This is a genomic window from Pseudoduganella sp. GW821-FHT12E03 (assembly GCF_058807115.1).
The window spans coordinates 57,672-172,617 of the sequence record NZ_JBXAQJ010000009.1 but is presented as its reverse complement, the minus strand read 5'-3'; the positions used below and the strand labels follow the sequence as shown (position 1 = coordinate 172,617).

Sequence of the window (114,946 nt, the reverse complement as noted above, 5' to 3'; positions counted from 1 at the left end):
TGCGAATGCAGTTTGCCGAACAGGCGGCCGAAACGCTTGTGGTCTTCGTCGGACAAATGCTGGTCGCGGAAGTAAATCACATGGTGTTCGTTCAGCGCGGTGTTGATTTCCGCATACAGTTGCGGGCTGATCGGCTGGCTCAGGTCGACGCCGCCAATTTCCGCGCCGATCACCGGGTTGACCGGCGTGACGGTGATCAACTGGTAATCGGGCCGCTGGCGCTGGTTCCAGGCCTTGAAGGCGTCTAATGCGTGTTGGTCCATGGTGCTGTTCTCCGGTGCTGATTTTTTCTGGTTGTGAATACAGTCTAGGCCGGCGGCCGGGGCCGGGCCAGCGGTATTTTCCGGAATTCCGTGTGGCGGAATTCCGGTCTGCGAAATTTCGCTATGGCCTGCTCAGGATATGCACCGCCAACGCGGCTTCTTCGATGCCTTGCAGGCCGCCGCCGTTTTCCTGGATCGCGTGGCGCGCGCCGTGCACCTGGCGGGCGCCCGCTTCGCCGCGCAATTGCGTGACCAGTTCATACAGCTGGCCGATGCCGGTCGCGCCCAGCGGGTGGCCCTTGGATTCCAGGCCGCCGGACGGGTTGATGGGAATCCGCCCGCCGATCGTAAAATCGCCGCGCTCGGCGCACGGCCCGCCCATGCCCGGTTCCGCCAGGCCCAGGTTTTCCGACTGGATGATTTCCCCCATGGCGGATGCATCGTGCACTTCCGCCACATGCATGTCTTGCGGGCCCAGGCCGGCTATTTCATAGGCCTGTTGCGCCGCCAGGCGGCCGATGTTGCGCTCGGGCTGGTCCAGGCCGCGATGGCTGAAACTGCGCAGCACGGACGCCGCCACCTTGATGCAGCGGCGGCGGTCGGCGCCAATGCGCTTCAAGCCCGCTTCGGTGCAGACGATGACGGCGGCGGCGCCGTCCGACAGGGGGGCGCACATCGGCAAGGTGAGCGGATAGGTGATCGGCGGCGCGGCCAGGATCTCGTCCACCGTATAGGCCTGGCGGAATTGCGAATACGGATTGTGGACCGAATGCGTGTGGTTTTTCGCCGATACGGCCGCGATCTGGCGCTGCGTGGTGCCGTACGTGTGCATGTGATGGCGGCACAGGGCCGCATAAATCGCCATGAAGCGGCTGTACGGGCGTTCCGACTCGGTGCCGGGCGGCGGCGTGATGCCGGCGCCCATCTTGACCAAGGTGGCGAAGTTGTCGTCGGCCCGCGAGACATCCCAGCCCGCTTCGAAGATCGACAGCGCCCTGGCCTTGTCGGCGATGTTCATTTTCTCCGCGCCCAGCGCCAGCGCCACGTCGCAGGCCCCGGCGCGCAGGCTTTGCAGCGCCAGGTGCACGGCGGTGCTGCCGGAGGCGCAGGCATTTTCCACATTGAAGATGGGGATGCCCGAAATGCCGGCCTTGGCCAGCACCACCTGGCCGGGAATCGCCACCTGGCCTTGCAGCGGGCCGTTGGTCATGCCGGCGTAGTAGGCGGCGCCAATGTCGGCGTGGCCGCAGCCGGCATCCTTCAGCGCGCCGTTCAGCGCTTCATTGGCCAGCGAGTCCAGCGGGCGGTCGGGATGGCGGCCGAACACCGTCATGGCGATGCCGGCAATGTAGAGGTCCTGGCTCATTCTGGTGTCACTCCAGTCCCGCCATCGGCGCCCAGATATGGGTAAAGCAGCACATTTCCATGCCGCGTGTTTGCATGCCCGCACCCAGCGCGGCCGCCATGCGCTTTTGCGCGCCCGGGGTATGGGCCGACTGCAGGAACATGCCTTCTTCCCGCACCAGGTCTTCCTCGATGCTGCCGTGCTCCATGCCGGCGGCGGCCTTGGCCAGCGCCAGGGTGGCGGCCGGGAAGCCGGCAATGCGCGCGGCCAGCGCGTCGACGAACATGCCGATTTCATGGGCCGGCAGGGCGCGGTTGATCCAGCCGTAGCGTTCCGCGGTTTCCGCGTTGAAGTCGGCGCAGCCGAGGATGACTTCCAGCGCGCGCGCGCGGCCCAGCAGGCGCGGCAGGCGGACCGAACCGCCGGCGCCTGGAATGATGCCGACGCCGACTTCGGGCTGGCACAGGAAGGCGCGGCCGATGGCGGCAAAGCGCATGTCGCACGCCAGCGCCAGTTCGCTGCCGCCGCCACGGCAGCGGCCTTCGATCTTGGCGATCGTCGGTTTCGGCATGGTGCGGAAGCGGTCTAGGATGGCGTGGATCGGGCCCAGTTGTTCAGCGCGGGGCGGCGCGACGGCCGGCAACTGCGCGATCGCATTGACGTCGGCGTGGGCAATGAAAAAGTCCGGATTGGCGCTTTGCAGGATCACGACCTTGACGCTTTGATCGTCTTCCAGCATGCGGCCGGCGCGGTCCAGGTCGCCCAGCATGGCCAGGTCCATCAGGTTGATGTCGCCGTGGTCGAAGGTGACGCGCGCCACGCCGGCGCGCACGTCGATGTTCAGGGTGGTGAAATTGGTGTAGTCCATGGTTGTCTCCTGTGTCATTGTTCAGATGCTGCGGCCGGCGGCGCTCCAGTACTGCGCGCGCAAGTCTTTCTTGAGGACCTTGCCGACCGGGCTGCGCGGCAGGCTGGCGACGAAGTCCACGCTTTTCGGCGCTTTTACGCTGCCGAGTTTTTCCTTGCACAGCGCGATCAATTCGCTGGCCAATGCGTTGACCAGCGCCGCCGCGCCGATATCGTGGCCCGGGTTCAGCTCCACCACGGCTTTCACGGCCTCGCCCCATTGCGCGTCGGGCACGCCGATCACGGCGCAGTCCTGTACGGCGGGGTGGCTCCAGATCACTTGCTCCACTTCGCTCGGGTAGACATTGAAACCGCCGGTGATCAGCATGTCTTTTTTGCGGTCGGTGATGTGCAGGCAGCCCTCGGCATCGATGTGGCCGATGTCGCCGGTATGCAGCCAGCCATCGATGATGGTCTCGGCGGTTTTTTCCGGGGCCTTGTAATACCCCTTCATCACCAGGTCGCCGCGCACGCAGATTTCACCGGTGGCGCCCTGCGCCAGGATGCGGTTGCCGTCATCCATGATTTCCACCCGCACCAGCGGGCTGGGGCGGCCGACCGACGCCAGCCGCTCGTCGGACGCCAGTGCGCCCTGCGCGAAATGCTGGTCCGGGGGCAGCATGGCAATCGAGGCGGGCGCCTCGGTCTGGCCATAGCCGCCCATCATCACGGGGCCGAACACGGCGATGGCTTTTTTCAGCTTGTCGACCGACATCGGCGCCGCGCCATACAGGAAATACTTGAGCGAACTGAAATCGAGCTGTCCGATGCCCGGCACTTCGAGCAAGCGGTAAATCACGGTCGGCGGCAGGAAGAATTCCGTGACCTTGTGCCGCAGGATCGCTTGCATCATCACGGCCGGATCGGGCTTGGTGACCACCACCACCGTGCCGCCGCGCGCGGTCGCCGGCAGCGACAGCAGGCCGGCGGTGTGCGTCATCGGCGCGGCGGCCAGGTTGACGGGGCGTTCGTGGTCGCCATAGTGGCAGCCCAGCATGAAGTGCGCGACAAAGGTTTGCGTGCTGCGGTGGGTGTTCATCACGCCTTTCGGCGTGCCGGTGGTGCCGCCGGTGGGCGAGAGCATCACCACGTCGTCCAGGTCGACTTCGACTTGCGGGCAGGTGGCCGGCTGCGCGCCGCACCAGTCCAGCAATCCGGTCTCGACGCAAATCCACAGGCGCACCTTGGGCAGTTGCGGGCGCACGGCGGCGATGGCGTCCGCATAGGCTTGCGCATAAAACACCACGTCGCAGTCGAAGGCGTCCAGCAGCGCGCGGTTGTCGTCCACCGGGTTGCGCGCGCCGACCGGGATCCACGCCATGTTGGCGCGCCACAGGCCCAGTGTGCAGGTCCAGGCCTGCACATCGTTGCCGGCCCAGACCGCGCCCTTGGCGCCCGGCGGCAGTTGGCAGTCCAGCAGCTGGCGGGCGATGCGGCACGACAGTTCGCCGACCGCCTGGAAACTGTGTTCGACGCCGTCCTGGATGTAGGCCGGGGCTTGCGGCGCGATGCGCCAGCCACGGTCGAAGAAATCAATGATCGCCATGGCTGCTCCTTACAGCTGGGTGACGGTGGCGCGCGCCAGGCCGCGCTGTTCCAGGAAGCCCAGCAAATAGCGGTGGCCGAACGCCTGGCAGGCGGAAGCGAAGCCGACCTTGGCGGTGTCGCCGTCGAGCAGCCGGATGGCGGCGGCGGTCTGCAGCGCGCCGGTGGTGATGTACGGCGTGATCGACACCACGCTGGCGCGCACGCTGGCCAACTGGCCACGGCCGACCGCGATATCGACCGAGCGGTTCAGGGTGGTGCGCTCGCGCGGCGGCATCGATGGCGTGGTGGCGGCGGCGAATTGCGCCACCACCTGGTCTTGCGCGCTGGCCGGTAAATGCTTGAATTCCTCTTCCCAGCGCTTGATCAAGCCGTGCACGGTGCGCATGGCAGCGTTGTCGTAAAAGCCCACCAGCGAACGGCAATAGCGCACGCGCGGGTCGCGCTCGTAGAACACGGGCAGCGCGGTGCCGCCCCATGGCAGGCAAAAGGTCGGCAACAGCAGTTCCGGGGTGCTGATTTCCTGGTGGCTGCCGACCGGCCATTCGAGCAGGCGGTTATCCCACAGGTGGTATTGCTTGTTGCGGAACAGCTCGAAGATCGACGCGGTCGATCCCACCGTCACACCGGAGCCTTCACAGGCGCTGCGCGACAGGCTGGCCGTTTCCAGGGAATCGATGCCGGGCGTTTCCAGCGCCAGTTCGGCGGCGATTTCATTGACGGTGTACATGTACGATACCGACGCCGACAGCAGCAGCCCGGCCTCCTCATAGGCGCGGCCGAATTTTTCGCGCGCTTCCAGCATGTAGCTTTGTTCGCCCGTGGTGTCGAGGTGGTGGCAGCCGGCCTTCAGGGCCGCTTCCACAGCCTCCAGGCCGAATTTGACGAAGGGGCCGACCGTGTTGCACACCACTTTGGCGCCCTTGAAGGCGGCGGCCAGCTTGTCCACGTCGTGCTCGCATTCGATGATTTCATAGGTGGCCGATTCCAGCCGCACCACGCGCTGTTTCATCATTTCCAGCGTGCGCCCGGCGTTGCGCGCCACGGCGGTAAACGGGATGTTCTGGTCGATCAGCCAGTCCATGGTCAGCATGCCGGTGTAGCCGGATGCGCCATACACGACGACAGGATATTTTGCCATTGCGGTCTCCTTAAACGGTTGTAATGGAGGCCATTCTAGGCAAACGGCGCCGATGGAATTTGTTATTATGTGCCATTGATTTGTGATTTGATGCCACCCCTTTTCGTCCAGGATCGCCATGCCAAGCGCTGTGACCACCCCGTCGTTCCGTGCCTGGATGCTGCACGGGCTGGCCGATACCATTACCGCCATGGGCGGCGATGTGGCGGCCTATGCGGAGCGCTTCCAGCTGCCGTTGCAGCAATGCGAAAGCGATACGGCGTTGCCGGGCGAGCGCCTGGTGCGCCTGCTGGAAGCGTGCGCGCGCGACCTCGACTGTCCCGACTTCGGCTTGCGCGCCGGCTTCATGCAGGGCCGTGGTCCGCTGGGGCCGATTGCGCTGGTGGCGCTCAATTGCGCCACGGTGGGCGAGGCGGTGGACGCGATTGCGCGCTATTTGAATTTGCTGACGTCGCTGCTGTCGCTGCACCTGGTGCGCACACCCACGGGGCCGCGCCTGGTGTATGAACTGCAAGTGCTGCGCATGGGTTCCACGGTGCAGTTCGAGCAATGGGCGCTGGCGGTGGGCTTGCGCATGTACCGCCTGATCGTGTCCGACCAGTCCCGGCCGAAAACCATGCTGTTCCCGCACGCGCCCTTGCTGCCGCTGGCGCGCTATACGGACTTTTTCGGCTGCACCGTGAAATTTTCACAGCCCGTGTTTGGCGTGGACTTGTTTGCCGCCGATATGCGGCGCCCGATCGTGCGCAATGACCCGGAACTGAAGCACCTGCTCAGTGATTACATCGAACGGATGGCCGGTACCGCGCCGCTGGCGCTGCGCGATGAAGTCGAACTCATGATGCGCAAGCTGTTGCCGATCGCGCGCTGCAATGTCGCCACCGTGGCCGGCCACCTGCACGTCAGCGTGCGCACCCTGCAGCGGCAACTGGCGCGCGACGGGCTGGTGTTCGAGGACGTGCTCGACGGCGTGCGGCGCCAGGCCGCCGAGCAATACCTGCTGGATCCGGCCGTGCGGATGTCGCAGGTGGCGGGATTGCTCGGTTATACGGCGGCCAGCTCTTTCAGCCATGCGTTCCGGCGCTGGCATGGCATGTCGCCGCGCGCGTGGCGGGCGCAAGCAGCGCCAGGGAAGCGTATTATTTAAAAATTAACCAATTGAAGAGAATGGAATTCTCTGGATTCCGGATTTACCGAAGTTTCTCCTTAAACCAGTCTGTATCATTGACATCAAAAATGTTAAATATAGAATTTGCGGAATAATTAACAATCCTGGTGAGGAAAATATGGCGGAGCGCTTCAAATCCATGAAATCCGTTGCGCTGTTTGCGGCGATCATGGCCGGCGGCCTGGCGGCGGGAACCGGTGTGGCCAATGTCGTGCCGCTGCTGAAATCCTCCCCCGCGACAGCGGACAATACCGCGTATTTCCAGGCCTACCAGAGCAAGGTGGTGCTGTATGGCACCGCGTCCTGCGGCTATTGCGCCAAGACCCGCGCCTACTTCAAGGAGCGCAACATTGCTTACGCGGACCTCGATGTGGAAACATCCGCCCAGGCGCAGCGCGAATTCAAGCAATTCGGCGCGGCGGGCGTGCCTTATTTATTGATCGGCGACCGCCGTATCCAGGGCTTTAATACCAATGCCATCGACAGCGCATTGCAGAAACTGGCGAATCGTTGAACGCATAAAAAAAACCGGGCAACGATCGCTCGCGGCCCGGAAAAAATACGCTGGGTAAAGCCACTTCAACTGCGTGTCACACCTGCGGGTAGGCAGGCTTACTGCGGGGATACCACAACTGCGGGGTACTGCCACTACGGGGACTGCTACTTCAGGGGTACTACTCCTTCAGGGGTACTGCGACAGCGGGGACTGCACGGTATTACTTAGCCACAGTCAATTCGCTCTTCACTTCCTTCACGCCTTCCACGCTGGAGGCGGCCTGGATGGCCTTGGTGCCGGTATCGGTATTGGCAACCTGGCCCGACAGCGTGACCACGCCTTGGCTGATGCTGGCCGACACCCCTTTGAAGTCAGCCAGCGCGGCTTTGACTTTGGCGTTCAGTGCGCTGTCAGCGGTGGCGACAGCGGCGCCAGCCATGGCGCCTTCCTGCTGGCCAGCGGCAACAGCAGGGGACAGGGCGGCGGCGCTGAAAGCGGTGAAGGCGGCGGCGGCCAGCAGGCGGGAAATGGTATTCGTCATATTCGTAACTCCATAAAGGTTGTTCAAGAACGCCTTGTGACGTTGATCTCCTTACAGCAAAGGGCGTGCCAGCTCATTGATTTCTTTATAAATCAATGGGTTAGGATTAAGTGTTGATGCGTGGAATGATTTACCGAAGGGGTTTTGTCGGGCAGTGGCGACAGCTTGCCACCACTGCACGTGTAAAACCATGAAAATCAAGGACTTGCGTATGTCGCCATGGAGCGACAAGGATCAGGTTTCGGTCCGGAACAGCGTCGCATCGAGGTCATTGCGCTGCAATAAGCGATAAAACTCCGTGCGGTTGCGCTCGGCCAGCCGGGCCGCGTCCGCCACATTGCCATCGGTCAGCTTCAGCAATTGCACCAGGTATTGCCGTTCAAAGCGCTGTTTGGCTGCGGTATAGCTGAGCACTTCCAGCGATGGCACCTTCAGCGCACGCTGCACCAGCGACAGCGGCGCCAGGCTGGAGGTGGCCAGTGCGCACACGTGTTCCACCACATTGACCAACTGCCGCACGTTGCCGGGCCAGGCGGCGCGCGTCAGCGCTTCCAGCGCATCGGGTGCGAATCCCGTCACCTGCTTGCCATACTTGGCGGCCAGCGATTGCAGGAAGCGCGTGGCCAGCAGGGCGATGTCTTCGCGCCGCTGCGACAGCGGCGGCAGGGTCAAGGTGATGACGTTGAGCCGGTAATACAAATCTTCGCGGAACTGGCCTTCGTGCATGGCCGCGTCCAGGTCGCGGTGCGTGGCGGACAAGATGCGCACGTCAACCGGCTTGCCCACATCGGCGCCCAGTTGCCGCACCACCCGCTCTTGCAGCACGCGCAGCAGTTTGACTTGCAGCATCAGCGGCATGTCGCCGATTTCATCGAGGAACAGGGTGCCGCCGTCAGCCGCCTGCACCAGGCCTTCGCGCGCCCCGACCGCGCCGGTGAAGGCGCCTTTGACATGGCCAAACAATTCCGATTCCAGCAAGGGTTCGGGAATCGCGCCGCAATTGACGGCAATGAAGGGGGCCTTGGCGCGGCGGCTGGCGCGGTGGATGGCGCGCGCCAGCAATTCCTTGCCGGTGCCGCTTTCCCCCCGGATCAGCACGCTGGCGTCGGACGCGGCCACCAGCCGCGCTTCCGCCAGCAATTCCGCCATGGCGTGACTGCGGCTGACGATTTCTTCGCGCCACTGTTCGCCATCGACCCCTTGCACCTGCGGCGGGGCGCTCAGCTGCAAGCCTTGTGCGATGCGCTCCAGCAAGACCTTCGCATCAAATGGTTTGGTCAGGTAAGCAAATGCGCCGAGACGCGTGGCTTCCACCGCGTCGGGGATGGTGCCGTGCGCCGTCAGCAAGATCACCGGCAGTGCCGGATGGCGTGCGCGGATCTGCTGGAACAGCGCCATGCCATCCTTGCCGGGCAGGCGGATATCGCTGACCACCAGCGATGGCAGCGCAATGTCCAGTTGCGCCAGCGCGGCTTCGGCGCTGGCCACGGCGGTGACCGCATAGCCGTTGGCGGACAGCCGCAGGGACAGTAGCCGCAGCAAGTCGGCGTCATCGTCCACCAGCAGGATGGCGGCGCCTTTGTGCAGCGGATGGTTAACGTTGGCGTTCATTGGTGGTTCCCCTTGCCGGCAGGTTGCGCTCGATGGTTTTCAGGCTCTCCAGCGTTTCCGTGAGTTGATCGATCTTGCGCTGGCTTTCTTTCAGTTGCGCCAGTTGCTTGTCGCCGTGTTCCGCCAGGCGGCGCTGTTCCTGGCATTGTGCGGAGAGCAGCGCGGCCAGCGGCGCCAGCGGATGCGCGGTGGCGGCCACCGTGTCAAATTGCGCCTGCGCGCGCACCAGGTCGCCCGCACCGCGCGTCCACAGCAACACCATGCCCATTTGCAGCGCCACCCGGGGCGCCGGCTGGCGTAAGCCCAGCACGGCCAGTTCTTGCAGCAATTCGCCCTGCGCCATACGGCGTATCTGCTGGTGATAGGCCAGCAGCGGGGCGGTTTCATCGGGCAGCATCAGGGTGGCCGGTGGCGGCGCGTCGGCCGGGGCCTTGGGCAGCGTGATGGTATCCGGCAGCGGCAGCAGGGGCGTGCCGCAGCCGGACAGCAGCGTGGCCAGGAGCAACATCGCCATGCGCATCGCCATGCCTCGGTTGTTGTGGTCAGTCGTCATAAGGCAACTCAATCTGGAAAAGGGCGCCGCCCGTGGATGGCAACAGGCGCAGTACGCCGCCATGCGCCTGGATATATTCGCGCACGATGGCCAGCCCGATGCCGTTGCCGCGGCGGGCGCCGGCGGGCTGGCGTTCGCCCTGGTAAAACGGTTCGAAAATGCGTTCCATGTCTTGCGGCGCAACGCCGGGGCCTTGATCGCGGCACTCAACCACGAGCTTGCTGTTGGTATCCGACAGCGTGAACGTGACCGTGCCGCCGTGCGGCGAAAAGCGCAGCGCATTGGACAGCAAATTGCCCAGCGCCGCCGTCATCAAGTCCGCGTCCAGCGGCAGCGGGCGGGCCGCGCCTTGCACCACGCACCGCACACCGCGCGCCTGGCTTTGCAGGCGCTGCGCAACGATGACGCTGTCGAGCAGTTCGCGCGGGTCTGTCATGGCGCGGCGCAGCCGCTGGGCCGCGAATCCCGCTTCATTGAAGCGCAATAAATCTTCAATTTGCCCCTGCAGCGAACTGGTGTTCTGGCGCAGGATAACGGCAATTTCCCGTTGCTGCGCGGACAGCGGCCCGGGTACTTCATCTTCCAGCAGCGAGACGCCCTCCACCAGCGCCGCCAATGGCGTCTTCAATTCATGCGACACGTGGCGCACGAAGCGCGCCTTGTCGGCCTCGACTTCCGCCAGCCGGACGCGCAGCCAGTCCAGTTGTGTCCCCAGGCGGCGCAAGTCGCCCGGCCCCTGTACCGCAATCGCTTCATCATAGCGGTTGCCGCCCAGGCGGCCGATGGCCTGTTCAATCTGCTTTAGCGGCCGCGACAGCCAGGCGCCGAAGCCCAATGCGAGTATCGCCGCCAGCGCCACCGCGACGATGACCTGGCTGGTCAGCAGGCGGCGGCGCTGGTCCAGTTCATCGAGCAGCGCCTGGTTGCGGCGCTCGACTTCATGCCGCACCGCGTCTTCCAGCAACTGGCTCAGGGCGGGCAGGCCGGACAGCGCCTGGTCCAGGGCCTGGTTCAGCGCCCGGCGGGACGGGACGGGAGGCTTGTTGCGGGAATCGAGCACGGCCGCCACCGCCGCGCCGCGCGCCTGCCAGTCAGCGATGGCGGCCCGCTGGGTGGCGGGAACGCCGGCGGCAATCGCGGCCAGCGCCGATTGCGCCTCGCGCCAGGCATCGGCAAAGCGTTCGCGGAAGGCTGGATCGTCCAGCACGAGATACTGGCGCGCGCTGCGCTCGATGGCGACGCCGCGTTCGCCGAGACGCTGCGCATGGCCGGCCAGCGCGACCGCGTGCCGGCCCGCTTCGCGGCTATGGTCGGCAAGGCGGTCCAGGGTCAGCAGGGCGTGCACGGATGTGGCGCCGAGCAGCGCCGCAATCAGTACGAAGACGCCCAGCGATAGTTGTCGAAACGAAAGTTCCGGGAACATGGGCGCTATCAGGAAGGTCAGGCAGGGCGGGTTACTGGGTGGCGTGATGATAGTGCAAAGCCCGGAAACACGGCGTCCGGTTGGCATGGCATGACCCTATCGCCCTGTATGCGAACGATAGTGCGAAAGGGGCCAGGCCCCAAACTCAAGGCGCCAAATTCAGGTCCGGCAATTTCAGCCGGGGAAGGTGACGGTGACTTTCAAGCCCCGCCCATGGGCGCCATCGGACAATGACACCGTGCCGCCATGCAGCAGCGCGATGTCGCGCACGATCGCCAGGCCCAGCCCGGCGCCGCCCGGATTGATTTGCATCGAGGCGGCGGCCCGGTAAAACGGTGAAAACACGCGCTCCCGCTCGGCGGCGGGAATGCCGGAACCGCTGTCTTCGACTTCCAGCAGCAAGCGCGTGGCGCTGGGCAGCACGCGCACCGTGACGCTGCCGCCAGGGGGCGTGTAGCGCAGCGCATTGTCGACCAGGTTCGACACCATTTCCTGCAACAGCAGGGGCTGGCCGCGCACGGTGGCTTCCTGCTCGGCTTCCAGCGCCAGGTCGATCTGCTTGTTCACCGCCGACACCGCCAGTTGCAGCGCCACGTTTTGCGCCAGCTCACGCAAGCCGACCGGCACCGGCGCCACGTCGCCGCTGTGTTCGATGCGGGCCAGCATCAGCAGGCGGTTGGCCAGGTGCACTGCAGCGTCGGTGGTGGCGGCGATGCCGGAGACCATGGCGCGCAAGGCTTCCCGGTCCGGCGGCGCCTCGCCGCGGCTGATTTCCCGCAGCGCCAGCTCCGACTGGGTCTTCAAGACCGTCAGCGGCGTGCGCAACTGGTGCGACGCATCGGCAATAAAGCGCCGCTGCGACGCGATCAGGCTGCGGATGCGCGACATCGAGCCATTCATGGCTTCCACCAGCGGCCGCACTTCGCGGTGCACCAGCGCGGGATCGACATCATGCAAATCCGAGGCGCTGCGCATTTCCACTTCCGCCCGCAACCGCATCAGCGGACGCAACACCAGCCGCACGGCAAACCACACCAGCAAGGCCGCCGCCAGCACCACCCAGGCTTGCCAGGCCAGCGTGTCGCGCAAGATCTGGGTCGACAGGCCGCGCCGCGCATCGGTGGTTTCCGCCACCTGGATCAGCGCCATGCCGCGCATGGAATCGTCATATACCGGCTGCACCAGCGCGGCGATACGCACCGGCTGGCCGTTATAGTCCGCGTGATAAAAGCGCACCAGCGCCGGATAGGCTTCCGAGCGCGGTACATTGGGTGGCACCGGCGGCAAGTCGCCAAAGCCTGACACGGTTTCACCCGTCAGCCCCGTGACCTTGTAGTAAATCCGGCCCAGCGTATCGGTCTCGAAACTGTCGAGCGCGACATACGGCACGTCGACCACCACCTTGCCATCGCTGATCGATACCCGCTCCGCCAGCGCGCGGGTGGAGGCCAGCAGCGAGCGGTCGTAGGCCATGTCGGCCGCATCGAGCGCGTTGCGGTAGACCGACACCGCGTTGATTGCCATCAGCACGATCAGGGGAATCAGCAGCCAGCGCAGCAGTTGCGTGCGCAGGCTGCCCAGCGGGGCGCTGTCCGAGGCCGTGGCGGCAGCGCCATCGCCGGCATCACGCCCCGTGTGCGGACTGGTAGGGTGCGGTTCCATCGGCGCCGGTACCGGACGTCACGCGCCGTCGCGCGGCTGCAGCAGGTAGCCGATGCCGCGCAGGGTGGTAATGGCGGCGCCGCCCGCAAGCGGGCTTTCCAGCTTCTTGCGCACGCGGTGGATATACAGGTCGATCGCATCGAGGTTCGCATCGTCTTCCAGCGCGAACACTTCATCGAACAGTTTTTCCTTCGAGACGGCGCGACCGCTGCGCGAAATCAGCGCTTCGAGCACAGCGTGTTCGCGCGGTGTCAGCGCCAGCGCAGTGCCGTGGTAACTGAACATGCGCGTCACCGTGTCGAAACTCAGCGCGCCGCAGGTATGCACCAGCGCTTCATTGCCGACGCTGCGCCGCAGCAGCGCTTTCACGCGCGCTTCCAGTTCGGCCAGTTCAAACGGCTTGGCCAGGTAGTCATCGGCGCCCAGGTTCAGGCCCTGCACCCGTTCTTCCAGTCCGCCGCGCGCGGTCAGGATCAGTACCGGCGTCTTGCCGCGCGTGCCGGTCCGCGCGCGCAGGCGCTTCAAGACATCGAGGCCGTCCATTTTCGGCAACGTCAGGTCGAGGATCACCAGTGCGTAATCCTGGGTGTGCAGCAGGGCGTCGGCATCGGCGCCATTGTCCGCACATTCCACCGTCAGGTGGGCGTCGCGCAAGGCTTTGGCCAGCGAGCGCTGTAATTCAATATGGTCTTCCACAAGCAGGATGCGCATGATTTTTTTATCCGGGGTGTCTCCAGGCGTGCATCTTCAGGGCGCTGCGGGTAAAAGTAAAACTTTTTTCTGGTACTGTTGCAAAAGCTTGCAATGTGCTCGCAGCGACAGCTTATTGAAAGGCAATTGAAAGGATGCGAGACCTATAGTGGAGTCCTGATATTCATTTATCAGCGCTTTTTCAAAATAATTTCAAATAATTATATCTATAGGAGACGTCCATGAAGCAGTCCGCAATGACCCTCGCCATTTTCGCGGCAACCGCCGCCCTCGCCACCGGCGCGGCGCAGGCGCAGAGCAATGTCCAGGTCTATGGTTTGATCGACGCGGGGGTGGAAAACGTGTCGAACGCCGCCGCCAACGGCAACGGCGTGACCCGCGTGGTATCGGGCGGCATGAATACCTCGCGCTGGGGCTTCCGCGGTTCGGAAGACCTGGGCGGCGGCCTGAAAGCCACCTTCCAGCTGGAAGGCGGCATCCTGCTCGATACCGGTAACCTCGATGGCGCCTTGTTCCGCCGCCAGGCCAATGTGGGCCTGGAAGGCAGCTGGGGCAAAGTGGTGCTGGGCCGCTCCTTCACCAACGTGTATGAAACCGTGATTTCGTACGATCCGATGGGCTTTGCCCCATCGTATTCGTGGGGCACCAGCGGCCCGGCCACGGGGCCTTCCAAATATGGTTTCACGACCGGTTTCGACAACCTGGTCAAATACACCGGCAGTAGCGGCAACCTGAAATACGGTGTCAGCGTGGGCCTGGGCGAGCAGACCACGGGCGGCGCCGACAGCCGCAAACTGGCCACCAACGTGGCCTACAACAGCAATGGCCTGGGCCTGATGGCAACCTGGGAGCGCGTCAATGGCAACGTGGTGCCAGCCACCGGCAACCGCGATGAAAACACGGTCTGGCACCTGGGCGCCAACTATGAAACCGGTCCGTGGAAATTCTGGGGCGTGGTGCGCGACTTCCGCACCGTGGCCGGCAAGGCCGCCACGGCGGACGTGAAAGCCACCACCGTATGGGGCGGCGTCGCCTACAAGATCCAGCCGAATGTCACGCTGACCGGCGCGATTTACCATATCGACGTCAAGAACGTCGCCGCCGGCAAGGATGCCGACCCAACCCTGTATGTGGCGCGTGTGCGTTACGCCCTGTCCAAGCGCACCGACCTGTATGTGGCCACCGCCTATGCGAAATCGAAGAACGGCCAGCTGACCGGCTTGTCGCGCGACGATGCCGGCTTTGACACCAACCAGCGCGGCCTGATCGGCGGCATCCAGCACCGCTTCTAAGCCCAGCCACCGGGAGCCCGCCATGCAACGCCGCACCGCCCTGACCGTCCTGACCGCACTTGCCGCCACCGCTGCCGCCCCGGCCAGGGCGCTCGCTGGCGCGGCGGTGGATGCCATGGCGGACACGCACGCCGGCGCCACCGCAAGCGCGAAGGCCGGCGCAAAAGCCGGCGCTCCCGAGCGCTTCGAATGCATCGTGCCGTCCAAGCCCGGCGGCGCGATGGATTTGACGTGCAAGCTGGCGCGCCAGGGGTTGCAGGCGATGCCGGATGCCGGCCAGCGCGGCCGCAGCGGCATGCGCATCAGCTATGTCCCGGGCGGCATCGGCGCCGTCGCCTGGCACCAGTTGGTGTCGCAGCGGCGCGCGGAACCGGACACGCTGGTGGTGTTTTCCGGCGGCTCGCTGCTCAACATCGCGCAGGGCAAGTTCGGCAAGGCGACGGCCTCCGACGTGCGCTGGGTGGCGGCGCTGGGCGCTGATTACGGCATGATCGCGGTGCGTGCCGATTCACCGTTCAAATCGCTGGCGGACTTGCTGGCCGCGCTGAAAAAGCATCCGGAACAGGTGCTGATCGGCGTGTCCGGCACGATCGGCAGCCAGGACTGGCTCAAGATGGCGCTGGTGGCGCGCGCCGCCGGCATCGACCCGAAAGCGCTGCGTTTCGTGGCGCTGGAAGGCGGCGGCGAAGCCTTCACCGCGATGCACGCCAACTATGTGCAAGTGGTGTCGGGCGATGCGTCGGAAGCGTCGCTGAATGCCACGCCGGACAAAACCCGCGTGCTGGCGGTGCTGTCGAATGAACGCCTGCCCGGCACGCTGGCGCGGGTGCCCACCGCGAAAGAGCAGGGCATCGACGTGGTGTGGCCCGTGATCCGTGGCGTCTGGATGGGCCCGCAAGTGGCCGATGCCGACTACCAGGCCTGGGTCCATCGCTTCGACCGCATGTTGGCCAGCAAGGAATTCGCGCAACTGCGCGCGGATTCCGGACTTTACCCCTTTGCCCTGACAGGCGATGCGCTCACCGTCTATGTCAGGAAAGCCGTGGACGACTACGGCAAACGCGCCCGGGAATTCGGCCTGGTGCGCTGAAACACATACGCTTTTCAACGTCTAATAATTCGGAGATCACCATGTTTAAAACGACCCTGGCCGTCGCGGCCGCCCTCTGCACGTCTGTAGCTTTTGCACAGGTGCCTGCCGGCTACCCGGCCGATTACCAGAAGATCATCGACGGCGCGAAAAAGGAAGGCAAGCTGGTGGTGTATGGAGCCACCGACAGCAAGGCCACGCAGCCGCTGGTCAAGGATTTCTCGGCACTGTATCCGGGCATCACCGTCGAATACAACGACATGAATTCCACCGAGGTCTACAACCGCTTCATCTCGGAAGCGGCGGCCGGCGGCAATACCGCCGACGTGATGTGGTCGTCCGCCATGGACTTGCAGATGCGCCTCGCATCGGACGGCCACGCGCTGCAATACAAATCGGCGGAAAGCGCCAAGCTGCCATCGTGGGCGATCTGGGACGACAAGGCCTATGGCACCACGTTTGAACCGGCCGCCTTCGTGTACAACAAGCGCCTGGTCGATGCCAAGGAAGTGCCGCAAACCCACGCCGACTTCGTCAAGCTGATCCAGCAGCCGAAATTCGCCGACAAGGTCACCACCTATGACATCGAAAAATCCGGCGTGGGCTTCATGTTCATGACGCAGGACGCCAAGGAATATCCGAAATTCCTGGAACTGGAAAACGCCTTCGGCGCCGCCCGGGTGCGCGTGCAATCGTCGACCGGCACCATGATGGAGCGCATCTCGTCCGGTGAAAACCTGATCGGCTACAACGTGCTCGGCTCCTACGCGCTGGTGCGCGCCAAGACCGATCCGTCGATCGGCGTGGTGCTGCCCAAGGATTACACGCTGGTGATGTCGCGCGTGGTGTTCATCAATAAATCGGCCAAGAACGTCAACGCCGCCAAGCTGTGGATGGATTACATGCTGTCGGCCCGTGGCCAGACCGTGATTGCCAATGAATCCAAGCTGTATGCGATCCGCTCCGACGTGACCGGGGAAACCACGTCGGCGGACCTGATCAAACAGGTCGGCAAGGACAACATCCGCCCGGTGCCGGTGCACCCGATCCTGCTGCAATTCCTGGGCCCGCAGAAGCGCATGGCGTTCCTGAAGCAGTGGAAAGAAACCGCAGGCAAGAAGTAATTCGCATGGCGGGCCGTCCCGGCCCGCCAAACGTGTGAGGACCCGAATATGCAAACCCTGACTTTACCCGGCAATGGCCGCCCGTCGTGGATCCCGCCGTGGATCCAAGCGCTGAACTGGCCGCGCGGCGTGGTGGTTTCGCTGGCCCTGGTGGCCATCTTCCTGCCGCTGTTCCTGATTTTTTACCAGAGCTTTTTGTCGGCGCCGTTTTTCATGCCGGACAAGGAAACCGGCTTTGACGCCTATCGTTTCATTTTTGAAGACCCGGACTTCGCCATGGCCTTCAAAAATGGCACGCTGCTGGCCACCGGCCTGACCCTGATTGCCGTGCCGCTGGGCGGCGCCCTGGCGTTCCTGATGGTGCGCACCGATTTGCCGTGCCGCGGCATCATTTCGCCGCTGCTGCTGGTGCCGATTTTTGTCTCGCCGATGGTGATGGGCTTCGGCTACGTGGTGTCCATGGGACCGGTGGGTTTTTATTCGACTTGGGCCAAGGACTTGCTGGGCTTCATCCCGTGGAATATCTACTCGTTCACCAGCATCGTCATCATCGCCGGCCTGACGCACGTGCCGCACGTGTACCTGTATGCCTCGTCGGCGCTGAAAAGTCTGGGCTCGGATGTGGAAGAAGCGGCCCGGGTGGCCGGCGCGTCGCCGCTGCAGGTGATGCTCAACGTGTCGCTGCCGATGATCATGCCGGCGCTGGCCTATGCCGGTGTGCTGGTGTTCTTCCTCGGCTTTGAAGTGTTCGGCCTGGTGCTGGTGCTGGGCGATCCGGAAGGCCACCTGGTGCTCCCGACCTACCTGTACAAGTTGACGAATAAGCTGGGCACGCCGTCGTACCACCTGATGGCCGCCGTGGCGGTGTGCCTGGTGATGGTGACCTTGCCGCTGGTGATGCTGCAGCGCCGCCTGCTGAAGTCCGCCAACAAATATGTGTCGATCAAGGGCAAGGGCGCGCGCAGCAAGGCCATGCCGCTCGGTAAATGGAAATGGGTGGCGCTGGCGCTGTTGGGCGCGTGGCTGCTGTTCACCATCATCGTGCCGCTGTCGGGCATCGTGCTGCGCTCGTTCGTGCAGTACTGGGGCGAGGGCGTGAAGCTGGCGGACGTACTGACCTTGCAGCACTTCCGCGACATCCTCGGGCAGCATTCGCTGGTGCGCGGCATCATCAACACGATCCTGATCGGCGTGATTGGCGGCGGCCTGGCCGTGGCGTGCTACAGCGCGATCGCGCTGGCCATGCACCGCAAGCCGGACGGCATCACCCGCCTGCTGGACTACAGCGTGCTGGTGCCGCGCGCCGTGCCGGGCCTGCTGGCCGGCCTGGCCTTCCTGTGGGTATTCCTGTTCGTTCCATCGTGGATCGACGGCTTCTTCAAGGGCGCCGATAACTTCTTTGCGCTGTGGATAACGGAACACTTCGTGCCGGCCCTGCGTTCACTGCGCTCGACCATCTTCGCGGTGTGGCTGGCGTATTCCGTGGTGTGGCTGGCGTATGGCATGCGCCTGATTTCCACCGCGCTGCTGCAGGTCGGGCCGGAACTGGAAGAAGCGGCGCGCGCCGTGGGCGCCAAGCGGGGCCAGGTGACCCGCGACGTGACGCTGCCGCTGATCAAGTACGGGCTGCTGGGCGGCTGGCTGATGGTGTTCCTGATCTTCGAACGTGAATACTCGACCGGCGTGTACCTGCTGTCGCCGGGCACGGAAGTGATCGGCGCCATGCTGGTGTCGCTGTGGGCGGGCGGTTCGACCGACCTGGTGGCGGCGCTGTCGTTCATCAATATCACGCTGGTGGCCATCGGGCTGGGCATTGCGCTGCGCTTTGGCGTCAAGTTGCACAACTGAGCCGCAACCATAATAAGGACCAACATCATGAAGCGAGACGCCATGAACATGACCAATGACATTACCACCAACGAACTGACCGTCAACGATTTGCACCTGGAATACGGCAGCGGCACCACCGCCAATCCGATTTTGAAAGGTGTCTCGATGCACCTGCAAAAGGGGGAAGTGGTGGCGCTGCTGGGCCCATCGGGCAGCGGCAAGACCACTTTGCTGCGCGCCGTGGCCGGCCTGGAAAGCCCGAAGCAGGGCACCATCGCGATTGGCGATCGGGTGGTGTTCGACGGTGCGCGCGAGTTTGAAATGCCGGCCGAACAACGCAGCCTCGGCCTGGTGTTCCAGTCATATGCGCTGTGGCCGCACAAGACCGTGTTCGACAACGTCGCGTATGGCCTGAAATTGCGCAAGATGAATGCGGGTGAAATCAAGCAGCGCGTGATGGAAGTGTTGCAGCAGCTGGGCCTGGGCCATCTGGCCGAGCGCTTCCCGCACCAGATGTCCGGCGGCCAGCAGCAGCGCGTGGCGATTGCCCGCGCGCTGGTGTACAACCCGCCGGTGATCCTGCTGGACGAACCGCTGTCCAACCTCGATGCCAAGCTGCGCGAGGAAGCGCGCTCGTTCCTGCGTGAACTGATCGTGCGCCTGGGCTTGTCGGCCCTGATGGTGACGCACGACCAGGGCGAGGCTATGGCGATTTCCGACCGCATCCTGCTGCTCAATAACGGCAAGATCGAACAGCAGGGCAACCCGCAAAGCATGTATGAAACGCCGAACACGCTGTTCACGGCGGAATTCATGGGCAGTAACAACCGCTTGCCGGCCAAGGTCGTGCGCCGCGAAGGCGGCTCGGTGATCCTGGACGTCAACGGCGTGTCCCTGCTGGGCACGGCGCGCGGCAAGGGCGAAGCGGAACCGGCGGTGGTGATCCGGGTGGAAGAAGTGGTGGTGCGCGCGGAAAGCACGCCGAACGCGTTGCCGCTGCCGCTGATCACCTGCATGTACCTGGGAGACCGCTGGGAGTGCATCTTCGGCAATGCGTCCGGCGACCTCCACCTGCGCGCCTATTCGAAATACAAGCTCGATGCGGGGACGTACTGGCTGCACATGCCGGCGGACCGGTTGTGGGTGTTTTGACCCCCTGCCGGTGAATCAGGCGGGAAGCCCGGCATGACGGGCCTCCCGCCTGCGGGGCGTTGACGTCACTCGTTCAGCGTCCACAGATACTGCATTTGCGTCCATGACTGCTGTGGCACGCCATCCACCGTGCCCGGTTTGAAGCGGCACAATCCCAGGCCCTGCAGGGCCGCCTTGTCCAGCGACCGGAAACCGCTGGACTTTTCCACCCGCGAATCCACCACCTTGCCATCGGTGCCGATCAGGAAGGCCAGCGTCACCGTGCCCGACTCGCCATTGCGCAGCGACGCGGCGGGATAGTCGGGGCGGGTGCAATGCGATGCGTCGACCACGGCCGCCACGTGTACCGGCGCTTTCGGCGCGACGACGGACTCGCCGCCGCCATCGGGATTGATCCTGCCACGCGGCAGCGGTTCCAGCGGTAAACCGTCCGGCATCGGGCGCGCCGTCACCGGCGGCGGATCCTGCGGCAGCGGCACGGTCTCCGGCAGCGGCGGCACCACGATATCGGGACGGATCAGCGGCTCCATCGGCAATTCCGTGTAGTCGACTATGGGTGGCGGCGGCAATTCCTTTTGCGGCAAGTCGATCACCACTTCGGGCGAACGGAAAATAGTCACCTTGTTGTGGGTGGCCGCGTACAGGCCGAGCGCCAGGTGGGCGGCGGCAACGAGGGTCAGGCCGGTGTAGTTTTTACGGGTGTTCATGGGCGCTCCTGGTGGTCGGTGGAAAGATGGTTTGCTAGTTGATGGAAGAAATATATTCAATTGAATGGAAGTTTGGAAGGAATTTTGTTGGTGTTAAGTCGTGTGATAAACTTCCACTCAATGGAATAATACTTTGCTGACAGGTGGAATAATGACAATCCGGGTAATGCTGGCCGACGACCATCCGATCGTCATGACGGGATTTGCGATGTCGCTGGAAGGGCAGGGCATGGAAGTGGTGGCGCAAGTGAAGACGCCGGCCGAGGCGATGGCGCAATACCAGGCGCTGACACCGGATGTGCTGGTGCTCGATATGCGCTTTGGGGACGAATTGACGGGCATGGACGTGGCGCGCCACGTGCTGGCGCACGACCCGGCGGCGAAAATCATTTTCCTCAGCCAGTTCGACCAGGACAGCCTGATCAAGGAAACTTACCGGCTGGGCGCGCGCGCCTTCATGACCAAGGATTGCGATCCCGACGAACTGGCGGCGGCGGTGCGGCGCGCGCACGAAGGCGGGCTGTATTTCATGCCGCAAATTGCGCAGCGGCTGGCGCAGATTTCCGTGCAGGGCGAATTGTCGCCCCAGGCCCAGCTCGACGAACGTTCGCTGGCGATTTTCACGATGATGGCGGAAGGGTTGACCAACGTGGAAATCGCGGAAAAGCTCAATGTCTCGAGCAAGACCATCAGCAACATCAGCCAGGCCGTCAAGGAAAAGCTCGGCGTTGAGCGCCCGGCGCTGATTACCCGGCTGGCGGTGCGGCATGGCCTGATCGAGCCTTGAACATGCCGGCCTGGATGGCGCCGTGGCGGCGCTGGAGCCTGCGCACGCGGCTGCTGTCCATCATCATCGTGCCGCTGGTGTACATGTTCGCCACCTTTGTTTGCTACCTGTATGCCTCCGGCATCGCCGATGTCGATGAAGACCTGGCCGAGCGCGGACCGCTGGTGGCCAAGGTGCTGGCCGACAGCAGCGAATACCACCTGGCCATGGGCCGCCTGGGGGAATTGCGGCAGGGTGTGGAACGCGTGGTGCAGGCCGACCGTGGCATTTTCCAGGTCGAGGTGCTCGATGCCGCGCGCAAAGGCGTGCTGACGGTGTCCGCCAGGGGCGGCGGTACCGCGCAGCCGCATCCGCATGAAGCGCCGATCGTGCGCCGCCTGGTGTGGCTGAATGTGCAGGGCCATCCGGCGGCGCAGGGCGGCTTCAGCACGGAAACGGTGGGGTATGTACGCGTCACGATGTCGCCCACGGCCGCCATGCGCCGCCACCTGAACCGGTTCTATGTGGCGCTGCTGGTGGCGGGCCTGGGCTTGCTGGCGTGCGCCGCGCTGGCGTGGCAATTCGCCCACCATTTCAACGATTCGCTGCAATCGACCCTGCGTGCGCTGCGCGCCGCCGATGCGGAAAAGCGGCTGTTGCTGCGCAAGGTGAACAGCGCGGTCGAAGAAGAACGCAAGAGCATTGCGCTGGAAATCCATGATGAATTGAACGCCACCCTGATTGCCGTGCGGCTGGAAGCGCAGCGCATTGCCGCGCTGGCGCCGCAGCAAGACGCGGCGGCGGAGATTGGCCAGCGGGCGCAGGGCATCACGAAGCTGGCGCTGGGTTTGTATAACAGCGGCCGCGCTCTGGTGCGGCGCTTGCGCCCGGAAGTGCTGGAGTTGCTGGGGTTGCAGGGCGCCATCGAGGAAATGGTGCGCCACCACGACGGCGTGGGGCAGGGCTGCCGTTACCGCTTTCATGCCGAAGGCGACTTTTCCAAACTGGACAGCGCGGTGGCGATTTCCGCTTACCGTATCGTGCAGGAAGCGCTGTCGAACGTGGCCAAGCATGCGCGCGCCACGGAAGTCGCTGTCACGCTGGTGCGCGAAGCTGTTGCGGCTGGCGACGCGTTGCGCATCACGGTGACCGACAATGGCAAGGGATTCGATCCCGTCCTGGTCGCGGGCGGGATCGGCATCGCCGGCATGCGCGAGCGGGTGGCGGCGTATGCCGGGACGTTTGATTTGTCCAGCATGCCGGGGGCGGGGACGGTCATCACGATCCGTTTGCCGCTGGCTGCTTCAGCAGGCGCACCGTAAGGTAAGCCAACCCGGCGACGCCGGCCAGCAGCACGCCCCACAGCAGCGCGTGGTCCGAGAAGTTGATTGCCTTGCCCATCTGCCAGCCGGGCGCGGGTCCCGTGCCTGGCCGTGGCGCGGCGGGGGCGCTGGCCGCATCCGCGGCATTGGTGGTGCCAGTCCCGCCGACAGCGCCGCTCATGGACTGGCCGCCTCCAGGCGGCCCGTCATTGCCCGTGCCGCCGCCGGCACCGGGACTTCCGACAGCCGCGCTACCTGTACCGGCCAGGCCGCCGCCTGAGCCAGTCCATGGCGTTTGCCGCGCCGTGCCGGCCTGCGCCTGTGGCAGGGCGCGCAATTCCTGTTCCGTATAGCCCGGCGCAATATGGCCCAGGTCATGTTCCATCCCCGCCGCGCCGGAGCGGCCAAAGGCCAGCGTATACGGGCCATTGCCGGTGGCCAGGAACAGCAGGGTGGCCGGCGTCCATGACAGTTGCAATTTGGGCGCTTGCGACAGCGGCATGGCGGCCGCTTGCGGGCTGTAGGGCCGCACCACCCATTGCGCCAGCTGGGTTGGCGGCAGTTGCAGGCCGCCGGAGCGTTTGCGTTTGCCGTCTTGCGTGATGTCGTAAAAGGTGGCGCTGGCGATCGGGGAAAACGGATCTGGCGGCGGCGCGGGCGCATCGTCGGCCCGGCGCCGGTCATGGCGGTAAGGATGATCGCGGTGCCAGTGGTCGCGCAAGTGGTGATGCCGGTGATGCCGGCGCTCGGAAGAAGATGGCGCAGCCTGCCGGAAGGGCGCGGGCGGATCGCGATAATTGCCCAGCATGGCGGCATATACCGCGTTGGGCGTGGCGAACTGCATGCCGGCGCGTTCCGCCGGGATGCCGATGCCCGCCGTGTAGACCAGGTCGCCGGGCACGCGGCCCGGGACCGGCGCCAGCACGGCGCTGTCCATAGCCGGAGCCGTCCGATGCTGGTTGATGGACAGCGCGGTGATCCCCGCGAAGAGGGCGGGCGTGCCGCCACGCCACGTCAGGCGCGCATAGCGGAAGCGGGCGGGTTCAAACGCCAGCATGTCGCACGCCAGGATGGCGCCGTCGGTAGCGGACAGCCATTGCAGGTCGGCCGTCCCCAACGGCCGCCAGTCGCGCAAATCATCGCTGGCTTCCAGCCACACTTGCGCGCTGTAGCCGGTCTTGCCCGCAGGCGGGACAAAGCGCAGGGCCGTCACGGTGGGCGGCGTGCCGCGCGCTGGAATGCCCAGGTCCAGGATCAGCGTTTCCAGCGCAGGTCCCTGCGCCGGTGACGGCGGCTGCGTGCGTGGCGGTGCGCCGGCGCTGGTCACTGACAGAAGCCGGCCGTCGCTGTCGGTGCGCAGTTCGAGCTTGAAGTCGCCCTGCGTCGTCACGGAGGCCGGTGCGCCCGGCTGCCGGTACAAAGGGAAGATCCGCAGCGGAAGTTCGCGTGCGTCCGTATACGTATCGGTGGGCGGCGGGCGCAATGCGTAAGGCACCGGCAAGCCGCGCCGGTCGAACAGGCGCAGGTCGGCCAGCGCGGCCGATTGCGCATGCAGGTAGACCGGCGAGGGCAGCCGCAGGGCGTGCACGCCATTGTCGTCCGTCACCGTGACGGGCATGGCCCAGCCATAGGCGGCCGGCGTGTCCGGCGCCGCGGCGCCACCCGCCAGCGCGGGCAACAGCACCGCGCCGGCGCACAGCAGGAGCACGTGGCGTTTCATGCGGCACCCTGGGTGCCGCGGCGTGGCAACGGCGCCGCGTAGCCGATCGCCAGGGTCAGCAAGCCAACCCCGATAAACGCCATGATGGTCGCGAAGTTGTTACGGTCCTGCAAGTCCAGCAGGAACAGCTTGGCCAGCACCGCCACCAGCAACGCCGCGCCCACGCCCCACTGGCGCGGACGGATGCGCACGGCGGCGTGGCGCATCAGCACCAGCGCCGTGCCGCTCCACACCAGCGACAGCATGGCCTGGGTGGAGGTGGACGCCATCAGCGCGTCGAACGTGTAGGGCACATGCAGGTAGTGCGAGACACTGCGCAGCAGCATCAGGTTCAGCCACAGCCAGGCGCCGCCCGCGCCCGCCAGTTGCATGCGGCCCGCCCATTTTTCCCTGACGTGCGGCGCCGCCGCGCGCCAGTGTGCGATTGCCAGCAAGGCGGCAAAGCCGGTGGTCAAGTCCAGCGGGTTCAGTACCGGCACATAGGGTAGCGGCGCCATGCCACCATCCGACGCGAAGTTCCACGCGACCGCCACCAGCAGCGCCCAGCCGACCGCCAGCCTTAAGGTCACGCGGCGGTGCCACAGCGTCAGCGGGTACAGCGGCCAGGCGTCGTGCGCGGCGCGGCGCAGCAGCCAGGCAATGGCGGCCATCGTGCCCCACGCGGGCAGGTACAACTGCCACTCAGGACCCAGCGTGGTCATGCCGGAGGTGAGGATGCGCAGCGCCGGCCACACCATCAGCAGTGGCATGGCCACTAGTTGCAGGTGCAGCAGGGTCTGCATCGAACCCGGCGCAATCCAGCCGGTGCGGCGCCAGCACGCCAGCGCATGGCCGGCCGCGATCCACGCCATCAGGCCGGCGGCGCACAGCGCCGCATCGGGCAATTCGTCATACAGGACCAGCCAGGCCAGTGCGGCGCCGCCGGCAATCAGTTGTGCGCCAAACGCGGGCACCGACAGCCAGATCAACTGCGGCCACGCGCGGCGCTGCGCCACCTGCAACGCGCTGGTCGCCAGCGTGGCCACCAGCATCAGGTACAGCGACCAGCTGAATGGCGGCGTTTCGGTTGCCAGCCGCACGGCCGCCACGCCGCTGCCCCATGCGGCCAGCGCCGGCAGCGCGATGATGAACCAGGCAATGCCGGCAAACGACAGCAAGGCGAGATTGCCCGGGGCGTCGGGATCGGCGGCATGGCGGCGTTCACAAACGACCGACAGGCTGATGGCCAGCATCAGCGCCGAGGGGATCGCGCTGTCGATAAAGGATTCCGTGTCATAGGCCCACGACAGGTTCGTCATCAGGATGAAGGTGACGCAGGCCATCAGCAGCGCAACCTGGGCCAGCCAGCCGGCGGTCCGCCATTGCCAGCGCAGGCAGATGCCATACAGCAGGGCCGCCACGGCAATCGCGCTGCCGACCATCAAGTTCAATTCCGCATAGCCGCCCGTGTGCACGATGACTTCCAGCCATGCCCCGGCCAGCAGCCACACCGCCGCGATGGGCAGCAGCAATTCCGCGAGGCCCTTGCCGGTGTCGGCGGGGAATGGTTTCAATGCCTCCACATCGGCCTTGCGCAATTGCAGGGCAATGAAAAATGCCGCAATGGCCAGCATGGCAAAACCAATCGCCATGTGCGATTGCGCGATGGTGGTTTCATCCATCCGGCTGACGGCGCGCAGGAACGAGATCCAAGACGCCAGTTGCACCAGCATGCCAAAGCACCACGCCAGCGCGCGGCGCTGGCGCAAGCCGGTCCAGATTACACCGGCCGCTTCCAGCGCCCACGCGGCGGACATCCAGCGGTCATCGACACCATAGGGAATCGCCAGGGTGGCCGACATGATGCCGAGCGCCATGAAGGCTTCGCCCAGCAGGCGGCAGTTTTCTCCCATGCGGCGCTTGACGAAGATGGCCAGGCCCAGGTACAGGGCGCCCAGCGCCAGCGCGGAATATGCCATGCCGAAATCCACGTCGCGCATCAGGCCATACTGCAGCCCCATGGCGGCCAGCGGGGCGCCGAACACCAGCGTGCCATCGACATAGTGCGTCAGCCGTGGCGCCTGCTGCCGCGCATAAAATATGGCGACCGTGATGTACATCAGCAGGAACAGGACCAGGAAACTTTGCGACGTCTGGTAATCGTCCGTGGTGTAATTCAGCACGCCCCACGAGGTGGCCAGTACGAATGTGCACAGGAAGCCCAGTACATTCAAGACGCGCCACGATTTTAAAATGGCGATGGCAATGATGCCGGCGTTGAGGATGGCGCACCAGGTAAACAGCGCCACGTGATTGCCGCTGCCGTCGGACATCATGACCGGCGTGGCAAAGCCGCCGATGATGCCGAACACGGCCAGCCACACCGAGTCTTGCAGCACGGCCAGCAGGCAGGTAAAGGCCACGAAGATCGCCAGCAGTGCAATGGCGGTGGCGCCGGGTATCAGGTGATGGTTCTTGGACGCGGCAAAGGTGGTCAGCATCAGCAGCGCCAGCGCCATGCCCTGCACCGGCAGGCTGATGCCGGGCCGCGCGAGGCGGATGCGCCAGCCCCACGCCAGCAGCGCCAGCGCGGCGGCCGCCACGCCGGCCAGCTGGTACTCGATCCGCATCACATAGGCCTGGTTCAGGTATTTCAGCAGGAAGCCCAATCCCATGAACAGGATCAGCAATCCCAGCTTGGCCACCACGTTGCCGCCGAAGATCCATTCGCGCAGCCGTTCATTGAAATCCACCGGTGGCGGATTGCCGCCGCCGGGGTTGGGGATGGCTTGCGTATTGCCCTGTTCCATGATGGGTCCTTTCCAGTGAGGGGGCGGAGAAAAACTTAACGGACAACGAACTGGCTGGCGCCGGTGTCCGTCCGGCGCACGAAGCGCACCACGGCATCGACCGTGACGGTATCGATGCGGCCCGCCATGCGCTGGTCGAACGGATGGTCGTCGAAGGCGACATTGGCGCGGAACATGCGCGCGCCGAGGCGGGTGAGGGCGGGGAGATGTACGGTAATGGGCGTAAAGCCGGCGGCTTTCAGCCAGGCTTGCGCTTCGCTGCGGTTTTCCACCTGGCCCGGCGCGGCGCTGGCCGCCGCCAGGGTTTCCAGCAGCCACTGGTTGGAATTCTGGTAGCGCGTGCCGTACGCATACGCCAGCATGTTGTATTGCATCTGGTGCAGGCGGCGCGGCGTATGGGTGGCCAACACCTGCGCCAGCCGCTGCTGCACGGCGGCGGAGGGAATCACGACCTGGGCTTCATACAGGAACATGTCGTCGAGGAAGAAATTGCCCAGCCCTTCGTTGTACAAGGCGGAACTGGCGGTGCCGCAGCCATTCAATTCATGCACCACCAGCCAGCGCCCCTGCGGATGGTCGCGCCAGGCAAAGGCCATGTGCGAATAGCGCAAGCCATAGGCGGACAAATCCTGTCCGGCACGCGCAATCAGCGCCACTTGCGCGCCGCTGGCATCGAGGGCGTCGCGCGTGCGCAGCGCCAGGTCCATCGCTTGCACCACGTTGTGCGGTTGCAGCGGGCGGTCTTCGCAACTGGCGCCGGCATGGGCTGGCTTTCCGGCCAGCAGGCAGGCCAGCATCTCTGCTGCCACCGCCAGCCGCAGCATGGCCAGCATGGCCCTGGGCAAGGCGGCGGCGATGCCCGGCGCCACGATGGTTGCGGCGATTGCCGCCGGATGGGGGACGGTGGCATGGATGCCTGCGTGACGGCACGGGAAAGCCGGCGCGGCCATCTCAGCCTCCCACCCGGCTGTGGTGCAGCAGCGACTTGCCGGTTTCATTGGGAATGAACGCCAGCACCCGGCCCGACATGACCAGCATGTGGCCGGTCGATGTGGCCGTGACGGTGACCGCTTTGCCGGCCGCGTCCGACAATCCCAATGCCGCCGCGCCGCTCAGTTGCACCGACGCTTCCACGCCGGTGGAGGCGCCTTGCAGCACCACCACCACGCCATCGGCCACGGTGGCCACGCTGGCAATGACGACATAGCCGGACGCCGCCACCGCCGACATCGAACCCAGCACCACGATGCCGGCGGCGGCCGACAGCGCTTCCGAGGCATGGGACAGGTTGGATCCGCTGTGGGGAGCAGCCTGGGCAGAGGTTGCGCAGGCCAGGGAAGTGGATAAAACAGTGCTGTAGAGCAAAGCAAGCAAGCGTTTCATGGCGCAATCTCCGGTGGTGAAAGTGCCTGCATCATTGTCTTAACGTACATGCTTAGCAATGAATATGCTACCGGTTATGCAGATGATATGATTGGTATCAAATTTCGATACCCGATGATGGAAAACTGGCACCATGTCCCATACCAGCCTCATGATTGATGCACTGAAACGGCAATTGAAGGCGAAAGCCGTCACCTATGCCGAATTGGGCCGGCGCATTGGATTGTCTGAACCCAGTGTGAAGCGCATGTTTGCGCAGCGCAGTTTCACCCTGGAGCGGCTGGAGCAAGTGCTGGACGTGGTCGGCATGGATTTCGCGGAACTGGTGCAGGCGGCCACCGATGCGCCGCAACTGATTTCGCAGCTGACCTATGCGCAGGAAGAGGAAATCATCGGCGATACGAAATTGCTGGTGGTGGCCGTGGCGGCGCTGAACCAAATCCCCGTCGAGGAAATCGTGGCGGTGTACCGGGTCAGCGAAGCGGAAACCGTGAAGTACTTGCTGCGGCTGGACCGCATCGGTTTTTTGACCTTGTTGCCGAACAACCGGGTCAAGCTGCTGGTGTCGAGGACATTCAGCTGGATACCGAATGGCCCGATCCAGACCTGGTTCCGGCAAGAGGCGTCCGGCGATTACCTCGATACGCGCTTTGCCGGCAGCCATGAACTGATGCGGCTGGTGAGCGTGATGTTGTCGCCCCGTTCCACCAAGGCGCTGCTGGAACGCCTGAAGCAGGTGGCCGATGAGTTTTCGCAGCAACACCAGGACGATGCGCGGCTGCCGTATGACCAGCGGCATTCGATCACCTTCCTGCTGGCCGCGAGGCCGTGGATGCCGGAAGCGTTCAAAGCGTTGCTGCGCTAGGCTTTTTGGCAGTGTATATTCCGACCATTACTTAAATAACACCAACGAAACCATGAGCAAACCGAGCCAGTTCGCCTTGATGTCCCAGCGGCGCTTCGCCCCGTTTTTCTGGGTGCAGTTTTTCGGCGCTTTCAATGACAACCTGTTCAAGACCGCGCTGGTGGTGGCGCTGGGCTTTGACGCCGCCAGCTGGACCACGATGTCCGCGTCCACCATCACCAACCTGATACCCGGCCTGTTCATCCTGCCGTACGTGGTGTTTTCCGCCACGGCCGGCCAGATCGCCGACAAGTTTGAAAAGGCCGGCCTGTCGCGCCTGGTGAAGTGGCTGGAAGTGGCGATCATGGCCATGACCGGTATCGGCTGGATGACGCACACCTTGTGGCTGCTGATCCTCGGCGTGGTGGGCATGGGCGTGCATTCAACCCTGTTCGGCCCCGTCAAATATGCCTACCTGCCGCAGCAACTGAAGCCGGAAGAACTGATGGGCGGCAATGGCATGATTGAAATGGGTACCTTTGTCGGCATCTTGCTGGGACAGGTGCTGGGCGCCGTGCTGGTGGCCACGCCGGGCAACGGCCTGCAACTGGTGGCGGCCGGCACCCTGGCGACGGCGGTGATCGGCCTGCTGGCGAGCTACCGCGTGCCGACCACGCCCGCGCCCGCGCCCGGCCTGAAAATCAACTGGAATTTCTTTTCCGAGTCGATCCGCAATATCCGCCATTCGGCCGGCAACCGCACCGTGTTCCTGTCGATGCTGGGCAACTCGTGGTTCTGGTTTTATGGCGCGCTGGTGCTGGCGCAATTCCCGGTCTACGCCAAGGATTACCTGCATGGCGATTCCAGCGTGTTCGTGCTGCTGCTGACGGTGTTTTCGCTGGGCGTCGGTACCGGCTCGCTGCTGTGCGAGCGCCTGTCCGGCCACAAGGTGGAAATCGGCCTGGTGCCGTTTGGCGCGATTGGCATGACGGTGTTTGGCGCCGACCTGTATTTCGCCAGCACCGGCTATCTGAACACGGCGGCAGTGGTGTGGAACACGTTCATCCAGCAAGACAGCGCGCTGCGCATCCTGTTCGACGTGGTGATGATCGGCGTGTTCGGCGGCTTCTTCATCGTGCCGCTGTTTGCCCTGATCCAGACCCGCTGCGACCCTGAGCACTTGTCGCGCACCATCGCCGGCATGAACATCCTCAATGCGCTGTTCATGGTGGCGGCCACCGGCGTCGCGATCGTGTTGCTGGGGCAGGGCTTTACGATACCCGAACTGTTCCTGGCCACGGCCATCATGAATGCCGTGGTGGCGGTGTACATCTTCTCGCTGGTGCCGGAATTCCTGATGCGCTTCCTGGCGTGGCTGCTGATCCACACTTTGCATAGCGTGAAAACCGTCGATGGCGACCGCATTCCCGAGAGCGGTCCCGCGGTCCTGGTGTGCAATCACGTCAGCTATGTCGATGCGATCGTGATCGGCGCCGCCAGCCCGCGCCCGATCCGCTTCGTGATGGATCACCGCATCTTTAAGATGCCGCTGCTGGGCTGGATCTTCCGTACCGCGAAAGCCATTCCAATCGCCCCGGCCAAGGAAGATCCGTGGCTGATGGAAAAAGCGTTTGTCGATATCGCCCAGGCGCTGCATGAGGGCGACCTGGTGTGCATTTTCCCGGAAGGCAAACTGACCTCCACCGGCGACATGAACGCCTTCAAGGGCGGCATCAACAAGATCGTTGAGCGCAGCAAGGTGCCGGTGATTCCGATGGCGCTGCGCGGCCTGTGGGGCCATGTGCTGAGCCGCAGCCAGGACAATGTGTTTGAGCGTGCTTTCCGCAAGGGCTGGCGCTCCAGCCTGGCGCTGGCGGTGGGACAGCCGGTGGCGCCGCATGAGGTTACGCCGGAGTTGCTGCATACGCAGGTGGCGCAATTGCGCGGGGACTGGAAGTAACGCGGGCATTCGGCGGCTTGCGCTACGCGCAAACCGCCCTACGCGGTGGCCTTCGCGATCCGCTCGCCGGCGAGGCGCAGCAGTTCGTTGAAGTCGACCGGCTTCGTCAGGTGGCAATCAAAGCCCGCATCCAGGGTGCGCCGCCGCGCCTCGTTTTGCCCCCATCCGGTTAGCGCCACCATGACGATCCGTTCGGCCCCCGGCTGCTGGCGGATCATGCGCGCGGCGTCATAGCCGTCCATGCCGGGCATGCCCAGGTCCATGATGACCAGGTCCGGCGCCTGCCTGCCCGTCGCCGCCACGGCGGCATAGCCGTCGTACACGGTTTCCACGTCGTAGTTTTCCATGTCGAACAGCGCGGCCAGCGATTCCGCCGCGTCACGGTTGTCATCGACCACCAGCACGCGTGGCCGGTGGCCGGACATACTGGTCCAGCGCGGCGCGGCAGTGGGCCCCGGCGGCGGCGGCTGAGCCGGCAGCGGCAGGCGGATAACAAATTCGCTGCCCTGGCCGGTGCCCGCGCTGGATGCTTCGACGGTGCCGCCATGCATTTGCGCGAACTGGCGCGCCAGCGACAAACCGATGCCCAGGCCGCTCGACATCTGGCCACTGACGGTGCGGCTTTGCTCGAACAGGTTGAATATTTTCGGGATCGCATCGGCATCGAGGCCGATACCGGTATCGCGGATGCTGACGCAAATCTGGGCCGGGCTGGTCGCCGTGGCTTCTTCGCGCCACGCGCTCACGCCGATATGGCCCCCTTGCGGCGTGAACTTGATGGCGTTGGACAGGATGTTCGAATAAATCTGCACCACGCGCGAATAATCGACATCGAGCACGATCGGCTCCACCGGTAAATCCTGGTCCATGTGGATGCGCTTGGCGATGGCGGTCTGCAGGCTCAGTTCGATCACATGGCGCATGATTTCACTGAATTTGAAGGCGCTGCGCTGCAGCTGGATCTTGCCGCTGGTGATGCGCGCCACGTCCAGCAAGTCATCGACCAGCCGCGTCAGGTGCACCACCTGGCGTTCCACCACTTCCTTGATGCGGGCGGCCGGTTCCGATTGCGGGAATAAATGCGTCAGCAGGGTGGCGGAGGTACGGATCGGCGCCAGCGGATTGCGCAATTCGTGGCCCAGGCTGGCCAGGAATTCATCTTTGCGCTGGTTGTTTTCCCTGACCTGGTATTGCTTTTCACGGCCGCGCAACAGCGCCTGCACCGCCGTGATCAGGGTCACGGTGCGCACCGGCCGTTCCATCAGGGTCAGGTTGCCCAGGCTGGCCACCGCGCGCCGCACCAGCAGCGAATCGCCGCCTTTTTGCGCCAGCAGCAGGATCGGCAAGTCAGACCAGTTGGGCTGGTGCGTGACGAAGTCGCTGAGCACGCGAAAGCCGCTGGCCGACAGCGCTTCTTCCACGGTGACCACGGCGCCGGCGCCCAATGCCAGTTGCTCGCGCAAATCCGTGACCGTGGCGCAAATGTGCGACGGGATATGCGCGGTGGCCAGCACTTTTTCCGTCAGCGCCGCGTTCTGGCCGCCGGGCGCGTAGATCAGGATGCGCGTTTCCACGTGGCGTCACCCTGGCTGCTCATTGGCGGGGACATTGGCCGGAGTGACCAGTGTCGGCACGCCGGTCAGGATGCCATGAAAGCCGCTCAGGACCGGGCCGACGCGCGGCCCTTGCCCGGTGATGCAAAAGCGGCGCAAGGTCCGTTCATGGCTGCTGCCCCGTTTCTTGAATACGGAAATCGCTTGCTGGACTTCGCCTGCCGTTTCGAAATAGCGCACCATGAGTACGTTGTCGGCAATGTAACTCGCGTCGGCGGCGGAAGTCATGGTGCTGCCGATCAGGCCGGCCTGCACGCCCACCACGATGGTGACGACGCCGCGCTGGCCCAGGAAGGTCAGCATCTCGTGCAGGTAGGTGGCCATGAAGCGCTCATCGGGCACCGCGTTCATGTAACCGTTCAGGCTGTCGATGACGATCACGCGGGCGCCCTGGTCGGCGGCGTCCACCACGGCCTGGCTGAACTGCCCCGGCGTCAGTTCGGCGGGATCGACTTGCTGCACGCTCAACATGCCGTCGGCAATCGCATTGCTCAAGCCCAGGTTCATGCCGTCGCAGCGGTTCAGCATATTGTTGCGCGACTCTTCAAACAGGAACATGGCACAGTGTTCTCCCCGCCTGCAGGCGGCGGAAACGCATTGCGCCGCCACGGTGGATTTGCCGGAGCCGGGCGGCCCCGCCACCAGCGTGCTGCTGCCTTCCTCGATACCGCCGCCCAGCATGGTGTCGAGTTCCGGCAAGCCGGTCGACAATTGGCCGCGCGATTGGCTCACCCGGCTGTCGGATGCCACCAGGCGGGGAAACACGCGCAAGCCCCCTTGGATGATGCGGTAATCATGGGCGCCGCCACGGAAGGCGATGCCCCGGTATTTCACGATGCGCAACTGGCGCCGCTCGTTGCCATAAGCCTGGTCGATCACGGAGAGCGTAATGACGCCATGGGCCACGCTGCGCACTTGCAAATCCGTGTTCAGCGCCGTGCGGTCATCGAGGAAAATGGTGGTGCAATTGCGGCTGGCCAGGTACTGCTTGAGTGCCAGGACCTGGCGCCGGTAGCGCAGCGCGCTTTCCGCCAGCAACTGCAGTTCGGACAGTGAATCGAGCACGGCGCGGGTCGGCTGGTATTTTTCGATGGCGCCCAGGATGCGCTGGGTGGTGGTGCCCAGTTCGATTTCCGATGGGTGGAAGATCGAGTATTGCTGGTCCGGATCGAGCGCGTTCTGGTCGGTGATGATTTCTTCGACATGGATGCCATCGAGGTTCCAGCCGTGTGAACTGGCGACCGAACCCAGCTCCGCCCTGGTTTCCGCCAGCGTGATGTACAGCACGGATTCGCCAAGGCGCAAGCCTTCGGTCAGGAATTGCAGGGCCAGCGTGGTTTTACCGGTACCTGGTTCGCCTTCCACCAGATACAGCCGGTCGCGCGTAAAACCGCCGGACAGGATGGTATCCAGGCCGGGCACGCCCGATGACAGGAATCGTCCGGTTTCGCTGTTCTGTTCCATTGTTGATTACCCGGTATTTGTGTCCTTCCGATAATAGCGCAACTGGAAAAACGGCCCTGTCCGATACGGATCGGTTAGGAAATGTACTTAATTATCATGGAGTTGTAGCGTTTCCCTACATATATGTGGTTACAAAACCGCCGGTTATACCGGGCCTGTGATTCTTACAATGTGAGCTTCCGGACAACTGGGAATTTAACCAAAATGACTTACCTGACCAAAAGTGCAGTAGCTGTCTCCTTCCTCGCCACGCTGGCCGCCTGCGGCGGCGACAATGCCGCCACGCCACCCCAGGGCGCACTGCCGCCCGTGCTGAAAGCCGTGCAGATCACGGCCGATTTCAACCAGGGCATCGACGGCTGGAAGGGCGATTCCAGCGATTATTCGGACGCCGACAAGCCGGAGAGTCTGGTCTTCGAGCAGCGCCCGCTGAGCGCGCCGTTGACCGGCAAGGGCTATTACGTGGCCGGCGTGAACCGCAGTGACGACTTGTTCCTGTTCGTGAAAAAGCAATTTGGCGGCTTCGTGCCGTCGGCCAGCTACAAGGTGAACTTCACCGTGAAATTCGCCAGCGACGTCTCGACCGGCTGCATGGGCGTGGGCGGTTCGCCGGGCGAAGCCGTATGGGTGGTGGGCGCCGCATCGGATACCGAACCGAAAGTGGTGGTCAACAATGGCCGCAAGGAATTGAATATCGATCGCGGCAACCAGGGCGGCGGCGGCAAGGCTGGCCAGGTGCTGGGCACCATCAACAACAGTGTGCCCGATTGCGGCACGCCGGTGATGGAATCGAAAACCGTCAAGAGCAAGGAACCGCTGACCGTGAAAGCCGATGCCGAAGGCAAGCTGTGGCTGCTGGTCGGGATTGATTCCGGCTTTGAGTCCGGCTCGAAGCTGACCTTCCAGTCGGTGGTGGTGGACGCGGAACCGATCAAGTAATCATGTAGCAAACCCGTCAGCAGGGAAGACTGTTCCCTTAACCGTGGCCGGTCCCGACCACGGCTTTCCACCCGCCCTTCAGCTTGAGGGCGGGTTTTTTTTAAGGCATCGTTAACTTGACTTGCTTAGAATGATCGTTCATTCTATAAAAAAGAAATAACCGGAAAGTCATTAACATGAAACCTCATTCCCTGATCCTGTTGACCACTGCCGCATTGGCGGCCGGCTGCAATCCGTCCACGGCTGGAGCACCGGCGCCCAAGGCGCCGGTGCCCGAAGTGGCGGTCCACACGGTGGCGCCGCGCGCCGTGGCCATCACCACGGAATTGCCGGGCCGCACCAGTGCTTACCAGGTGGCGGAAGTGCGCCCGCAAGTGGGCGGGCTGATCCGCCAGCGCCTGTTTACCGAAGGCGCCGACGTGAAGGCCGGCGCGCCGCTGTACCAGATCGATGCCGCCACTTACCAGGCCGCGTTCAATTCCGCCAAGGCCGCGCTGGCCAAAGCCCGGGCCAACTTGGCCGCCGCCACGCCAAAAGTGGCGCGCTACAAGGAACTGGTGGCGATCGAAGGCGTCAGCCGCCAGGACTATGACGATGCCGTGGCCGCCGCCGGCCAGGCGCAGGCTGAAGTGGAGGCGGCGGCCGCGGCGCTGGAAGCGGCTCGCATCAACCTCGATTACACCAGGGTTGCATCGCCCATCAGTGGCCGCATCGGCCGCTCGTCCGTGACGCAGGGCGCGCTGGTGACGGCCAGTCAGGCCGCCGCGCTGGCCACCGTGCAGCAGCTTGACCCGATCTATGTGGACGTGACCCAGTCCAGCACGGACTTGCTGCGCCTGAAGCGCGAAGTCGAAGCGGGCAGCTTGAAGCAGGGCGGCCAGGCCAGGGTCACGCTGATCCTGGCCGATGGCAGCCGCTATGCGCAGCAAGGCAAACTGCAGTTTGCCGACGCCAGCGTCGATCCGGGCACCGGCAACGTGGTGTTGCGCGCATTGTTCCCGAACCCGAAACACGATTTGTTGCCGGGCATGTTCGTGCGCGCGGTGGTGGAAAGCGGCGTCGACGCGCAAGCGATCCTGGTGCCGCAGCAGGGCGTGACGCGCAATCCGAAAGGCGAAGCGACGGCGCTGGTGCTGAACAGGGAGAACAAGGTCGAGCAGCGTGGATTGACCACGGGCGCCGCGATTGGCGACCAGTGGCAAATCAAAGCCGGGCTGGCGGCCGGGGACCGCGTGATTATCGATGGCTTGCAAAAGGTCAAACCGGGAGCTGCGGCGGTGGCCGCACAGGGCGGGGCAACCGCGGCGGCGCAGCAGGCGCCAGGTCCGGCCCGGCCAGGGCAGCCGGTCGCATCGCACAGCGCGGCAACGCGCATGCCGCAGCAGGCGCTGGCCGCAAATCCGGGCGGCGCGGGTGCGCAGCCTGGCGCGGCGCGTTAAGGAGTCGCCATGGCACGTTTCTTTATCAACCGTCCCATCTTTTCATGGGTGGTCGCGATCGTCATCATGCTGGCGGGCGCCATCGCCATCCTGCGCCTGCCGGTGTCGCAATACCCGAGCATTGCGCCGCCCGCGATCACCATCAGCGGCAGCTACCCGGGCGCATCCGCGAAAACAGTGGAAGACGCGGTGACCCAGGTCATCGAGCAAAAGATGAAAGGCATCGATGGCTTGCGCTACATGGGTTCCAGCAGCGACGGCACGGGCGGCATCAGCATCACGCTGACGTTCGCCAACGGCGTCAATCCGGACATCGCGCAAGTGCAGGTGCAAAATAAACTGCAACTGGCCACGCCGCTGTTGCCGGCGGTGGTGACGCAGCAAGGCCTGGTGGTGTCGAAGTCCACCAAGAACTTCCTGATGGTGCTGGGTTTTGTCTCGGAAAACGGCGCCATGACGCAATCGGACCTCGGCGATTACGTCGCGGCCAATGTCATTGATCCGCTGTCGCGCGTGCAGGGTGTCGGCGACGTGACCTTGTTCGGCTCGCAGTATGCGATGCGCATCTGGCTCGACCCGTCGAAACTGCAAAGCTACCAGTTGACGCCGGCCGACGTGTCGGCGGCCATCACGGCGCAAAACGCGGAAGTGTCGGCCGGTGAACTGGGCGGCGCGCCCGCCGTGCCGGGCCAGCAATTGAATGCCACGGTGTCGGCACAAAGCCGCTTGCAGACGCCGGAACAATTTGGCGCGATCCTGCTGAAAACCACCAGCGGCGGCGCCACCGTGCACTTGCGCGACGTGGCCCGCATGGAACTGGGCAGCGAGAACTACAACACCGTGGCGCGTTTCAATGGCCATGCCGCCACCGGCGTCGCCATCAAGCTGGCGACCGGCGCCAATGCGCTCGACACCGCGCAGGCGGTGCGCCACAAGATCGACCAGCTCGGCAAGCAATTCCCGGCCGGGATGAAAGCCGAAGTGGCGTTCGATACCACGCCGTTCGTTCAACTGTCGATCGAGGAAGTGGTGAAAACCCTGCTCGAAGCCGTGGTGCTGGTGTTCCTCGTGATGTACCTGTTCCTGCAAAATTTCCGCGCCACCCTGATACCCACCATGGCGGTGCCGGTGGTGTTGCTGGGCACCTTCGCTGTCTTATCCGCGCTCGGTTACTCCATCAATACGCTGACCATGTTTGCCATGGTGCTGGCGATCGGCTTGCTGGTCGACGACGCCATCGTCGTGGTGGAAAACGTGGAAAGGGTGATGACCGAAGAGGGCTTGTCGCCCAAGGAAGCGACCTTGAAATCCATGGGCCAGATCACCGGCGCATTGGTCGGCATCGCGCTGGTATTGTCCGCCGTGTTTGTGCCGATGGCATTCTTTGGCGGCTCCACCGGCGTGATTTACCGCCAGTTCGCCGTCACCATCGTGGCGGCCATGAGTTTGTCGGTGCTGGTGGCGATGGTGTTTACGCCGGCGCTGTGCGCGACGTTCCTGAAGCCGGGCCACCCCGCGCCGGCGACGGGTTTCTTTGCCTGGTTCAACCGCACCTTTGAGCGCGGCAGCAGCCGTTACCAGGGCTGGGTCGGCGCGATGATCCGCCGGGGCGGGCGTTCGATGGCGCTGTATGCGGTGCTGGTGACTGTGCTGGCCGTGCTGTTCGCGCGCCTGCCAACGTCGTTCCTGCCGGAAGAAGACCAGGGCGTGCTGTTCGCCCAGGTGCAATTGCCGGCCGGCGCCACGCAGCAGCGCACCCTGAAAGTCATCGAGCAGGTCGAACACCACTTCCTGGAGGGCGAAAAAGCCAACGTGGCGTCGATCTTCACGGTGGCCGGTTTCAGCTTCGGCGGCAATGGCCAGAACACGGGGATCGCCTTCGTGCGCCTGAAAGACTGGGCCGAACGTCCCGGCGCCGCCAACCGTGCGAAAGCCGTGGCGGGCCGCGCGATGGGCGCTTTCTCGACAATCCGCGACGCCATGGTGTTTGCGTTTACGCCACCGGCCGTGCTGGAACTGGGCAATGCCGGCGGCTGGGATATGCAGCTGCAAGACCAGGGCGGCGTCGGCCACGACAAGCTGATGGCGGCCCGCAACCAGTTGCTGGGCATGGCGTCGAAAAGCCCGCTGCTGACGGGCGTGCGCCCGAATGGCCAGGAAGATACGCCGCAATACAAGATCGCGATTGACCAGCAAAAAGCCGGCGCGCTGGGCTTGTCGATTGCCGACGTGAACCGCGTGCTGTCGACCGGCTGGGGCAGCGCCTACGTCAACGATTTCGTGGACCGTGGCCGCGTCAAGAAAGTCTTCATGCAGGGCCAGCCGGATTCGCGCATGGCGCCGGAAGATTTGAATAAATGGTTTGTCCGCAATGCGCAGGGCGAGATGGTGCCATTCTCGGCCTTCGCCAGCGGCCAGTGGGTGTATGCGTCGCCACGGCTGGAGCGCTACAACGGCGTGCCGTCGGTGGAAGTGCTGGGCATGCCCGCGCCGGGCGTGAGTTCCGGCGCCGCCATGGCGGAAATGGAAAAGCTGGCCAGCCAGCTGCCGGCCGGTATCGGCTTCGAGTGGACCGGGTTGTCGATGGAAGAACGCGATTCGGGTTCGCAGACGCCGGTGCTGTACACCTTGTCGATCCTGATGGTGTTCCTGTGCCTGGCCGCGCTGTATGAAAGCTGGTCGGTGCCGTTTTCCGTGCTGCTGGTGGTGCCGCTGGGTGTGATCGGCACGGTGCTGGCGACATGGGGCTTCAAGTTATCGAACGACGTGTATTTCCAGGTCGGCTTGCTGACGGTGGTCGGGCTGGCGGCCAAGAATGCGATCCTGATCGTGGAATTCGCCAAGGAATTGCAAGAGCAGGGCATGGCGCTGAAGGACGCGACCTTGCAGGCGGTGCGCCTGCGCTTGCGGCCGATCCTGATGACGTCGATCGCGTTCGGCCTCGGGGTGCTGCCGTTGGCGCTGGCCAGCGGCGCCGGTTCCGGCAGCCAGAACGCGATTGGCGTCGGGGTATTGGGCGGCATGCTGACCGCGACGTTCCTGGGTATTTTCTTTGTGCCGGTGTTCTTTGTGCTGGTGCGCGGATGGTTTGCAAGACGCGCCGCGGTTGCCGCCACGGCAGTATCGGTAGGAGTGTGAAGATGAAACGAAGCCTGATTTCCCTGGCCGCGCTGGCGCTGCTGTCCGCGTGCAGCCTGGCCCCGGTCTATGAACGTCCCGCCGCGCCGGTTGCCGCTGCCTGGCCGCAGGGCGATGCCTACCAGCCCGCATCCAGTGCCACCGGTGCGGTGACGGCGGCTGACGTGGCATGGCGCGACTATTTTGCCGACGAGCGGTTGCGCGAAGTGATTGCGCTGGCGCTGGCCAACAACCGCGATTTGCGTGTGTCGGCGCTGAATATTGAAAAAGCCCGCGCGCAATACGGTATCGAGCGCGCCGCGCAAGTTCCCTCGGTTTCCGCCGCGGGCGGGCAGGCCGCGCAGCATGCCAATGGCGTGACCGGCCGCCAGTACAGCGCCAATATCAATGTGGCGTATGAACTGGATTTCTTTGGCAAGGTGCGCAACCTGTCGGAAGCGGCGCTGCAGCAATACCTCGGCACGGAAGAAGCGCGCCGCGCGCAGCACATGTCGCTGGTGGCGGAAGTGGCGAATGCCTGGCTGGCACTGCAGGCGGACCGCGAACGCCTGCTGCTGGCGGCCGATACGCTGAAGAGCCAGCAAATCACCTATGCGTTAAGCAAGCGCCGTTTCGAGGCGGGCGCCACGTCTGGGCTTGATATGCACGAAGCGCAGACCAGCGTGGAAGCGGCGCGCAATGACATGGCGGTGTACACGGCGCAGGTGGTGGCCGATGAAAATGCGCTGGTCTTGCTGGTGGGGGCGCCGGTGCCGGCGCATCTGGTTGCGCCGGTGTCGACCGCTGGCGCGGCCAGCATGGCGGCCGATGCGGTCGGCGCGGCTGCGGTGCGGCAAGCGCCGGACGTGCTGGCCACCGTCGCGGCAGTGCGCGAGTTGCCCGCAGGCGTGCCGTCAGAGGTGCTGGCGCGCCGTCCGGATGTCTTGGCGGCCGAACGCACCTTGCAGGCGGCCAATGCCAACATCGGTGCGGCGCGCGCGGCGTTCTTCCCCAGCATTTCACTGACGGCGGCTGCCGGTGCTGCCAGCGGCGACTTGTCGTCGCTGTTCCAGGCGGGGGCGGGCACATGGAGTTTCCTGCCCTCGGTACGCTTGCCGATTTTCGATGGCGGCGCCAACCGCGCCGCGCTGGGCGTGGCGCAGGCGGACCGCGATATCGCGCTGGCGCGTTATGACAAAGCCGTGCAGTCGGCATTCCGCGAAGTGGCCGATGCACTGGCGCAGCGCGGGACGCTCGACGAGCGGCTGTCATCGCAGGCGGCGCTGGTGGATGCGGCGCAAAAAAGCTTCCGGATTCACCAGGCGCGCTACAGCAAGGGCAGCGAATCGTACCTGAATGCGCTGGTGTCGCAGCGCGCGCTGTATGCGGCGCAGCAGGCGATGATTACCGCGCGCCTGGCCAAGGCGTCGAACCAGGTGGCGCTGTATAAAGTGCTCGGCGGCGGCGCGCAGTAACTTAAGCCGGCTTCCATTCCAGCGCCGCGTGGCCGCCGTCAATGCCGGTGAACTGGAAATCGCAGCGCTGGCACAGGCGCTGGGCGGGATTGCCCAGCGTGACATGCAGGCGCACGGGCAATCCCAGCCGCTCGCCATGCGCTTGCAATCCTCGCAGCAAGCCTTTGCCGATGCCCCGTCCACGGCATTCCGGCAGCAGGCTGACATCGATCAGCCGCATTTCGTGCTCGCTGAAATGCACGTACAGGCGGCCGACAGGCTGGTCGTGTTCGACGATAATGGTGATGTCCGCGCCGGGAAACTGGCGGCGCCAGTGGGTTTGCTGGGCCAGGCACTGTGCCCGCACCAGCAGCGCTTCGGCTTCGCTGTCGCAGCCGCGCAAGTGCGACGGCGGGCGGGTGCTGGCATACAGGTGCTGCAGGAAGGGCTGGTCGGCCCCGGTGGCCGGGCGCAGCGCGATGGCGGGTGTGGTTGCAACTGCGGTCTTGGCTATCATCAGAGCTGCCTCCTCGCATGAAACTATCTTGTTTTTATGATATCTCAAAAACCCGTACGAGACTTGTCGAAATTGACAAAACGTGCTGCCTTGTCCACAGTACTGGCAAGAAAGGGCACTCTTGCATGAGTAACAACGAAAAAAGACATAACGACCCTGAGCGCGCTCAAGTGCGCCGTCAGCAGGTGCTTGACGCTGCCGCCATTTGCTTCAAGCGTAGTGGTTTCCATGGCGCCAGCATGTCTGAAATCTCGAAAGCCGCCGGCATGAGCGCCGGCCATATCTATAACTACTTCGACAGCAAGGACGCCATCATTGCGGCCTTTGTCGAGCAAAACGTGGAACGGGTGTCGGCCATCCTGCGCGACCTGGAACAGCGCGCCGATCCATTGAAAGCACTGGTGGACGATGCCGAACGCAGCGTGGCCGACCATGTTGAATCCGACCGCATCGCGCTGCAGCTGGAAATTTGGGCGGAAGCGTCGCGCAATCCCGCGATTGCCGCCGTGGTGCGCGATGCCGACCTGCGTTCGCGCACCTATTTCCGCAATGTGCTGAAAGCCGCGCGCGAGCGCCACCAGCTCGATGCCAGCGATGACGCCGTGGATGGCTTGATGGAAGCCGTGATCGCGGTATTCCATGGCTTGCACGTGCGCGCCATCCATAATCCCGGCGCCGGCCGTCCGGCCATCGTCGCTTCGGTCCGCAATGCCTTGCGGGCCATGCTGTTTTCCTGACCGAGGAGCCTTCATGAGTTCCAGCTATGTTTTCCCTGTCCGTGATGTGGTCGGCCTGCCTGTCGCGGGCGCCGATGCGCAATTCCCCGTGCGGCGCGTGTATTGCGTCGGCCGTAACTATGCCGGCCATGCGCGCGAAATGGGGTCCGATCCGGACCGCGAACCGCCATTCTTCTTTTGTAAACCGGGCGACGATGCAGCCATTGTGCCGGCCAAACCGGGCATGGTGACGGAACTGCCGTACCCGCCGCAAACCAGCAATTATCACTACGAGTGCGAGCTGGTGGTGGCCATCGGCAAGGGCGGGCGCGACATCCCGGTGGCGCAGGCGCTCCAGCACATCTATGGCTATGCGGTGGGCTTCGACATGACCCGGCGCGATTTGCAGGGCCAGATGAAAGATGCCGGCCGTCCGTGGGAAGTGGGCAAGGCGTTTGACTATTCGGCGCCGATCGGCGTGATCCACCGCGCGCAGGACGTGCCGGGAATCGAGCAGGCATCGATCGCGCTGTCCGTCGATGGCCAGGTGCGCCAGTCGAGCAGCATTGCGCACCTGATCTGGTCGCTGTCGGAAACCATCGCCAACCTGTCGACCTTGTGGGAATTGCAGCCGGGCGACCTGGTGTTCAGCGGCACGCCGGAAGGCGTCGGTGCGGTGCAGCGTGGCCAGACCCTGGTGGGGGAAATTGCCGGGCTGACGCCGCTGGTGGTGAAGATCGTTTAACCGGCCCGTTTAACCGGCACGCGGGCGCAGCAGCGCATCGATCGCCTGCAGCCCCGCCAGCGCCCCATCGCTATTCCGCAATCGCGCGCACCGGCCACCGCCGGTTCGCGTGGATTGATGCGCACCAGGCGCCCGCCACCGTGCACGACCCGTTGGCCAAAATGCCGCACCGATGGAATCACCGTGCCGGCGCCCAGTTCCACCACCACCGGCCGCCGCGCCCTGGACAGCCAGCGCAGCAACCGGTCCTGCTGCGCCGCCGAACGCTGTTCCAGCCATTCCCCGTCGCCAAACATCAAGATATTCGGCCGTGCCAGTCCGCCGCAATGCGGGCAGCGGGGCGCTGCATTGACCAGCCGGCACGCATCCGGGTCGACTTCCGGCTGGAAGGCGTCGGCAGGCCAGATCGCGCCGCTGCACGGTTCCATGCATTGCAAATGGTGAATCGAGCCATGGCATTCGACGATGCGCTGTGGATCAATGCCCGCTTGCTGGAACTGGCCATCGACATTGCTGGTAAACACCGCCAGCCCGTGGTCCATGTTGCCGCCCCAGGCGCGCAGCAGCGCAAAACCTGGATGGGGCAGGGTGGCGCGGTACAGCGCCAGGCGGTGGCCATAAAACCCCCAGGCCAATGCCGGGTCGGTGCGGAAGGTGTGGGGCGACGCCACGCTGGTGAATGCCATCCGCGTCCGGCCCAGGGCGGGATACGCCGTCCAGAAGCCTTCATTGCCACGGAAGTCGGGCAAGCCGGAATCGACGCCCATGCCGGCGCCGGCGGTGACGAGGAGGGCGTCGGCATCGGCGATCAGGGCGGCGGCGCGGGTGAGGGCGGTGTTGGTCATGGCGGGTGGTCTTGGATGGAATTGGCGCGCGGCGTTTGATGGGGCATTTTAGGCGCAGCGGGGGGGATTCCCGATTTTTTAGGACTTACTAATTCGTGTTATCGCTCGATACCTTGCACTTTCCTGCCCTAACTCGTTCGATGGTCCGGCGTAGTCGAAAAAATTGTAGCAAACTTGTCGTTCCCATTACATTTTTTGGGGCGCCTGCTATAATGCGCCAGTCGTCGGGGCGTAGCGCAGCCTGGTAGCGTACTTGCATGGGGTGCAAGGGGTCGGAAGTTCGAATCTTCTCGCCCCGACCAATAGAATCAACGGGATAGGCCAGTCTTCGGACTGGCCTTTTTCGTATCTGGGATTTTTACCCCTACAATTACCCCTACGGATTTCCAGGCTCGCGTGGCACGGTGCGATATCGCGTGCAACCGGTCATGCGTTCCTGCGGCTGGCATCAATGCAATGTTGTTGCCATTGGGCGATCTCCGAGGCGTCCCAGGCGATGGTGTTGGGACCGATGGGGATCGGTCTGGGCAGTACTCCCGCCTTCACCTTGCGCCAGATGGTGGTTCGGGACCATCCGGTGGCCTCTATCACAGCAGGCAGGCGCAGGAATTTCCTTGGTGTGGTCATGACGTGCTCCTTCATTACTTGTGCGGCAAATGGGAATGGCGAAATGGTGCCGACTGTGGGGACAGTCCGTGGCGGATGTTCGGTGGAGACGGCCAGAGTCGCGCGCCAAGGGCCGGAGGCCGCGAGGGCGAACGAAGGCTAATCTACTTGACTTGACGGGGCTGACTGACAGCGTTCCGGCGCGGCTGCTAACGCAACCGCGCCGGATGCCTGTACTGTCCGGACCCTCTAACCTGTGGAAATACTCAATAGGCTTGCCTACTTCGGCAGGGCCAGCTGCTACTTTTGTCAATGTAGGTGGTGCGGGGCGCCGTGTCAAACCGTGTGTGCCGTATTACCGCGAACGTGGTACTGGCGCTGGTTATGGAAATTGTCCAGCCGCCGTTTGGATATGGTCGGTGAGAATGTGTGAGTTTTTCTAATTTGCAACATGATATGCTGCGTCATTGGCTGCATTCGGCCAAAAGCGGCCGTCCAAAATTCGAATTTGCTTACCTGCGGATTGACTTCGAATGTTAACCCATCCGATCTCCCTTATGTCGAACAACACCGTAATTGATTGCACGCAATGCTCAGTCCGCGTAAAGGCTGATATCAAGTCCTGGGTAGGCGATGCTCAGAACGAGGCGTACTTCGTCCTTGAGTGCCCTTCCTGTCAACAACCGCTTTTCGGAAAGTCTTTTGTCTACCAGGACGAGCGGGGAAATTTCGAATGGAGCAATGCAGAAAGACTGTGGCCTGTACCGGCGGCTACCGAAGTATCATCGTCAATTCCTGAGGCGGCCAGACGCGATATTAAGGATGCACAGAAGTGTCTTTCCCATGGCATCAACTCAGCTGCCGCAGTCCTTTGCGGAAAAGCGTTGGAGAGACTGATCAAGGAAAAGGCCGGGGCGAATATGATCGCGAAAGGCCTCGCCGAGCTGAAGGCGAAAGGGGTCATTGATGAGCGACTTTTCAATTGGGCAGAAGCTCTGCGCAAAGAACGCAACATCGGCGCGCACGCGTCTGACCAAGAAACGACAAAAGAAAATGCCCAGGATGTCATCGACTTCACGATCGCAATTTTTGACTACGTCTACACACTGAGCGAGAAATACGAGAGATACGTTGCTCGAAAGGCTGCACATACGCCAATTGCTTAACCCTCACCGAAATCAACAAAATTCTTGAATGGGATCGTAAATGACCGATACACTCGAATTGAATAAGCAACAGGGCAAAAAAATCTCGTGCTTCTGTCGGAGCTGTCATCGCGACACGAAGCACGAAATTATCTCTGAGGCGACCCTGACTGGGAGGGTAGAAGAAGGGGGAGGCTATTCAACTGATTGGTCTATCGAGCATCAAATCATAAGATGTCTCGGCTGCGAAACGTTCTCATTTCGCAAGGTCGCTGGGACCGAACACGACTATGTCCAAATTGGCGAGAACGAATATGAATACCAGGCCAGCGTAGATGTGTACCCCAATCCTCGCGAAGGTCGGCAACCACTTGCGGACGTAGGACTTCTGCCAGATAAGATTCAACGAATCTATGAGGAATCGCTTCAGGCATTGAATGATACTCAGCCAGTTTTGTGCGGAATCGGAATTCGGGCGATTATTGAAACCGTATGTAAAGACAGAAGTGCGACGGGCGACAACCTCTATAACAAAATTAATTCGCTCGTGGGCTTGGGCGTGCTGACAAAAGATGGATCGGACATTTTGCATAAACTTCGTACCCTTGGAAATGATGCAGCTCACGAAGTAAAGCCGCACTCTCTTCAAGAGCTTGGCCTCGCATTCGATGTAGTTGATCATCTTTTGTTGGGAGTATATATCCTGCCTGAACATGCAAAGAAAACATTCAAATAATTCGAAGAGTGTCGATAGCGACTCTGATAGTGTTCGTTAAGAATGGCGGGGGGCCGTGACCATCGGCAATGGGGCGAAAGCTGACCACCCCTTTATCTGTATTGCGGCTGACGCTGTGCGCGGCGTTGTTCCATAGCGACGCCTGACGTCTCCGAGCAAGAGGCAGAGCGGCGGGGTTGCTAAACTGTTACCAGAGTTGCGTAGAGTCCCTTCTTTGTATGGACGTGACGTCCAAACAAGTTCAAAGACGTCCAAAGACGTCCATAACTCCAATCAAGCCGAATTCCCCGCATTGCCAAGAACATAGTATGCCGCGCGCCGCTCACCGTGCTGCAGCAGTTGGCCGGATTCCTTCAGCCGCTTCAAGAGATCACGTGCCTGAATCGGCGTCAAACGGCACAAATCGGCGACGTCGCCACGGCGTACCATCCCATGCTGCCGAACATAGTTGAGCACCATTTGCTCCTGCTGCAAGCTGCTGAACCCCATCTGGCGTGTATATGCCGCCTTACTTCCTTCAACCTGATAAACGCCGGCGGCCAAGGTATAGGTACGGCCACGCGTGGCGCCATGGGCTTGCGCTAGGCCCGCCTCGACAAGGGCTTCCAGTGTGCGCTTGGCCTGCGCCGGATCGCGCTGGATGTGTATGGCCAGTTCGTCGGTCGTCAGGCGTTTCAAACCTTTCAGCGCCGCCAGGGCAATCAGACTGTCAATCGGCAGCGGACTGCCGCGCAGGCTTTCCTCTTCGATCACCCGCTTCAAAAATGCCTCGTCCGCATCCGTCGTCGCCATGCGCAAAACGACGCTGGTGGCATCGGTACGCCGATAGTCTGGCTCGGGCCGCCCGAAACGCAACATGCCACGATAGATCTTGTCGACACCGCGACCGGAACGTTCAACCACGCCTATACGCTTCATCGCATCGGCCAGGGCACGGTTGCGCGGCCTCGGCTCGGTGGTCAGCAAGTTGGCCAGCGTCACGCCGTCCATCAGTCCGCCAGGGTTGCTGATTGTCAGTCCCTCGTCGTCCATTCGCACATGCACGGCACCCAGACGGTGATAGTCACGGTGAACCAGCGCATTGGCAACGGCCTCACGGAACGCGCCCAGGTCCACCTTGGGCACCGGCACCCGGAACAGGCCGACTTGTATCTCGCGCTCGGGATTGTATGGGCGGAAATTCGTCTCCAGCCAGTCGAGCGCCTTGAGCAGCGGGAAGCGGCGGAATTCATTGAAGCGGACTGCCTCGCGCTCCAATACCTGGAATGCGAACTCGTGCGTTGGCACCAGTTCGCGCAAGGCCAGCTCCTTGCCGACCAGCAGCAGGCCGGTCAGCGTGGGCGCGCGGGCGCCGTCGCTCTGGCGCGCAGTCAGGCCCAGCGCGCCGTCGAGCGCCTCGTCATCGAGTTCAAGCAGGACGCGGTCGCCGCCGTATTGCTGCACGCACTGGCGCAGGCGTTCGCGTTCAAGCGGGTCAAGGTCGTGCAACTTGGCGCCAGCGACCACCTGCGCCGAGGCATCTACCAAGCCGAAGGTGCTGACGCGGCTGCTGCGTTCATGTGGCAGCATCGCCACGCATTCGGGCTGGCCATCGGCCTTCAGGCGCCGGCGCAGGTACACGCCGCCAGTGGTCGCCACTTCGCCGTGGGCCTTGGGTACCGCGATATGGGCCACGTTCACAGTGCCCAGCGCGACCGGCGTAACCGTGACGGCCAGCGAGGGCGAGGTGCGCGCGGCTATAAGTCCTGCCAACCCGGCGATTTGCAAGTGTTCGATGTGCAGTCCGGTTGGCGTGCCATTGTCCTCCACTCCCAGCCACAGCTCGCCACCGTCAGCGTTGGCCAGGCAGATCACGGCCTCAACCAGGTCGTTGTCGGACAGGCGTTTGCGGTCGCTTTTGAATTCGACGGTGAGGGATTCGCGGGGTGGCAGGATCGGGATCATGGTTCGGCAAGAGATGGAAGGCCAAGTATCGACAGCATTGCGACAACTGTCAAATCCGTGGCGCCGGTTAATGTGTGCCGCCAATCGGCGCCGGAAAGTCACCGGCCTAAATACACGCAAGTGACCTGTTCGCGAAAATGCCCCATGTCCATCGACAATTGGCGCCGGGCGGATTGGTCGACTAATTTGTCGGAAGCATTTAGCTGTTTCGACGTCATGCCGCCACTTGCCGGACACGGCCAGCCAGTCAACTCAGCATAGCGTCGCTGCGCATACTCATGGCGCAGCCCATGCACACCATGGATGCCCGCCTTGTCGCACTGCGCCCGAAAGCGGTTCAACTGATCCCGATATCGCATCTCCGCCGGAATCAAGCTGCCTTTACCTGCCAGCGCCTTGGCAGCATCCAGCACGGCCCGTTGTTGTACAGTGGTGATCGGTACCTCCCGGTATTTGCCGCCCTTGGTCCAGCTCTGCTGCAACCGCAAGAAATTCCCGCAATCGGCCCAGCCTGGCTGGATCTTGATGCTTTCCTCGCGCCGCAACCCAAACGCCGCCTGCAACTGCAAGGAGATCCGCGTATAGGGATCGGTCACGCGGGCCAGCATGTCGGCGCCCAGCACCTTGGCCTTCGAGACATTGGTGACGAACACCCGTTTGGCGACCCCGTATTCGCCATTGGAGCGCGCAATGATGTTCTCCTTGCCGATCTTCTCGGCCCACCAGCGCAAGGCGCTCGGCGGTTCTTGAGCGTCCCTGTACTGATGCCGTCCTGCTTCCATTTATCAAGCAGCGCCGCTACATGCTTCGGTTTCAAACTATCCGCGCCCAATTGCCGGAAGCCCCGTTCCGCCAGGTCGTTCGCACACAGGTTCAATAGGCGCTCACGGTCGGCCTGAGTCGCAAAGCTGCCGTCCCGGTTGCGATGACACAGTTGTTTGAGCTGGTGGTTCAAGTCGCGCATGGCTAAGTCCTCCTTCCGATCTATGGGGTTCAACACAACATCGATGCCGCGTGGTGTAAGTCAGTCCGGTGAGTGTTTCTGGCCACCTGTACTGCCGCAGCAGGACAGGTTTTGTATAAAGGCCTCGGGGCACCACCCCCGTGTTTGCGGTTGCTGTTACTGCCTGCCCGCGCCGCATGCGCGTATGGCACCGCTGCGCGATCCCGGAGGGAGCTGCCGCAGCGGGGACCAATTACCCAGGGTCCATGGAGTGCACCTCGTGCACGTATCGAAACAACTAACCAGCCCGAAGCGGGCGAAGACATCGCAAGGCTTGTCTGCGATGCGGGGCGCCTGGCCCCGTCACTGAACACCATCACGCGGAAGTAAACCGCTTGCCGTCAGGGTCTATGCCGCTGGCGGCGCGTCGTCACTGGCAGCACGCCGCCAGTAACGACGCGCGGGCTCGCATTCGTGACAACTGTTCTGGGTAACGCCGCTGTCGCACGGTGTGCGACGGTCGCGGCGAATCGGAAGCGCCTGCGGTGGCGCTGCATGCGCGAAGCGCTGTCTTCCAGCGATCAAACTGCCGGAGGTGCACGCCAGCCGCGCAGGACGCAACGCAGGGCTTAATGCGGCCCGCAACCACAAGGAGTTGGAGGGCCAATCTCGGCAAGAGGCTTGCCCTTGCCAAGTCGCGCCGCTTGGGCGCTCATCTTGAAAAACACTCTGCCGGGTTACGGCACTTCTCGTCGTTGGCCAGGTTGCCGTGTACGACTAAACGATGCTTTCACATCGCAACATAAAGACGGGTGACGACCGCAACGGCGGAAACGCCCGCAACGCCTGTGTCCCGCACACAGGAACATGCTCGATAGCATGGCGGTGGAATCGATATCCCACCAGCGAGAAGCCTTCATTTTATTCCGCGCACGCGAGCTTTCAAGCCCCACGATTGCCGCAATATGCTTTTGCCGTGCACGCGGGCCATGCTGAAAGCTAGGGAGACGATATGAGCCGTGACAGGTGTTCACCCAGCACGCGCCACGCCTCCCGTTTCTCGTCGGCGTAGTCATGGTGCAGATAGTGCCGCCGCACCTTGCTGCCGCCCAGCACATGGTTCTGGCAGCGGTCGATGACTTCAATACTGACGCCCAGCCGCTGCATCATGGTCGCGCCAGTGCGGCGCAGGTCGTGCGAAGTCCATGGCCCTGTCAGGCCACCGGCCAGGATCAGTGTATTGTCGTGCACGCGGTTCTTCATGGGCGGGGCAGGGGAGCCATCCTTGTTGCGCCTGAACTGGCTCTGGCGGTCCCTGATTTGCTTGGTGAATGACTTCACGTCGATATGGTGCTTGCCGTCCCGGGACGGGAAGCACCACGCGGTATCGCCTGATACCGCATGCAACTGCTTGAACTGTTCCAGCGCGAACGCGGACAGGAAAATCGTCAGGTCGCTGACATTGCCTTTCACGTTGGCCTTCGGGATGAACCATTCGCCGTTTTCCAGATCAACATGGTCCCAGCGCGCCATCGATGTCTCGCCCACGCGGGTCAGTGTCGACAGCATGATCCAGATGGCATGCCGCGTCACCGGTTCCAGCGGCTGCGCCACTACGCGCTTGTTCGGCGCGGCGCCGTATTCGGCTTGCCGTTGCGCGAAGATGCCATGCAGTTCCGTCACCTCGGCGTCGGACAGCACGCGGTCGCGGAAGGTGTTCATGTCGTAGTCCGGCGACACGATCTTTTCGATCTCAATTAATTCCATCGGGTCGCCTTCCACCAGCAGCTTGCGCCACGGCTGGCGTTTGCGCGCCCACGCGAACAGTTGCGTCAGGTTGCTGTGCAAAATCACCGCCGACCGGTTCACGCCACGCTCGACCAGCGAGCGCAGCACGGCGCGCAAGTCGTGTTCCGTCAAATCTTTTACAGCTATGGTCCCGATCTTCGGCAGCGCGCTCACGCCAAACTGGCGCAGCAGTTCCGCGTTGCCATCCTTGCGGCGCACGCCGTCCCTGATCCAGGCGTCGAACATGTCCTGCACCGTCAGCGCGGTCGTCCGCTGCACTTCCATCGCCGCCAGCTTGGCGGCGGTCTCTTCCTGCCGCTCGTGGCGAATAATTTTCTTTTCTGCGGCGGGATCGATACCAGCGGCAACTTTGGTGCGCGCTGCATCGCGGGTGGAACGGATCGCGGCCAGGCTGTCGGTCGGCCAGGTGCCGCACGAGTAGTCCCGGGACTTGCCGTCGAAGCGGTAGCGGTAGTAAAACGAGACGGCGACCTTGCCATCCGACTTGGCGCGCACGCGGCCAAACAGGTTGCCTTCTTCGCGCAAGATGGCGCCGGTCTGGTCGGCACGAACCGCCTCAAGAGTACGCTGGGTAAGCTTGGTCATATCGATATAAAGGGTCGGAAGTAGGCGATTTTTACCCCTACATTTACCCCTACAGATTTCCAAGCTCGCAGTGTATGGGAAGGAACTGGCTGAAACCAATTAATTTTATAAATTACTGATTTTAAACGGATATTTAATGATTTTTGAGATCGCGTGAAACCGCCTGAAACACCCAAAAAATCGGATGGGGTGCAAGGGGGCGGAAGTTCGAATCTTCTCGCCCCGACCAATAGAATCAACGGGAAAGGCCAGTCTTCGGACTGGCCTTTTTCGTATCTGGGCAACTCGCATTCATTGCCGGCCGCCTCGCCGGACACCTTCGATGCTGGCATTGCGGCGGCATTCTGTTTGCCGGCAACCTGATCGGCAAAAAAATTATCCATCCGCCAGGATATTTTTCAATTACTCCAATAAAATCATTGGCTTGTGAGCAAAGGTTGTCGGCAAGGAGATCGGTAAAATGTTCAGTGAAATTCATCAGTTCGAGCCGACATTGCCAAGTGACCGGCTGTGGCGAGACTTGCTCGTCTCACTTAACCTCAACTACTCGAACCGTCCGGTGCGGACCCGCATGCCGGATGGTGTGGCAGGGGATCGGTCAGTTACACTGGCCACCCCTATGCCTATATGCGGGAAAATTACCCATACTGATTTTTGGCATCCCCAAACACTACATAATGACCATTATTTTGCTCGTTAGTGAGTGATTTTAAAGGCTAAAATAATAGCCATTGCATGTCATCTCAGCTCTAGCACAAGCTCCATTAGAGAGCTAAAATAATGGCCCTATCGCCATAAATTTTCAGATAAAAGACACTATGTTGGACTTTGCCTTTGCCACCCAACAGGAAATCTGCGCCGAGCTCGGCCAGCGGCTCAAGCGCCAGCGTCTGGTGCAGGCGCTGACGCAGAAAGACCTCGCCGAGCGTGCCGGTGTCGCCCTCGGCACAGTGAAAAATCTGGAAAGCAAGGGCATTTCCTCGCTGGAATCCCTTATCCGCGTCGTCATGGCGCTGGGTTTGCTTGACGAGCTGGCTTCGCTGTTCGAGCTGCAAGCCACGCATTCGATTGCCCAGATGGAGCGTGCCCAACTGGCCGAGCGTAAACGCGCGCCCCGCCGCAGTAAATTGCCGGCAAAATATGATTAAGAAAGTCGATGTCTTTTATGAAGGCTGGGGCGAGCGCTGGCATCTGGCCACCCTGGCCGACGATGGTCGAAAGCTGCTGTTCGAATACAGTGCAGAGGCGCTGGCGCAAGGCTTGGAGCTGTCGCCACGGCATTTGAAATTGCGCGCGGCGGCATATGGTGATTTTCCCGCTCACCAGCTCGGGCTGCCGGGGCTGATTGCCGATGCGCTACCGGATGGCTGGGGCGTGCTGTTGATGGACCGCCTTTTTCGCCAGAATGACATCGAGCCGACCCGCGCCTCGGTGCTCGATAGGCTATCGTTCATAGGCCAGCGCGCCATGGGCGCATTGAGTTTCCAGCCTGCTACCGCAAACGCTTTGCCCAGCGACGATGTGGATTTGCTCAATCTCGCGCAGCAAGCGCAATCGCTGCTCAGCGGTGAAGGCAGCACCATGCTCAGGCAACTCGCACTGATGGGCGGCTCCCCGCATGGCGCGCGTCCCAAGGTGCTGGTGCATCACCATGCCGCCACCGGTCAAATGAGCACACATCCCTTTGACGGTAGCGCACCCTGGCTGGTGAAATTCCAGGCGCAAAACGAGCATAAAGAAGTCTGCGCCATTGAGCACCTGTACGCCCGGCTGGCGCGTGAATGTGGCCTGGATATCCCTGTCACGCGGTATTTCGACCTGAGCCCGCAACTGGCCGCCTTTGGCATTGCCCGCTTTGATATGGCGGGAACTATGCGTATTCCCACTCACACATTGGCCGGGCTGTTGCACGCCAACTTTCGTCTGGCCGGCTCGGTCGATTACACGACGTTCTTGCGTGCCACGCGCTTTCTCACCCGCGACGAGCGCGAAGTGCAACAGGCGTACCAGCGCACCGTGTTCAACGTGCTGTTCAACAACCGCGATGACCACCCCAAGAATTTTTCCTATCTCTTGGGGCGGGACCGCCGCTGGGGCTTGTCGCCCGCGTATGACCTCACCTTCTGCACCGGGCCTGCGGGCTATCACCAGATGGACGTCTGTGGCGAGGCGCTGCGCATCAGCCGCGTCCACTTGCTGCAACTGGCGGCGCAATGTGGGCTCGACCAGTGTTGGGCGGAGCAGGTGCTTGAGCTGCAACTCACTGTGGCCGCGACCTTTGCTGCACAAGCCTCGCAGTACGCGATTCGCACATCCACGCAGCAAGACATCGCCGCAATCATCGCGGCCAACGCTGCACGGCTCAGGGCCGCGTAAATAACAGCGACATTCTCCAGAAGGAAAGGATTATGGTCCTATGGCATCCGGCCAGGTGTTGCCTTATTGCTGCAAGACTGTTTGTTTGTACAGGCTGTATAAATAATCAGGTATCATTTGCGTGTCTAAACTGGGCCAACCTGAGGACGGCAAATGGGGACATTTTTCAAATTTCTGCTTCCTTACGTATCCATTCTGTACGGCATCGCATGGAATATCGACCAGAGCCTGGAAGGTCTAGGGTTGATATCTTCCAACTTTATTCAACTGGACGCACGTGGCGTCATTGCTGATAGTTATTGGTCTCCAGCTGAAGTCGTACGTTCAATCCTTGGTTTTCTGCTGTTGTGTACTCCGATATTGCTTGTTCTGTGGTGTGTTGCTGGATATGTTGTGGGGCGAAGAAAGGGCATGGTGATCGCTGTGCTTATCGCATGCCTGCCAGGAATACTTTCTCTGATGGATTTGTGGCCGACGCTCTCATTGGTGCCAGATTCGTTTGCCATTCAGGGAACGGGCGTACTTGGAAGTGCAAAGGGGATGTTTCCGTTACTCTGCCTTTCCATGGTTATCGGCTGGATCGGAGCGGTCATCCTGTGCGATCTGTTTAATCTGGAAGATCGGTTTTGGCATGTCTACGATCACTTATGGGTGGCTACGGCAATCCTCACCGGCATATTCTTCGTTGCGGATTCTGCGGCATTCGACGAGCGCCAGGAACTGGAGGAGCACGCACGGACTTTTCAGCATGCCAGTGTCTATCTGATGAAGCAAACCGATGCATATGCGGCTTGGTGCGCGAGGAGTGGCCAGACGCATATCGATTCTTGTGTTTGGGCGTCGGGAGTACATCAATTGCTTATTGATTACTCCACGCATCATCCTGAAATCAGTTCCCAGTTTGGGCCGAAAACGATAGCCGATGTCTATCTTCCGTACGAATGGCAAGGGAAGCGGAACAGTGTCGACGATGTACGTAGGGAGTTAGCCGAATACAACAGCAAAATGTGTCCGACAAAGGAACTGGGAGAGGGAGTGAAGCTGCATGCGCGGTTATCGCCGGTTTGTGAGAGACCACCCGCAAATTTTTGCAATGCATTCCCGGAACCCCTGGATGGCGTGGTTGATCGGAATGCGATAGCGGAACCCAGGGCGATCTCGAATGAATGTTTGATACCAACTTTGATCATGCTGAGACGGCAGCAAGAAAAGCTGCTGTCGAAAATAAAATTCAACAGCGCTGCCAAACATTACCGTTGGATCTTTTATATCGCGCTGGCGCTGGTCGCGGGTGGGAAGATTGCTGGATCAACGGCAAAAGTCGCAGCATTCACGCAGCGGGAGCAAGGGGACCGGAGACGTACCATACATCTGGCAAAGCGCGTCATGCGGTTCGTCAGGGGCGGCAGTGTTTTGACATGGAGCGTGTGCAAATTTCTCGTTGGGGGCGCGCTGCAAATGGGGCGATCGGCGCGGGCATGGCTGTCGCGGCTGCTTCTCGCCCGCCGCCCCGCGCGCCAGAAAAAATGACAGTTCATTGCGGATTAGTTGCTTACCGACGAGAGCGGTATCAGGCGCGGCGCCCCGTTCACCTACTGCCGCGGTATCCGAATCACCACCTGCCTACTCCCATCCCAGCGCCGCCCCTGCGCATCAAGCCGAAATAGCGTAAACGGTATATCCCCCGCGATATCGCCCACGCCATCCCACGTCACGTCCGCATAGGCGCCCGCGTAATCCACGTCCGACCCTTGCCGCACCAGCGCCAGCGCGGCGCCGATCGCGTCCGGCGTGACCCGGACGCCGGGCGCGTTCATCACGGCCCGCAGGCTGTCGCGGATCATGCCGGGCGTGGGGGATGTCGTGTTGTTGAGCTTGCCCGCGCGTTCGATCGCCAGCGCCATCACCATCACGATGTCGTAGATGGGCGCCGTGAAATCTTGCGGTTCGGCGGCATATTGCGCGATGTACGCTTCGCGGAAATGGCGGTAGGCGGGGCTGTCATACACGCCGAAGGTGGCGGCCGCGCCGCTGGCGCCGCCGGCGATCTTGCTGGGGTCCGCCAGGTTGTCGATAAAGGTCTGGTTGCCGGCGGCCGTGCCGGGCAGCAGCCACAGGCCGGTATACGCGGTGCCCAGCGCTTCATTGACGACGTTGGCGGAAATGTCGGCGGCCAGGATGCCGTTCAGGATCACGTCCGGCTTGGCGTCGATCGCTTGCTGCAGGTAAGGCCCGAAGCCGCTTTTCAAGCCGAATGGAATCGCCACCGTGCGCACCACGTCGCCGCCCAGCGCGCGGAAGGCGGGCGTGAACAGGTTGTTGAGCCCCGCGCCGAACGCGTCGCCTTCGTTGACCAGCACCACCGCCCGCCGTTTGCCCGCATCAAAGGCCACCTTGGCCAGCACCGGCGTGGCGTCCACGTCGGACACGCCGATGCGGTAGATCAGGTCATCGTCGGCCACCGTCGTCAGTTGCGGCGATGAACTCGATTCCGTCAGGATCGGCACGCCCCGCGCTTTCGCTTGCGGCAGCAAGTTCAGCACCCGGGTCGAGGTCGACACGTTCATGATCGGTACGCCCGCATCGAGCAATTGCTGGCCCATGTCCTGGGCTTCGGCATTGTCGCGCGCCACCAGCGCAATAGCATTGACCCGCTTGCCCAGCACGCCGCCGGCATCGTTGATGTGTTTGGCCGCCAGCAGGAAGGCGTCGCGGGTGGAGGTGCGCCAGCCAACCGAGCCGATATTGATGGCGTTGGCATCGAACATCGCGCGCACCGGGTTGGCGGGCAGGGCCGTCGCCGCGTCGCCACCACCACCGCCACCGCCACAGGAGCCCAGCAGCGCAGCCGCCAGCAGGGCCAACCCTATTTGCGCAGCCTTCATCGCGCCTCCCGCGTTAGAACCGGTATTCATATTGTGCCGCCCAGCGCCGTCCCGGTGACGGGTAATCGATCCCGCCGATGCCGGGATCGACACGGCGCTTGTCCCACGCATCGCGCACCATCAGCCGCACGTGGTGGCGCTGGCTGAATGACCAGCGCGCACCGAAGGTGGTGTCGAGGTAGGCGCGCAACTGGTATTCCTGGTTGGCCAGCAGCACGTTGGCGGTGGCGGCGGGACGCTTGCCGACATACTGGTTGTCGACCGACAGCAGCAGGCGCCGGCCCATCAGCGCGATACTGGCCCCGGCCTGTGCGCTGTGGCGGGGGAACAGTTCACCGTCGGGGCGCTGGGCCAGCGGCGCCAGCGTGTAGCGGTTCAGGCTGCGGCGGGTGCCGGCAAAATCGTAGCGCACATAGGCGTCAACCTCATCGTGCTGGTAGCGCGCTTCGATTTCCGCGCCCTGCGTGGTGCTGTCGCTGCTGTTGCGCGCCACCAGGTTGAAAAACGCCTGTTCCAAGGTCACCAGCCCCTGCACCTTGTTGCGGTACAGGGTCAGCGCGCCGCTCCAGTGCCGCACCGGCGGCGTCGCCAGCTGGACTTCCATGGTGCGCGCCGTTTGTGGCGCCAGGTCGGGGTTGCCACGGATATCGCCGGGCTGTACCGCCGTGCGGTACAGCAGTTCCGCCGAGGGCGCCTGGAAGGCCGTCCCGCCCAGTACTTTGATGCCCCAGCCGCCGGACAATTGACCCACCGCGCCCAGCCGGTACGAGGTATGCGTGCCATACACGGAATGGCGGTCGCGCCGCACACCGGCAATGCCTTGCCAGTTCCACGGTAAATCAAACTGGTATTGCGCATACCAGGCGGTATTGCGCAGCACGCGCTCGCCCGGCGGCGACAGCTGGAAGTCCGGCGCGCCAGTCAGGCTGCGGCGCACATATGATTCCAGCGTTTCGCGGTCGCGCAGGGTATCGGCGCCCGCCAGCAGCGTGCTGCGTTCATTGATTTGCCACAGCCATTCCGCGCCGCCATCGAGGGCCCGGTAGCCGGTGTCGCGCACCAGGTAGTAATCGGCGGCCCCGGTCCGCACCCGGTCGCCCGCGGCTGGTTTGCCCTCGCCATAGCCCAACTGCGCGCGCAGCGTGTGGCCAGGCGCCAGTTGCCGGCTGGCGTTCAGTCGCAGCGCGCCCTGTTGCAGCGCCACGTGGCTGGGCGGACGCAGCAGGGGATTCAAACTGGCAAACACGTCGTCGCTGTCCTGGCGCTGCCAGAATGCGCTGGCCCCCGCTTCGTTGGCACCGTCGCGCCAGCCGCCCCGCAGGTAGGCGCTGCGCGGATCGGCATCATTGGCGGCGGCGGTATTGCGTGCATAGCGCAGGTAATCGGGAGAAATGCGGGGCAGGGTCAGGCCATCCCTGTTTTCATGCGCACCCTGCAGCCCCCACGCCAGCCACCACGGGCCGCGCTCGGCGCCGCCGCTGGCCGCGGCAGTACCGGCGCCACGGCCGCCTGCGGCGCGCTCGGCGCCCAGCACCACGGCGCCGCCGGCAGTGCGCCGGGTGATGATGTTGACGGCCGCCAGCAAGGCATCCGCGCCGTACAGCACGGAGACCGGGCCGCGTATGATTTCGATCCGTTCGACCATGGCGGCGGGCACCAGTTCCAGTCCGGTCCACTGCTGCTGCGTACTGCGGAACGCCACCGGCTGGCCATCGAGCAGGATCTTGATGCCCCGGCTGGCGGACTTCGGTCCGGCGGACAAGCCGCGCACGCCGAAATTGTGGTTCAAGCCGTCGTGACTCTCGATAAAGCCGCCCCGGTGCGCCAGCGCTTCGGCGACGCTGGCATAGCCATAGCGCAGGAAATCGTCGGCCGTGATCACGGTCACCACGGCTGGCGTCGCATACAGGGGAATCGCGGTTTTGGTCGCGGTCAGTACCTTGATGTTGCGCAGTTGCTCCAGGCTGAGGCCGAACGCATCGTCGTCTTCCTGGCCATGCGCGGCGGCGTTGGGAATATGCGCGGCGGCGAGCAGCAAAGTTGCCAGTGCCAACGCCGGCCGGGGAGGGATGTAGCCAGCTGCCATGCATAGCCTCCAGCGCGTTGGGAATTGCAGGCCAGTATTCCGCAAAGTTTGCACTGCCACAAGGTTTTCATTTCCCGGATTGTGTCCTTTTCGTCACGCGCCACGGCGTGCGGCCAGTCGCTTGCATGAATGCGCTAGAATCGGTGATGTTGCTCCTGTGCATAAGGAACTTCCGCCTGTATGTGAGGACACGAGGACATAAGGACATCACACGATGGAGACGCCGGACCAGCAAGGACAGCGGACCGGGCCATGCCTGGGTTGAGCAAGTCCCCGCGGTTGCGTTGGAACAGGCTGCACGCCGGCCTGGGCCTGATGCTGTGCATGGCCGGCGTGCACGGCGCCGGTGCGCCCGACGCGTTGCCGGAACCACAAATCAAGGCGGCCTATATACTGAATTTCACCCGCTACGCCAGTTGGCCGCAGGCCGTGCTGGCCGAGGCCCCCGCGCCGCTGGTGCTGTGCGTGCTGGGACCGGGCGGCGGGGACATTGCGCGCCAGTTGCAAAGCCGCACCGCAGGCAGCCGGCCGCTGGAATTGCGGACGATTTCAAAACAGGAAGAAGCGGGACCCTGTCATGCGCTGTATTTCGGCCCGTCGCCCGGTGCGCCGGAACGGGCGCGGCAGGCTGCGCTGCTGACCCGCTTGCGCGACCAGGCCGTGCTGACGATTGGCGATTCCGCCTCGTTCCTGGCCGATGGCGGCATGATCAACATGATGATGGTCGAAGGCAGCATCCGGTTCGAGGTGAACCTGACGGCGGCGCGGCAGTCGGGGATGAGCCTGAACCCGCGCGTGCTGGCCCTGGCCGACCGGGTGCTGGGCGGGGGGGCGCGATGATGCAGGACGTCCACACCGCCAGTGCCACCGCCGCGCCGGACGGCGCGCCCAGGCGGTCGGCGGCGCCGCCGCCCGCGCCGCCCACCTCGCCGGGACTGCGCGACATGGGCTTGCAGCGCAAGCTGGTGCTGGTCTCGATCGCCACGGCGGGCGCCGCCTTGCTGGCGGCTTTGCTGGCGCTGTTTTCCTATGATGTCATGGTGGCGCGGCCACGGCTGGTGTCGGACCTGGCGGGGCGCATGGAACTGGTGTCGCTGAACCTGGACGTGGACTTGAATTTCGGCGACCAGCCTGCGGCCACCCGCACCTTGGCGGCGTTGCGCAGCAACCCCGATGTGCGCGGCGCCTGCCTGTATGACGCGCGCCACCGCCTGTTTGCCAGCTATGGACGCAAAGGCGAGATGGCGTGCGCCTGGCCGGACGACCTGGCCGCCGGCGGCCACCGCTTCCAGGGCGGATCGCTCTCCATGCTGGCGCCGGTGCGCTATGAACATGAGGTGACGGGCTATTTGCAGGTGGACTATGCCTTGCCGTCGCTGGGGGAACGCCTGCGGCAATATGGGCTGGTGCTGTCGGTGGTCTTGCTGACTCTGGTGGTGGGCGGCGTGCTGCATGCGGTGATGGTGCGGCGGCTCGTGACAGGGCCGCTGCTGGCGCTGTCCGCCGTGGCGCACCGCGTGACCCTGGAACAGCGCTATGACTTGCGTGCCGACGCCGGCGGACAAGATGAAGTGGGCCGGCTGGGCGGCGCCATCAATGACATGCTGTCGACCATCGAAGCGCGCGAAGCGGCGCTGCGGCGCAGCCAGTCGCTGCTGGAAAATATCGTGGCCCGCTCGACCGCCGTCATCTACATCAAGGACATCGCCGGCCTGTATATGCTGATCAACGAAAGCTTCCGGCTGATCTTGCCGCCGGGGACGCCGGATCCGATCGGCCGCCACGACCGCGACATTTTTCCTGCTGAGATCATCGGCATCTTGCTGCATAACGACCGGCATGTGCTGGAATCCGGCGAGGCGGCTGCCTATGAAGAATCGGTCCCGGACAGCACGGGCGAACTGCGCACGTATATTTCCGTGAAATTCCCCTTGCTGGACGAACACGGTCGGATCTGGGCGCTGGGCGGTATTTCCACCGACATCACGGACCGCAAGCGCAGCGAGGTCGAGCAGATGCAATACCGCGACGTGCTGGAAGAGCAGGTGGCGCTGCGCACCGCGCAAATGGCGGCCACCAACGGCGAGCTGGCCGACTCGCTGGAACACTTGCGGCGCGCGCAGGATGAGCTGGTGCGCAGTGAAAAGCTGGCGGCGCTGGGCTCGCTGGTGGCCGGCGTCGCGCACGAGCTGAACACGCCGATCGGCAACAGCCTGCTGGCGGTCAGTACGCTGGCGGACCAGACCCGCGAATTCCAGCGGCTGGCGGCGCAGGGTTTGAAGCGCTCCGAACTGCAAGCCTTCGTGACCGACATCGACGATGGCTGCGACATCGTGCTGCGCAACCTGCACCGCGCGGTGGACCTGGTGGCCAGCTTCAAGCAGGTGGCGGTGGACCGCGCCACGTCGCAGCGGCGCCAGTTCCAGCTGACGGAACTGAGCAATGAAATCCTGCTGGTCTTGATGCCGTCCTTTAAAAAGTCCGGTATCCGGGTGCGCCAGGACGTGCCGCCGGAAATCGCCATGAATTCCTACCCCGGTCCGTTTGGGCAAGTGTTGATCAACTTGATCACCAATGCCCTGACGCACGGCTTTGAAGGGCGCGCGGAGGGCGATGTGCTGCTGTCAGCCCGGAGCGTGGCGCCCGGCATGGTGGAAATCACCGTCAGCGACAACGGTTGCGGGATCGCCCCGGAAAACATGGGGCGCATTTATGACCCCTTCTTTACCACCAAGCTGGGACGCGGCGGGTCCGGTCTTGGCCTGAACATCGTCTACAACATCGTGTATGGCGTGTTGGACGGCAAGATCGAAGTCCACAGCGAACTCGGCAACGGCACCCGCTTCACGCTGACCCTGCCAACCAATTTCAACTAGGCGCGCCAGGCTTGCCAGGGTGAAGGCTGGCACCCCGGTCGTGCCGCTGCGCGGCGCCCGGAAATGCCACCGGCATGGATATAATGGCAATTTTTTCCGTGAGCGTCATGAGCGAATTAACACGAACGAGGATTGCTGCCGGCACTGCAGACGATATAGGCGATTCCCAGGCAACGGCTGGGCTGTTCCGTGGCACCAGCATGCCCTTCACGCTGGGCGCCAGTGATGACGCCGATATGTTCAAGGTATTTTTGAAGGCCAATATCACCTATACATTCAGCGCCGATGCGCCGCTGAAGGATCTGAAGCTGGCCGTGTTTAGTGATGGTCAGGCGCACTGGATGTTTTCTGCGGATGATATACCGACGCTCTCTCCCGCTCGCGAACTTGACAGGTTCAGTAGCGTCAGTGGTAACAGCACTACCAGCCAGGTCGCGTTCACACCTCAGGTCGACGCCTATTACTATGTCAAGGCCAGCGCCAATTCGGCGTTGGCGCTAGGCGCCCATACCTTGCGCATGTCGGCGACGACGGAGCGTGACACCTATACGGCGGACAGCACCACGCTGGGGACCCTGAAACTGAATTCGATGGCGACGGGCACCATCGACAAGCCAGGCCAGGTAGACTGGCTCAAAGTTGACCTGAGTAGCGGCACGTCTTATGCCTTCATGGTGTATGGCGCGGACCGCAGCACCTATACGCTGGGCAGCGGCGCAGCGGATGCGCAACTCAGCTTGTATGATCCATCCGGCAAACTGATCCAAAGCAGCCGGAGTGGCGGGCTTGGCGATGAGCCTCGGATCCGCTATCAGGCCGACCAGGGCGGAACATACTACCTTGCCGTCAGTGAGTATTCCGGTACTGGCACAGGCAGCTATGCTGTGACGGCGGATTACGGCTGGCTCGATAACGGTGATGACCTCCCCTACGGCAGGATCAGCACCACCGTATTCAAGCCGGGTGTACCACTGACAATCAACAATACGTTGGATACTTTGTCCGGGCTGTATCCCGACGCTGATACGGTCCAGGTATACCTGACGGCAGGTATGCGTTACAAGTTTGCTTACAGTGATGCTGCGATTGCTTCCACCATCACCGACTGGTTTGGACGCGAGGTCAAGTCTTCGTACTCCCCAGACATGTATTACACACCATCGGAAAGCGGGTATTACTGCCTGACGTCGTGGACACTCAATCAAGTCGCGAACTATACGTTGACGGGCACGGTGCATGACAAGGCGGACGACTATGCCGATGATGCCGGGACCAAAACTGTGCTGGAGGTAAACCAGCTCCGTTCCGGTTTGTTGGACGTGGCATATGACGTTGACTATTTCAGGATGGAATTGCAGGCTGGTCAACAGTACACGGTCAGCCTGGAGGCTGGTTCGTTGAAGGGCGAGTTCTGGTTTGCGACGCACCGGCTGAAGTTGGATGTGAGCGATGCTGCGGGCGGACGCATCGGTGGAACGTTTGGCGGCGTGAAGGATTTTGATACTGGGAGTTTTACCTTTGTACCGCAAGCCAGCAATACTTACTTCGTTAAGGTTGCCGGTGAATCCGAAGTGAGCGGCTACTACCGGCTGAGTTTGACCTCGCCCGATACCACGCCGCCCGCCACGCCGCAATTGATGGCGGCCGTGCCTGCGGCTGGCATGGATAACCGCGTTGCACTGTCCGGGAAGAGTGAGCCACTCAGTACGGTGCTGGCCTACGATGGCCTACGCAAGGTGGGCGAGGCAAAAGCGGCAGAGGACGGCGCCTGGTCATTGACGACGGAATTGCTGCAAAACGGTAGTCATGCGCTGACCGTGGTGGCGCGGGATGCGGCTGGCTGGTTGTCGGCAGCGTCGGCTGCCAGTACCGTCGTGGTGCAAAGCGCGGCCAACCAGCAGGGGGGCGCCGGGATCGACCAGTTTGCGCTGGCAGCCGGGAAGCATGCGATTGATGGCGGCGCGGGCACTGATTTCCTGCGGGTCGATGGCGTGCGTGCCGCTGCGGCAGTGAAAGGCAGACTGGCCGATGGCATCAGTTTGTCCTGGAGCGATGGTTCGGAAGCATTCCTGCAGAATGTGGAGCGGGTGATGTTCCAGGACGGTGTGCTGGCGTTCGATACAGCCCCGGGACAAGCCGGCGGCATGGCATACCGGCTGTACCAGGCGGCATTTGACCGGACCCCCGATGCCTCCGGGCTGGGGTACTGGATCGGACAAATGGACAAGGGGGCAACGCTGCGGGACGTGGCGCAGTCCTTTGTAAACAGCCAGGAATTCAAGTTCCTGGCGGGCGGCGCGGGCGCCGATGATGCAGCGTTCGCGGCGGCACTATACCGCAACGTCCTGCATCGTGTGCCGGATGCGGGTGGGCTTGACTACTGGATCTCCGTCCTGAAGGGCGGCGAACCGCGTGGCAATGTGTTGGCGGCGTTTAGCGAGGGGCCGGAGAATGTTGCGCAGCTAGTCGGTATCGCCGATGGTTTCCTGTACCAGCCATACGTTGGTTGACGGTTGACGGTTGACGGCCGGCGCTGGCATGCCGGCCATGGCTAGGCGGTAGCATCGTTTCAAGGAAGTGCCGTGATGCGCGGCGCGGACCGTGCGCCGCTGCCATCGCCCTGGAAAGTCCCGCGCGCGGCATTATGTGGATGTCGTCGCGCCTCGTCCACCGTCAACACCGGTGCGAAGCACACATCGGTTCCCTCCATCAGCGCGCACCAGTGGCTGCGCGGTTGCGACAGGAACAGCCTGCTAAAACGCTCTTTCAGCGCGGGCCAGCCGGCCACATCGTATTGCCGCTTCGGATCCACATCGTGCAGTTCCAGCTTGTGCAGCAACAACGCATAGAATTGCGGCTCCAGCGCACCGATCGTGATCCAGCCGCCATCGGCGCAGCGGTAGCTGTCGTAGAACGGCGAGTCATGGAACGGACTCGGTGCGGGGCCGCCTAGTTGGCCGCCACCGATGATCAATTGCGCAATCCCGCCCAGCATCGCCACCACATCGGTAATCGCCGCGTCGACCACGCTGCCCTGGCCGCTGGCGCGCGCATGCAGCACGGCCGACACCATGCCAAACGCCAGCCCCAGCGCGCCGCCCGCATCACCCAGCACGGTCGGCGGCGCCATTGGTTTCTGGCCTTCCTGCAAGCCCAGCGACAGCATGCCGGACAGCGCGAGGTAATTGAGGTCATGGCCGGCCGCCTGCGCCAGCGGGCCGTCCTGGCCCCAGCCGGTCATGCGGCCATACACGAGGCGCGGGTTGAGCGCCGCGCATTGTTCCGGTCCAAGGCCCAGGCGTTCCATCACGCCGGGCCGGTTGCCCTCGATCAGCGCATCGACTTGCGCGATCAAGTCCAGCGCCTGTTGCACGTGCTCCGGGTTCTTGAGGTCGAGCGGGACTTCACGCTTGCCCGCGCGCAGCGGGTTCGGTGCGCCGCCGCCCAGGGTGTCCGCCAGGCCGCCTTTCTGTGGCCGCGTGATCAAGGTGATGTCGGCGCCCAGTCCCGCCAGCATGCTGCCGCACAGCGGGCCGGGGCCGATGCCTTCGAATTCAATCACGCGCACGCCGGCCAGCGGCCGGATGGTGGCGCTCATGCCAGGACTCATGCCAGCACCTTCCGCGCAATCAAGTCTTTCATGATTTCATTGGTGCCGCCATAAATCTTCTGGATACGGGAATCCGCATACAGCCGCGCAATCGGGTATTCATCCATGTAGCCGTAGCCGCCGAACAGTTGCAGGCATTCGTCCGTCACCTTGCACTGCTGTTCCGTGCACCACCATTTCGCCATGTACGCGGCTTCGGGATCGAGCTTGCCATCGAGCAGGCGCTGCACGCAATCGTTGACGAAGCTGCGCACGATATGGGCGGTGGTCGCGCACTCGGCCAGCTTGAACTGGGTGTTCTGGAAGTCGGCGATGGCTTTGCCGAACGCCTTGCGTTCCTTGGTGTATTCCACCGTCAATTCCAGCGCGCGTTCGATGACGGCGGCGGCCGGTACGCACAGCAGCATGCGTTCGTAGGCCAGCTGGCTCATCAGTTGCTTGAAGCCCTGGCCCTCTTCGCCACCGAGCAGGTTCGCCGCCGGAATGCGCATGGCCTCAAACACCAGCTCGGCGGTGTCGGAAGCGTGCATGCCGATTTTTTCCAGGCGGCGGCCGACCGTGAAGCCCGGCAGGTTTTCCGTCTCGATCACCAGCAGGGATATGCCCTTCGCGCCGGCGTCGCCGGTGCGCACCACCAGCACCAGCAGGTTGGCGGTAAACCCATTGGTGATGAAGGTCTTGGCGCCATCGACCACGTAATGATCGCCATGGTCGCCGTCGAGGCGGGCGCGGGTGCGCACGGCTTTCAAGTCGGAGCCGCAGCCCGGTTCCGTCATGGCGATGCCGGCCAGGATTTCGCCGCTGGCCATTTTCGGCAGCCACTTGCGTTTCTGTTCTTCGGTGCCGTAGTCCATGATGTAATGGGCGGCAATGGTGTGCACGGCCGTGTTGGCCGGCACTTCGGCCTTGGCCAGTTCATCCTGCACCACCAGCTGATAGGCCACCGTGGCGCCGGGGCCTTCGTATTCCTCGCCCAGTTCCGGCAGCATGAAGCCCAGTTCACCGAACGGACGCCATACTTCGCGCGGGATGTAGCCCTGCTTGCGCCAGGCGGGCAGGTGGGGAACCATTTCAGCGTGCACATAGCGGCGAACCTGGTCGCGGAACGACTCGATGTCGGCATCCATCCACGCGTGTTGATGCAATTGCGGCAGCATGGTTCTTCTCCCTTACAGCCCGGCCAGGCCGCCGCCGCACACGATCAGCTGGCCCGACACATAGTTCGACTCCGGACCGCAAAGCATGAGGATGGAACCGGCCGCTTCATCCGGCTGGCCGGGACGGCCCAGCGGGATCATTTTCTTCGACATTTCCACCACCTGTTCACCGATGCCGACCTTGATTTCGCGGCCTTCGATATTGACGGTCTTGCTCTCGCCGCCGGCGAGCGGTTCCGTCAGGCGGGTTTCAATATGGCCGAACGCCACGCAGTTGACGTTGACTTTCAGGCGGCCCCATTCCTTCGACAGGGTCTTGGTCAGGCCGACGATGCCGGCCTTGGCGGCGGAATAGTTGGCCTGGCCGGCGTTGCCGTTGGCGGCGATCGACGACACATTGACGACCTTGCGGAACACTTCGCGGCCGGCGGCGGCATCAAGCTTGGCTTGCGCCGACAGCACCGGATAGGCCGCGCGCAGGATGCGGAACGGCGCCGTCAGGTGGCAGTCGATGATGGCGTACCACTGTTCGTCCGTCATTTTCTGGATCACGTTGTCCCAGGTATAGCCGGCATTGTTGACGATGATGTCGATGCCCTGGTACTGGTCGACGGCGGTCTTGATGAAGCGCTCGGCGAAGTCGGGCGCGGTCACGCTGCCAAAGCAGGCCACGGCGTCGCCGCCGGCCGCCTTGATTTCTTCCACCACCGCGTGGGCGGGATCGGCGTCGAGGTCGTTGACCACCACGCGCGCGCCTTGCGCCGCCAGTTGCAGCGCCACGCTGCGGCCGATGCCGCGGCCCGAACCCGTTACCAGTGCTACTTTGCCATCCAATTTATTCGTTAATTGAGTCATCAGTGTCTCCATCAGGTTTGTTTATGGCAGGGCGACGACCGCTTCGCCCACCAGTTTGTCTTCGCCATATTGATTGGCGCAGGTGATCGCGATTTTGACGCGCTGTTCGCCGTCCTGTTCCATTTTTTCCACCACGGTGCCGCTGCACAGCGGCGTATTGCCCAGGTGCGTGATGCCGGAAAAACGCACCGCCAGCCGCCGCATTTGCTGCTGCGGCACCCAGTTCGACACCAGCCGCCCCAGATAGGCTGTCGACAGCATACCGTGCGCGAACACGTCCGGCATGCGCGCCTTGCGCGCGAAATCGATATCGATGTGGACCGGGTTATGGTCGCCCGAGGCGCCCGCATACAGGGCCAGCGTGGTGCGGCTGATGGGCGCCAGCGCCAGTGGCGGCAACCGGTCTCCCACCTGGATGTCGTTGAAAGTCACGTGGGTCATGCCGGCCTCCTTAGCGTTGCACCAGCGAGCAGCGCAAATCCGCCACATGCTCGCCATGCTGGTTGGTGACGCGGGTTGTATTGACGGCGAATTGCAGCGCGCCGCCTTTCTTGTCGAAGATGTCGGCGATGCGGGTGTCGAAGGTCAGCGTATCGCCCGCATGGCACATCTTGTGGTACGTGAATTCCTGTTCCGCGTGCAGGATGCGCGCCATGTCGAATTGCAGCGTACCCAGCAAATCCATGACGTTGCGGCCTTCGCCTTCCAGGCAAAACAGGAAGGTCGGCGGCACCGGCAGCGACGGGTGGCCCGCATCGCGCGCCGCCCCTTCATCGAAGTACACGGGATTGGTCTCGCCGATGGCGTGGGCAAAGGCGCGCAAGCGGCCTTTTTCCACTTCCACCGTGGTCACGCCCAGTTCCCGTCCAATCAGGCTTTTATCCGCCATGGCGCGCCTCCTCAGTGTTTGCCGTACAGCGTGACGACGCAGGCGCCGCCCAGGCCCAGGTTGTGCTGCAGCGCCAAACGTGCGCCGTCCACCTGGCGCTTGTCGGCCTGGCCGCGCAATTGCTGGACCAGTTCCGTGCACTGCGCCAGGCCGGTCGCGCCGAGCGGATGGCCCTTCGACAGCAAGCCGCCGGACGGATTGGTGACCACCTGGCCGCCATAGGTGTTGTCGCCGTCTTCGACAAACTTTTGCGCGCCGCCGCGCGGGCACAGGCCGAGCCCCTCGTAGGTCAGCAATTCGTTATGGGCAAAGCAGTCGTGCAATTCCACCACATCGAGGTCTTGCGGGCCGATGCCGGCAGCCTCGTACACTTGGCCGGCGGCGGCCTGCGTCATGGAAAAGCCCACCACTTCGCGCATGTCGCGCGCCTCGAACGCGACCGCCTTGTCGGTGGTCATGGCTTGCGCCAGGATCACCACGTCGCTCTTCAAGCCATGCTTTTTCGCGAACGCTTCCGAACAGATGATGGCGGCCGCCGCGCCGCAGGTCGGGGGGCACGCCATCAGGCGCGTCATCACGCCCGGCCACACCACCGGCGCATTCATGACGTCTTCTTCCGTCACCACGGTGCGGAACAGCGCCAGCGGGTTGTTGGCCGCATGGCGGCTGGCCTTGGCGCGGATTTTCGCGAAGGTGTTGAGCGGGGTGCCGAATTCCTGCATGTGGGCCAGGCCGGCGCCGCCGAAATAGCGCAACGCCAGCGGAATCTGGTTGTTGCCGACCAGTTCATCGGCCGCCGCTTCGAACTTGTCGAACGGGCTGGGACGGTCGTTGAAGTGCGAACCCAGTGCGCCCGGGCTCATTTGTTCGAAACCCAGCGCCAGTACGCAGTCGGCCGCGCCGCTGGCGACCGCCTGGCGCGCCAGGAACAGGGCGGTGGAACCGGTCGAGCAATTGTTGTTGACGTTGATGACCGGGATGCCGGTCATGCCCACTTCATACAGCGCGCGCTGGCCGGCGGTGGAATCGCCATACACATAGCCGCAATAGGCCTGCTGCACCATGTCGTAGCCGATGCCGGCATCGTGCAGGGCCAGGGTTACGGCCTTCGACGCCATCGCGGGATACGGTTCGTTGGCGCCCGGTTTGGTGAAGGGGATCATGCCGACGCCGGCAACGCATACTGTTTGAGTCATCTCCAGCTCCTTGTAAGCTTTGTTGTGTGGCTCCAGTGTAGAAACGGCGGCCTTGCCGGACAATGGCGGCAGACATCGACATGATGGCATTTCGCCTCATTGTTGGCGTACACTGCTGCCAGTGTAACCCCCGTGAGACTGACACCATGCCCCACCATTCCCCCATGCAGCCTGTTGCGGAACCCTTGCTCAGGTTGGGTTTCGTGCGCGGCATGCTGGCGGCCTTGCAAGCGAAGGGGGCAGACATTGCGCCTTATTTGCAGCGCGCCGGGATTGCCGCCGATGCACTCGCGCAAGTCAACCATCCGGGGGTGACCACGGGCCAGTTTATCGCGCTGTTCTACGCCATTGCGCTGGATTTGCAGGACGAAGGACTGGGCATGTTTTCCCGCCCGTTCAAGCCGGGCAGTTTCCCGCTGGTGGCGCGGGTCGGCATGAGCGCGCCGGATTTGCGGCAGGCGCTGAAACGCATGGCGTCCGCCGCCAACCTGTTGCAGGACGACCTGGAATTCGCACTGGCGGAAACCAGGCCGGAGGCGGGGTTGCAGATGCGCTGGCTGCATGCGGGCCGCCTGCCCCAGCCGTTCCTGCTGCATACGCTGGTGCGCGTGTTCTGGCGGCTGGCGGTGTGGCTGACCGGCGGCGCGCTGCGCGTCGGCCATTTCGGCTTTGCCATCCCGTCCACGGACGACGTGGCGGACTATGCGGTGGCGTTTCCTGCCGAACGCCGCTATGGCCAGGCGGTGACCGGGTTCTGGTTCAGCGCCGGGCAATTGCAGACGCCCGTGATCCACGATGAAATGGCGATGCGGGCCTTCTTGTCCGATTCCTTTGGCCAGATCATTGCGCCGCCGCGCGTGCTGGGCCAGGTCAGCCAGGATGCCCGCAACGTGTTGCTGCGGGCGTATCCGGACTGGCCGGATGTGCATGCGGTGGCCAAACAATTGCACATGTCGCGCGCGACCTTGCAGCGGCAACTGGCGGCGGAGCGTTCCAGCCTGCAGCGCATCAAGGATGGCTTGCGGCGCGACCTCGCGATTTCCCGGCTATCCACGTCCGATACCGCGCTGGCCGCGATTGCCGCCGACCTGGGTTTTTCCGACAGCGGCTCATTCCAGCGCGCATTCAAGCAATGGACCGGCAAGGCGTGCGGCGAATACCGCCGCGCGCGCTGAACGGTGCTGTCCGGCCCCCTGATTTGAACGTCAGGTCGGCTTCAGGCTGTGGCGCTTGACGTGCGCGTACTTGAGGTTGGGGATGTAGAACTGGGTGCCGCCGCCCGGCAATTTCTTGCCGCCGCCGGATTTTTCCGCCAATTCATCGCGCATGGATTTGCCGCCGCCGCTGCGCGCCATCCCTTTAAAGCCGCCAAACCAGCCATACACCGGTTCCGCCAGCTCGATTTCCAGGATGAAGGCCAGCGAATTCCAGTCTTCCTTGATGACCGACGTCAGGCGGCCCCATTCGCGCATGCTGACGCCGTTCAGTTGCGCAATCTTGATGCGCTGGTCGAGACCGCCATCGTGCTTGTACGGCAGGGAAGGGCTCCACCATGGGCTCATGGGGGATGTCGGACCGAGCTTGGCGTCGCCGCCGAAGCGCGCGGGCACTACGCTCGATTCACTGTTGAATTTGTAGATCAACATGCCGGCAGGCAGCAAGTCTTTGGTGGGTTCACCGAACATCAGTTGGAACGCGTCGCCCACGGTGGCGCCGGTGCTGGAATCGGTGATGATCTTGCTCACGTCACCCCAGCTCATTTCCTCATTCAAGGCCATTTCACATTCTCCTCAGCAAGAAGTTAGAAGTATGCGCCGGTTATTGCTGGGTTTAAACAAAAAAAAGCCCACCGCGAGGGTGGGCTAAATCCAATTCTTTGGGAAGAAATGGAGGAGACAGATGCATCATACGGTGGTATCGCTATCAAGTCCAATTTTTTATGCTGATCATAGATATTCTCAGTATGAATGGTTTTCCCAGCAATTTTGCTGCGCGATACATAAAATTTGTGCAAGCATATGCAACAAAAGTAGATCACCAATACGGGGGCCATGCGCTAGACTGGCGGCCACCGTCATCCTGAAAGGAGCTTCGTCGTGACCCGTAAAACCGCCGCTGATTTTGATCCCGAAGTGTTGAAACTGTTTGACCAGTATGTCCATGGCGCCATCGACCGCCGTACGTTCCTGTCCAGCGCCAGCCGCTATGCGGTGGGCGGCGCCACGGCGGCCAGCCTGTTGACGGCGCTGAGCCCCAGCTTCGCGGCGCCGGTGGTGGACAAGGAAGACAAGCGCATCACGGCGAAATTCGTTGAATATCCGTCGCCGCAAGGGTATGGCACGGTGCGCGGCTACCTGGTGACGCCGGCCAATGCCAAGGGCAAATTGCCGCTGGTGCTGGTGGTGCATGAAAACCGCGGCTTGAATCCGCACATCGAAGACATCGCGCGCCGGGTGGCGCTGGATGGCTTCATTGCCTTCGCGCCCGACGCGCTGACGCCGCTGGGCGGCTATCCAGGCGATGAAGACAAGGCCCGCGCCGAATTTGCCAAGCTCGATCCGGCCAAGACCCGCGCCGACTTCGTGGCGGCGGCCAAGTGGCTGCAGGCGCAGCCGGGCGGCAATGGCAAACTGGGCGTGGTGGGCTTTTGCTTTGGCGGCGGGATTTCCAATTACCTGGCCACGCAATTGCCGGACCTGGTCGCCGCCGTGCCATTCTATGGCGCGCAGCCTGCGGCAGCCGATGTGCCGCGCATCAAGGCCGCCTTGCTGATTCACGACGCTGGCAATGACCAGCGCATCCTGGCTGGCTGGCCGGCCTATGAAACCGCGCTGAAGGAAGCCGGGATCAAGTACGAGCATTACACGTACCCTGCGGTCGAGCACGGTTTCAACAACGACACCACGCCGCGCTACGACGCCGCCGCCGCCAAGCTGGCGTGGCAGCGCACCATCGATTTCTTCAAGGCCAAGCTGGCTTGACGTTGTCCAGTCCGGCACCTCCGCAGTGACGCTGCAGGGGTGTCGGATTTCTTCGCATGTCTCCCTCCGGCCCTGGTCATCTCCCTGCAGTCAATCGCGCGGCATAAAAATTGCAAAGTGAATAACCTTGCCGATTGATAAAAAGGAGATAACCGTGAAACATTGCATGCTGTTCCTGCTGGGCCTGACAGCCGCCTTGCCGGCCATGGCCGATGTGATTTACCGCTGGCATACCGTCACCGCGTCGCCCGAATTACCCGACTTTGATGCGGTGTTGCAAATTACCGATGAAGCGTTTTGGCGCGGCCATGTGTTCCTTGATTTCACCGGCTGCGCGGGCATGGGATGTACGCTGGCCGCTGCCAATGCCGGCATTGTGTACACCGGCTATTCATTTGCCCAGGGCAGCCACGGCCATCAACCGCCAATGGTGATGGGCGTGTATGACAAGTTTGATTTGCAATTCGACCGCGTGGGCGGCGTGACGGGCAGCTTCCGCTATAACACCACGGAAGTGGAACTGAACATGTCCGGCCATTCGCTCTGGTCGGTCGACTTGTTGCGCGGCGATCCCTACCTCGGCACGCTTTGTGGCGGTCCCACGTATTGCAGCGGCACCACCGGCTATTTCACAGCAGACAGCCTGCCACCACCGCTACCGGTGCCGGAACCCGCCTCGCTGGGATTGATGGCGGCCGGCATGGCGGCGCTGGCGGCAACGCGGCGCAAGGTCAGCCCATGGCGGAGGCCTGCATTTCAGCCCGCGCTTCGGCATGGGCCTGGCGCGACAGGGTTAGCATGATTTCGTCCGGAGCAAAGCCTCGTTCCAGCAAAAATTTCCAGGCGGCCAATACGCCAACTTGCCGGTCCAGCAGGATGGCGTACGTTTTCACGGCCGCCGCGTCATCAAAAGGATATAAAAGTTCGGACATCACGCCCTCGCAAGTAGCTCACCTGGGATTCGGGTGGCATTGAGGTCGCGTGCAGGGGTCGGGCAGCGCAGTGGGGGGCTTCAGCTTTTATGAAGTAATTGAAGTTTACGCCCGTGATTGCTCGGGCGCAACTCCAATTCGCGGGTAAGCAACAACTTTATTGTCCAGGACGCGCCTGTTTCAAGTAGGCGATAAACAGCACGCCATACACAATGTCGGGCACCAGCAGGGCGGGGAATTGCCATCCAATCATGCCCGACATCCAGACCAGCGTCAGGCTGGCCGCCAGCATCAGTTTCAGGAACGCGCCCAGGCCCGCCAGCGACCGGTGACGCTCCGGATCGATGGCGATCATGGCATAGCCGATGCCGAACGTGATGGCAATCGCGGCAATGATTTGCAGCAGTGCGATGCCGCTGGCATTGAGCCGCAAATCGAGCAGCGCATTGGCATGGCTGCCGGCCAGCAGCAGCGGCGTGCCCGCCAGCAGGTTGAAGGCGGCGGCGGAAAAGAACAGCGGGCGGTGCGCCAGCATGGTCGCGGCTCCCTATGAAATCAGGCGCAGGATGCCGGGATAGCTGTTCGGCAGCAGGCGCGTCAGCCAGTGCACGGTGCTCGAGCGGTAGCCGGTCACAATGCGGCGCTTGCCTTTGCGCAGGCCATTGACGATATCGTCCGCGCAGTCTTCCGGCGGCGTGATCAGCAGCTTTTCCGCCTTGGCGGCAAAGGTCGCCTCCATCTCGCCGGCCGCCTTGACCCGCCGTCCGGCCCGTTCGATATTGGTGCGGATGCCGCCCGGATGCACGCACACGGCGTGCACGCCGGTGCCGTCGAGTTCTTGCCACAGGCACTCGGTCAAGCCGCGCACGGCGAATTTCGACATGTTGTAGGCGCTCTGGCAAGGGAACCCCAGCAAGCCGAAAATGCTGGAAATGTTGACGATCCAGCCTTCGCGCTGCGCCAGCATCATCGGCATGAAGGCCTTGGTGCCGTACAGCACGCCGTACATGTTCAAGTCCAGTTGCCAGCGGAATTCCTCGACCGTGGTGTTGGCCACGCTGCCGATCACGGTGGCGCCGGCATTGTTGACGATCACGTGGGCGGCGCCGAAGTCGCGCCGGACCTCGTCCGCATGGGCGACAAACGCTTCCCACGACGTGGCGTCGAGCCGGTAGCCGCGCACCTGCTGCGGACTCGTGACACCGGCGTCGCGCAACAGTTTGATGGTGCCGTCCAGGCCTTCCATGTTGATGTCGGACAGGGCCAGGTGCGCGCCTTCGCGGGCGAAGCGCAGGGCCAGGGCGCGGCCGATGCCGGAGCCCGCGCCGGTGATGACGACGGTTTTATTGTGGAACATGGTGTCTCTCTTTTCTCGTTCGATGCAGGTCAGGCCGGCTGGCGGCGCAGCGGCAGCAGGTGCAGCATGCCGAACAGCACACTGAGCACGATGCTGGTGGACAGCGGTCCCGGGTAGCGCCGCACCAGGCCAAACAGGACGATGGTTTCCAGCACATGGGCGGCCAGCACCAGCGCGGCGGCCGGCGCCAGGAGGGCCAGCGAGGCGGGCAGCAGTCCTGCCGCCACCGCCGCGCCGGAGAGGTACAGCGCCAGGCAGGCGCTTTTCAGGAAGATATTGATCATGGTTGGTCCTTGCTGAGAATGTGGATGGCCACGGCGGCTTCTTCGATGCCTTGCAGGCCGCCGCCGTTTTCCTGGATCGCGTGGCGGGCGCCAGGCACCTGGCGCGCGCCCGCTTCGCCGCGCAACTGGCTCACCAGTTCGTACAACTGGCCGATGCCGGTCGCGCCCAGCGGATGGCCTTTGGATTCCAGGCCGCCGGACGGGTTGACGGGAATCCTCCCGCCCAGCGTGAAGTCGCCGCGCTCGGCGCACGGACCGCCTTCGCCAGGCCGTGCCAGGCCGAGGTTTTCCACCTGGATGATTTCACCCATGGCGGACGCGTCGTGCACTTCAGCCACGTGCATGTCTTGCGGACCCAGCCCGGCGATCTCATAGGCGCGGTTGGCGGCCAGCCGCGCCACGTTCAATTCCGGCTGTTCAAGAGTACGGTGGCTGAAGCTGCGCAAGACGCTGGCCGCCACGCGGATGGCGCGCTTCGGATCGGCGCCGATGCGGCGCAAGCCTTCTTCCGTGCAGACAATGGCGGCGGCGGCGCCGTCCGATAGCGGCGCGCACATCGGCAAGGTCAGCGGGTAGGTGATCGGCGGCGCCGCCAGGATTTCATCGATGGTGAAGGCCTTACGGATTTGCGCGTAAGGGTTGTGCACCGCGTGCGTATGGTTCTTGGCGGAGACCGCCGCGATCTGGCGCTGCGTGGTGCCATACGTCTTCATGTGCCAGCGGCACAGCGCCGCATAGATGGCCATGAATTTGCTGTACGGCTTGTCCGATTCGGAGCCGGGCGGCGGCGTCACGCCTTCGCCCATGCGCACCAGCGTGCGGTAATTTTCTTCGGCGCGCGACACGTCCCAGCCGGCCTCGAACAGCGAAAAGGCTTTGGCCTTGTCGGCGATGTTCATTTTCTCGGCGCCCAGCGCCAGCGCCACGTCGGTGGCGCCGGCCTGCAGGCTTTGCAAGGCCAGGTGGAATGCCGTGCTGCCGGACGCGCAGGCATTTTCCACGTTGACGATCGGGATGCTGTGGATCCCGATCTTGCCGAGCACCACTTGTCCCGGGATCGCGATCTGGCCTTGCAGCGGGCCGTTGGTCATGCCGGCGTAATAGGCGGCGCCGATATCGGCGGCTTCGCAGCCGGCGTCGCGCAGCGCGCCTTGCAGTGCTTCGCCGGCCAGGTCGTAGAGGCCGCGCTCCAGGTGGCGGCCGAACACCGTCATGGCGATGCCGGCGATGTAGATGTTGCTCATAACGATTCCTTCACCAGCGGCGGGACTTGCCACTCGCCGCGCAGGGTGCGCGGCTGTGGACCGTACAGGCGGATACCCAGGTAGATCGGACCGTCCGGCGCGGGCAGCCAGTTCGATTCCCACTCCTGGCCCGGCGTGGTTCTGGCGATGTGGATGGTCAGCGAACCATCGGCGTTGCGCCGCATGGCCGGCAGCATGGCGGAATTGACCAGGTAGCGCTTGAGCGGGTTATCCACCAGCAGCTGGCTCTTGCCGTCATACATGGTGACGGACCAGAAGGCGTCGGCCGGCGGCAATTCATTGGCGGCAAAGGTCAGGGTATAGCGGTGCCTGCTGCCGTCGAGCGGTTCGCCATCGGGCAGGGTGCGTGTCAGCGCGTACTGGGCTTCGGATATGTCGATCGCGTAAATGCCGGCCTTGGCCACGGCGGCGCGTTCCAGCCAGTTGCCGTGGTAGCGTGCGCGGTCGCCGCCGGAGGCCATGAACAGGTTCCAGCCATTGGTTTTCATGCCGAATTTGAGCACCGCCGCCTTGACCTGCGCATCGCCGGCCGCCATGCCGGTGGCCAGCGCTTGCGGATGGCGCGCGGCAATGTCCGCGTAACGTGTTGTGAATTCCCCGTTGCCGATGCCGAGCTGCGCCAGCGCCGCGCGCGGCGCCTGTTCATCCGGCGTGGCGGGAATGAAGCGCAGCGCGAAGTCCAGCCAGGCAAAGAAGTGCTTTTGCACCGCTTGCGGATCGGCGGGCGGGAACGCGATGGCGGGCGCGGGTTTGGGCGCGGGTTTGCCCTGCCAGGCCGACAAGGGTTGCACGTTGTAGCCGGCCTGCACCGCTTGCACCTTGCCGATATCGCCCGGCGACAGTAATTGCGTGCGCATGCCCGCCAGGGCGAGCTCGGAACCGGAGCGGAATACCTTGCGGATGCCAGGTGGTGTTTTACCTTGCCAGTGCGGCCCCGCCACCATGTACGCGCCCGGCACGCCGCCGGTGGCGATGCTGCCGATCAGGCCGAAGTTATAGGTGCTGGCGTCGCACAGCATCACCGAGTAATAGCGGCCGCGTTCCACCGGGGGCACCGTGATGACGACCGGTTCGGCGCGCAAGTCGAGCGCGGCGAACGAATACGGGGTGTCGCTGTTGGGCGTGACCACGGCGGTGTCTTCATGGGTAAACACGCGGCCGATGTTTTTCAGCTGGTTGAACGGCGCCTTGAATTGCGGCGATTGCGTATCGACCGCATACGCGTACAGGACCGCGTAATTCATCACGATCGGCAGGCCGAAGATGTAGGCCTGTTCCGCCAGTTGTGCAATGCGGGCGGCTTCCTGTTCGTGCTGCGCTGGCGTCACGGCGGTGGCGATTGCCGAGGCGGTGGCGGGCGCGGCGCCCTGCGCAAGGGCCGGCGCTGCTGCCACGGCAGCCGCCAGCGCGAGGCGGGACAGCATATGTGCTGGAGAGTGTTTCATGGTCTGATTCCTGTTAAATGCTGCGGCCCGCGTCTTGCCAGTATTGCTGGCGCAAGTCTTTTTTCAAGACCTTGCCGACCGGGCTGCGCGGCAGCGCGGCCACGAAGTCCACCGACTTCGGCGCCTTCACGGACCCGAGCTTTTCCTTGCACAGTGCGATCAGTTCCGCCGCCGTCACGCTCTGGCCGGCGTTCAGCTCGACCACGGCTTTCACGGCTTCGCCCCAGCTGGCGTCGGGCACGCCGATCACGGCGCAATCCTGCACGGCGGGGTGGGCCCAGATCACTTGCTCGACTTCGCTGGGGTAGACATTGAAACCGCCGGAAATGATCATGTCTTTCTTGCGGTCGGTGATGTGCAGGCAGCCTTCGGCGTCGAGGTGGCCGATGTCGCCCGTGTGCAGCCAGCCATCGATGATGGTTTCCGCGGTCTTGCCCGGGTCTTTGTAATAGCCCTTCATGACCAGGTCGCCGCGCACCACGATTTCCCCGCTGTGGCCTTGCGGCAGGATGCGGTTTCCGTCATCCATGATTTCACAGCGGATCAAGGGATTGGGACGGCCCACGGATGACAGGCGCTCGTCGGCGGCGGTGCTGTCGCCGGTGAAATGTTCGTCCGGGCGCAGGAAGGCAATGGTGCCGGGCGCTTCGGTCTGGCCATAGCCGCCCATCATGACCGGGCCGATGGTGGCCAGCGCTTGCCGCAGCTTTTCCACCGACATCGGCGCCGCGCCATACAGGAAGTATTTGACGGACGAAAAATCGACTTTCCGGTTCAACTCGGGAATGTCGAGCAGGCGGTAAATCACGGTCGGCGGCAGGAACAGTTCCGTCACCTTATATTTCGGGATGGCCGCCAGCAGCATGGCCGGATCGGGCTTCGTCACCACCACCACGGTGCCGCCGCGCGCGCTGGCCGGCAGCGACAGCAGGCCGGACGTGTGCGTCATCGGCGCGGCCGCCAGGTTGACGGGGCGCTCGTTGCCGCCATAGGCGCAGCCCTGCAACAGGTGCGCCACCATGGTCTGGTACGAGCGGTGCGTGTTCATCACGCCCTTGGGCTTGCCCGTGGTGCCGCCGGTGGCGCTGACCGCCACCACGTCATCGAGGTCCACCGGTACGTCCGGCCGGGTGGCCGGATGCGGCGCGGTCCACGCCGCCAGCGCGATGGCGCCGCGCACCTGCGGCGCATCGCCATCGAGGCAGATCCACAGTGTCACTTTGGGCAGGCGTGGCTGCAGCTCCGCGATCGCGTCCGCATACGCTTGCTGGAAGAACAGCACTTCGCAATCGAAGGCGTCGAGCACGTAATGGTTTTCGTCTTGCGGATTGCGCACGCCGACCGGCAGCCACGCCATGTTGGCGCGCCACAGGCCGAGCGTGCAAGTCCAGCCGGTGACGTCATTGCCGGCCCAGACCGCGCCCTTGGTCTCCTTGGGGAAACCGGCGGCCAGCAAGGCATGCGCGATACGGCACGACAGTTCACCCACTTCGGTGTAGGTATAGGTGCGGTCGTCCTGGATGTAGGCGGCGCCGTGCGGGTTGCCGCGCCAGCCGCGGTCGAAAAAGTCAATGATGGCCATGCCGGCTGCTCCTTCTTACAGTTGCGTGACACTGGCGCGCGCCAGGCCGCGGGCTGCGCAGAAGTCCAGCAGGTAGCGGTGGCCGAACGCTTTCGAGCCGGAGATAAAACCGGGCTTCGTGAAGTCGTTGTCGAGCAGCTTGATGGCGGCGGCGGTCTGCAGCGCGCCGGTGGCGATGTACGCGGTGGTGCCGAGCACTTCGGCGCGCACGGCGCCCAGCACGCCACGGCCGATTGCCGTGTCCACGGTGCGGACCAGGGTGGTGCGCTCGCGCGGCGGCATGGCGGGGGTGGTGGCGTCGCAAATGCTCTTGAGCACGGCGTCCTGCTGTTCGACCGGCAGGTGCTTGTATTCGGCGTCCCATTTCTGGCCGATCTGGTGCACCATCTTCATGGCGTCGTTGTCATAGAAGCCGACGGTCGACACGCACGAGCGCACGCGCGCATCGTTTTCAAAGTAGACCGGCAGCGACGTGCCGCCCCACGGCAGCGAAAACACCGGCTGCATGAAGTGCGGCGACGCGATCTGGAACGAGGTGCCGAATGGATGGGCCACCAGTTTCTTTTCCCACAGGTAGCACTGTTCGGCGCGGTACATTTCAAAGATCGACGCGGTGGACCCCACCGTCACGCCGGCGCCAATGCCGCGCGGGCCACGGCACAGCGCATTGGTTTCCAGCGCATCGATGCCCGGGGTTTCCAGCGCCAGTTCGGCCGCGATTTCCGAATACGTGTTCATGTAGGCGACCGATGGCGAGACCACCAGGCCGGCCTGGCGGAACTGCTCGCCGAACTGGTCGCGCACGGCGCGCACATACCACTGCTCGCCGGTGGTGTCGATGTGGTGGCAGCCGGCCCGCAACGCCGCTTCCACTGCCGTCAGGCCGAATTTCACGAACGGGCCGACCGTGTTGCAAACCACTTTGGCGCCCTTGAATGCCTGCGCCAGGGCGTCGACATTGTGTTCCGCCTCGATGATTTCATAGGTGGCCGATTCCAGGCGCACCACGCGCTGCGCCATCATTTCCCTGACGCGGCCGGCATTGCGCGCGACAGCGGTGAAGGGGATGTTCTGGTCGATCAGCCAATCCATGATCAGCATGCCGGTGTAGCCGGAAGCGCCGTAGACGACGACAGGATGTTTTGCCATGATAAGTCTCCGTTATAGGTATAAAGATGTGGTGAAGCGGGTGTGGGGTGGTGGGGCAGGCCCGGGCTCAGGGATTGGCCCAGCCTTCCGCGTACAGTTGTTGCGCCAGGGCGCCCAGGCGCATGGTGAGGAGGGTGTTTTCACCGTCTTCGATTTGCGCGGCGCGGGCGTCGCGGAACAGTTTTTCAATCGGGTATTCGCGCGACGTGCCGGCGCCGCCGAACAGTTGCAGCGCGTCGGTCGCCACCTGCATGGCTTCGTTGGTGATGGTGACCTTGGCCGATGCGGTCACATACGCATGGCTCCATGGCGACAGGCGCGCATAGGCCAGCGAGCGGCGCGCCACGCCACGGCACAGTTCCACGCGGCGCAGCATGTCGCCCAGGCGCAGGCGCGTCAGCTGGTGCTCGATCAGCAGGCTGCCGCCCTGGCGGCGCTCGTGGCAATATTGCAGCGCCAGTTCGAACGCGGCGCGCGCCACGCCGGTGAAGGTCTGGCCCATGTGGGTGCCGGCATACGACCATGCCGAACTGTGGTTGCCGTAGTACTCATCGCGCAGCGCCACCGCAAAACGTTTCGGGACGCGCACGTTGTCGAAATAGATTTCACCCTGCGGCAGCGAACGCTGGCCGATCTTGTCGAGCGGCTTGCCCCGGCTGACACCCGGCAAGTCGAGCGGGATGATGACGGCGGCGCCGTTGACCCGGCCCTGCGCATCGTAGAAACCGTCGCCGTAATCGGCGGAGAGGTAACCCAGCGCCACTTGCGCCACGGCGCCGTTCGAGACCCAGGCCGAGCATTGGCCGTTGATGACGATTTCATCCTTGCCGACCGTGGCAAACATATTGCCCTTGTTGCCGGGCGCGCCCGGCGTCCAGTCGCGCTGCATGTCGTAGGCGGTGACGTCGGAACCCTTGTCCGGGTGGGTGATCATCCAGCAGCCGATCTTGCCGGTGCACAGGTCCACCAGTTCCTGGTTGCCGGCCGCTTGCGCCATGGTCAGCGGGAAGCTGGCCGCGCCCAGTGAAATCGCCAGGCCGGCATCGCCCCAGCCCATTTCCTCGCCGATCAGCGATTCGGCGCGCACCGCCACTTCCGGCGGCAGTTGCGCCAGCAGCGACATGTCCAGTCCCAGCTTGGCCGCTTCGGCAAACACGCTGTAATACGGCGAGCCGGGCGCCACCACCTGGTCGGCGGTCATGGCGTCGAGTTCGCGGCCCAGCGGGCGCAGCACGTCCTTGGCGAAGCGGTGCACCGATGCCTGGATCGCTTGTTCTTCTTCCGTCAGCGGCGTTTCAAAGCCGGTCAGGCCGACCGGCGGTAATTTCAATTCTGTACTCAGACGCAACATCTTGGGTCTCCTCCTTGTGATGTGCGTCCATTTTCGGCGGTGGCGGATCTGGCGGCTTTCAACAATCAGGCGTATCTTTATCAAAATCCGCTCATTGCTAAAAAAGGATTTGCCTTGCTGACACCATGGGAAAAAGTACAAGCCGAGATCGGCCACAAGCCGCTGGTGGCTGGTTACATCGGTGGTGCGGAACCGCTATATTTCGAGCGCTACCTGTATCAAATGACGGGTTTGGCGGTGTCGCCCCTGTCGTGTACCGGCTTGATCACGCAATTCGGCGGTGGCCGGGTGACGGAAATCAGCCGCCGGGACGGGGCCGGCGACGTGAATTTGCCGACTGATTCAATCCTGATACCGGCCGGCGTACCGTCGCTGTGGACCTATGCCGGCACCGTGGATTTCGCCGCCATGTATCTGCTGCGCGAAGACAGCGGCATGCAGCAGCAACTGGCGCTGGTGGCGCGGTCGCGCGGCGCGCTGGCGCCGTTCAATGACCAGCTGGTCAATGCGGCCGCGCTGCAACTGGCGTATGAATTGCAAAAAGGGCAGGGCGCCGACGAGGATTTCCTGGCGCGGCTGTCGGCCATCATGCTGGAACAGGCCTATCGCGCCCTGACCACGCCGGGCACCGGCGGCATCAGCCCGCGCCATGTGCATTTCACGCGCTTGCAGGCCGTGCTCAACCATGTGCACAGCCATGCCGATGGCGATTTGTCGGCGGAAAACCTGGCCGCGCTGGCCGGCGTCAGCCTGGCGCATTTCCGCCGTATTTTCCAGGACGCGGTGGGCATGCCGCCGCACCGCTATGTGCTCAGCGTGCGGCTGGAACAGGCGCGCAAATTGCTGGCGATGTCTTCGATGCCGATTGCCACGGTGGCGCAAGAGTGCGGCTTTTCCAGCCAGAGCCATTTGACGGCCAGCTTCCGCGCCGCGCATGCGTGCACGCCGGCCGAGTTCCGCGCGCATGAAAAAGCGCGGCGCGGGCAGGCAAGCATGGGTCAGTCCTGATCGTTCCTGAAGATGGGCGGGATGGACTCGCGCCGCGCCACCAGCCCCAGCAAGCCGACACCGACCAGCAGCATGATATACACCGGTGGTTCGGGAATGGCGCTGATGGCTTGGGGATCGGGTGGGGCCTGGCTGGCGGTGACGGCGGACTCGGCCAACGCGGCCAGGTAAACATCGTCCAGTGCTGGCAGCGCTGGAGTGGTGAACACGTCAACTGCGGCGGCACCGCGCGCAACAGTCAACAGCGTTGCTAGCAGCAACGCCTTCCTTAACACTGTATGCATTGCGCCCCCCGGAGGCTGTACTGTAACTGGCAGGCTGCCAGCCTAGCACGAATCGCCGCCGGTATGGCGCATTACTCAATCATTTAATTTTGACAATATTTCTGCGCAACTGGGGGAAGGCCAGTACACGCTTGATGACGCCGCGCGGGACGGCTTTGTGGGTCATGTAGACCCACGCATTGGCGGCGCCGCTCGATTGTTCGATCTTCAATGCGGTATCGACGTCTTCCGCCATCACTTGGTTTTGCCGGTCCGGCTGGTGCTGGTCCATCGTGCTGATCCTTATTGTAGTTTTAATGGGCACTGCTAATGGGGGCGCTGCATCCATTGCTCGCGCAGGGCGCGGCGCAGGATTTTGCCGACGGGTGTCTTCGGCAGGGTGTCTTGCATTTCAATGATGCGCGGGCATTTATAGGGCGCCAGGTTGGCGCGGCAATGCCGGGCGACCTCATCCTTGGTCAGCGAGGCGTCGCGCGGTACCACAATGGCGCATACGGCTTCACCACTGCGCTCGTCTTCCACCCCGATCACCGCCGCTTCCATCACCCCGGGCAGTGCCGCCAGTACTTCTTCGACTTCGTTGGGGAAAACGTTAAATCCCGAAACCAATATCATATCCTTTTTGCGGTCCACCAGATGCAATAAACCCTCGTGATCGAGGTAGCCGATGTCGCCGCTGCGCAAATAGCCATCGGCGGTGCGCGCCGCGGCGCTTTCTTGCGGCCGGTTCCAGTAGCCTTGCATCACTTGCGGGCCCCTGGCGCATACTTCGCCGGGCGTGCCCAGCGGCAGCGGCTGGCCGTTGTCGTCGCGGATGGAAATATCGGTCAGGGGCAGCGGCATGCCGCCCGTGCCGGTGAAGTGCACGTTGTCCGTGCGGTTGACGGTCAGCGCACCGGAGGCTTCCGACATGCCATAGCCTTCGCAAATATGCAGTCCGGTCAGGGCATGCCACCGTTCATTGACGCTCGGTTGCGTGGCCGCGCCGCCTGCCGTGCACAGGCGCAAGCCGGTCAGGTCGACCTTGAGGATGTCCGGGTGGTTCAGCAGCGCGTTGTACAGCGTGTTGATGCCGCTGAGGATGCCGATGCGGTAGTGCCGCATGGTTTTGATGAGTTCATCGAGTGCGCGCGGATTGGCGATCAGCACGCAGCAGGCGCCATGCAGTATGGTGGGCATCAAGACCAGCATCAGCGCGCTGATGTGGTACAGCGGCATGATGGCCATCGCCACGGTGCCGTCGTCTTTCATGGCTTGCAGCGCCGGCCTGGCCCATGTTTCGAGCAGCGTTTCGTGGGCGGACAGGTTGCCGTGGGTGAGCACGGCGCCTTTGGAAATGCCCGTGGTGCCGCCCGTGTACTGCAGCAGCGCGATATCGCCGCGCGCCAGGCCGACCGGACGCGGGTGGCGCGCATGGCCTTGTTTCAGCGCCGCGCCGAACAGCACATGGCCGCCGATATCCCACGGCGGCACCAGGTGCTTGACGTGGCGCGCCACCAGGTTGACCAGCGGCGCCTTGAAACCGTGCAAATCGCCGAGCGACACCACCACGACTTTGTCAATCGCGGTGGCCGGCAGCACTTGCTGCACCACATGGGCAAAGTTTTCCAGCACCACGATGACTTTGGCGCCGCTGTCGGCCAGCTGGTGCGTCAGTTCGCGCGGGGTATACAACGGGTTGCAATTGACCACCACATAGCCGCCCTGCAGCGCGCCGAAGAAACACACGGGGTAGGGCAGGATATTGGGCAGCATGATGGCGATCCGCTCGCCCCGTTCATAGCCCGCCAGTTGCAGCCACGACGTGAATTCATCGGCGTGCTGCTGCAGCTGGGAATAGCTCATGGTGGTGCCCAGGCCGGCCAGCGCGGGGCGCGAGCCATGGAGGGCGCAAGCTTCATGGAAGCGTTCGACCACGGTGTGGCCGGGAATGTCCGGATGCGGATTGACGTGGCCGGGATAATGTTTGATCCAGTGACGGTCCATAGATTCGTCCTCCCAGGATGATAGTGTGCGCTTAAATTTTGTACTCAGCTATGGCGCCTTGTTAAATTTTCGCAACAGACAATATTGCATTCTCGAGCATGCCTTGCGGCTGCCGGATACCGACTAGAATGAAATGCATTCCAACCCGACAGGAGGACGTCATGCCCGACCAGGTGGTGCTGGTGTTGCAGGGAGGTGGTGCGCTGGGGGCGTACCAGTTGGGTGTGTACCAGGCCATGCATGAAGCGGGCGTGGAGCCGGATTGGGTGATCGGGACGTCGATTGGCGCGCTCAACGGCGCCATCATTGCCGGCAACCCGCCGGCGCGGCGGCTGGACCGGCTGCGCCAGTTCTGGACCCTGATGGAACACCATTCCACCCTGTATCCGGGCATGCCGCGCGCATTCGCCAACGCGCTGACCCTGACCCAGGGCATCCCCGCCTTTTTTGCCATCAACCCGGCCACCTGGTTCAACCCGGACGCGTCGGTCGGCGTGGAAAACGCCGCGTTTTACCGTACCGGACCGTTGCTGAAAACCCTGGAATTGCTGGTCGATTTCGATTACCTGAACCGCGACGGCTTGCGCTTGACGGTGGGCGCGGTCAGCGCCCGCACCGGCCACATGCGCTATTTCGATACGAAGCGGGAAGCGTTGTGTGTCGACCACGTGGTGGCGTCCGGCGCCATCCCGCCCGCCTTTCCCGCCGTGAAAATCGATGGCGAACCATTCTGGGATGGCGGCATTTATTCGAACACCCCGATCGAAGCGGTGCTCGATGACGAGCCGCGCCGCAGTTCCCTGATCTTTTCCGTGCAAGTGTGGAACCCGGACGGCAAGGAGCCGCAAAGCGTGCTCGACGTGCTGGAAAAGCACAAGGAAATCCAGTACGCCAGCCGCGCCAGCCACATCGAACAGCAGCGCCGGCTGCACCGCTTGCGCCACGTGATCCGCGAACTGGCGCAGCACCTGCCGCCGGAGGTCGCGGCTTTGCCCGAGGTGCGCGACCTGGCGACCTGGGGCTGCGGCACCGACATGCACGTGGTGCTGCTGAAAGCGCCCCGGCTCGACAGTGAAGACCACACCAAGGATATCGACTTCACGGCGTTGGGGATTCATACGCGCTGGCAGGCCGGCTATGCCGACATGAAGAAGGCGCTGGAAGCGAAGCCCTGGGCGAGTCCGGCATCCGCCATTGAAGGGATTGCCATCCATGAAATCTGAGATTTAGGATAAAGCTATCGATTCGATTGAATCAATCAAATTTATTTATTAATCAGGCTTGCTTAGACTGGCCTCATTGTTCCAACACCCCAGGAGAGACCATGAGCCAGCCACCGCAGCATCAGCCGCAACTCACCACCGCCTCCGGCATTCCCGTCGCCGATAACCAGAATTCCCTGAGCGCCGGCCCACGCGGCCCGTTGCTGCTGCAAGACTTCCACCTGATTGAAAAACTCCAGCATTTCAACCGCGAACGCATTCCCGAGCGCGTGGTGCACGCCAAGGGTTCCGGCGCTTACGGCACCTTCACGGTCACGCACGACATCACGCGCTACACCAAGGCCAGTTTGTTCAGCCAGGTCGGCAAGCAGACCGATACCTTCGTGCGTTTTTCCACGGTCGGTGGTGAGCGCGGCAGTGCGGATACCGAACGCGATCCGCGCGGCTTCGCCATCCGTTTTTATACGGAACAGGGCAACTGGGACCTGGTGGGCAATAACACGCCGATGTTCTTCATCAAGGATCCGATCAAGTTCCCGGATTTCGTGCACACGCAAAAGCGCTGCCCGCGCACGAATTTGAAATCCGCGTCCATGATGTTCGACTTCTGGAGCAAGGCGCCGGAAAGCCTGCACCAGGTGACGATGCTGTTCTCGGACCGCGGCACGCCGGACGGCTACCGCCACATGGATGGCTTTGGCAGCCACACCTACAGCCTGATCAACGGCCAGGGCGAGCGCGTCTACGTGAAATGGCATTTGAAGACCCGGCAGGGCATCAAGAACCTGTCGGCGGCGGACGCCGTGCGGCTGGCCGGGACCGACCCGGATTATGCGCAGCGCGACCTGGTCGCGGCGATCGACAGCGGCGACTATCCTCGCTGGGATGTCAAGGTGCAGGTGGCGACCGAACAGGAACTCGATGCGTGGAGTGCGCGCACCGGCTGGAATCCGTTTGACTTGACCAAGGTGTGGCCGCACGCGGACTTCCCGCTGCATCCGGTCGGCGTGCTGGAATTGAACCGCAATCCGGTCAACTACCATGCGGAAGTTGAGCAGGCCGCGTTTTCCCCCGCCAATGCGGTGCCGGGCATGGGCTATTCGCCGGACAAGATGCTGCAGGGCCGCTTGTTTGCTTACCACGATGCGCAGCTGTACCGGGTTGGCACCAACCACCAGCATTTGCCCGTCAACGCGCCGCGCTGCCCGTTCCACAACCAGCAGCGCGACGGGGCGATGGCGCTCCACAACGGCGGCGATGCGCAAAACTATGACACGGTGCAGGCCGGCGGCCATGGCGGTGGCGGCAATACCGGCATGGGCCATGGCGAAGGTCCGCTGGCGCTGCACGGCGCGGCAGGGCGCTACGATGGGCGTGGCCGGGAAGATGACTACACGCAGGCCGGCAATTTGTTCCGCTTGATGACGGTGGCGGAGCAGCAAAACCTGTTTGCCAACCTGGCCGGGCCTTTGAGCCAGGTCAGCGACGAGATCATCGCCCGCCAGCTGGGGCATTTCGACCAGGCCGATGCGGCGTACGGCGCGGGTGTGCGTGCCGCACTGAAAGCGGCCGGTCGCAACGTTGATTAGCACAGTTGACGTGATTCCGTAGGGCGGGTTCTGCGAACCCGCCATGCATGCGTCAACGCGGCGCAGGCATGGCGGATTTGTAAAATCCGCCCTACGCATTTTGTGGCGCAGCTGCGCGGTAAATAAACCTGCCCGCCTGCAGGACCGTTAAAATAGCGGTCCTTGGAGAACAACACGGGACACCCCCATGACCATCAAAATCAGCCAAAACTTCGATTCCGGCGCCATCGAAGTGGTGCGCGCCGATACCCCGGCCACCATCGAACTGAAGCTGCGCGACGATAACGCAGCCGATATCCGCCAGTGGTTCCACTTCCGCCTGCAAGGCGCGCGCGGCCAGGCCGTGACGATGCGCTTCACCAACGCGGGCCAGGCCACGTACGCCAAGGGCTACGAGGGCTACCACGCGGTGGCGAGCTACGACTCGGAAAACTGGTTCCGCGTGCCGACCACGTTTGACGGCGAAGTCATGACCGTCAAGCACACGCCGGACCTGGACAGCGTGTATTACGCGTACTTCGAGCCGTATTCGTGGGAGCGCCACCTGCGCCTGCTGGGCGAAGTGGCGGAAAACCCGGCGGCCCGCGTGCTCGATATCGGTTCGAGTCTGGACGGCCGCGACATGAACCTGGTGGTCATCGGCGAACCGGAAGCGGAAAAGAAGATCTGGGTCATCGCGCGCCAGCACCCGGGCGAATCAATGGCGGAATGGTATGTCGAAGGCTTGATCGACGCGCTGCTCGACGATGCGAATCCGATCGCCCGCAAGCTGCTGCAGCGCTGCGCGTTTTACATCGTGCCGAACATGAACCCGGACGGTTCCATCCGCGGCAACCTGCGCACCAATGCCGCCGGGGCCAACCTGAACCGCGAATGGATGACGCCAACCCTGGAGCGTTCGCCGGAAGTGCTGTGCGTGAAAAACAAAATCCACGAAACCGGTGTCGACATGTTCTTCGACATCCACGGCGATGAAGCACTGCCGTACAACTTCGTAGCCGGCAATGAAATGCTGGAAAACTTCACGCCGCAACAGGCCGCCGCGCAAAAAGCCTTCATCGACCGCTACAAGAACGCGTCGCCGGACTTCCAGGATACCTATGGCTATGCCGCATCGAAGTACAAGGAAGACATGCTGACCCTGGCGTCGAAGTATATCGGCCACCACTTCAAGTGCCTGTCGCTGACCCTGGAAATGCCGTTCAAGGACAATGCGGACTTGCCGGATGCGCACGTGGGCTGGAATGGCGCGCGCAGCGCCGCGCTGGGCCGCGCGCTGCTGCAGCCGATCCTGCTGTCGCTGGACGATTGAACCATGGGCATCGAGATCGAGCGTAAATTCCTCGTGACCTCCGACGCCTGGATGCGGCAGGGCGAACCCGTCCTGCTGCGCCAGGGCTATCTGTCCTCGCATCCGTCGCGGGTGGTGCGGGTGCGGATCGAAGGCGATGGCGCGGTGATGACCATCAAGGGCAAGAACGTGGGGGCGAGCCGGGGCGAATGGGAATATCCGATCCCGATGGCCGATGCAACAGAGTTCCTCGACAAGCTGTGCGAACAGCCGGTCATTGAAAAATACCGCCGCCGCATTCCGTATGCGGGCTTCGTGTGGGAAGTCGATGAATTCCTCGGCGTCAATGCCGGGCTGGTGGTGGCGGAAATCGAATTGCCCTCGGAAGACCAGGCGTTCGACAAGCCGGACTGGATCGGCGAGGAAGTCACGGCGGACAAGCGGTATCTCAATTCCAACCTGATCGCCCATCCTTATTCGGCCTGGTGAAACTGTAGGCGGCTTATGCATAGCCGCCGAGCGTGCGTCGCCACCCGGCGTCACTTTTCCACGGTGCATGTAGGGCGGCTTCCGCTGCGCGGAAACCGCCCTACATGTTTTATTGCACCTTGACGCGGCGCAGGTCGACCGCCCGCAGGTAGGCCAGCGTGCCATCGTCGTTCATGCGGATGCGCGTCGCCGACAGTTCCGGGTGGCCCTGCTGCAGGACGCCGATGCCGGTCGCCACGGTACTGACCGCGCCGGCAGGCGTGATGCGGCGGATGGTGTCGTAGTCCAGCGCGTAGATATTGCCCGCGGTATCGAGCGACAGCGACAGCGGCTGGTGGAAGTAGGCATCGGTACCGGCGCCATCGATCATGCGCGCATCGCTGCGCTCGCTGGTGGCGCCGGCCAGGATCGTGACATCCCCGGCGGACGTGACCTTCAGGATCGAACCGGCGGCGGCGACATACAGCGCGCCGTCCGTGCCGGCGGCAATCGCCGCCCCTTGCCCGATGCGTGCGCTGGTGCCTTTGCCTGCCGCCGGGAATACCGCGCACGCAGGCGCATCGCCCATGCCGCAGCCATCGCCGGCCACGGTCGTCCATGCGCCATCGGCTGCAATCTTGCGCACCTTGCTGACGTCCAGTGCGTACAGGTTGCCGGCGCTGTCAAAGGTGAAGCGCGGAGACAGGGCCGTCGCAGTGCCGGAAGGGCCGTCGATGGTGGCTTTCTTGCCGTCGTGTGCGGCGGTGCGCGTCAGCACGGTGAGTTTGCCGTCCGGCGTGCGCTTGCTCACGGTCAGCGCATTGTTGCTTGCAGTTTGCGTCAGATACAGGGTGCCATCTTTGGCGCCGCCGATGATGCCGTAGCCGGCCAGACCGCTGATTTCAACCGGGGTGCCGCCCGCTTTGACCTGCACGACCTTCGAGGTCGGCGCCGCGTACGCGATGTAATAGCCGCCGGCCCCATCGGGGGCGAAGCCGCGCGGCTCGCCGGTGATGCCCGAGAGGCCCGAGACGGTAACGGGTTGCCACCATTGCGGCAGGCTGGCCACCAGTTCGCTGGCCGGTGACGCCTGCACTTGCAGCGCCAGGGTTTCCGTGTCGCTGCGCAGTTTCGCTTCAATGCTGAGCGTCGCCGTGGCGCCCGCCGTGCCCGGGAAGTAGATGGCGCTGCGGGTGTCGGTGCTCGCTGTCAGCGTGCCGGCGCTGGCGGGCAGCAAACGCCAGCTGACCTTGTCGCCTTTCCTGCCGCCGGTGGCGCTGACGGCAATCGCACTGCCGCCCTGCATGACGGTCGACGTGGTGGCATGCAGCTTCAGGCCGGTGGGGCCATCGGCGCCACAGGCGGTCAACAACGCCACGAGGGGGATGAGTGCGCAGGAAGAGGGAAGGCGGCGGGTGAGTCTGGTCATGTCGGTCCGGTTCAGTGGATAAAGCAGCACTGTAACGGTACGGAGCATTGATCAAACTCACACATTGTCACTTTGATATGTAATAAGTGTAAATTTGTGTAATGGGTGCCGGGCCTTCCGGCCGGGCTCCCATACTTTAATGGAAGTGCTCGTTGCCCGCCGGCGCATCTTCCGGCATTTCCGCATGCACCAGTTCCCCGGCCGGATCGGCAAACAGGGGCGCGCCGCAATCGTCGCAATACTCGGACACGTAGCGTTCACCAAGTTTCTTGACGGTGGTGACGCCGGCCGTGTTCAAGTGTTCGACGATCTCTTCCACCGGCGTGCGCGGCTTGAGCAGGCTGGCCAGGTTGCTGCTGGAAATCGGCCCTTCCGGCGGCGTGCCTTCTTCATCTTCCTGGCCATACAGCGGCCACACCACGCCATACACCACATCGCTGCTCTGGCGTGGCGTGAAGGCCACACGGTATTCATCGACCTGGCCATCGCCGGCTTCTTCGCCAAAGCCGGCAATCACGGCGCGCAAGTCCGACGGTTCCACCGCCAGCGTGTGTGTCAGGTAGTGCACGGCGGCGCGGATCGATACCGGGCGGACCAGTTTGTCGGCTTCGCGGCACGCCATGTAATACGCTTCCGGCAGCAGCAGTTCAACGCCGCAGCCCGGCAGCAGGCGGTTAACGGTCGGCAGCGCCTGGGTGCGCCACTGTTCCAGCGCATTCTTGCGTTCATCGGCATAGTGCGCGGCGGCGGCCGGCATTTGCCAGCGGAACAGCGGGCCGCCATGCGGCGCCACCACGGCCACCAGCAGGTAGCGGGTATCGGCCAGGAACGGCGCGGTTTCCGGCACCTTGCTCTCGGTCTTGTACGCCACGCCTTTCAGCGCGGCTTGCGCCAGCTTTTGCACCTTGCCATAGGCTTCGGCATGGGTGCGCGGCAACTGGTCGATCGAGTACAAGGTCGAGGCCATGGCCATGTGCGTGCCGTCGGCCAGCAAGTGGGCGGAAAAGTGCGCGGACAGCGTGTTCAGCACGTCGGACGGAATCGGGCCGGACGCGATGGAAAAACGGGTCCAGGCCAGGACCGGGGCTGCAACCAGCAACACGTCGTACTTGGTGGAAACGCCATCGGCTTCCACCGTGACGGTGGTGGATTCGCTGACGGCTTCCACGCTGTCCATCAGCACGTCGTAGGCGGTCAAGTCGTCGCGGAACAGGCTGTTCAGCGCGGCATCGATGCTGTCCTGGTGGCTGGACTTCAGCAGCTTGTGGATTTGCTGGTCCAGCGAAGCTTCCCAGTTGCGTTCTTCGAGGCGGCTGGCAGACTGGCCTACGGCTTGGGCGAGGGTGACGAGGCGCTGGCTGTCGGCAGTAAGTTTTGGTGTTGAATCTTTGGATGGGCGACGCATAGCGCTAACAGGTTCTCTCTGTGGGAAATTCACGTTAGGCATATTGTAGTGGATTCAGCGGCATGCGGCGGTCAAATAAAAAACGCCGGTGTCAGCGCTTCGGGCGCAGCTGTTCGTCGTACTGGTCCAGCGACGGAAATGACAGGGGCGTCAACCGGTCCAGCGCACCCAGCCGTTCGCGGTAGGCGTCCAGCATGGCCGTGCGTTCCTCGAGCCGGATATAGGGGACGTGATAGGCCACGAACGGCGGCAGCACCGTCATGCCGACATAGGCCAGGGTGCCGCGCAGCAGCGGGCGCAGCATGTCAAGCAGATCGTCATGTACGCCACCGGCCTGGAGCATGTGGGGCTGCCCGCCCAGGGTCAGGGTGAGCATGGCGCGTTTGCCCGCCAGGCCACCCTTGTCATAGAAACGCGTGCCGCCATAGCACAGGCCGGACACCAGCACGCGGTCGATCCAGCCTTTCAAGATCGCAGGCACGGAAAACCAGTACAACGGGAAATTGAAGACCACCAGGTCGGCCCACATCAGTTTGTCCAGCTCAGCGCGGATATCCGGCGCCAGTACACCGCTGCGCTGTTCCAGCGCATAGACCAGGTAATCGGGGCGCGCGCGCTGCACGAAATCGCCGGCGCCGGCGACCGGATTCCAGCCCATCGCATACAGGTCCGAGACTTGCACGGCATGGCCCTGCGCCTGGAATTCGCCGACGGCCAGGTCTTTCAGGGCGGCGTTGAAGGATTGCGGTTCGTTGTGCGCATGCACGATCAAGACGTTCACTGGATGGCTCCTCATGTGGTGATGCCGCCACTGTACGCAGTGCGCGGCGTCGCTGGCAGTGGCGAATTTGACTTCCTCTATGCGAAAATCGACACACCATGCCGCATGCCGCCATCTTGTGCCTCGACGATTGCTATGCTTCCTGCGCCGCCGGCTTTGCCGATATCCTGCAGGTGGCCAACGCGCACCTGCGCAAGCAGCGCGGACGCGCTGTTCCATTGTTTACGTGGGAATTCATTGCCATGGACGGCCAGCCGGTGCGGGCCAGCAATGGCTTGTTGTTGTCCACGGTGGCGCCGGGGCCGCGCCAGCGCTATGGTCTGGTCTTCATCCCCAGCCTGCATTACCGTGGGCACCGCGCGTTTGCCTCGCTGCTGGCGCGCCAGCGCGAAGCGCAAGCCTGGATGACGGCGCAATGGCAGGCGGGCGCGTGGCTGGTGGCCAATTGCACCGGCACCTTTGTACTGGCCGGGACCGGTTTGCTCGATGGGCGCGCCGCCACCACCACCTGGTGGCTGGAAGCGCAGTTCCGCGCCCGTTTCCCGCTGGTCGATTTGCAGCTGCGGCCGGTGGTGACGGAAGCGGAGCGGCTGGTGTGCGCCGGCGCGTCCGCGTCTTATTTGCTGCAGGCGGTGCGGGTGGTGGAACGGTTGGCCGGACCGGACATTGCCGCGCAGTGCGCCAAGAGCATGCTGATCGACGTCAGCCAGACGGTGCAGACGCCGTATCTGCCGCTGCTGGTGGACAAGGCGCATGGCGATTCACTGGTGCACCGGGCCCAGCACTGGCTGCAAAACCACATGGCCACCCCGGGCAGCATGGCGGAGCTGGCGGCGCGGCTGGCCGTCAGCGAACGCACCCTGGCGCGCCGTTTTAAAACCGCGCTGGAGCAGACACCGCTGGAATACCTGCAGCGCTTGCGCATCGACGCGGCGCGGGCATTGCTGGAGGCGGGGGATGTGACGGTGGAGCGCATCGCGGCGCAGGTGGGATACCAGGACACCAGCTCGTTTACACGGCTGTTCCGCACGTCGGTGGGCCTGTCGCCGGCCGCTTACCGCGCGCGGTTTCAATAAAAAACGCCGGGCGAACCCGGCGTTGTCATCGATGCGGAGGCGGGTTACGCCGCCAGCAACTGGCGCAGCACGAACGGCAAGATACCGCCGTGCTTGTAGTAATCCACTTCGATCGGGGTATCGATGCGCAGCAGGACCGACACGGCGTGACTCGTGCCGTCTTCGCGGTGGATCACCAGGGTGCATTGCTGCTGTGGTTTGATCTCGCCTTCCAGGCCCTTCAGGTCGTAGGTTTCCTTGCCGGTGATGCCCAGCGATTCCACCGAATCGGCGCCGATGAATTGCAGCGGCAGCACGCCCATGCCGACCAGGTTGGAGCGGTGGATGCGCTCGAACGAACGGCAGATCACGGCTTTCACGCCCAGCAACTGGGTGCCCTTGGCGGCCCAGTCGCGCGACGAACCGGTGCCGTATTCTTCGCCGCCGAACACCATGGTCGGGGTGCCTGCCGCCACATATTTCATGGCCGCGTCGTAGATCGACAGCTGTTCGCCCGATGGCTGGTGGATGGTGATGCCGCCTTCCACCGCGGAACCGTCGGCCTTCGGCGGGATCATCTTATTCTTGATCCGCACGTTGGCGAAGGTGCCGCGCATCATGATTTCATGGTTGCCGCGGCGCGAGCCGTACGAGTTGAAGTCGGCTTTTTGCACGCCGTTGTCCTTCAGCCATTTACCGGCCGGACCATCTTCCTTGATCGAACCGGCCGGGGAAATGTGGTCGGTGGTGATCGAGTCGCCAAACACGCCCAGCGCGCGCGCGCCGGTGATGCCGGAAGCGGCGGCTTTCGGGGTCATTTCAAAGCCGTCGAAGAATGGCGGCTCGGCGATGTAGGTCGACTCCGGCCAGTTGTAGACCTGGCCTTCGGTCGACGACACGGCTTCCCACAGCTTGCCCGGATTGCCCTTGACGTCGGCGTAGTTATCCTTGAACAGCTTGGAGTTCATGGCGTGCTTCATCAGTGCCTGGATCTCGTTCGAGGTCGGCCAGATGTCGCCCAGGTACACGTCCTTGCCGCCGGTGCCTTTGCCGACCGGTTCGGTCATCAGGTCGCGCGTGACATTGCCGGCGATCGCGTAAGCGACCACCAGCGGTGGCGAGGCCAGGAAGTTGGAGCGGATGTTCGGGTGGATCCGCGCTTCGAAGTTGCGGTTACCGGACAGCACGGCCGAGGCCACGATATCGTTGGACTGGATCGCCGCGTTCAGTTCCGGGGTCAGGTCGCCCGCGTTGCCGATGCAGGTGGTGCAGCCATACGCGGTCACGCCGAAGCCCAGCTTTTCCATGTAAGGCAGCAGGCCGGCGGCGGTCAGGTACTCGGTCACCACGCGCGAGCCGGGCGCCAGCGAAGTCTTGATGTGCGGCGCGACTTCCAGGCCGGCTTCCACGGCTTTCTTGGCCAGCAGGCCGGCGGCCAGCAGCACCGATGGGTTCGATGTGTTGGTGCAGGACGTGATGGCGGCAATCAGCACGTCGCCGTTGTGCACTTTCACGCCGTTCGAGGTGACATATTCGGTGGTCAGGTCGGCCGCGTTCTTGTTGAAGCCGTTTTCCGACACGGGTTTCGAGAACAGTTCGGTGAAGGTCGATTTCACGTTGCCGATTTCGATACGATCTTGCGGACGTTTCGGGCCGGCCAGCGATGGCGCAACGCTCGACAGGTCCAGCGAAACCACACGGGTGTAATCGATGTCGCCGGCTTTCGGCACGCCGTACAGGTTTTGCGCCTTGAAGTACGCTTCGAACGCATCGATTTCCGCCTTGGTGCGGCCGGTGCCCTTGAAGTACTCGATGGTGGCGTCGTCGACCGGGAAGAAGCCCATGGTGGCGCCGTATTCCGGCGCCATGTTGGCGATGGTGGCGCGGTCGGTCAGCGACAGCGTCTCGGTGCCGGCGCCAAAGAATTCCACGAACTTGCCGACGACTTTCTCTTTGCGCAGCATCTCGGTGATGGTCAGCACCAGGTCGGTCGCGGTGCAGCCTTCGCGCAGCACGCCGGTCAGATTCACGCCGATCACGTCCGGGGTCAGGAAGTAGACCGGCTGGCCCAGCATGCCGGCTTCGGCTTCGATACCGCCCACACCCCAGCCCACCACGCCGATACCGTTGATCATGGTGGTGTGGGAGTCGGTGCCCACCAGCGTGTCCGGGTAGTACACGGACTCATTGGTTTTGTGGACGCCGCGCGCCAGGTATTCCAGGTTCACCTGGTGCACGATGCCGAAGCCCGGCGGAACCACGCCGAAGGTGTCGAACGCCTGCATGCCCCATTTCATGAATTCATAGCGCTCGTTGTTGCGCGAGAATTCCAGTTTCATGTTCAGGTCCAGCGCTTTCTTTTCGCGGAAGTGATCGATCGTCACCGAATGGTCGACCACCAGGTCGACCGGCACCAGCGGCTCGATCTTCTTCGGATTCACGCCCATTTTCGACGCCACGTTGCGCATCGCGGCCAAGTCGGCCAGCAGCGGCACTCCGGTGAAGTCTTGCAGCACCACCCGGGCCACCACGAACGGGATTTCTTCCACGCGCTCGGCTTGTGCGCTCCAGCCGGCCAGCTGCTTGACGTGTTCTTCCGTGACTTTCTTGCCGTCGCAGTTGCGCAGCACCGATTCCAGCACTACGCGGATCGATACCGGCAGGCGCGAGATGTTGATGCCCAGGCTTTTTTCCAGGGCCGGCAGCGAATAGAACTTGCCTGCCTTGCCAGCGATATCGAATTCCTTGAGCGTGTTGAAAGTGTTGCGGGACATGACATCTCCTTCAGTGGGTATCGTCAATGATGAGTTTTCTAAATGCTGTGCAGCGCCAGTGCGCGTTTGCCATCCCGGGTGGGGATGGCAAACGCGCACTGGCGCTGCCGTACTGCCAAACTTCAAGCGTGCGTCAACCTTGCGCCGGCGCCGCATCGGCCGCTTGCAGCGGATTCGACTGGTCCGGGCTCTTGCATTCGTTGGCGAGTTGGCGGTTCTGTTTGGAGTCGAGCAACATGCCTTTGGCGGGAATGCCGATCCAGATCAGGCCATACAACTTGTTCTCAAAGCGGTGGGCGCCGGTGGTGGTGACCACCCGCTTCAGGCGGTGCAGGCGCTTTTTCCAGCGCAGCGCGATGTGTTCATCGTCGCTGACATTGGTGTAAATCGTGATCTTGTTGCCTAGTTCGCAATTGAATTCCGTGACGGCGGCGTCGGTTACCGAGGGTTCCGCAGACTCCTCGCTGTCGGCCGGCGAGACGGCAGGGGCGGCGCCGGTTTCCGACGGTTTGGCGGCTTTTTTTGCCTTCACCGTCTTTTTTGCGGTGGCTTTGGGCTTGGTGTCGACTTCCGCGTGGGCGGCGCCGGCCAGGGTGAGTGAGCCCAGCGCCAGTGCGCAGGCCATAAATAAGCGAGAGACAGTCTTCATTATGCGTCCAATACAGGGGTGTTGAGCAGTGCGGTTGCCGCTTCCGGCAAGGTCAGGCCAGCCAGCCGGGCCCGTTGCAGCACGGTCCAATAATACCGGTAACTGGCGCGGTCGTGCAGACGGCCGCCATGCGAGATCGGGCCCCATTGCGCGCCCATGGCGTCGTGCAGGATGTGGGCCGCTTCATTCACTTCCGACAGGCGCGGGGTGAAGGCTTTAATCACGGGTTTGATCTGGTTCGGGTGGATGCTCCACATGCGCGTGTAGCCGAATTCCGCGGCGGCGCGCTGGGCATCGTTGGCCACCACGGCAGGATCCTTGATTTCCGTGGTCACGTTATGCGACGGCACCTTGCCGTGGGCATGGCAGGCCGCCGCGATTTCCAGCTTGGCGCGCACCACCAGCGGGTGCGTGAACTGGCCCGGCGTGCGCATCGCGTTGCCCGGCACGGCGCCATAGTGGGACGAGACGAAATCCATGATGCCGAACGACAGGCACTCGACTTGCGGCAGGGCGGCGATGTCATACGCGTCGCGCAGCGCGCCGTGGGTCTCGATCAGCACGTGCACCGGCAAGCCCTGGCGCCCCGCCTGATTCGCGTGGCGGTTGACCAGGTCGATGGCTTTCCTGACTTCGGCCAGGCTGTCCGGTTTCGGCAGCACGACGTAGGCCAGCTGGCTGGCTGCCTGGCCGACGATGATCTCGACGTCGCGCTCGAAGTGCGGACTGTGCAAGTCGTGCACGCGGGCGCCGATGCGGCCGAATTTGTTGCCGTCGTCGCGCAGCAGGGACGCCACCAGTTCGGCGTGCGCCGCTTCGGCGCCGGCGGCGGCGCCGTCTTCGCAATCGAAGGTGATATCGAACAGGGGACCAATTTCTTGTTGCAAGGCAATCGACTTGCGCATCAGCTTTTCAGAACCCGCGTAGTGGTCGCAGGAGGGAAGCAGCAGCGGCTGGCGTGTGCCCTGGAATAAGACTTCGGATGGATGCATGCTGGAAGTAGTGGTGGACAGGGGGAGCGCCGCCGTGCTCCCGGCAGGGCCGGAAGCAGGGCGGCGAGTGCGGCTGATGGCGGGTTTGACCGGATCCATGTGCCGCGGGGCGCCGATTATGGCAGCAGGTGTTTCACGCCTTCACGCTCTTCGGTCAGTTCTTTCAGCGTGATGTTGATGCGCTCTTGCGAGAACGCGTCGATTTCCAGGCCCTGGACGATGGTGTACTCGCCGTTTTCGCAGGTCACAGGGAAGCCGAACATGGTGCCTTCCGGGATGCCGTAGGAACCGTCCGATGGGATGCCCATGGTGGTCCACTTGCCGTTGGTGCCCAGTACCCAGTCACGCACGTGGTCGATTGCCGCGTTGGCAGCCGATGCCGCCGACGACAGGCCGCGAGCTTCGATGATGGCGGCGCCGCGTTTGCCGACGGTTGGCAGGAACACGTTGGCGTTCCATTCCTGGTCGTTGATCAGGTCTTTCACGGACTTGCCGTTCACGGTGGCGAAGCGGTAGTCGGCGTACATGGTTGGCGAGTGGTTGCCCCACACGGTCAGCTTCTCGATGTCTTTCACCTGGGTGCCGGTCTTGGCAGCGACTTGCGACAGCGCGCGGTTGTGGTCCAGGCGCAGCATGGCGGTGAAGTTCTTGGCCGGCAGCGATGGCGCCGATTTCATGGCGATGAAAGCGTTGGTGTTGGCAGGGTTGCCGACCACCAGCACTTTGACGTTGCGCGACGCAACCGCGTCCAGCGCCTTGCCTTGCACCGTGAAGATCTGGGCATTGGCTTCCAGCAGGTCTTTACGCTCCATGCCTGGGCCGCGTGGACGCGCGCCCACCAGCAGGGCCACGTCGATGTCCTTGAACGCGGTCATCGGGTCGGAGTGGGCGGTCATGCCGGCCAGCAGCGGGAATGCGCAGTCGTCGATTTCCATCATGACGCCTTTCAGCGCCTTTTGCGCTTTTTCGTCAGGGATCTCGAGCAGTTGCAGGATGACTGGCTGGTCTTTGCCCAGCATGTCGCCGTTGGCGATGCGGAACAGCAGGGAATAGCCAATTTGGCCGGCAGCGCCGGTAACGGCAACACGCATTGGGGTTTTAGCCATGATGAATCTCCAAAGTGATGGAATGAAAACGGAAGCTATGGGCCCGGTTCGGGGAAAAATGTAATGATACCAAAACCGGTCGTGAAAAATTGCTGGTCCTGTCTCAAATTGCTGCGTTGCGGCGGAGAACGCGTAGGGCGGGTTTTGCAAACCCGCCGTGCATGCGTCTCGACGGCGCTGCGGCGGCTTTGTAAAAGCCGCCCTACATCATTTAAATGATACAAGACTGCAAAGTTCGGTTTGCCTTTCGTCGATACTGCGACTATGCTTTTCTGATCCAGGTGTCAACTATGTTGGACAAATAAGCACAACTCCTGAGTGTAGGCTTCTCTGGACTTCCTGTCAACGCTATCTTATGTCTTATATAAGACAGATAAGTTAACGTTTTTTCTGGACGCCGTAGGGGTTTTGTGGTGAAATGCCTGCCCATGAACAACGCCTCGTCCAACCTGAACAGCGCAAACTTGCAAAGCGCATCCGGCTCCCAAGCCGGCGGCCCGTCGCCGACGTTTTCGCCGCTGTACCAGCAGATCAAGGCGTTGATCACGCAAAGCTTGCAGTCCGGCGAATGGAAGCCGGGCGAACTGATCCCCAGCGAAGTCGAGCTGGCCGGCCGTTTCAAGGTCAGCCAGGGCACCGTGCGCAAGGCGATCGACGAGCTGGCGGCGGAAAACCTGGTGGTGCGCAAGCAGGGCAAGGGCACGTTCGTGTCGACCCACCACGAAGCGCGCGCCCATTTCCGTTTCCTGCGGCTGATGCCCGACGAGGGCGTGCCGCACTATCCCGAATCCAAATTCATCGAAGTCAAGCGCATGCGCGCGCCCGCCGATGTGGCGCGCCTGCTGGAACTGAAATCCGGCGATGCGGTTGTTTTCATCAAGCGCGTGCAGTCGTTCGACGGCACGCCCACCATTGTCGAAGAGCTGTGGCTTCCCGGCCTGATCTTCAAAGGCCTGACGGCCGAGCGTCTCAATGAATACAAAGGGCCGATGTACGGCCTGTTCGAATCTGAGTTTGGCACCCGCATGATCCGCGCGCAGGAAAAGATCCGCGCTGTGTGTGCAGGCGATTCCGAAGCGGAATTGCTGCAGCTGGTTGCCGGTACTCCACTGCTGATGTCGGAACGCGTGTCGTTCACGTATGGCGATAAGCCGGTAGAGCTGCGCCGCGGGTTGTATTCGACCCTGCGCCACCATTACCAGAACGATCTGAGCTGACCCTCTAATCCTCTCAAGAACATCGAAAAGCATGATGCGGCTGGCGAAAATGATAATGAATTTAACCGTTGCCCGCCGTATGGAAGTACTCGAACCGATTTGATTCAGGAGACGCGCAGCCCCGCGCCACCGGGGCAGACCTGCGCTAATAAAAAATGGTCATGTCTAAATGTCATGACCAACTAAGCGATAAAACATAATTATCGTTATATGTAACAATAGATATTGGTCTGGGCGGCGAAAATAGGCGAAAATCGCTGTCCTGCAAAATTTTAGTTATAGATAGGGAGGTCTTGACATGTCAGAAGCCGTAAGGGAAGCCAGAAAACAGCGGCCGGAATTTCGCAATATTCACGTCACGGAATTGTCCAATTACCGCATGCCATTGGCGGCGATTGTGTCGATTTTGCACCGCATCAGCGGTTTTATGATGTTCGCATTGCTGCCGGTCGTGCTGTACCTGCTGGAGCTGAGCATCCGCTCTGAAATTTCGTTTGGCTATATGCAGGGCATCGCCCAGCAGCCAATCACCAAACTGGTCATCCTGGCCCTGGTTTGGGGTTATTTCCACCACTTCTGCGCTGGCGTACGCCATCTGATCATGGACATGCACGTCGGCCTGGACAAGGATTCGGCGCGTAAATCCTCCGCGACCGTGCTGGCCATCAGCCTGACGCTGACGGTGCTGGTTGCCCTGAAACTGTTTGGAGTGTTCTGAAAATGGCAAACAATAATATCGGACCGAAGCGCCTGGTGGTTGGCGCGGGCTACGGCGTCAAGGACTGGCTGGCACAGCGCGTGACCGCCGTGCTGATGGTGGTGTACACCGTCACGCTGCTGGTGTCCTTCTTGACCGGCAGCAACTTCAGCTATGAAGGCTGGGCCGGCCTGTTCGCAAAACAATGGTTCAAGCTGTTCTCCGCAGTGACGCTGTTCGGGCTGTTCTACCACGCCTGGGTTGGCATGCGTGATATCTGGATGGACTACGTGAAAGCGGTTGGCGTGCGCCTGGCGCTGCAAATCGCCACCATCCTGTGGCTGGTCGGCTGTGCCGCCTGGTCGGTACAAATTCTGTGGAGCGTGTAAATCGTGGCAGCAATCAAATCTGCAATTCCTTCCCGCCGCTTTGACGCGGTGATCGTGGGCGCCGGCGGTTCCGGCATGCGCGCCTCCCTGCAACTGGCAGAAGCCGGCCTGAACGTGGCGGTGCTGTCGAAAGTGTTCCCGACCCGTTCGCACACGGTGGCCGCCCAGGGCGGTATCGGCGCCTCGCTCGGCAACATGGCCGAAGACAACTGGTTCTGGCACATGTTCGACACCGTCAAGGGTGGCGACTACCTGGGCGACCAGGACGCGATTGAATTCATGTGCCGCGAAGCACCGAAAGTCGTGTACGAGCTGGAACACTTCGGCATGCCATTCGACCGCAACCCGGACGGCACCATTTACCAGCGTCCGTTCGGCGGCCATACCGCGAACTTCGGCGAAAAAGCCGTGCAGCGCGCCTGCGCCGCGGCTGACCGTACCGGCCACGCGCTGCTGCACACGCTGTACCAGCGTAATGTGCGCGCCCGTACCCACTTCTTTGTCGAATGGATGGCGCTGGACCTGGTCCGTGACGCTGAAGGCGATGTCGTCGGCGTGATCGCGCTGGAAATGGAAACCGGCGAAGTCATGATGCTGGAAGCGAAAACCACGGTGTTCGCCACCGGTGGCGCCGGCCGTATCTTCGCCGCGTCGACCAACGCGTTCATCAACACCGGCGACGGCATGGGCATGGCGGCGCGCGCCAACCTGCCGCTGCAAGACATGGAATTCTGGCAGTTCCACCCGACCGGCGTGTCCGGCGCGGGCGTGCTGATCACGGAAGGTGTGCGTGGTGAAGGCGGTATCCTGATCAACTCGCAAGGCGAGCGTTTCATGGAGCGCTATGCGCCGACCCTGAAAGACCTGGCCCCGCGCGACTTCGTGTCCCGCTCGATGGACCAGGAAATCAAGGAAGGCCGCGGCTGCGGTCCGAACAAGGACCACGTGCTGCTGGACCTGCGCCACATCGGCAAGGAAACCATCGAGAAGCGCCTGCCGTCGATCCTGGAAATCGGCCACAAGTTCGCCAACGTCGATGCGACCAAGGAACCAATCCCGGTCGTGCCAACCATCCACTACCAGATGGGCGGTATTCCGACCAACATCCACGGCCAGGTGGTGACGCCAAACGGCGACGGCACCCAGAAAGTGGTCAACGGCCTGTACGCGATCGGCGAGTGCGCCTGCGTCTCGGTGCACGGCGCGAACCGCCTGGGCACCAACTCGCTGCTGGACCTGGTGGTGTTCGGCCGTGCGGCCGGCAACCACATCGTTGCGCAAAACCTGAAGCAGAAGGAAAACAAGCCGCTGCCGAAAGACGCCAGCGACTTCGCCATGGACCGCCTGAACAAGCTGGAAACCTCGACCGGCTCGGAAAAAGTGCAGGACGTCGCCAACGACATCCGCGCCACGATGCAGAAATACTGCGGCGTGTTCCGTACCGACGAAGCCCTGGTCACCGGCCGTGAAGAAATCCTGAAGCTGGACGAGCGCCGCAAGCACGTGTCCTTCAAGGACAAGTCGAAAGTGTTCAACACCGCCCGCGTGGAAGCGCTGGAACTGGACAACCTGATCGAAACCGCCAAGGCCACTATTACCTCGGCGGCGGCACGCAAGGAATCGCGCGGCGCCCATGCGCACAACGATTACCCGCAACGCGACGACGAAAACTGGATGAAGCACACGCTGTGGTTCTCCGCAGGAAATCGCCTGGAATACAAAGCTGTCGTCACCAAGCCGCTGACGGTTGAAACCTTCAAGCCAAAAGCACGTACTTTCTAAGCAAGGGCTCAAGAACATGCCACGCACTCTCAAATTCAAGATTTACCGCTACGACCCGGACCGCGACGCCAAGCCATACATGCAGGACTTGACGGTCGAACTGAAAGACACGGACAAGATGCTGCTGGACGCGCTGCAGCGCATCAAGTCGGACGTGGATGACTCGCTGTCGCTGCGCCGCTCGTGCCGCGAAGGCGTTTGCGGTTCCGACGCGATGAACATCAACGGCAAAAACGGCCTGGCCTGCACCACCAACTTAAATGAGTTGTCGGAGCCGATCGTGCTGCGTCCTTTGCCTGGCCTGCCAGTCATCCGCGACCTGATCGTCGACATGACCCAGTTCTTCAAGCAATACAACTCGATCAAGCCATTCCTGATCAACGACTCGATTCCGCCGGAAACCGAGCGCCTGCAGTCGCCTGCCGAGCGTGAAGAACTGGACGGCCTGTACGAGTGCATCCTGTGCGCGTGCTGCTCGACGTCGTGCCCGTCGTTCTGGTGGAATCCGGACAAGTTCGTCGGCCCGGCCGGCCTGCTGCAAGCCTACCGCTTCATCGCCGACTCGCGCGACGAAGCCACCGGCGCGCGTCTGGACAACCTGGAAGACCCATACCGTCTGTTCCGCTGCCACTCGATCATGAATTGCGTTGATGTTTGCCCGAAAGGCCTGAACCCGAACAAGGCCATCGGCAAGATCAAGGAATTGATGGTCCGCCGCGCCATTTGATCCCACTGATCCTATGACGCATCTGGACAAATCTGCGCATCAGGCAGATCCAGCGAACCGCGCGCGCCTTCGCTGGCGCGCGCGCCGCGGCCTGCTGGAAAACGACATCATCCTGACCCGTTTTCTCGATGCGCATGAACAAGAATTGACCGACGAGGAAGTGGACGCGCTCACGCGGCTCCTCGACTTGTCGGACAATGCGCTGATGGATCTGGTGCTGGCTCGAACCGAGCCGGAAGGCGAGGTCGATCTGCCGCATGTGCGCGCACTGCTGCAACGTTTGCGTCTTGCGTGACTGGGCGGGCCGGATACCCGAAACCGGCCCCCTTTACGCCGCTGGTAGTACCAAAGGTTTTTTTAATAAGCTGCATCTCTCCAGGAAGGAAGAGTCCATGAACACCTCTGACAACAAAGCAACTCTGTCGTTCTCCGATGGTAGCCAGCCGGTAGAATTCCCGATCTACAAAGGCACGATCGGTCCGGACGTCATCGATATCCGCAAACTGTACGGCGCCACCGGCAAATTCACGTATGACCCGGGCTTCATGTCGACCGCGGCATGTAACTCGTCGATCACCTACATCGACGGCGACAAGGGCGAGCTGCTGTACCGTGGCTACCCGATCGAACAGTTGGCGGTGAACGCCGACTTTATGGAATCGTGCTACCTGCTGCTGAACGGCGAACTGCCGAACGTGGCGCAAAAGAAAAAATTCGTTGACACCGTGACCAAGCACACCATGGTGCACGAACAGATGCAATTCTTCTTCCGTGGCTTCCGCCGCGACGCGCACCCGATGTCCGTGCTGGTTGGCACCGTCGGCGCGCTGGCATCGTTCTACCACGACTCGCTGGACATCAACGACCCGCACCACCGCGAAGTGTCGGCAATCCGCCTGATCGCGAAGATGCCAACCCTGGTGGCGATGGCTTACAAATACTCGATCGGCCAGCCGTTCGTGTACCCACGCAATGACCTGTCGTACAGCGCGAACTTCATGCGCATGATGTTCGGCAACCCATGCGAAGAATACAAGGTCAACGACGTGCTGGTGCGCGCGCTGGACCGTATCCTGATCCTGCACGCCGACCACGAACAAAACGCTTCGACCTCGACCGTGCGTCTGGCCGGTTCCTCGGGCGCCAACCCGTTCGCGTGTATCGCTGCCGGTATCGCTTGCCTGTGGGGCCCTGCCCACGGCGGCGCGAACGAAGCGGCCCTGACCATGCTGAAAGAAATCGGCACCGTCGACAAGATCCCTGAGTTCATCGCGCAAGTCAAAGACAAGAACTCCGGCGTGAAGCTGATGGGCTTCGGTCACCGCGTCTACAAGAACTTCGACCCGCGCGCCAAGCTGATGCGCGAAACCTGCCACGAAGTGCTGAACGAACTGGGCCTGCAAGACGACCCGCTGTTCAAGCTGGCGATGGAACTGGAAAAGATTGCCCTGAACGACGAATACTTCGTCTCGCGCAAGCTGTACCCGAACGTCGACTTCTACTCGGGCATCGTGCAGTCGGCACTGGGCATTCCGGTCTCGCTGTTCACCGGTATCTTCGCGATGGCCCGTACCATCGGCTGGATCGCCCAGTGGAACGAAATGATTGCCGATCCAGAGCAAAAAATCGGCCGTCCACGCCAGCTGTTCGTCGGCGCCACGGCGCGCGATGTTCCACCACTGGACAAGCGTTAATCTAGCGTTCATCCGGTTCGTTGTACGGATACAAAAAGCGGGCTGCGGCCCGCTTTTTTATTGCCAATACTCAATGCCGCCTTACAATTGCGTATTCCTTGCAAGGAGGTGTCATGGATGACTTCCTGTCGCGCAGCACCGCCTGCCTGTTGCCTGCCGCGCCGCAGGAAGGGGACGAGGCGCGGCTGGTGCGGCCAATTGGCAACGGCTTCATGATCGGCTATGCGGTGGATGACGGCTGGGTGCTGCGGCGTCACTTGTCCAGCGGCGTGACCCTGGCCGACATCCACCGCCAGGCCATGGACAACCTGTTTACGCTGTGCGCCTACCACATCCGCGTGCAGCAATTTGACACCTTCTTCGGCGTCTTCATCGATGGCCGCTTCGAAGCGTCGATGTTCCTGCTGGAACGCCTGTGGCAAAAGGACTTCGCCAACCTGGTCGACAAGGGGTACGCGATTGCCGCCCCGGCGCGCGACGTGCTGGCGTTTTGCGATATCGATTCCCATGAAGGCAAGGCGGAACTGAAACGCATGATCGACCGGGTGTGGGATGGCGGCGACCACTTGCTCAGCCGCGAATTGTTTCGGGTCCGCAAGAAGACCTGATCAAGACACCGCGCGCGATGCCAGCCACTGCTCCAGCGCCCCCTGCGCCATCGGTTCGCTGATATAACGCCCCTGCATGCCGGGACAGCCGTGCGCGGCCAGGAAGTCGCGTTGCGCCTGGGTTTCCACGGCGGTTGCCACCACGGGGATGTTGAGGTTGTGGCCGATATCGAGCGTGGTTTTGGCCAGCGCGCCATGCTGCCCCTGCGGGCAGATTTCGTGCACGGAGGCGGGCGCCATTTTCAGCTGGTCGATGGCCAGCGAGCGCAGGCAATGCAAATTCGTGATGCCGTCGCCAAAGCGGTCGACCGACAAGCGCAAGCCCAGTTTGCTCAGGCCCGATGACAGTTTGCGGGCCAGTTCCGTGTTGTACATCAACTGCGCTTCCTTCACTTCCAGTTCCATGCGCCCCGGGCCGATGCCGTGTTGCGCCATCTTGCCGGCCAGGTAGGACAGGTAATCGGGGCGCGCAAATTCGCGCCGCGAGACATTGACCGACACCGGCAAATCCCGGTAGCCCAGCTGATCGAGCCGGTTCAGCAAGGTGCAGGCGCGTTCCACCACGTGCCGCCCCAGGTCGATGATCAAGCCATTGGTTTCCGCATCCGGCAGGAATTCGCCGGGCATTAATTCGCCGAGTTCCGGGTGGCGCCAGCGCAGCAACGCCTCCAGGCCCAGCAACCGGCCATCGGCCACGCCGACATTGGGTTGCAGCGCCAGGTGGATTTCATCGTTGCGGATGGCTTCGCGCAGCGCTTTTTCCAGGCGTGCGCGCGAGGTCGATGCGTTGGCCATGTCCGGCGAATAGAAATGCACGGCGCCGCCGCCGCCACGCTTGCCTTCGTACATGGCGACATCGGCTGCGCGCAGCAGCGCGGCAAAATTGTCCGCATCGTTCGGATAGATCGCCACGCCCATGCTGCCATCGATCGGCACCGGATGGCCGTCGATCTCGAAGCGCGCCGTCAATTCGCGCCGGATGCGGCTGATCATGCCCAGCGTGTAGCGCAAGTCCGGCTGGTCCGGCAACACCAGTACGAATTCGTCGCCGCCGAGGCGGGCCACGGTATCGCTGTCGCGCACCGCCGCGTGCAGGCGGCGCGCGACGGCGCACAGGACCTGGTCGCCGGCGTCGTGTCCCAGCGTGTCATTGATTTCCTTGAACCTGTTCAAGTCCATCAAGATCACGGCAGCGCTGAGGCCGTTGCGCCGGGCCGACGTGATCGCATGTTCCACCCGGTCGCGCAGCAGGCTGCGGTTGGCCAGCCCCGTCAGCGCGTCATGCGTGACCTGGTGCTCCAGCTGCGCCATGCGTTGCCGCTGCTCCGTCACGTCTTCAATAATGCCAACGTAATGGGAAATCTTGTGGTGGCGGTCGCGCACCGGCGTGATCGATAAGTGGTTCCAGAACAACTCTCCATTCTTGCGGCAGTTGCGCAGCACCACGGTCATTGGCCGGCGTGCGGCAATCGCGGCCGCCAGGTGGGCGCGCACCGTGGTGTCGCGCCCGGGCGCGGCCATGAAGCGGGAATCGCGTCCCAGCGCTTCCTGCAGCGTATAGCCGGTGATGCGCTCAAAGGCGGGATTGACGTAGACAATGGGATTGTCGGCGCCGTCGCAGCGGGTGATGACGACGCCGTTGTTGACTGCATGCAGCGCCCGTTCACGCAATTCCAGCGTGTCTTTTTGTTCGTAATGGCAGGACAGGTCGATGCCGCAGCCCAGCAGGAATTGCTGGCCGTCGGCCGCCAGCCGCGCGCCGCAAAACAGGAAGGGGATTTGCCGGCCGTGGGCCAGCAAGTGCGCTTCCACCTGTACCATGCCTTCGCGCTCGAACACGTCGCAAAATGCCTGGGCAATGGCCGGGCGGTCGGCGGGCGGGAACAGTTCCAGCATGTGCGTGGAACGCAGCTCGGCGGCTTCGCGGCCCGTCGTCAGCTCGACCTGCTTATTCCATAGTACAAAGTAGCCCGCCTCGTCGAGCACGTAGAACGTACCTGGCAGTACATCCATCACGTCGCGCAACAGCGAGCTCCCGACCTGTGCGGCCGGATCGCGTCTGTCCATCGCTTCCCCTGTCACTACCCGTGGTCTATGCTTATGTGGCCGCAGCCGCATTTTCACCAAGGCCTAACAGTGTAATCCGCGCGCAAAACCGTGGCGCCCGATAGGGGCCCATGCTACTGCCGGGGCCGCCATGATTACCGCGGCGGGCGTTCGCCCAGCCATTGCTCCAGCTCGCCTGGCGCCAGCGGTTCGCTGACATAGCGCCCCTGCATGCCGGGGCAATCGTGCGCGGCCAGGAAGTCGCGCTGGACCTGGGTTTCCACGGCCGTCGCCGTCACGGGGATATCCAGGTTGTGGCCGATATCGAGCATGGTCTTTGCCAGCGCCCCATGGTGCCCCTGCGGGCAGATTTCCTGGACCGATGCCGGCGCCATTTTCAGCCGGTCGACGGCCAGCGAACGCAGGCAAATGAGATCGGAAATGCCGCCGCCAAACTGGTCCACGGAGATCCGCATCCCCAGCTTGTGCACGCCGCTGCACAGCTTGCGGGCCTGCTCCGGGTTGTGCATCAGTTGTGCTTCCTTGACTTCCAGTTCCATGCGGTTCGGATTGACGCCGTGCTGCGCCATGGCCTCCGCCAGGTACGGCAGGTAATCGGCGCGTGCAAATTCGCGCCGCGACACATTGATCGACAGGGGGACGTCACGGTAGCCCAGGACATCGAGCCGGGTCAGCACCGAGCACGCCCGCTGCACCACGCGCCGGCCCAGTTCGACGATCAGCCCGTTGGATTCCGCGTCCGGCAGGAATTCGCCCGGCAGCAATTCACCGAGTTCCGGGTGACGCCAGCGCAGCAGCGCTTCCAGTCCCAGCAATTTGCCGTTGACGACGCTGACGTTGGGCTGCAGCGCCAGGTGGATTTCATCGCGTTCCAGCGCGTCGTGCAGCGCCTGTTCCATGCGGAGCCGCATGGCTGATGCGCTGGACATTTCCGATGAATAAAAGTGGACGGCGCCCGCACCGCCACGCTTGCCTTCATACATGGCGGCATCGGCCGCGCGCAGCAGCGCGGCAAAGTTATCCGCGTCGTTCGGGTAAATCGCCACGCCCATGCTGCCATCGATGGGCACCGGATGGCCGTCGATCTCGAAGCGCGCCGTCAACCCGCGGCGAATGCGGCTGATCATGCCCAGCGTGTAGCGCAAGTCCGGCTGGTCCGGCAACACCAGCACGAATTCGTCGCCGCCAAGGCGCGCCACGGTATCGCTGTGGCGCACCGCTTCCAGCAGCCGGTGCGCGACGGCGCACAGCACCTGGTCACCGGCATCGTGCCCGAGCGTGTCATTGATTTCCTTGAATCTGTTCAGGTCGAGCAAGAGCACGGCGGCACTAAGGCCGTTACGGTGTGCCGAGGTGATCGCGTGTTCGATACGGTCGCGCAACAAGGTGCGGTTGGCCAGCCCGGTCAGCGCATCGTGCGTGACCTGGTGTTCCAGTTGCACCATGCGCTGCCGCTGTTGCGTCACGTCCTCGATAATGCCGACGTAATGGGAGACCCGGTGATGCCGGTCGCGTACCGGCGTAATCGATAAATGGTTCCAGAACAGTTCCCCATTCTTGCGCCGGTTGCGCAACACCACCGTCAGGGGGCGCCGCGCGGCAATCGCGGCGGCCAGGTGGGCGCGGGTGGCGGAGTCGTGTTCGGGCGCCGCCATGAAACGGGAATCGCGTCCCAGCACTTCCTGCAAGGTATAGCCGGTGATGCGTTCAAAGGCGGGATTGACGTAGACGATCGGGTTGTCGGCGCCGTCGCAGCGGGTGATGACAACGCCGTTGTTGACCGCGTGCACCGCCCGTTCGCGCAATTCCAGCGTGTCGTTTTGCTGATAATGCTGCGACAGGTCGATGCCGCAGCCGAGCAGGAATTGCTGGCCATCCGCCAGCAGGCGCGATCCGGAAAACAGGAAGGGGATTTGCCGGCCATGCGCCAGCAAATGCGCTTCCACCTGCACCATGCCTTCCCGTTCAAAGACGTCGCAAAATGCCTTGGCAATGGCGGGGCGGTCGGCTGGCGGAAACAATTCCAGCATGTGGGTGGAGCGCAACTGGACCGCATCACGGCCCGTGGCGAGTTCGACTTGCTGATTCCACAGTACAAAATGCCCCGCCTCGTTGATGACGTAAAACGTGCCTGGCAGCACATTCAATACGTCGCACAACAGCGAGGCCCCGACCTGGCTGGCCGGGTCCCGCCCGCTATCGTCCATTGGTTCCCCTGGATAATTATTGTTGGACTACTGAAAGCTGCATTCCATCTGAAGCTTTAAGTGTAGTCCACAGAAGGAACCGTGGCGCTCAATAGAGAATCATGTTGCTACTTTGTCGGGTCCTGGTCCAGCAAGGCCTGGATTTCTTCGCGTTCCTTGGGCGTGACATGGCCGCCGCGCAGCGCGGCCAGCACCAGCGCCTTGCCGGAACCGGCAAACGCTTTCTGGATCAAGTCTTTCAGCAGCGACGTTTGCACGGATTCCTGTTCCTGCACGGGGGCGTAGATGTGGGCGCGGGCGCTTTCATCGCGGTGTAGCAAGCCCTTGGTGTGCATCACTTGCAGCAGGCGCAGCACCGTCGCGTAATTCATGTCGGGACGGTTTTCCATGGCCGCCGCATGTACTTGCTTGGCCGTGGACGGGCCCAGCGCATACAGCAGGCGCAGCATTTCCAGTTCGGACGCGGTGGGTTTAGGCGGGGTACTCATGCGATGTAGAATAAATGATCTAGAACGGATTGTCTAGCACTTGCCCAAGTTGCCGCGCAAGATAGACCAGCGGCGGCCGGGCGGCCGGGTTGCTGTCCAGGCACGCCGCGGTCCAGGCTTGCAGGCGGGCCGTCAATTCGGGGCGCATGCCGTCGCAGCGCGCCAGCAACTCTTCCAGCAGGCAGCCGAAAGCGCGGGTTTCCAGCCGCTGCAAGCCTGCCGCGTGCGCACTGTGTGGATCGAAGAACGAGGCGGCCCCGAAATCGCCCAGCAAGGCGCGGCCACGGGGGCAGTGCAGGGTGTTGTGGCCATACAGGTCGCCGTGCAGGATACCGTTGGCGTGCAAGTGCGCGGCGGCGGACGCGATGCCATAGGCAATGCGCAGCGCGGTGGCGGCATCGAACCGTTTATCGTTGTCGTATATGTCGCGCGTGCAGCTCTGCAAGCTGGGCGGACCGGCCAGGTTGCCGTAGTCCGGATCGATCAACGGCATGATGAGGCCTTGAATACCGTCCGGGTGGTGCTGGATGCGGCCTTGCACGGGGATTAAATCGGGATGCCGCCCCGCCGCGATGCAGGCCGCCATTTCCGATTGCGGCAAGCCGTCGCTGGTGACGGCGCCTTTGAACAGCTTGATGGCTACCTGAGTGGCGACCTCGCCCACCCCTTGCTGCGCCGCCTGGTAAATCACGCCGGAAGCGCCTTCGCCCAGCTTGCGGCCGACGGCCAGCGAATTCCACGCCACCAGCGGCACCGGCGAGCGCGCGAGCGCCTCGTGTTCCAGCTCCACGCAAAACGGATTGCCGCCAAAGGCCAGCCACGACAGCCGGGGCAAGTCTGCCAGCCAGTCCGGCAATGCCGTCAACCGGTTGGCCGCGATGCGCAGCAATTCCAGCTTGCGGCAGCGGGCCAGTGCATCCGGCAGGGTGGTCAGCCGGTTCCCGGCCAGCATCAGTTTTTGCATCTCGGTGCAATCGCCGATTTCCGCCGGCAAACACTCTACCGCGTTGTCGGTCAGGATCAGCCAGCGCAGTGTGGGCGGCAGGGCTTCGGCGGGCACATGCGCGATGCGGTTGGCTTTGAAGCCGATCATCGTCAGGTGTTCGCAGCGGCCCAGCACGGGCGGCAGTTCCGTGAACCGGTTATCCGAGCAAAAGATGACGCGCAACCGGTGCAACCGGGGCAAATCGTCCGGCAGGCTGGACAGGGCGTTGCCCGATAAATCCAGGATTTCCAGCGTGTCGGCCAGGTCGTAGATCTCGCGCGGGAATTCAGTGAGGCCGGCTTTCAGTTGCAGGCGCTGCACGCCGGCCAGTTGTCCGGCGCGTAATTGGTCGAGGGTGTGCATGGAAGTTTTATTGGGGCGTGGCGGCCATGTCCGTCAGCGCGGGAACCACGTCGTCGAGATGGGCGGCGTCGCAGGTCGGCTCGGCTGCCGTGTCATTGGCCAGGCGGCCCGGATTGTACCAGCAGCTGTCAATGCCAAACCGGTTGGCGCCCAGGATATCCGCATCGAGGCGGTCGCCGATGATGATGGTCTGGTCTTTGGAGAAGGTGCGCGCCATGTTGACGGTGTAGTCAAAGAACCGGCTGTCCGGCTTGGCATAGCCGCACGCTTCCGAGGTGGCGACGAAGGAAATGGCATCGGCGAGGCCGGAGGCGGCGATGCGGCGGCCCTGGATGTGGGCCACGCCATTGGTGATGATGCCGACTTCGCCCACTGCGGCCAGTTGCTCGCACAGCCGCTGCGCGCCATCGACCAGCACCACGGTTTCGGACAGCGATTCCAGGTAGCGTTCGCTGGCTTGCGATGGGTCGAGGTCCAGGCTCCCGGCGGCAAAGGTTAGCCGGAAACGTTCGACCTTGAGGAAGTCTTTCGTGACGGTCCCCGCTTCAAACGCGCGCCACAACGCGAGATTGATGGCCTGGTATTGACTGAACAGTCCATCGATCGGGTCCTGGAAATCCAGTTGCCGCAAGGTCCGCTCAAACGACAGTTTTTCGGAAGCCTTGAAGTCCAGCAGGGTGTCGTCGAGGTCAAGCAGGAAGAGCGTGTGTTTCACGGGTGGGGCGGCGCAGTGATTTCAATCGGATATGCTAGCACGGCGCCGCACGCAATGATTGCATCGCCCGGGGAGGGCGGGAGCAGGAGGCTTGCTCGCCAATCCAGGTTTTACTACTCGCTACGATTCAATACTAAAACGCGCTTTCCGATGCTGGTTCAAGCTGGCTGCCGGAGAAGGGCCGGTCGCCCAAGCTAGTAAGCCATATCGCGAGATCGCGCATTTTAGTAAACGGTAGTCGCCGTTATCAAAACCGGCTTTTCAGGGGAATGCCTTCGCCTGTCCAGGCATTACCACTTCATCTCACCCTTGGCGACCTTGGCGCTGATCTGCAGCGCCGACTCCAGCCCTGCCTTCGGATACGCCGCCTTCATCGCCGCGATCAGCGCCGCGCTGCCGCCCGCCTTCGGCGTCTCGCTTTCAAAGCGGCGCAGGTAATCGGCGGTAAAGCCGATCGACTCCGGCGTGAACGCCACGCCCGGCTGGAAATGCCCCGGCACCACCGTCACCGGTTTCAGTGCCGCGATCCGGTCCAGGGTCGCCAGCCACTGCTTGCGCGATTCCACGGTTTGCGTATCGGCGGTCCACACGTGCAGGCCGGAGAACAGCACCACGCCACCCGCCACCGCCTTGATCGATGGGATCCACACAAAGGTGCGGTCCGGCGTCGCACCATCGAGGCCGGCAATCTTCAGCTTTTCACCTTCCAGCACAATTTCGTCACCAGCCA

At 63.0% G+C, this 114,946-nt stretch carries 99 protein-coding genes, 1 tRNA gene and 1 pseudogene (2 of these 101 only partly in view); 43 read left to right on the top strand and 58 right to left on the bottom strand.

Annotated elements, in window-relative coordinates:
- The 5 genes from AC1RRC_RS22890 to AC1RRC_RS22870 all read right to left on the bottom strand — a co-directional run.
- Positions 1-263, bottom strand: partial view of a TauD/TfdA dioxygenase family protein gene (locus AC1RRC_RS22890; protein WP_493057840.1) — the 5' end (the start) only. Its footprint begins 676 nt before the window's first position; only the first 263 of its 939 coding nucleotides appear in the window; the start codon lies at positions 261-263; its stop codon lies beyond the left edge, outside the window.
- Positions 264-384: 121 nt separating this feature from the next.
- The gene (locus AC1RRC_RS22885) at positions 385-1,629 is read right to left on the bottom strand and encodes a thiolase family protein (protein ID WP_493057839.1); all 1,245 of its coding nucleotides are present in this window, start codon (positions 1,627-1,629) and stop codon (positions 385-387) included.
- Between the two features lie 7 nt (positions 1,630-1,636).
- Positions 1,637-2,476 (bottom strand): enoyl-CoA hydratase/isomerase family protein, encoded by an 840-nt coding sequence (locus AC1RRC_RS22880; protein WP_493057838.1) that lies wholly within the window; start codon positions 2,474-2,476, stop codon positions 1,637-1,639.
- A 21-nt stretch (positions 2,477-2,497) separates the two neighbouring features.
- Positions 2,498-4,060 (bottom strand): class I adenylate-forming enzyme family protein, encoded by a 1,563-nt coding sequence (locus AC1RRC_RS22875; protein WP_493057837.1) that lies wholly within the window; start codon positions 4,058-4,060, stop codon positions 2,498-2,500.
- A 9-nt stretch (positions 4,061-4,069) separates the two neighbouring features.
- Entirely contained in the window at positions 4,070-5,200 is a 1,131-nt protein-coding gene (locus AC1RRC_RS22870; protein WP_493057836.1) for a saccharopine dehydrogenase family protein, read from the bottom strand.
- A 118-nt stretch (positions 5,201-5,318) separates the two neighbouring features.
- On the opposite strand from AC1RRC_RS22870, the gene AC1RRC_RS22865 reads away from it, so the two are divergent.
- Together AC1RRC_RS22865 and AC1RRC_RS22860 are read left to right on the top strand one after the other, a co-directional pair.
- A complete protein-coding gene (locus AC1RRC_RS22865) occupies positions 5,319-6,347 on the top strand; it encodes an AraC family transcriptional regulator (RefSeq protein ID WP_493057835.1) in 1,029 nt (342 codons plus the stop codon).
- Between the two features lie 160 nt (positions 6,348-6,507).
- Positions 6,508-6,882 (top strand): glutaredoxin family protein, encoded by a 375-nt coding sequence (locus tag AC1RRC_RS22860; RefSeq protein WP_493057834.1) that lies wholly within the window; start codon positions 6,508-6,510, stop codon positions 6,880-6,882.
- Positions 6,883-7,084: 202 nt separating this feature from the next.
- Here AC1RRC_RS22860 and AC1RRC_RS22855 read toward each other — a convergent pair whose 3' ends face one another.
- The 6 genes from AC1RRC_RS22855 to AC1RRC_RS22830 form a co-directional block, all read right to left on the bottom strand.
- A complete protein-coding gene (locus AC1RRC_RS22855; protein ID WP_493057833.1) occupies positions 7,085-7,405 on the bottom strand; it encodes a BON domain-containing protein in 321 nt (106 codons plus the stop codon).
- Positions 7,406-7,639: 234 nt separating this feature from the next.
- On the bottom strand, positions 7,640-9,016 hold the full coding sequence (locus AC1RRC_RS22850) for a sigma 54-interacting transcriptional regulator (RefSeq protein ID WP_493057832.1): 1,377 nt from the start codon (positions 9,014-9,016) through the stop codon (positions 7,640-7,642).
- A complete protein-coding gene (locus tag AC1RRC_RS22845) occupies positions 9,000-9,530 on the bottom strand; it encodes a hypothetical protein (protein ID WP_493057831.1) in 531 nt (176 codons plus the stop codon). Before AC1RRC_RS22845 ends, AC1RRC_RS22850 begins: the two co-directional genes overlap by 17 nt.
- A gap of 28 nt (positions 9,531-9,558) precedes the next feature.
- The gene (locus tag AC1RRC_RS22840) at positions 9,559-10,992 is read right to left on the bottom strand and encodes a sensor histidine kinase (RefSeq protein WP_493057830.1); all 1,434 of its coding nucleotides are present in this window, start codon (positions 10,990-10,992) and stop codon (positions 9,559-9,561) included.
- Positions 10,993-11,166: 174 nt separating this feature from the next.
- Entirely contained in the window at positions 11,167-12,654 is a 1,488-nt protein-coding gene (locus tag AC1RRC_RS22835) for a sensor histidine kinase (RefSeq protein WP_493057829.1), read from the bottom strand.
- Positions 12,655-12,672: 18 nt separating this feature from the next.
- Positions 12,673-13,365 carry a response regulator gene (locus AC1RRC_RS22830; RefSeq protein WP_493057828.1) on the bottom strand — a complete coding sequence of 231 codons (693 nt, stop codon included), beginning with the start codon at positions 13,363-13,365 and terminating at the stop codon, positions 12,673-12,675.
- A 221-nt stretch (positions 13,366-13,586) separates the two neighbouring features.
- Between AC1RRC_RS22830 and AC1RRC_RS22825 the strand changes: the two genes are divergently transcribed.
- The 5 genes from AC1RRC_RS22825 (at position 13,587) to AC1RRC_RS22805 (ending at position 19,853) form a co-directional block, all read left to right on the top strand.
- Positions 13,587-14,657, top strand: coding sequence for a porin (locus AC1RRC_RS22825; RefSeq protein WP_493057827.1), 1,071 nt, complete (start codon positions 13,587-13,589; stop codon positions 14,655-14,657).
- Positions 14,658-14,877: 220 nt separating this feature from the next.
- Positions 14,878-15,747 (top strand): tripartite tricarboxylate transporter substrate-binding protein, encoded by an 870-nt coding sequence (locus tag AC1RRC_RS22820; RefSeq protein WP_493058015.1) that lies wholly within the window; start codon positions 14,878-14,880, stop codon positions 15,745-15,747.
- Between the two features lie 41 nt (positions 15,748-15,788).
- Positions 15,789-16,871: an ABC transporter substrate-binding protein gene (locus AC1RRC_RS22815; RefSeq protein WP_493057826.1), complete on the top strand. Its 1,083-nt coding sequence runs from the start codon at positions 15,789-15,791 to the stop codon at positions 16,869-16,871.
- 48 nt (positions 16,872-16,919) lie between these two features.
- On the top strand, positions 16,920-18,719 hold the full coding sequence (locus AC1RRC_RS22810; protein ID WP_493057825.1) for an ABC transporter permease: 1,800 nt from the start codon (positions 16,920-16,922) through the stop codon (positions 18,717-18,719).
- Positions 18,720-18,746: 27 nt separating this feature from the next.
- Complete coding sequence (locus AC1RRC_RS22805; protein WP_493057824.1) at positions 18,747-19,853, top strand: ABC transporter ATP-binding protein; 1,107 nt, start codon at positions 18,747-18,749, stop codon at positions 19,851-19,853.
- A gap of 65 nt (positions 19,854-19,918) precedes the next feature.
- On the opposite strand, the gene AC1RRC_RS22800 is transcribed toward AC1RRC_RS22805, so the two are convergent.
- Positions 19,919-20,560 carry an energy transducer TonB gene (locus AC1RRC_RS22800; RefSeq protein WP_493057823.1) on the bottom strand — a complete coding sequence of 214 codons (642 nt, stop codon included), beginning with the start codon at positions 20,558-20,560 and terminating at the stop codon, positions 19,919-19,921.
- Between the two features lie 151 nt (positions 20,561-20,711).
- Between AC1RRC_RS22800 and AC1RRC_RS22795 the strand changes: the two genes are divergently transcribed.
- Together AC1RRC_RS22795 and AC1RRC_RS22790 are read left to right on the top strand one after the other, a co-directional pair.
- Entirely contained in the window at positions 20,712-21,347 is a 636-nt protein-coding gene (locus tag AC1RRC_RS22795) for a response regulator (protein ID WP_493057822.1), read from the top strand.
- Positions 21,348-21,349: 2 nt separating this feature from the next.
- Positions 21,350-22,648, top strand: a complete 1,299-nt coding sequence (locus tag AC1RRC_RS22790) for a sensor histidine kinase (protein WP_493057821.1) — start codon at positions 21,350-21,352, stop codon at positions 22,646-22,648.
- Here AC1RRC_RS22790 and AC1RRC_RS22785 read toward each other — a convergent pair.
- The 4 genes from AC1RRC_RS22785 to AC1RRC_RS22770 are packed head-to-tail and all read right to left on the bottom strand — an operon-like array spanning position 22,605 to position 28,540.
- Entirely contained in the window at positions 22,605-24,368 is a 1,764-nt protein-coding gene (locus tag AC1RRC_RS22785) for a DUF3999 family protein (protein ID WP_493057820.1), read from the bottom strand. The two genes, AC1RRC_RS22790 and AC1RRC_RS22785, sit on opposite strands and share 44 nt — an antisense overlap.
- On the bottom strand, positions 24,365-27,157 hold the full coding sequence (locus AC1RRC_RS22780; protein ID WP_493057819.1) for a DUF2339 domain-containing protein: 2,793 nt from the start codon (positions 27,155-27,157) through the stop codon (positions 24,365-24,367). Before AC1RRC_RS22780 ends, AC1RRC_RS22785 begins: the two co-directional genes overlap by 4 nt.
- Before the next feature lie 35 nt (positions 27,158-27,192).
- Positions 27,193-28,107 carry a DUF2145 domain-containing protein gene (locus tag AC1RRC_RS22775; protein WP_493057818.1) on the bottom strand — a complete coding sequence of 305 codons (915 nt, stop codon included), beginning with the start codon at positions 28,105-28,107 and terminating at the stop codon, positions 27,193-27,195.
- Position 28,108: 1 nt separating this feature from the next.
- Complete coding sequence (locus tag AC1RRC_RS22770; RefSeq protein ID WP_493057817.1) at positions 28,109-28,540, bottom strand: hypothetical protein; 432 nt, start codon at positions 28,538-28,540, stop codon at positions 28,109-28,111.
- Positions 28,541-28,673: 133 nt separating this feature from the next.
- Between AC1RRC_RS22770 and AC1RRC_RS22765 the strand changes: the two genes are divergently transcribed.
- Positions 28,674-29,405, top strand: coding sequence for a helix-turn-helix domain-containing protein (locus AC1RRC_RS22765; RefSeq protein ID WP_493057816.1), 732 nt, complete (start codon positions 28,674-28,676; stop codon positions 29,403-29,405).
- Between the two features lie 52 nt (positions 29,406-29,457).
- Positions 29,458-31,344 (top strand): MFS transporter, encoded by a 1,887-nt coding sequence (locus AC1RRC_RS22760; RefSeq protein ID WP_493057815.1) that lies wholly within the window; start codon positions 29,458-29,460, stop codon positions 31,342-31,344.
- 38 nt (positions 31,345-31,382) lie between these two features.
- Here AC1RRC_RS22760 and AC1RRC_RS22755 read toward each other — a convergent pair whose 3' ends face one another.
- Together AC1RRC_RS22755 and AC1RRC_RS22750 are read right to left on the bottom strand one after the other, a co-directional pair.
- Positions 31,383-32,918 (bottom strand): hybrid sensor histidine kinase/response regulator, encoded by a 1,536-nt coding sequence (locus AC1RRC_RS22755; RefSeq protein WP_493057814.1) that lies wholly within the window; start codon positions 32,916-32,918, stop codon positions 31,383-31,385.
- 6 nt (positions 32,919-32,924) lie between these two features.
- Entirely contained in the window at positions 32,925-34,421 is a 1,497-nt protein-coding gene (locus tag AC1RRC_RS22750; RefSeq protein ID WP_493057813.1) for an ATPase domain-containing protein, read from the bottom strand.
- Between the two features lie 204 nt (positions 34,422-34,625).
- Between AC1RRC_RS22750 and AC1RRC_RS22745 the strand changes: the two genes are divergently transcribed.
- The 4 genes from AC1RRC_RS22745 (at position 34,626) to AC1RRC_RS22730 (ending at position 41,391) form a co-directional block, all read left to right on the top strand.
- Positions 34,626-35,360, top strand: coding sequence for a hypothetical protein (locus AC1RRC_RS22745; protein ID WP_493057812.1), 735 nt, complete (start codon positions 34,626-34,628; stop codon positions 35,358-35,360).
- 176 nt (positions 35,361-35,536) lie between these two features.
- Positions 35,537-36,799 (top strand): efflux RND transporter periplasmic adaptor subunit, encoded by a 1,263-nt coding sequence (locus tag AC1RRC_RS22740; RefSeq protein ID WP_493057811.1) that lies wholly within the window; start codon positions 35,537-35,539, stop codon positions 36,797-36,799.
- Between the two features lie 9 nt (positions 36,800-36,808).
- On the top strand, positions 36,809-39,937 hold the full coding sequence (locus AC1RRC_RS22735; protein WP_493057810.1) for an efflux RND transporter permease subunit: 3,129 nt from the start codon (positions 36,809-36,811) through the stop codon (positions 39,935-39,937).
- Positions 39,938-39,939: 2 nt separating this feature from the next.
- Positions 39,940-41,391: a TolC family protein gene (locus AC1RRC_RS22730; RefSeq protein WP_493057809.1), complete on the top strand. Its 1,452-nt coding sequence runs from the start codon at positions 39,940-39,942 to the stop codon at positions 41,389-41,391.
- A 1-nt stretch (position 41,392) separates the two neighbouring features.
- On the opposite strand, the gene AC1RRC_RS22725 is transcribed toward AC1RRC_RS22730, so the two are convergent.
- Together AC1RRC_RS22725 and AC1RRC_RS22720 are read right to left on the bottom strand one after the other, a co-directional pair.
- Positions 41,393-41,887, bottom strand: a complete 495-nt coding sequence (locus AC1RRC_RS22725) for a GNAT family N-acetyltransferase (protein WP_493057808.1) — start codon at positions 41,885-41,887, stop codon at positions 41,393-41,395.
- Between the two features lie 44 nt (positions 41,888-41,931).
- Complete coding sequence (locus AC1RRC_RS22720; RefSeq protein WP_493057807.1) at positions 41,932-42,117, bottom strand: hypothetical protein; 186 nt, start codon at positions 42,115-42,117, stop codon at positions 41,932-41,934.
- Between the two features lie 9 nt (positions 42,118-42,126).
- Between AC1RRC_RS22720 and AC1RRC_RS22715 the strand changes: the two genes are divergently transcribed.
- Entirely contained in the window at positions 42,127-42,624 is a 498-nt protein-coding gene (locus tag AC1RRC_RS22715; protein WP_493057806.1) for a TetR/AcrR family transcriptional regulator, read from the top strand.
- 13 nt (positions 42,625-42,637) lie between these two features.
- Positions 42,638-43,348, top strand: a complete 711-nt coding sequence (locus tag AC1RRC_RS22710; RefSeq protein ID WP_493057805.1) for a fumarylacetoacetate hydrolase family protein — start codon at positions 42,638-42,640, stop codon at positions 43,346-43,348.
- On the opposite strand, the gene AC1RRC_RS22705 is transcribed toward AC1RRC_RS22710, so the two are convergent.
- Positions 43,345-44,193 carry an SIR2 family NAD-dependent protein deacylase gene (locus AC1RRC_RS22705; protein WP_493057804.1) on the bottom strand — a complete coding sequence of 283 codons (849 nt, stop codon included), beginning with the start codon at positions 44,191-44,193 and terminating at the stop codon, positions 43,345-43,347. The genes AC1RRC_RS22710 and AC1RRC_RS22705 overlap by 4 nt on opposite strands.
- Before the next feature lie 225 nt (positions 44,194-44,418).
- Here AC1RRC_RS22705 and AC1RRC_RS22700 point away from each other — a divergent pair.
- A tRNA-Pro gene (locus tag AC1RRC_RS22700) sits at positions 44,419-44,495 on the top strand.
- Positions 44,496-44,619: 124 nt separating this feature from the next.
- Here the strand turns inward: AC1RRC_RS22700 and AC1RRC_RS22695 are convergent.
- Positions 44,620-44,820 carry a helix-turn-helix transcriptional regulator gene (locus AC1RRC_RS22695; protein WP_493057803.1) on the bottom strand — a complete coding sequence of 67 codons (201 nt, stop codon included), beginning with the start codon at positions 44,818-44,820 and terminating at the stop codon, positions 44,620-44,622.
- A 536-nt stretch (positions 44,821-45,356) separates the two neighbouring features.
- Here AC1RRC_RS22695 and AC1RRC_RS22690 point away from each other — a divergent pair.
- Together AC1RRC_RS22690 and AC1RRC_RS22685 are read left to right on the top strand one after the other, a co-directional pair.
- The gene (locus tag AC1RRC_RS22690) at positions 45,357-45,965 is read left to right on the top strand and encodes a DUF4145 domain-containing protein (RefSeq protein WP_493057802.1); all 609 of its coding nucleotides are present in this window, start codon (positions 45,357-45,359) and stop codon (positions 45,963-45,965) included.
- A 40-nt stretch (positions 45,966-46,005) separates the two neighbouring features.
- Positions 46,006-46,680, top strand: coding sequence for a DUF4145 domain-containing protein (locus AC1RRC_RS22685; RefSeq protein WP_493057801.1), 675 nt, complete (start codon positions 46,006-46,008; stop codon positions 46,678-46,680).
- 273 nt (positions 46,681-46,953) lie between these two features.
- Here AC1RRC_RS22685 and AC1RRC_RS22680 read toward each other — a convergent pair whose 3' ends face one another.
- The 3 genes and pseudogenes from AC1RRC_RS22680 to AC1RRC_RS22670 all read right to left on the bottom strand — a co-directional run bounded on the left by AC1RRC_RS22680 (position 46,954) and on the right by AC1RRC_RS22670 (position 51,961).
- A complete protein-coding gene (locus AC1RRC_RS22680; protein ID WP_493057800.1) occupies positions 46,954-48,624 on the bottom strand; it encodes a DNA glycosylase AlkZ-like family protein in 1,671 nt (556 codons plus the stop codon).
- A gap of 98 nt (positions 48,625-48,722) precedes the next feature.
- Positions 48,723-49,588 (bottom strand): annotated as a pseudogene (locus AC1RRC_RS22675) (phage integrase N-terminal domain-containing protein).
- A 978-nt stretch (positions 49,589-50,566) separates the two neighbouring features.
- Complete coding sequence (locus AC1RRC_RS22670) at positions 50,567-51,961, bottom strand: tyrosine-type recombinase/integrase (RefSeq protein WP_493057799.1); 1,395 nt, start codon at positions 51,959-51,961, stop codon at positions 50,567-50,569.
- Positions 51,962-52,779: 818 nt separating this feature from the next.
- On the opposite strand from AC1RRC_RS22670, the gene AC1RRC_RS22665 reads away from it, so the two are divergent.
- The 3 genes from AC1RRC_RS22665 to AC1RRC_RS22655 all read left to right on the top strand — a co-directional run bounded on the left by AC1RRC_RS22665 (position 52,780) and on the right by AC1RRC_RS22655 (position 55,867).
- Complete coding sequence (locus tag AC1RRC_RS22665) at positions 52,780-53,109, top strand: helix-turn-helix domain-containing protein (RefSeq protein ID WP_493057798.1); 330 nt, start codon at positions 52,780-52,782, stop codon at positions 53,107-53,109.
- On the top strand, positions 53,102-54,337 hold the full coding sequence (locus tag AC1RRC_RS22660) for a type II toxin-antitoxin system HipA family toxin (protein WP_493057797.1): 1,236 nt from the start codon (positions 53,102-53,104) through the stop codon (positions 54,335-54,337). The genes AC1RRC_RS22665 and AC1RRC_RS22660 overlap by 8 nt, the downstream gene beginning before the upstream one ends.
- Positions 54,338-54,490: 153 nt before the next feature.
- Positions 54,491-55,867, top strand: a complete 1,377-nt coding sequence (locus tag AC1RRC_RS22655; RefSeq protein ID WP_493057796.1) for a hypothetical protein — start codon at positions 54,491-54,493, stop codon at positions 55,865-55,867.
- Between the two features lie 62 nt (positions 55,868-55,929).
- Here the strand turns inward: AC1RRC_RS22655 and AC1RRC_RS22650 are convergent, their stop codons facing one another.
- Both AC1RRC_RS22650 and AC1RRC_RS22645 read right to left on the bottom strand, forming a co-directional pair.
- Entirely contained in the window at positions 55,930-57,252 is a 1,323-nt protein-coding gene (locus AC1RRC_RS22650; RefSeq protein ID WP_493057795.1) for an ABC transporter substrate-binding protein, read from the bottom strand.
- Positions 57,236-59,308, bottom strand: a complete 2,073-nt coding sequence (locus tag AC1RRC_RS22645; protein WP_493057794.1) for a TonB-dependent receptor plug domain-containing protein — start codon at positions 59,306-59,308, stop codon at positions 57,236-57,238. Before AC1RRC_RS22645 ends, AC1RRC_RS22650 begins: the two co-directional genes overlap by 17 nt.
- Positions 59,309-59,587: 279 nt before the next feature.
- Between AC1RRC_RS22645 and AC1RRC_RS22640 the strand changes: the two genes are divergently transcribed.
- From AC1RRC_RS22640 to AC1RRC_RS22630, 3 genes are all read left to right on the top strand, one after another.
- On the top strand, positions 59,588-60,148 hold the full coding sequence (locus AC1RRC_RS22640; RefSeq protein ID WP_493057793.1) for a YfiR family protein: 561 nt from the start codon (positions 59,588-59,590) through the stop codon (positions 60,146-60,148).
- Positions 60,145-62,184, top strand: coding sequence for an ATP-binding protein (locus AC1RRC_RS22635; protein ID WP_493057792.1), 2,040 nt, complete (start codon positions 60,145-60,147; stop codon positions 62,182-62,184). The genes AC1RRC_RS22640 and AC1RRC_RS22635 overlap by 4 nt, the downstream gene beginning before the upstream one ends.
- An 83-nt stretch (positions 62,185-62,267) precedes the next feature.
- Positions 62,268-64,694, top strand: coding sequence for a DUF4214 domain-containing protein (locus AC1RRC_RS22630; protein WP_493057791.1), 2,427 nt, complete (start codon positions 62,268-62,270; stop codon positions 64,692-64,694).
- Between the two features lie 59 nt (positions 64,695-64,753).
- Here AC1RRC_RS22630 and AC1RRC_RS22625 read toward each other — a convergent pair whose 3' ends face one another.
- Genes AC1RRC_RS22625 through AC1RRC_RS22600 form a run of 6 tightly spaced genes read right to left on the bottom strand, consistent with a single transcriptional unit; the run spans position 64,754 to position 69,891 of the window.
- Positions 64,754-65,782, bottom strand: coding sequence for a CaiB/BaiF CoA transferase family protein (locus tag AC1RRC_RS22625; protein ID WP_493057790.1), 1,029 nt, complete (start codon positions 65,780-65,782; stop codon positions 64,754-64,756).
- A gap of 8 nt (positions 65,783-65,790) precedes the next feature.
- On the bottom strand, positions 65,791-66,951 hold the full coding sequence (locus AC1RRC_RS22620) for an acyl-CoA dehydrogenase family protein (protein ID WP_493057789.1): 1,161 nt from the start codon (positions 66,949-66,951) through the stop codon (positions 65,791-65,793).
- A 12-nt stretch (positions 66,952-66,963) separates the two neighbouring features.
- Entirely contained in the window at positions 66,964-67,806 is an 843-nt protein-coding gene (locus AC1RRC_RS22615) for an SDR family NAD(P)-dependent oxidoreductase (RefSeq protein ID WP_493057788.1), read from the bottom strand.
- 21 nt (positions 67,807-67,827) lie between these two features.
- Positions 67,828-68,247 carry a MaoC family dehydratase gene (locus tag AC1RRC_RS22610; protein WP_493057787.1) on the bottom strand — a complete coding sequence of 140 codons (420 nt, stop codon included), beginning with the start codon at positions 68,245-68,247 and terminating at the stop codon, positions 67,828-67,830.
- 10 nt (positions 68,248-68,257) lie between these two features.
- On the bottom strand, positions 68,258-68,695 hold the full coding sequence (locus tag AC1RRC_RS22605) for a MaoC family dehydratase N-terminal domain-containing protein (RefSeq protein WP_493057786.1): 438 nt from the start codon (positions 68,693-68,695) through the stop codon (positions 68,258-68,260).
- Between the two features lie 11 nt (positions 68,696-68,706).
- Complete coding sequence (locus AC1RRC_RS22600; protein WP_493057785.1) at positions 68,707-69,891, bottom strand: lipid-transfer protein; 1,185 nt, start codon at positions 69,889-69,891, stop codon at positions 68,707-68,709.
- A gap of 146 nt (positions 69,892-70,037) precedes the next feature.
- Here AC1RRC_RS22600 and AC1RRC_RS22595 point away from each other — a divergent pair, with 146 nt between their 5' ends.
- Complete coding sequence (locus AC1RRC_RS22595) at positions 70,038-71,066, top strand: AraC family transcriptional regulator (RefSeq protein WP_493057784.1); 1,029 nt, start codon at positions 70,038-70,040, stop codon at positions 71,064-71,066.
- A 30-nt stretch (positions 71,067-71,096) separates the two neighbouring features.
- Here the strand turns inward: AC1RRC_RS22595 and AC1RRC_RS22590 are convergent, their stop codons facing one another.
- Entirely contained in the window at positions 71,097-71,669 is a 573-nt protein-coding gene (locus AC1RRC_RS22590) for a hypothetical protein (RefSeq protein ID WP_493057783.1), read from the bottom strand.
- Between the two features lie 318 nt (positions 71,670-71,987).
- On the opposite strand from AC1RRC_RS22590, the gene AC1RRC_RS22585 reads away from it, so the two are divergent.
- Both AC1RRC_RS22585 and AC1RRC_RS22580 read left to right on the top strand, forming a co-directional pair.
- Positions 71,988-72,872, top strand: coding sequence for a dienelactone hydrolase family protein (locus AC1RRC_RS22585; RefSeq protein ID WP_493057782.1), 885 nt, complete (start codon positions 71,988-71,990; stop codon positions 72,870-72,872).
- A 154-nt stretch (positions 72,873-73,026) separates the two neighbouring features.
- On the top strand, positions 73,027-73,674 hold the full coding sequence (locus tag AC1RRC_RS22580) for a PEP-CTERM sorting domain-containing protein (protein ID WP_493057781.1): 648 nt from the start codon (positions 73,027-73,029) through the stop codon (positions 73,672-73,674).
- 287 nt (positions 73,675-73,961) lie between these two features.
- On the opposite strand, the gene AC1RRC_RS22575 is transcribed toward AC1RRC_RS22580, so the two are convergent.
- The 8 genes from AC1RRC_RS22575 to AC1RRC_RS22540 all read right to left on the bottom strand — a co-directional run bounded on the left by AC1RRC_RS22575 (position 73,962) and on the right by AC1RRC_RS22540 (position 82,237).
- Positions 73,962-74,339 (bottom strand): hypothetical protein, encoded by a 378-nt coding sequence (locus tag AC1RRC_RS22575; protein ID WP_493057780.1) that lies wholly within the window; start codon positions 74,337-74,339, stop codon positions 73,962-73,964.
- Positions 74,340-74,351: 12 nt separating this feature from the next.
- Positions 74,352-75,161, bottom strand: coding sequence for an SDR family NAD(P)-dependent oxidoreductase (locus tag AC1RRC_RS22570; protein WP_493057779.1), 810 nt, complete (start codon positions 75,159-75,161; stop codon positions 74,352-74,354).
- Between the two features lie 29 nt (positions 75,162-75,190).
- Positions 75,191-75,445, bottom strand: a complete 255-nt coding sequence (locus AC1RRC_RS22565; protein WP_493057778.1) for a hypothetical protein — start codon at positions 75,443-75,445, stop codon at positions 75,191-75,193.
- Entirely contained in the window at positions 75,442-76,689 is a 1,248-nt protein-coding gene (locus AC1RRC_RS22560; RefSeq protein WP_493057777.1) for a thiolase family protein, read from the bottom strand. Before AC1RRC_RS22560 ends, AC1RRC_RS22565 begins: the two co-directional genes overlap by 4 nt.
- Entirely contained in the window at positions 76,686-78,155 is a 1,470-nt protein-coding gene (locus tag AC1RRC_RS22555) for a DUF1254 domain-containing protein (RefSeq protein ID WP_493057776.1), read from the bottom strand. The genes AC1RRC_RS22560 and AC1RRC_RS22555 overlap by 4 nt, the downstream gene beginning before the upstream one ends.
- A 13-nt stretch (positions 78,156-78,168) precedes the next feature.
- Positions 78,169-79,737, bottom strand: coding sequence for a class I adenylate-forming enzyme family protein (locus tag AC1RRC_RS22550; protein WP_493057775.1), 1,569 nt, complete (start codon positions 79,735-79,737; stop codon positions 78,169-78,171).
- 15 nt (positions 79,738-79,752) lie between these two features.
- On the bottom strand, positions 79,753-80,886 hold the full coding sequence (locus AC1RRC_RS22545) for a saccharopine dehydrogenase family protein (RefSeq protein WP_493057774.1): 1,134 nt from the start codon (positions 80,884-80,886) through the stop codon (positions 79,753-79,755).
- A 67-nt stretch (positions 80,887-80,953) separates the two neighbouring features.
- Positions 80,954-82,237 carry an acyl-CoA dehydrogenase family protein gene (locus tag AC1RRC_RS22540; protein WP_493057773.1) on the bottom strand — a complete coding sequence of 428 codons (1,284 nt, stop codon included), beginning with the start codon at positions 82,235-82,237 and terminating at the stop codon, positions 80,954-80,956.
- Positions 82,238-82,351: 114 nt separating this feature from the next.
- On the opposite strand from AC1RRC_RS22540, the gene AC1RRC_RS22535 reads away from it, so the two are divergent.
- The gene (locus AC1RRC_RS22535; RefSeq protein WP_493057772.1) at positions 82,352-83,245 is read left to right on the top strand and encodes a helix-turn-helix transcriptional regulator; all 894 of its coding nucleotides are present in this window, start codon (positions 82,352-82,354) and stop codon (positions 83,243-83,245) included.
- Here the strand turns inward: AC1RRC_RS22535 and AC1RRC_RS22530 are convergent.
- The 3 genes from AC1RRC_RS22530 to AC1RRC_RS22520 form a co-directional block, all read right to left on the bottom strand.
- Positions 83,236-83,454 carry a PEP-CTERM sorting domain-containing protein gene (locus AC1RRC_RS22530; protein WP_493057771.1) on the bottom strand — a complete coding sequence of 73 codons (219 nt, stop codon included), beginning with the start codon at positions 83,452-83,454 and terminating at the stop codon, positions 83,236-83,238. The two genes, AC1RRC_RS22535 and AC1RRC_RS22530, sit on opposite strands and share 10 nt — an antisense overlap.
- Positions 83,455-83,608: 154 nt before the next feature.
- Positions 83,609-83,800, bottom strand: coding sequence for a hypothetical protein (locus tag AC1RRC_RS22525; protein WP_493057770.1), 192 nt, complete (start codon positions 83,798-83,800; stop codon positions 83,609-83,611).
- Between the two features lie 35 nt (positions 83,801-83,835).
- Positions 83,836-85,515, bottom strand: coding sequence for an AMP-binding protein (locus AC1RRC_RS22520; protein ID WP_493057769.1), 1,680 nt, complete (start codon positions 85,513-85,515; stop codon positions 83,836-83,838).
- A gap of 161 nt (positions 85,516-85,676) precedes the next feature.
- Here AC1RRC_RS22520 and AC1RRC_RS22515 point away from each other — a divergent pair, with 161 nt between their 5' ends.
- From AC1RRC_RS22515 to AC1RRC_RS22500, 4 genes are all read left to right on the top strand, one after another.
- Positions 85,677-86,738 (top strand): patatin-like phospholipase family protein, encoded by a 1,062-nt coding sequence (locus tag AC1RRC_RS22515; RefSeq protein WP_493057768.1) that lies wholly within the window; start codon positions 85,677-85,679, stop codon positions 86,736-86,738.
- A gap of 101 nt (positions 86,739-86,839) precedes the next feature.
- Complete coding sequence (locus AC1RRC_RS22510) at positions 86,840-88,327, top strand: catalase (protein WP_493057767.1); 1,488 nt, start codon at positions 86,840-86,842, stop codon at positions 88,325-88,327.
- Positions 88,328-88,514: 187 nt separating this feature from the next.
- Positions 88,515-89,639, top strand: a complete 1,125-nt coding sequence (locus tag AC1RRC_RS22505) for a M14 family metallopeptidase (protein WP_493057766.1) — start codon at positions 88,515-88,517, stop codon at positions 89,637-89,639.
- 3 nt (positions 89,640-89,642) lie between these two features.
- Entirely contained in the window at positions 89,643-90,107 is a 465-nt protein-coding gene (locus AC1RRC_RS22500) for a CYTH domain-containing protein (protein WP_493057765.1), read from the top strand.
- A gap of 109 nt (positions 90,108-90,216) precedes the next feature.
- Here AC1RRC_RS22500 and AC1RRC_RS22495 read toward each other — a convergent pair whose 3' ends face one another.
- The 3 genes from AC1RRC_RS22495 to AC1RRC_RS22485 all read right to left on the bottom strand — a co-directional run bounded on the left by AC1RRC_RS22495 (position 90,217) and on the right by AC1RRC_RS22485 (position 93,701).
- Positions 90,217-91,515, bottom strand: a complete 1,299-nt coding sequence (locus AC1RRC_RS22495; protein ID WP_493057764.1) for an NHL repeat-containing protein — start codon at positions 91,513-91,515, stop codon at positions 90,217-90,219.
- A gap of 136 nt (positions 91,516-91,651) precedes the next feature.
- Positions 91,652-92,920: a DUF2863 family protein gene (locus AC1RRC_RS22490; protein WP_493057763.1), complete on the bottom strand. Its 1,269-nt coding sequence runs from the start codon at positions 92,918-92,920 to the stop codon at positions 91,652-91,654.
- A gap of 91 nt (positions 92,921-93,011) precedes the next feature.
- A complete protein-coding gene (locus AC1RRC_RS22485; protein ID WP_493057762.1) occupies positions 93,012-93,701 on the bottom strand; it encodes an NAD(P)H-dependent oxidoreductase in 690 nt (229 codons plus the stop codon).
- Positions 93,702-93,799: 98 nt separating this feature from the next.
- On the opposite strand from AC1RRC_RS22485, the gene AC1RRC_RS22480 reads away from it, so the two are divergent.
- Positions 93,800-94,777 (top strand): GlxA family transcriptional regulator, encoded by a 978-nt coding sequence (locus AC1RRC_RS22480; protein WP_493057761.1) that lies wholly within the window; start codon positions 93,800-93,802, stop codon positions 94,775-94,777.
- 44 nt (positions 94,778-94,821) lie between these two features.
- Here AC1RRC_RS22480 and acnA read toward each other — a convergent pair whose 3' ends face one another.
- From acnA to AC1RRC_RS22460, 4 genes are all read right to left on the bottom strand, one after another.
- Complete coding sequence (gene acnA / locus AC1RRC_RS22475) at positions 94,822-97,530, bottom strand: aconitate hydratase AcnA (protein ID WP_493057760.1); 2,709 nt, start codon at positions 97,528-97,530, stop codon at positions 94,822-94,824.
- Between the two features lie 133 nt (positions 97,531-97,663).
- Positions 97,664-98,179, bottom strand: a complete 516-nt coding sequence (locus AC1RRC_RS22470; RefSeq protein WP_493057759.1) for a hypothetical protein — start codon at positions 98,177-98,179, stop codon at positions 97,664-97,666.
- Positions 98,179-99,171 (bottom strand): HpcH/HpaI aldolase/citrate lyase family protein, encoded by a 993-nt coding sequence (locus tag AC1RRC_RS22465; RefSeq protein ID WP_493058014.1) that lies wholly within the window; start codon positions 99,169-99,171, stop codon positions 98,179-98,181. Before AC1RRC_RS22465 ends, AC1RRC_RS22470 begins: the two co-directional genes overlap by 1 nt.
- Positions 99,172-99,287: 116 nt before the next feature.
- Positions 99,288-100,277 carry a malate dehydrogenase gene (locus AC1RRC_RS22460; RefSeq protein ID WP_493057758.1) on the bottom strand — a complete coding sequence of 330 codons (990 nt, stop codon included), beginning with the start codon at positions 100,275-100,277 and terminating at the stop codon, positions 99,288-99,290.
- A 428-nt stretch (positions 100,278-100,705) separates the two neighbouring features.
- Between AC1RRC_RS22460 and AC1RRC_RS22455 the strand changes: the two genes are divergently transcribed.
- The 8 genes from AC1RRC_RS22455 to AC1RRC_RS22420 all read left to right on the top strand — a co-directional run bounded on the left by AC1RRC_RS22455 (position 100,706) and on the right by AC1RRC_RS22420 (position 107,391).
- Positions 100,706-101,494, top strand: a complete 789-nt coding sequence (locus AC1RRC_RS22455) for a GntR family transcriptional regulator (RefSeq protein ID WP_493057757.1) — start codon at positions 100,706-100,708, stop codon at positions 101,492-101,494.
- A 298-nt stretch (positions 101,495-101,792) separates the two neighbouring features.
- A complete protein-coding gene (gene sdhC / locus AC1RRC_RS22450) occupies positions 101,793-102,212 on the top strand; it encodes a succinate dehydrogenase, cytochrome b556 subunit (protein WP_493057756.1) in 420 nt (139 codons plus the stop codon).
- A gap of 2 nt (positions 102,213-102,214) precedes the next feature.
- Positions 102,215-102,580, top strand: coding sequence for a succinate dehydrogenase, hydrophobic membrane anchor protein (gene sdhD, locus AC1RRC_RS22445; protein ID WP_493057755.1), 366 nt, complete (start codon positions 102,215-102,217; stop codon positions 102,578-102,580).
- 3 nt (positions 102,581-102,583) lie between these two features.
- Positions 102,584-104,362 carry a succinate dehydrogenase flavoprotein subunit gene (gene sdhA, locus AC1RRC_RS22440; RefSeq protein WP_493057754.1) on the top strand — a complete coding sequence of 593 codons (1,779 nt, stop codon included), beginning with the start codon at positions 102,584-102,586 and terminating at the stop codon, positions 104,360-104,362.
- A gap of 16 nt (positions 104,363-104,378) precedes the next feature.
- Positions 104,379-105,089, top strand: a complete 711-nt coding sequence (locus AC1RRC_RS22435; protein WP_493057753.1) for a succinate dehydrogenase iron-sulfur subunit — start codon at positions 104,379-104,381, stop codon at positions 105,087-105,089.
- A 13-nt stretch (positions 105,090-105,102) separates the two neighbouring features.
- Entirely contained in the window at positions 105,103-105,384 is a 282-nt protein-coding gene (locus tag AC1RRC_RS22430) for an FAD assembly factor SdhE (RefSeq protein WP_493057752.1), read from the top strand.
- Positions 105,385-105,481: 97 nt separating this feature from the next.
- Entirely contained in the window at positions 105,482-106,783 is a 1,302-nt protein-coding gene (locus tag AC1RRC_RS22425; RefSeq protein WP_493057751.1) for a citrate synthase, read from the top strand.
- A 113-nt stretch (positions 106,784-106,896) separates the two neighbouring features.
- Positions 106,897-107,391 carry a DUF1444 domain-containing protein gene (locus tag AC1RRC_RS22420; RefSeq protein WP_493057750.1) on the top strand — a complete coding sequence of 165 codons (495 nt, stop codon included), beginning with the start codon at positions 106,897-106,899 and terminating at the stop codon, positions 107,389-107,391.
- On the opposite strand, the gene AC1RRC_RS22415 is transcribed toward AC1RRC_RS22420, so the two are convergent.
- From AC1RRC_RS22415 to AC1RRC_RS22390, 6 genes are all read right to left on the bottom strand, one after another.
- The gene (locus tag AC1RRC_RS22415; RefSeq protein ID WP_493057749.1) at positions 107,392-109,458 is read right to left on the bottom strand and encodes a putative bifunctional diguanylate cyclase/phosphodiesterase; all 2,067 of its coding nucleotides are present in this window, start codon (positions 109,456-109,458) and stop codon (positions 107,392-107,394) included.
- A gap of 134 nt (positions 109,459-109,592) precedes the next feature.
- The gene (locus AC1RRC_RS22410) at positions 109,593-111,665 is read right to left on the bottom strand and encodes a putative bifunctional diguanylate cyclase/phosphodiesterase (protein WP_493057748.1); all 2,073 of its coding nucleotides are present in this window, start codon (positions 111,663-111,665) and stop codon (positions 109,593-109,595) included.
- Positions 111,666-111,772: 107 nt separating this feature from the next.
- Positions 111,773-112,153, bottom strand: a complete 381-nt coding sequence (locus AC1RRC_RS22405) for a BlaI/MecI/CopY family transcriptional regulator (RefSeq protein WP_493057747.1) — start codon at positions 112,151-112,153, stop codon at positions 111,773-111,775.
- A gap of 19 nt (positions 112,154-112,172) precedes the next feature.
- Positions 112,173-113,501, bottom strand: coding sequence for a leucine-rich repeat-containing protein kinase family protein (locus tag AC1RRC_RS22400; RefSeq protein WP_493057746.1), 1,329 nt, complete (start codon positions 113,499-113,501; stop codon positions 112,173-112,175).
- 7 nt (positions 113,502-113,508) lie between these two features.
- The gene (locus tag AC1RRC_RS22395; RefSeq protein WP_493057745.1) at positions 113,509-114,216 is read right to left on the bottom strand and encodes a YjjG family noncanonical pyrimidine nucleotidase; all 708 of its coding nucleotides are present in this window, start codon (positions 114,214-114,216) and stop codon (positions 113,509-113,511) included.
- Positions 114,217-114,506: 290 nt separating this feature from the next.
- A protein-coding gene (locus AC1RRC_RS22390; RefSeq protein ID WP_493057744.1) for an MBL fold metallo-hydrolase crosses the window boundary here: on the bottom strand, positions 114,507-114,946 show its 3' portion. The gene runs 424 nt beyond the window's last position; only the last 440 of its 864 coding nucleotides appear in the window; its start codon lies beyond the right edge, outside the window; the stop codon is at positions 114,507-114,509.

Coding starts and splice junctions, on each gene's coding strand:
- AC1RRC_RS22885 (WP_493057839.1), bottom strand. CDS start 1,629: ATGAGCCAGGACCTCTACATTGCCGGCATCGCCATGACGGTGTTCGGC.
- AC1RRC_RS22880 (WP_493057838.1), bottom strand. CDS start 2,476: ATGGACTACACCAATTTCACCACCCTGAACATCGACGTGCGCGCCGGC.
- AC1RRC_RS22875 (WP_493057837.1), bottom strand. CDS start 4,060: ATGGCGATCATTGATTTCTTCGACCGTGGCTGGCGCATCGCGCCGCAA.
- AC1RRC_RS22870 (WP_493057836.1), bottom strand. CDS start 5,200: ATGGCAAAATATCCTGTCGTCGTGTATGGCGCATCCGGCTACACCGGC.
- AC1RRC_RS22865 (WP_493057835.1), top strand. CDS start 5,319: ATGCCAAGCGCTGTGACCACCCCGTCGTTCCGTGCCTGGATGCTGCAC.
- AC1RRC_RS22860 (WP_493057834.1), top strand. CDS start 6,508: ATGAAATCCGTTGCGCTGTTTGCGGCGATCATGGCCGGCGGCCTGGCG.
- AC1RRC_RS22855 (WP_493057833.1), bottom strand. CDS start 7,405: ATGACGAATACCATTTCCCGCCTGCTGGCCGCCGCCGCCTTCACCGCT.
- AC1RRC_RS22850 (WP_493057832.1), bottom strand. CDS start 9,016: ATGAACGCCAACGTTAACCATCCGCTGCACAAAGGCGCCGCCATCCTG.
- AC1RRC_RS22845 (WP_493057831.1), bottom strand. CDS start 9,530: ATGGCGATGTTGCTCCTGGCCACGCTGCTGTCCGGCTGCGGCACGCCC.
- AC1RRC_RS22840 (WP_493057830.1), bottom strand. CDS start 10,992: ATGTTCCCGGAACTTTCGTTTCGACAACTATCGCTGGGCGTCTTCGTA.
- AC1RRC_RS22835 (WP_493057829.1), bottom strand. CDS start 12,654: ATGGAACCGCACCCTACCAGTCCGCACACGGGGCGTGATGCCGGCGAT.
- AC1RRC_RS22830 (WP_493057828.1), bottom strand. CDS start 13,365: ATGCGCATCCTGCTTGTGGAAGACCATATTGAATTACAGCGCTCGCTG.
- AC1RRC_RS22825 (WP_493057827.1), top strand. CDS start 13,587: ATGAAGCAGTCCGCAATGACCCTCGCCATTTTCGCGGCAACCGCCGCC.
- AC1RRC_RS22820 (WP_493058015.1), top strand. CDS start 14,878: ATGGATTTGACGTGCAAGCTGGCGCGCCAGGGGTTGCAGGCGATGCCG.
- AC1RRC_RS22815 (WP_493057826.1), top strand. CDS start 15,789: ATGTTTAAAACGACCCTGGCCGTCGCGGCCGCCCTCTGCACGTCTGTA.
- AC1RRC_RS22810 (WP_493057825.1), top strand. CDS start 16,920: ATGCAAACCCTGACTTTACCCGGCAATGGCCGCCCGTCGTGGATCCCG.
- AC1RRC_RS22805 (WP_493057824.1), top strand. CDS start 18,747: ATGAAGCGAGACGCCATGAACATGACCAATGACATTACCACCAACGAA.
- AC1RRC_RS22800 (WP_493057823.1), bottom strand. CDS start 20,560: ATGAACACCCGTAAAAACTACACCGGCCTGACCCTCGTTGCCGCCGCC.
- AC1RRC_RS22795 (WP_493057822.1), top strand. CDS start 20,712: ATGACAATCCGGGTAATGCTGGCCGACGACCATCCGATCGTCATGACG.
- AC1RRC_RS22790 (WP_493057821.1), top strand. CDS start 21,350: ATGCCGGCCTGGATGGCGCCGTGGCGGCGCTGGAGCCTGCGCACGCGG.
- AC1RRC_RS22785 (WP_493057820.1), bottom strand. CDS start 24,368: ATGAAACGCCACGTGCTCCTGCTGTGCGCCGGCGCGGTGCTGTTGCCC.
- AC1RRC_RS22780 (WP_493057819.1), bottom strand. CDS start 27,157: ATGGAACAGGGCAATACGCAAGCCATCCCCAACCCCGGCGGCGGCAAT.
- AC1RRC_RS22775 (WP_493057818.1), bottom strand. CDS start 28,107: ATGGCCGCGCCGGCTTTCCCGTGCCGTCACGCAGGCATCCATGCCACC.
- AC1RRC_RS22770 (WP_493057817.1), bottom strand. CDS start 28,540: ATGAAACGCTTGCTTGCTTTGCTCTACAGCACTGTTTTATCCACTTCC.
- AC1RRC_RS22765 (WP_493057816.1), top strand. CDS start 28,674: ATGTCCCATACCAGCCTCATGATTGATGCACTGAAACGGCAATTGAAG.
- AC1RRC_RS22760 (WP_493057815.1), top strand. CDS start 29,458: ATGAGCAAACCGAGCCAGTTCGCCTTGATGTCCCAGCGGCGCTTCGCC.
- AC1RRC_RS22750 (WP_493057813.1), bottom strand. CDS start 34,421: ATGGAACAGAACAGCGAAACCGGACGATTCCTGTCATCGGGCGTGCCC.
- AC1RRC_RS22745 (WP_493057812.1), top strand. CDS start 34,626: ATGACTTACCTGACCAAAAGTGCAGTAGCTGTCTCCTTCCTCGCCACG.
- AC1RRC_RS22740 (WP_493057811.1), top strand. CDS start 35,537: ATGAAACCTCATTCCCTGATCCTGTTGACCACTGCCGCATTGGCGGCC.
- AC1RRC_RS22735 (WP_493057810.1), top strand. CDS start 36,809: ATGGCACGTTTCTTTATCAACCGTCCCATCTTTTCATGGGTGGTCGCG.
- AC1RRC_RS22730 (WP_493057809.1), top strand. CDS start 39,940: ATGAAACGAAGCCTGATTTCCCTGGCCGCGCTGGCGCTGCTGTCCGCG.
- AC1RRC_RS22725 (WP_493057808.1), bottom strand. CDS start 41,887: ATGATAGCCAAGACCGCAGTTGCAACCACACCCGCCATCGCGCTGCGC.
- AC1RRC_RS22720 (WP_493057807.1), bottom strand. CDS start 42,117: ATGGAAACCACTACGCTTGAAGCAAATGGCGGCAGCGTCAAGCACCTG.
- AC1RRC_RS22715 (WP_493057806.1), top strand. CDS start 42,127: ATGTCTGAAATCTCGAAAGCCGCCGGCATGAGCGCCGGCCATATCTAT.
- AC1RRC_RS22710 (WP_493057805.1), top strand. CDS start 42,638: ATGAGTTCCAGCTATGTTTTCCCTGTCCGTGATGTGGTCGGCCTGCCT.
- AC1RRC_RS22705 (WP_493057804.1), bottom strand. CDS start 44,193: ATGACCAACACCGCCCTCACCCGCGCCGCCGCCCTGATCGCCGATGCC.
- AC1RRC_RS22695 (WP_493057803.1), bottom strand. CDS start 44,820: ATGACCACACCAAGGAAATTCCTGCGCCTGCCTGCTGTGATAGAGGCC.
- AC1RRC_RS22690 (WP_493057802.1), top strand. CDS start 45,357: ATGTCGAACAACACCGTAATTGATTGCACGCAATGCTCAGTCCGCGTA.
- AC1RRC_RS22685 (WP_493057801.1), top strand. CDS start 46,006: ATGACCGATACACTCGAATTGAATAAGCAACAGGGCAAAAAAATCTCG.
- AC1RRC_RS22680 (WP_493057800.1), bottom strand. CDS start 48,624: ATGATCCCGATCCTGCCACCCCGCGAATCCCTCACCGTCGAATTCAAA.
- AC1RRC_RS22670 (WP_493057799.1), bottom strand. CDS start 51,961: ATGACCAAGCTTACCCAGCGTACTCTTGAGGCGGTTCGTGCCGACCAG.
- AC1RRC_RS22665 (WP_493057798.1), top strand. CDS start 52,780: ATGTTGGACTTTGCCTTTGCCACCCAACAGGAAATCTGCGCCGAGCTC.
- AC1RRC_RS22660 (WP_493057797.1), top strand. CDS start 53,102: ATGATTAAGAAAGTCGATGTCTTTTATGAAGGCTGGGGCGAGCGCTGG.
- AC1RRC_RS22655 (WP_493057796.1), top strand. CDS start 54,491: ATGGGGACATTTTTCAAATTTCTGCTTCCTTACGTATCCATTCTGTAC.
- AC1RRC_RS22650 (WP_493057795.1), bottom strand. CDS start 57,252: ATGAATACCGGTTCTAACGCGGGAGGCGCGATGAAGGCTGCGCAAATA.
- AC1RRC_RS22645 (WP_493057794.1), bottom strand. CDS start 59,308: ATGGCAGCTGGCTACATCCCTCCCCGGCCGGCGTTGGCACTGGCAACT.
- AC1RRC_RS22635 (WP_493057792.1), top strand. CDS start 60,145: ATGATGCAGGACGTCCACACCGCCAGTGCCACCGCCGCGCCGGACGGC.
- AC1RRC_RS22630 (WP_493057791.1), top strand. CDS start 62,268: ATGGCAATTTTTTCCGTGAGCGTCATGAGCGAATTAACACGAACGAGG.
- AC1RRC_RS22625 (WP_493057790.1), bottom strand. CDS start 65,782: ATGAGCGCCACCATCCGGCCGCTGGCCGGCGTGCGCGTGATTGAATTC.
- AC1RRC_RS22620 (WP_493057789.1), bottom strand. CDS start 66,951: ATGCTGCCGCAATTGCATCAACACGCGTGGATGGATGCCGACATCGAG.
- AC1RRC_RS22615 (WP_493057788.1), bottom strand. CDS start 67,806: ATGACTCAATTAACGAATAAATTGGATGGCAAAGTAGCACTGGTAACG.
- AC1RRC_RS22610 (WP_493057787.1), bottom strand. CDS start 68,247: ATGACCCACGTGACTTTCAACGACATCCAGGTGGGAGACCGGTTGCCG.
- AC1RRC_RS22605 (WP_493057786.1), bottom strand. CDS start 68,695: ATGGCGGATAAAAGCCTGATTGGACGGGAACTGGGCGTGACCACGGTG.
- AC1RRC_RS22600 (WP_493057785.1), bottom strand. CDS start 69,891: ATGACTCAAACAGTATGCGTTGCCGGCGTCGGCATGATCCCCTTCACC.
- AC1RRC_RS22595 (WP_493057784.1), top strand. CDS start 70,038: ATGCCCCACCATTCCCCCATGCAGCCTGTTGCGGAACCCTTGCTCAGG.
- AC1RRC_RS22590 (WP_493057783.1), bottom strand. CDS start 71,669: ATGGCCTTGAATGAGGAAATGAGCTGGGGTGACGTGAGCAAGATCATC.
- AC1RRC_RS22575 (WP_493057780.1), bottom strand. CDS start 74,339: ATGCTGGCGCACCGCCCGCTGTTCTTTTCCGCCGCCGCCTTCAACCTG.
- AC1RRC_RS22570 (WP_493057779.1), bottom strand. CDS start 75,161: ATGTTCCACAATAAAACCGTCGTCATCACCGGCGCGGGCTCCGGCATC.
- AC1RRC_RS22565 (WP_493057778.1), bottom strand. CDS start 75,445: ATGATCAATATCTTCCTGAAAAGCGCCTGCCTGGCGCTGTACCTCTCC.
- AC1RRC_RS22560 (WP_493057777.1), bottom strand. CDS start 76,689: ATGAGCAACATCTACATCGCCGGCATCGCCATGACGGTGTTCGGCCGC.
- AC1RRC_RS22555 (WP_493057776.1), bottom strand. CDS start 78,155: ATGAAACACTCTCCAGCACATATGCTGTCCCGCCTCGCGCTGGCGGCT.
- AC1RRC_RS22550 (WP_493057775.1), bottom strand. CDS start 79,737: ATGGCCATCATTGACTTTTTCGACCGCGGCTGGCGCGGCAACCCGCAC.
- AC1RRC_RS22545 (WP_493057774.1), bottom strand. CDS start 80,886: ATGGCAAAACATCCTGTCGTCGTCTACGGCGCTTCCGGCTACACCGGC.
- AC1RRC_RS22540 (WP_493057773.1), bottom strand. CDS start 82,237: ATGTTGCGTCTGAGTACAGAATTGAAATTACCGCCGGTCGGCCTGACC.
- AC1RRC_RS22525 (WP_493057770.1), bottom strand. CDS start 83,800: ATGGACCAGCACCAGCCGGACCGGCAAAACCAAGTGATGGCGGAAGAC.
- AC1RRC_RS22520 (WP_493057769.1), bottom strand. CDS start 85,515: ATGGACCGTCACTGGATCAAACATTATCCCGGCCACGTCAATCCGCAT.
- AC1RRC_RS22515 (WP_493057768.1), top strand. CDS start 85,677: ATGCCCGACCAGGTGGTGCTGGTGTTGCAGGGAGGTGGTGCGCTGGGG.
- AC1RRC_RS22510 (WP_493057767.1), top strand. CDS start 86,840: ATGAGCCAGCCACCGCAGCATCAGCCGCAACTCACCACCGCCTCCGGC.
- AC1RRC_RS22505 (WP_493057766.1), top strand. CDS start 88,515: ATGACCATCAAAATCAGCCAAAACTTCGATTCCGGCGCCATCGAAGTG.
- AC1RRC_RS22500 (WP_493057765.1), top strand. CDS start 89,643: ATGGGCATCGAGATCGAGCGTAAATTCCTCGTGACCTCCGACGCCTGG.
- AC1RRC_RS22495 (WP_493057764.1), bottom strand. CDS start 91,515: ATGACCAGACTCACCCGCCGCCTTCCCTCTTCCTGCGCACTCATCCCC.
- AC1RRC_RS22490 (WP_493057763.1), bottom strand. CDS start 92,920: ATGCGTCGCCCATCCAAAGATTCAACACCAAAACTTACTGCCGACAGC.
- AC1RRC_RS22480 (WP_493057761.1), top strand. CDS start 93,800: ATGCCGCATGCCGCCATCTTGTGCCTCGACGATTGCTATGCTTCCTGC.
- acnA (WP_493057760.1), bottom strand. CDS start 97,530: ATGTCCCGCAACACTTTCAACACGCTCAAGGAATTCGATATCGCTGGC.
- AC1RRC_RS22470 (WP_493057759.1), bottom strand. CDS start 98,179: ATGAAGACTGTCTCTCGCTTATTTATGGCCTGCGCACTGGCGCTGGGC.
- AC1RRC_RS22465 (WP_493058014.1), bottom strand. CDS start 99,171: ATGCATCCATCCGAAGTCTTATTCCAGGGCACACGCCAGCCGCTGCTG.
- AC1RRC_RS22460 (WP_493057758.1), bottom strand. CDS start 100,277: ATGGCTAAAACCCCAATGCGTGTTGCCGTTACCGGCGCTGCCGGCCAA.
- AC1RRC_RS22455 (WP_493057757.1), top strand. CDS start 100,706: ATGAACAACGCCTCGTCCAACCTGAACAGCGCAAACTTGCAAAGCGCA.
- sdhC (WP_493057756.1), top strand. CDS start 101,793: ATGTCAGAAGCCGTAAGGGAAGCCAGAAAACAGCGGCCGGAATTTCGC.
- sdhD (WP_493057755.1), top strand. CDS start 102,215: ATGGCAAACAATAATATCGGACCGAAGCGCCTGGTGGTTGGCGCGGGC.
- AC1RRC_RS22435 (WP_493057753.1), top strand. CDS start 104,379: ATGCCACGCACTCTCAAATTCAAGATTTACCGCTACGACCCGGACCGC.
- AC1RRC_RS22430 (WP_493057752.1), top strand. CDS start 105,103: ATGACGCATCTGGACAAATCTGCGCATCAGGCAGATCCAGCGAACCGC.
- AC1RRC_RS22425 (WP_493057751.1), top strand. CDS start 105,482: ATGAACACCTCTGACAACAAAGCAACTCTGTCGTTCTCCGATGGTAGC.
- AC1RRC_RS22420 (WP_493057750.1), top strand. CDS start 106,897: ATGGATGACTTCCTGTCGCGCAGCACCGCCTGCCTGTTGCCTGCCGCG.
- AC1RRC_RS22415 (WP_493057749.1), bottom strand. CDS start 109,458: ATGGACAGACGCGATCCGGCCGCACAGGTCGGGAGCTCGCTGTTGCGC.
- AC1RRC_RS22410 (WP_493057748.1), bottom strand. CDS start 111,665: ATGGACGATAGCGGGCGGGACCCGGCCAGCCAGGTCGGGGCCTCGCTG.
- AC1RRC_RS22405 (WP_493057747.1), bottom strand. CDS start 112,153: ATGAGTACCCCGCCTAAACCCACCGCGTCCGAACTGGAAATGCTGCGC.
- AC1RRC_RS22400 (WP_493057746.1), bottom strand. CDS start 113,501: ATGCACACCCTCGACCAATTACGCGCCGGACAACTGGCCGGCGTGCAG.